This window comes from Pseudomonas sp. HP_12, assembly GCF_055283955.1.
In genome coordinates this window covers 1-115,343 of the sequence record NZ_JBTOQG010000045.1, presented here as the reverse complement: position 1 = coordinate 115,343, position 115,343 = coordinate 1, and the positions used below count along the sequence as shown (strand labels likewise).

The window sequence follows — 115,343 nt, the reverse complement described above, 5'->3', positions numbered from 1 at the left end:
CGGGCAAGGATCATCTGGCCAAGGTGTTCGAGCTGATGCGCGAGTTCATGACCGGCTCGATGATCCTGCTGGAAGGCAAACCCATTGCCGCTCAGGTGCTGTACAGGGTCGAATCGCCACACTGGGTGTCGGTGGAATACATCAACGGCGGTGTCGATCCGGCCCATCAGGCGTTGAGCGCCGGCAGCGTGCTGAGCTTCGTCAACACCCAGAACGCCTGGGCTGATGCGAGGGCGGTGAACAAGCCTTTGCGCTACTCCTTCGGCCGCTCCGATCGCGAATACAAAGACCGCTGGTGCCAGACGGTGCCTGTCTACAAGGTTGGATGACATGTCCGGGCGCAAGCAGCAGCTTCTGAAACGACATCGGCGCAACAAGCGTCTGGCGCTGATCATCGGTCTGGTGCTGCTGATCGGCATTGGCATCTGGGTCGCGTGGTGGCTGGTGCCGTTGCTGATCGTCGCCGCCTGGATCGCCCACGAAGCCTGGTTCTCCGACCATCTGTTTTATTCGCCCAAGAGCGATTACCACTACCAGTTTCCTGACGCGGCCCAGGCGCAGCCTGTTTCTGTCGTCAATGGCATGCTGCAACTGAGCGAGCCTTTGGGCGAAGGCGAAACCCTGCTGCTGGAGCTCGACCTGCGCAGCACCTGGCTCGGTCGCTGGCTGGACCCCTACGTGTTGGCAGGCGACGACCGCCAGGATTTCGAACGAGGCTTTGCCGGGCGTCGCTACGTGAACCTCACCGGGCAGCGGGACGTCGTCGCGGACAGCACGCTGCGCCTCAAAGGCGGCTTCTGCCGCATCGCCAGCGCCGCCCGCTTATACGTATTGAGCAACCCGGATTACCGGCAGCAACGGTTGATGATCCTCGCGCCCCACGCCGACGACGCCGAACTGGCAGCCTTTGGCCTGTACAGCCAGGCGGCGGATTGCAGCATCGTTACGGTGACCCAGGGCGAAATCGAGGCCGAACGCTACGAACAACTGGGGCTGAACCGCGCCGATGCTGCCCGGCTCAAGGGGCGTCTGCGTACCTGGGACAGCCTGGCGATTCCGCTGTGGGGCGGTGTGCCCCAGAGTCAGTGCGTGCAACTGGGCTATTACTGCCTGCAACTGCCGGCCATGGCCCAGTCGCCGGATCAGCCGTTTGGTTCTCGCGACTCCTCAGAGACCGACATCCGCAGTGCGCGGCAGCACAATCCTTTGCCGTTGCCGGGTGATCAGGACGGCGCGCCCACCTGGAACAATCTCGTGGCCGATCTCGCGGCGCTGCTCGATGCTTACCGGCCGGACGTCATTGTCATGCCGCACCCGGAACTCGACCCCCACGCTGACCACATCGCCACGACCCAAGCGTTATACCAGGCGGTGGGCAGAAGCGCGCACACGCCCGAGGTGGCGCTGTTCTACGCCAACCACCTGCACGACAACGACCGCTGGCCCATGGGGCTGGCCGGTAAAGGCGTCGCGCTGCCGCCGTTTGTAGAGGCGCCTTCGGTGGATCAGCTCTGGAGTACGTCGCTCAGCTCGGAGGTGCAACTGGATAAGGCCATGGCTCTGGCGATGCAGCATGACCTCCAGGGAGCGCCACCCCTGAAGAAGCGACTGCGCCGGCAGATTCAACGCTGGCTGGCCGGTCGCGAATGGCCGCTGACGGGAGACGACGAATTCTTCCGCAAGGCCGTGCGCCGTCACGAGGTGTTCTGGGTTCGCCGCTTTCCGCGCCCATAGCTGCAACAGTCGATGCGCCATTCGTTGCACCAGTTAAAGCGCCATCTGAAGCGCTGTTTGAAGCACTAAGGGATTCGAGGCCAACCGGCCAGCCAGCGCTGATCGCTGTGCTAAGATTCCGTCCTTGTCCATTTCTGCCACGGGTTGTTCGATGAAGTTGTCCATGCCGCGTTTTGATCAGGCTCAAGTGTTAGTTGTCGGCGATGTCATGCTCGACCGCTACTGGCACGGTGGCACTTCCAGAATCTCCCCTGAAGCACCGGTGCCGGTGGTCAAAGTCGACCAGATCGAAGACCGTCCGGGCGGTGCCGCCAACGTGGCGTTGAACATTGCTGCGCTGGGCGCCAAGGCGTCCCTGGTCGGCGTGACGGGCACCGACGAAGCCGCCGACAGCCTGAGCAACAGCCTCAAGGCCGCTGGCGTGATCGCCAGCTTCCAGCGCATCGCCCATCAGCCCACCATCGTCAAATTGCGCGTCATGAGTCGGCACCAGCAACTCCTGCGCATCGACTTCGAAGAACCCTTTGCCACTGACCCCGAGGCCCTGAGCCGCGAGGTCGATGCCTTGCTCGACGGCATCAAAGTGCTGGTCCTGTCCGACTACGGCAAAGGCGCGCTGAAGAATCATCAAGTGCTGATCAAGGCCGCCCGGGACCGTGGCATTCCCGTGCTCGCCGACCCCAAGGGCAAAGACTTCGCGATCTACCGTGGCGCCAGCCTGATTACCCCCAACCTGAGTGAATTCGAAGCCATTGTCGGCCATTGCGTCGACGAGGCAGAGCTGGTCGCCAAAGGCGCGGCGCTGATGAAGGACCTCGATCTGGGTGCGTTGCTGGTCACCCGTGGCGAACACGGCATGACCCTGCTGCGCCCGGACCAACCGACGCTGCACCTTCCGGCCCGCGCGCGGGAGGTCTTCGATGTGACGGGTGCTGGCGATACCGTCATCTCCACGCTGGCAGCGGCCATTGCGGCCGGCGAGGAATTGCCTCACGCCGTCGCGCTGGCGAACCTTGCGGCGGGCATCGTCGTGGGCAAGCTCGGCACTGCCGCGATCAGCGCTCCCGAGTTGCGTCGCGCCATCCAGCGCGCCGAAGGTTCCGAGCGCGGCGTGCTGACCCTCGATCAGCTGCTGCTGGCCATCGACGACGCCCGTGCCCACAACGAGACCATCGTCTTCACCAACGGCTGCTTCGACATTCTCCACGCCGGCCATGTCACCTACCTGGAACAGGCCCGCGCCCAGGGCGATCGGCTGATCGTGGCGGTCAACGATGACGCGTCGGTGAGTCGCCTGAAAGGCCCGGGCCGCCCGATCAACAGCGTTGATCGACGCATGGCCGTGCTGGCCGGTCTGGGTGCGGTGGACTGGGTCATCAGCTTCCCCGAAGGCACCCCGGAAAACCTGCTGACCCATGTGCGTCCGGACGTGCTGGTGAAGGGCGGGGACTACTCGGTTGACCAAGTCGTCGGCGCCGACATCGTCGGCTCTTATGGCGGCACCGTGAAAGTGCTGGGACTGGTTGCCAACAGCTCGACGACAGCCATCGTCGACAAGATCCGCAGTCAGGACTGATCCGACGCCCGCAGCGCAGAGTGGCACCCCTTGCCGCTGCCATTTTTGTATTCGCAGTTCGGTATATGAACGTATGAAAGTCATGTTACTGGTGATGGATGAACAGCGCGTCATACTGGACGGTTTGTACGACACCGTGCGCCAGCATTGTGACGACTGCGTCATCTTTCGCCTGAGCAAGCAACAGCAGCTGAATCTCGGGCCGTTTCTGGCCTCGGTCGACTATCAGCGCTACGACCGGGTGGTGATCTTCTCCCGGGTCAAACGGCTTGCTCGCCAGCGCGCGGTGCTCAAGTGCATTCCGGGGCTGATCTTTCTTGAGCACGATGCGTATCAGAACTACATGAGCGCCAGCAAATACCACGGCATGTACTCACGCTTGTACCGGCAGCTGCCGTGGAGTCGCGCACTGGTTTCCGGTGCGGTTGTCGCGCGGCGCATGCGCGGCGAAGGCCTTGATGCGGTGTTCGTGTCCAAGGGCTACGACCAGGGAATGCTGCGTAATCTCGGTCAACCCCGAGACATTCCGGTGGGCTTCCTGGGCAGCCTGAAAAGCCGCGAGTATTCCCAGCGCAAGCAACTGGTGGAAAACCTCGCGCAGCGCGCCGGCATGCTGGTGACGCGCACGGCCTCTGGCGCCGAATACCTTGAAACGCTTAATCGCATCAGGATTTTCGTCAGTGCCGACATCGGCATGGGCGAGTTCATGATCAAGAATTTCGAAGCCATGGCCTGCGGCTGCGTGCTGCTCGCATGGAGCCAGGGTGAAGAGGACGAGCTGCTGGGGTTCGAAGAGGGGCGAAACGTCATGTTCTACCGCTCCGAAGACGAAGCCGTCGAGAAGATCCGCCTGCTGCAGAGTGATCCCGAGCTTGCCGCGCGCATCGCCAGCGAAGGGCAAAGATTTGCCGAAGAGCGCTATGCCTTTGCCCGCGTGGGCCGCGATCTGGCCGATGAAATTCAGCGGCCGATGCGCCCGTGGCAACGTCCGTCGGCGCTGACCCGTGCCTGGGTCAAGTGGCGCCATGGCATGCAGGTGCCGGCCTGATGACGTTGCCGTCAAACCACGACAGCACCGCGCCGAGTGAACCCCTTGTATTGCCGGGCGCCGATCAGGACGTATTCGGCGCGCTTCCCGCTGCGCTGCGCCAGTGCCTGGCTAACGCTGCACGGGTCATCCTGATCGCCAACAATCCAGCCATCACCCCAGCCGATTTCGATGCCTTGGGCGTGGGTGCCGACGATGTGGTGGTCAGCTTCAATCTGTGCATCAAGGCCGCCCTGCTAAAGCCTGAAAGCGTCAACCTGTTTGTCCACGGCTTCAACGCGCCCGACTGTTATTTCTTTGGCCTGCCTTCAACCGCTGACGTACAGAAGTTCACTGCCCAACCGGGCTCGCGTTGCTTCACGCTGCTGGTGGGATGCGCCGTGCCGCTGTGCCCGCTGCCTGAGGTTGCGCTGTATTGGGACCGCATTCCGTTGCCGGCCCTGGCCGAGCGTTACCCGGTCGATCGTCCCAACGGCAAGCGCTTCGTCGGTCCTTCCACGGGTTTCAACGTGCTGGTGCTGCTCGACTGGCTGCGCGCTCATGCCGGTTACCGCTACAGGCTCATGACCCTCGGTTTTTCCAACGAAGCCGGCAAGCTCTGGGGCGGCCACGCCTGGGACTATGAGCGCAACTGGCTGCTCGGCGCCGACGTCGAAGTGATCGCCCTCAAGCCCCGGAGTTGGTGGCGCACGCTGTTGTTTCGTAAATGAACGAGGCCGTCCGCCGCTTGAGCGCGCATGTCCAGGCGCATTGCCATTGATCCCGGAGAGTTTGTCAGTGCTGAACATTGCGGTCGCGTTTTTTGGTATCCCGCGCAACTCGGAAATCTGTTTTCCTTCCATCGAGGAAAACGTCCTTGGCCAGTTGCCCAAGGGCAGCAACGTCAAATGCTTCTACCACCTCTACAAGATCGACGAAGTGCATAACCAGCGCTCGGCGGAGAAGGGTGAGCTGAAGGCGCAGAACTACGACGTTTTCCAGTCGATGACGGGGGTTCTCGAGTCCACGGACGGCGTGCTGGATCGCTGGGATTTCGAGCGGGTCAAGGCGATGGGCGACACCTGGGGCGACGAGCACGTCTCCCTGCGCAACTTGATCTATCAGCTTAATTCCCTGCACACGGTCACGGGCATGATGGAGTCGTTCGATCCGGACTTCGTGGTGTTCGTGCGGCCGGACAATTTCTTCCATTCGCCGCTGCCAGGTTATGTCTTTCATTCGCCACAGGCACGGCGGCTGAACGCCTATATTCCGGACTGGCAGTGGTGGGGCGGGCTGAACGATCGTTTCGCCATTTGCGGCCGCGACGTCTACCGCGCCTATGGCAAACGGGTGGAGCGCATCTTCGAGTTCTGCAAAGCGACGGGCCGCAAGCTGCACTCGGAGCGTTTGCTCAAGTACGCCCTGCTTGAGGCCGACGCCCGCGTTTGCACGCTGCCAACCACCGCCTCGCGAGTGCGCATCACCGGCGCCTTCGCTGAAGAGTCGTTCTCACCGAAGCGCGGGATGGGCAAGCGTGAGAACCGCTATTTCCACTTCTTCGCCCGGCTGCGCACCTGGCGTGACAAACGCCTCACTGAAAAGAGCTGAGTGGCGGCCTACTTGTGCAGGCCGCTGCGCACCAGCCTGACCAGCCGCCTCGCTTTGATCCGCAGCTTGGTCAGACCTGATTTGGGCTTTTTCTTCGGCGTCAGGCCCTGTTGCACCAGCCAGTCTTTCCAGCGAATCCGCTCCTCGCGTACCACCCAGCCTTCTTGTGGGGCGAAGCTCTCGGCCAGATAAAGGCCGCGCGTACCGGCGGGCGAAAGCTTGTCGTTCTTCAGGGTGTACAGCTCGGGCAGGGGCGAGCCGTTTTCCAGCGGCATCAGGTACAGATCCGGTTTGCTGCGATTGAGGCGCGCCACCAGCTCGTTGTTCTCCAGGCTTTCATCGACGTGGAAAAGGCTAAGCGGCCGAGCCTCTTTCGGCACTTCCAGGCGCATGTCGTAGATCAGTTGCAACGACGCCGTAGGCAAATGCACGTAAGCGCGGGGCCGCTCAATCAGGGTCAGGCTGCCGCAACGTACAGCGCGTGCCGCGCCGGAAAGCGGCGTGAGGCGAAAGGGCATCGCTTCGCGGTAATGCAGCGCTGCCGCATAAGGCGCTGGCAGCCAGGTTTCATTGAAGCGCCCACCGAGCCAGCCTTGGGGCGTCTCGATCAGGCATTCCTCGGCGACTTCCTGCACCGCCGTATGCAACGGCAAGTTGAGTTCGTGGGCGGGAACGTAGCCGGAGATCAGCTTGAGCACCACATCGCCACGGTCCTGACGGCGCTGGCGAACCAGCACCCAGTAATCGCGGTTCTGCCAGCGCAGGGTCAGGCGCACCGAGACGCCGAGATTGGCCAGTTCGGTGGAAAACCGTTCGCTGTCCTCCACGTCGATCTTGCGACGCCGTGCCAGGGTCTGGGTGAAATTCAGCGGCATCCCGATGCTCTGGTAGGTCAGGCTTTCCGGGGTGGCTTCGACAAATAACGGCAGGGTCTTGAAGTTGCTGGGGTTCTTTCGGATCAGGGTTCGCGGCATATCGGCTCCTTCTTGCGTTGGGGTCGGCCGTTTGTCTCAGGGCTGACGACGGATCACGGCAGCGGCGGTTGCCACGTTATGGGCCAGATGCAGCGGATTGATGGTGCCGACGATAGCACCGGTGACGCCGGGATGTTCAAACAGCAGCTCGAAACTGGCCCTCACAGGATCGACACCGGGGCTCAGGCAAACGTGCCCGCTGGCCAGCGCTTTTTTGACCAACACCCCTTTGCCGTGTGCAGCAGCGTAGTCGAGGACCGGCTTTTCGCCCTGTTCGTTGAGGTTGTACGTGACCATCGCGCAGTCGCCGTCCTCCAGCGCCAGCAGACCGCCTTCGACGGTCTTGCCAGAGAACCCGAACCCGCGAATCTTGCCCTCAGCCTTGAGTTCGGCCAGCGTCTGGTAGACGGCGCAGTCGTTGAGCACGTGCAGGTCGTTGCCGTCAGAATGCACCAGCACCAGATCGATAAAGTCGGTTTCCAGGCGCTGAAGGCTGCGCTCCACGGACAGGCGCGTGTGGGCGGCGCTGAAATCGTGCCGTGACTGGCCCGCGTCGAATTCTTCGCCGACCTTGCTGACGATCACCCAGTCCTTGCGTTGCCCGCGCAGCAGCGGGCCGAGGCGCTCTTCACTGCGACCGTACGCCGGGGCGGTGTCGATCAGGTTGATGCCCAGATCCCGCGCCAGCTTCAGCAACATCTGCGCTTCGACGTCGTCGGGAATGGTGAAGCCGTTGGGGTACTTCACGCCCTGATCGCGGCCCAGCTTTACCGTGCCCAGGCCCAAGGGTGAGACGTTGATGCCGAGGCTGCCGAGCGGCCGATGCAGATCGTGCAGGGTCTTCATGGCAGCAGTTGATCCCAGACAGGAATGGCGAGTGGCGGCTTGGGGAAGTCGGTGTGCGGTGGTTGCGGAGTCGGGTGAATGTCATCCCGGGACAGCGAGGCCAGCACGCGATCGGCGAAGTCGGGGGCCAGCGCCAGTTTGGTAGGCCAGCCGACCAGCAAGCGACCCTGCACGTCGACAAAGGCGTTGTCCGGGCGTACCAGACCGCTTTGCTGTGGCTCGGCACGGTCCACGCGCAAGGTGGCGAACTGCGCCTGGCTGAGATCCACCCAGGGCAGCAGATTCGCGAGCTCTTTTTTCGCGGCGGTGATCTGCTCGGCGGGGTTGCGGGCCACGCCTTCGGCTTCGGCAATGTCGCCGCCCAGGTACCAGACCCACTGGCCGTCCGCCGCCGGATGCGTCGTCACCGTAATCCGTGGTTTAGGACCGCCGCCCAGGCAGTGGGCATACAGCGGTTTGAGCGTCGGGCCTTTGACCAGCACCATGTGCAGCGGGCGGCGTTGCATGGCCGGCTGGCTCACGTTCAGCGCCTTGAGCAAATCGGCCATGCCTTCGCCGGCACTGAGCACCACTCGCTGTGCATGGATCTCGCGGCCGTCGACGCGCAGCCCGACCAGTTCGCCGTCGCGGCGCAGCGGTTGGATGTCCTGGCCCGCGAGCAGGCTGTCGCCCGCCAGCTCCGCCAGTTTTTTCACCAGACTGGGAATGTCGATGACCAGCTCGGCCAGGCGGTACACCTTGCCCTTGAAGCGCGGATCCTGGAGCGCAGGCGGCAGGTCGCTGCCCTTGACCTGATCAACACGCCCGCGCACGGCCTTGCTAGCGAAGAAGCTGGTGAGGTTGCCGGCGAGGGTGCCGGGCGACCACAGGTAATGGGCTTCCGACAGCAGGCGTACGCCTGAGAGGTTCAGCTCGCCTTTGCCGGCGAGCGCTTCGCGCCAGCGACGTGGCATGTCGGCGATCGCTTCGGAGGCACCGGACAGCGCGCCGTGCAGGGCGTATTTGGCGCCGCCGTGGATGATCCCCTGGGATTTGAGTGTCTGGCCGCCACCCAGGCTGGCCTTTTCCACCACCACCGTCGAAAAGCCCTGATGCCGCAGCCGCGCATTGAGCCAGAGACCGGCAACGCCCGCGCCGACAATCAGGACGTCAGTGGAAATAGCAGATGACATGGGCACCTCAAATGGCGAAACGAATGCCGGCATTATAGGGGAAGGCACTTTTCAGTAACCCCCTTAATGACCGGCCGTCTTCGAGAACAGCTGGATGACCACGACGCCCGCGACGATCAGGCCCATGCCGGCGATGGCGGGCAAGTCCAGTTTCTGGCCGTAAATAAACAGCGCCGCGATGCTGACCATGACGATGCCCATGCCCGCCCACACGGCGTATGCCACGCCGACCGGGATGGTGCGCACCACCAGCGTGAGCATCCAGAACGCAATGGCGTAGCCGACGATTACCAACAGCAGTGGAATCGGCGTGCTCAGGCCTTTGACGGCTTTCATGGACACAGTGCCGATGACCTCGGCACAGATGGCGATGGCCAGCAGGTAGTACGCAGACATGGTGTAGCTCCTTTTCAATGGCCGTCATTAAAGCGGCTTACCCGGTACTGAACAACCGGCGCCTTTCGGGCTGGCGGGCTGGCGGCTGGCGAAATGCGCCGGGCAAGATATGTGCGAAGCTCCATGGAAATCTGACAGCGTTTGGCTGATAAACTCCGCGCCCATGAATAGAACCCTCTACAGCATCCTGTTCCACCTCGGCCTCCCATTGATCGCCCTGCGCTTGTGGCTGCGTTCGCGCAAGGCGCCGGCCTACGCGAAACGGGTCGGCGAGCGCTTCGCCATGGGCTTACCCGCCCTGCAGCGCGGGGGGATCTGGGTGCATGCCGTGTCGGTGGGCGAGAGCATCGCCGCTGCGCCGATGATTCGCGGCTTGCTGGCCCGCTATCCGCAATTGCCGGTCACCATCACCTGCATGACGCCGACCGGCTCGGAGCGCATTCAGTCGCTGTTCGCCCACGAGCCGCGCGTTCAGCATTGCTATTTGCCCTATGACTTTCCGTGGGCAGCCGGGCGTTTTCTCGATCACATCCAGCCGAAGATCGGCGTGATCATGGAAACCGAGCTGTGGCCCAATCACATTCATCAGTGTGCGAAGCGCGGCATTGCGACGGTGCTGGCGAACGCGCGGTTGTCAGAGCGTTCCGCTCGCGGCTACGGACGCTTCGCAGGGCTGACTCGGCCGATGCTGGCAGAGATGAGCCTGATTGCCGTGCAGACCGAAACCGAGGCCCAGCGCTTTCGTGACCTGGGCGCTCGGCCCGAGTGCGTCACTGTGACGGGCTCGATCAAGTTCGACCTGACCATTGATCCGCAATTGCTGGAGCGTGCCGCTCAGCAGCGTGAGCAATGGCAGACCTTGCAGCGTCCGGTGTGGATTGCCGCCAGTACCCACGCGGGCGAAGACGAGGTGGTGTTGGCGGCCCATCGCACGGTAATGGAAACCCATCCCGGCGCGCTGTTGATCCTCGTGCCCCGTCACCCCGAGCGGTTCAATGGCGTGTTTGAGCTGAGTCAGCAGCAAGGATTCGCCAGCGTTCGTCGTTCGACGGCCGAGCCGGTAACGCCGGAGACCTCGGTTCTGGTGGGCGACACCATGGGTGAGTTGCTGTTTCTGTATGCGCTGGCCGACATCGCCTTTGTCGGCGGCAGCCTGGTGCCCAACGGTGGCCATAACCTGCTGGAGCCTGCGGCGCTGGATAAGCCCGTTCTCAGCGGCCCGCACCTGTTCAACTTCCTCGAAATCGCCGCGATGCTGCGTAATGCCGGCGCGTTGAAGGAGGTCAGTGACTCGGCCGCACTGGCCGCGACGGTGCGTGACTTGATCGACCATCCCGAGAAAGCAAAGGCGATGGCCGATGCCGGGCTGGCCGTGATGAAGGCCAATCAAGGTGCGTTGCAGAGGTTACTGGATGGGATTGGGCGGTTGTTGGGCTGATTGCGCCTGAAATGCCGCCTTCGTGAGCAAGGTGGAGCGCCACCCCGGTCACTCACACAGGTGCGCTAGTTACCGCACGACATCGGAGTGTCAGGACGCCACCAATCCGACTGGTAAAACTTGCCAACTCCGCAGATATGTCTGCCGGACACTAAACCGTGGGACCGAGCTTGCTCGGGAAGAGGCAGGTACATCCGCTAAATATTCAGCGGCTGAAATACCGTCTTCGTGAGCAAGCTCACTCCCACAAGTGCGTGCTTGCCGCGAGGTAGCGCGCTGCAAGTAAGCCAGAAAACGACGGTGTCTGCCTTTAGGCTCCCGTCGTCGTTCAGTTAGTTGCCCAGGCCAATTTCTTTCCTTGCATCACTGGATGAATAAGTGGCTTCCTTGCCGTGCCGGACACGTTCGAGCACTTCTGCAGCGAGGTAATACTCTTCTAATTCAGGTAACCCTTTCTCGATGATTTTGCGCAAAAGGTAGGCTTTGGTCTGACCAGTGCTGGCCGCAAGAGCATCGAGCCGTGCTTCAGTCTCTGGAGTGAGGCGGATCGAGGTAGGCATGTGATTCTCAGCTTACCGCTCCGTCGGCCGCTCGAAGTTCTTCGCCGCTTCTTTCGCCAGATCAGGCGGCAGGAAGTCTTTGTCGGGGTTGTAGTCGGCTTTCAGGAAGCGTGACAGATCCTGCAGATCCCCCGGGCTCAGCGTGCCGGCAGCCTGCTTCAGGCGCAGGTTGTCGAGGATGTAGTCGTAACGGGTGTTGTTGTAGTCGCGCACCGACGCGTACAGCTGACGCTGTGCATCGAGCACGTCGACGATGTTGCGCGTGCCGACCTGATAACCGATTTCCGTGGCTTCCAGCGCGCTCTGGTTGGAGATGATCGACTGCTTGCGCGCCTGCACCTGCTCGACATCGGTGTTCACCGCGCGGTGCAGGTTGCGGGTGTTTTCCACCACTTGCCGACGCAGGCCTTCACGCTGCTGCTCGCTCTGACCGAGACGAGCGTAAGCCTCGCGGACCTGGGAGCTGGTCAGCCCACCGCTGTAAATCGGTATGTTCACCTGCAGGCCGATGGTGCGTTGCTCGACGCTGCCGTGGAAACTCTGGCCGGTGTAATTGGGGTTGGTGAAACCCAGCGGGTCGTTGTCGCCTTTCTCGTACTGCGCTACCGCATCGACCGTGGGTGCGTGGCCCGCCTTGCGCTGACGCAAAGTCTCTTCAGCGGCGCTGACGGCGTAGTTGCTGGCCAGCAAATTCAGGTTTTGCTGGGTTGCCGTGTCGACCCAGGCTTTCGCATCGTTGGGCGTCGGTGCGAGCACTGGCAGGGTGTGCACGATGCCTTCAATGGAGTTGTAGTCGCGGTTGGTCAGGGTGATCAGCGCCTGAAAGGCATCGTCCACCTGGCGCTTGGCAACGATCCGCGCAGCGCGGGCGGTGTCGTAACTGGCTTGGGCCTGCAGCACGTCGGTCTTGTCCGACAGGCCGACGTCGAAGCGTTCATTGGCCTGATCGAGTTGGCGCTTGAACGCCGCTTCCTCTGCCTTGGTCGAGGCCAGATTGTCCTGTGCGCGGAGCACAGCGAAGTAGTCTTCGGCGCTTTGCAGAATCAGGTTCTGCTCGGTGGCCGAGAGCTGCAGGATCGCCTGCTCGTTGACGTCCTTCGCGGCCTTGAGCTGGAACCAGCGGTCCGCGCGGAAGATCGGCTGACTCAAGGTCGCGCGATAGACCGTGCCACTGCGGCTGATGACGGCAGAGGGCTGGTCAATCGAGGTGCGGGTGTCATTGATGTCGGCGCCGCCGGAGATGTTCGGCAACAGACCGGCGCGTGCCTGAGGCACGATTTCCTTCTGCGCGTCGTAGCTGGCGCGGGCTGCCGCAAGGTCGGCGTTATTGTTGACCGCTTCCTGATACACACTGACCAAACCGGTCCTGGTCGGCAGCGGCATGTCTGCTGCCCCGGCCATCGCATTCGAAGCACACGACACGGCAATGGCCAGTGAAAGTTTGCGCAGCATAGACATTCCCTAGTAATTCAAGCGGTATGAAGACGGTGACGTTGCGTCTGATCCAGATGGCTTTGGCGACGCGTAGCGAGTGTAGTTCCAGCGGGTAGGGACAACAATCGGGCAAATCAGCCATTTAACGCGCGTTTGAATTCCGCGCTTGGCGTTTGGCCTGCGCCGCGACTAGACTGACGCCGTTCTTGTCGGGGTGCCTTGATATGAGGCTGAGATCGGATAATCCGGATCCCGTTGAACCTGATCAGGTTAGCGCCTGCGTAGGGAACAAGATTTCTCGTCTCCCGGCGAGTCCTCTTGAGTGTCGTCCGGGGTCGTCTTTGTTCATTTTCTGAACAGTCCGCGCCTTTCGATTCTCAGCATCCATGCCGTCTCAGGGTGCATCCGTCCGTGTCCATCAGGCTCAAGCTCCGACAATTCATTCCGCTGCTGGATGATGTCTGGAGAGCCCGTGATGAGTACAACACTAAAAAACGCCAATCTGAGTGAATCCGCCCAAGTTGATTCGGGGTCGGTTCAACCGTTTACCCGCTCGCAGAAAATCTACGTTCAGGGCTCGCGTCCGGACATCCGAGTGCCCATGCGCGAGATCAGCCTGGACGTCACGCCGACGGCCTTCTCTGAAACAAAGAGCTCTGGAACAGACAGCGGCGGCGAGTTCAACGCACCGGTCTGCGTGTACGACACCTCCGGCCCGTACACCGACCCCAACGTCATCATCGACGTGCGCAAGGGCCTGGCGGATGTGCGTTCGCCGTGGATCGATTCCCGCGCTGACACCGAACGCCTTCCAGGGCTGACCTCGAACTTCGGTCAGCAGCGCCTGGCCGATGCCGAACTGACCCGGCTGCGTTTCGCCCATGTGCGCAATCCGCGTCGGGCAAAGGCGGGCGCCAACGTCAGCCAGATGCACTACGCGCGTCAGGGCATCATCACCGCCGAGATGGAATACGTCGCCATCCGCGAGAACATGAAGCTGCAGGAAGCCCGCGCCGCTGGTCTGCTCACCCAGCAGCACCCCGGCCACAGCTTCGGTGCGAGCATTCCGAAAGAGATCACCCCTGAGTTCGTGCGCGAGGAAATCGCCCGCGGTCGCGCGATCATCCCTGCCAACATCAACCACGTTGAGCTCGAGCCGATGATTATCGGGCGCAACTTTCTGGTGAAGATCAACGGCAACATCGGCAACAGCGCGCTGGGTTCGTCCATCGAAGAAGAAGTGGCGAAACTGACGTGGGGCATTCGCTGGGGTTCGGACACGGTCATGGACCTGTCCACCGGCAAGCACATTCACGAAACCCGCGAGTGGATCATCCGCAATTCGCCGGTGCCCATCGGCACCGTGCCGATTTATCAGGCCCTGGAAAAAGTCGGTGGCGCGGCCGAAGACCTGACCTGGGAGCTGTTCCGCGACACGCTGATCGAGCAGGCGGAGCAGGGCGTCGACTATTTCACGATTCACGCCGGTGTACTGCTGCGTTACGTGCCGCTGACCGCCAAGCGCGTGACCGGGATCGTCAGCCGTGGCGGTTCGATCATGGCCAAATGGTGCCTGGCCCATCACAAGGAAAACTTCCTCTACACCCATTTCGACGACATCTGCGAAATCATGAAGGCCTATGACGTCAGCTTCTCCCTGGGCGACGGCCTGCGTCCGGGGTCGATTGCCGACGCCAACGACGAAGCGCAGTTCGGCGAGCTGGAGACCCTCGGCGAGCTGACCAAGATCGCCTGGAAACATGATGTGCAATGCATGATCGAAGGCCCGGGCCACGTGCCGATGCAGTTGATCAAAGAGAACATGGACAAGCAGCTGGAGTGCTGCGACGAGGCGCCGTTCTACACCCTCGGCCCGCTGACCACCGACATTGCACCGGGTTACGACCACATCACGTCGGGCATCGGCGCGGCCATGATCGGCTGGTTTGGCTGCGCGATGCTCTGCTACGTCACGCCCAAGGAACACTTGGGATTGCCGAACAAGGACGACGTCAAGACCGGGATCATTACCTACAAGATCGCCGCCCACGCAGCGGACCTCGCGAAAGGACATCCCGGTGCGCAGATTCGTGACAACGCGCTGAGCAAGGCGCGGTTTGAATTCCGCTGGGAAGACCAGTTCAACCTCGGGCTGGACCCTGACACCGCGCGCGCCTACCACGACGAGACGCTGCCGAAAGACTCGGCCAAGGTCGCGCATTTCTGCTCCATGTGCGGGCCGAAATTCTGCTCAATGAAGATCACCCAGGAAGTGCGCGAGTACGCCGCCAACCAGAAGATCAGCGCGGTGGACGTGTCGGTGGACGAAGGTATGCGCGAACAGGCCGAGCGGTTCAGACAGGAAGGCAGTCAGCTTTATAAAAAGGTTTGATCTGCATGCGCTTATTTAGCGCCAAGTGATCGTTCCCACGCTCTGCGTGGTAATGCCGCCCCTGACGCTCTGCGTCACTCAGGACGCAGAGCGGCCAGGTATGCGTGCCCACGCAGAGCGTGGGTACGATCAACCCTAAGTTTCAGCGAGACACAAAAGTGAACACACCCGGCACCTATTCACCCGACGTCCCCGTACCCGCCGTCAAGCGGGTCTTTGGCGGGCGCGACCTGTTCTCTCTGTGGTTTTCCCTCGGCATCGGCCTCATGGTCCTGCAGACCGGCGCGTTGCTTGCGCCGGGATTGGGTATGTCCGGCTCGATGCTGGCGATCCTGCTCGGCACATTGGTCGGCGTTTTGCTGCTCGCCGCGGTTGGCGTGATTGGCAGTGACACCGGCCTATCCTCGATGGCGGCGCTCAAGCTCAGCCTCGGCAGCAAAGGCGCAGGCGTTCCGGCGATTCTCAATCTGCTGCAACTGGTGGGCTGGGGCTCGTTCGAAATCATCGTCATGCGCGACGCCGCCAGCCTGTTGGGCGCAGGCGCTTTTTCCGAAGGCAGCCTCTGGGCCAGCCCGATGCTCTGGACAATCGTGTTCGGCGCCCTTGCAACCCTGCTGGCGGTGAGTGGCCCTTTGGCCTTCGTTCGGCAAATCCTGCGCAAATGGGGCATCTGGCTGCTCTTGGCGGCGTGCGCCTGGCTGACGTTCAATCTGTTTAGCAAGGCTGATTTGACGGCGCTGTGGTCGCGGGCAGGGGACGGCTCGATGCCGTTTGCCGTGGGCTTCGACATTGCCATCGCCATGCCGCTGTCGTGGCTGCCGCTGATTGCGGACTATTCCCGGTTCGGCAAGCGCGCCACCGGGGTGTTCGGCGGCACAGCGCTGGGCTTCTTCATCGGCAATTTCTGGCTGATGTCCCTTGGCGTGGCGTACACCCTGGCCTTCGCGCCAAGTGGCGAAGCCAATGCGCTGCTGCTGGCGCTCGCGGGTGCGGGGATGGGTATTCCGTTGCTGCTGATCCTGCTGGACGAATCGGAAAACGCGTTCGCCGACATTCACTCCGCTGCGGTGTCGAGCGGCCTTCTGTTGAAGGCCAAGGTCGAGCATTTGGCGCTGGGCATCGGCGTCATCTGCACACTGATCGCCTGCTTAGCGCCGCTGGCGCAATACCAGAACTTCCTGCTGATGATCGCTTCCGTGTTCGCGCCGCTGTTCGGCGTGGTGCTGGTGGATCACTTCATCCTGCGCCGCCGCCGTCACGGCATCGCGACAGCGGGGTTACGCTGGATGACGCTACTGGCGTGGATCGGCGGGATCTGCACCTATCACCTGCTGGCGAGCCTGTATCCGGACATCGGCGCGACGCTGCCAGCGCTCGTTGTGGCGGGTGTGTTGCAGTGGGTATTGGCCCGCGGACAGGCGCCTGCATTCGAGGCCGATATGCGGCATTAACTCAGCGATCTGGGCCTGGAACAGAAAAACCAGGCTCAATGTCGGCGTGTGGCTCAAAGCGTATCGAGGTCCGGGAATCCCCAATCCGTCAGCGGCGCGAGCTGGGACAGGAATGTGAGGTGCTCGATTGTTTTGACCTTCTGTAGATGCTTTAGATCGGCGGGGCCGCCGAGGGCGAGGGCTGGGACGAAACCGTACATTTCGTCGGGTTGTAGTGGGCCAAGTGTTCTCAGTGCTTTTTCAAAGAGGTCGTCAAGATCATTGGCTTCTCGACTCTGTGTCACAAAAAACACCTCGATCACCTTATCAAAATCATATTTCCCAACGTTTGGCTTGGTCCTATGGAAGCGTGCATATGGGATCGTTAAGTTCAGCCAGTTCCCCGCTTTCTCATGCCAAAGATAAAGATCGCCGAAAGCACTTCTGGCGATCGTGTGATAGAAGCCGGAATCGGGTATTTCCGAATCATCCAGCCATGCAGTGATCAGTTCCTGATACTCAGCTGGATTAACGGTCCAGAACAGCCCTTCGGCGTAGCCACTCCATCCGTGGTCCCGCCACTGCTTCAGGAGTTGCTGAGGGAGTTTCTCTGCGTATTTGTCTAATGTTGATAAAGGCACCTCTCTCCTGTCCAGCGCGGGGCCCAGTTCCTCAAGGAAACATTCGTAATACTCTTCCACTGTCACCTCTATTTACAGCGTTCTAATTTGGCATTTACTTTGGTCGTAGCACGACTGTTTAAGTCGACTTTATTTGCCAAAGCATCCAGCCCGTCGATTCGCTGACGCCATTGCGCTCCGATGCTGGCGTTCACTGATCTGTCTCCAAAATCGGAAATAAAATCTTTGCCCCCTGCGAAAAGGTCCGGGTTGTGAAGAGCCGCGAGTGAGTTCATTTTCTCCCTAGCTGAGGCCATTGCCAGTTCTTTAGCCTCTCGATGTGATAACCCTTTTGAACGTAGCTCAAGGGTTATCTTCTCAGTGAGGTCCCGGGCAAGGTTTGCGCGCGCTTTTTTCGCCACCCTCGGATCCCTAACCTTCTCCCCAGCCTTGAACGCCTCCCGCCCCCGCAAATACTCATCCACGGTCAGATCATTCAGCCCTCGTTCCTGCCCCACCAGTTGGCGGTCGAACTCGGGAATTTTGCTGTAGTGCAGGTTGCTCGCGTTAAAGCATGGCACCTTGTATTCCGGCATGCCCAGCGGTTTCTTCACGCCTGGCTCATCGGTTTCCCGATGCGTGCCGGGCGGCGCTTCCGGTGTCATCGGGTCCGCCGTTCGAGGCTGGGCGGGCTGTAGACCAGGGTGCTTTTTCAGCCCCTCTTCATGCTTGACCATCCACTGCGCCAGCCGCGCGCCTTTGCTGCTGGCGCGCATCTGACCGGCGAGTAGCGCCATGTTGCCGCGCCCTCGGGTCAGGTACTCAACCACCGCGCCGAGCAGCAAGATCACCACTTCCGTGTGCCCGCGGGCGATGTGGTGTGCCGCCTGATCCACAACCCACGGGTCGTCCTGTGAAATCGGGTTTAGCCCATCGTTGCCTTGGGTCCCGTCCCAAGCGACCTGGATACCGCTCACGTAGTGGTCCAGCAGCGCGGGCAGGCCTTGTACGAAAAACTCGGCGGCCGATGCCAGCCCCAGCACCCCGAGAATCCAGCTGCTGGCTTGCAACCCGATCGCCATTCCAGCGAATGCGCCGGGCCCCGCGCCTATGCCTCCCGCCAGAGCGCCCACCCCCGCACCCATCGCGCCTCCGGCCAAGACGCTCCCCGCAATGATCATGGCCATGTCGCCGACGACGCCCATCAGATCAAACAGCACTTCGGATATGTCGAGGTCTGCGAATCGCTGGCGCAGTAATGCGCTGGCTTCAAATTCGGCGCGGTAAAAAGCAGTTCTGATGTTGTCGACACGACGCAATACAAGTTCGATCGAAAGCGCCTGTTCATTCAGATAACTTCTGAAGTGACCTTGGCCTCTGCTGTTGATTTCATCTCTTAGCCGGTCTTCAATATCAAACCATGACGGCAGGATATTCCATAAGCGCATCCCGTCTCCCTGGCAGTTTCAAAAAGTTCAGGGCGGAACTTAATGATTAAGTCAGGATTGCGTCAATAAACAAGAAGTTTAATATTCGAGAGGTCGGGAAGTGTATGTGTTTAAAGTATTAATTTGCGGGTGGGAAAGTGTATGTAGGAAGTGGCGAGGTATAAGAGTTATTTGAATGAGGCGTTTGCAAGAGAGGGCGTTACAAGATAAAGCCGGCGCCTTTTCGAGCGCCGGCCCAGGTTCTACCGATCAGCTCCGACCCGGAAACAGCTCAGGCTTGATGATGCCGTTCAGCTGCGGGTACGGAATCTTCAGCTCGATGTGGCCCATGGCGTAGGGGGCGATGGTTGTCACCGGGTACTTGAGAATCACCGCACCGTACGTCAGAGCAATGTTGGAAGTTTGCTTGAAAGGCCACATGTTCTGGAACCCGGTGTCCTTGTCCAGCTTGCTGCTGATCAGCCAGGCCTGATGCGCCAAGCGGGCCTTGTCCCAGAATGCAGCTTCCTGACCCGGGATCAGCATGTCGGCCAGTGTCAGCACGCGCTGCTGCTGGCGGGAATAGTTGATGAACGCCCGCCCCGGATTGCCCTGACCAGTGCCTGAATCAACGTAGCTGGACAGCTCGACGACCACGATTCCGTCATGCTGCTCACGTACTTTGGCCTGCAGGTAGCTGCTGTTGCGCGCCGGCGCGCGGCTCAGGTATTGCTCCTGATACGCCTTCAGCGTTGGCGGCACCGGGCCGTCTGTGTCGCTGCGGGTCAGTTGCAGCAGGGTGCGCTGGACGATCTCGTCAAGTTTCGGCTCATCGGGGAAATGCACGGTGTCGATGTTTACCAGCGGGCAATCATCGGTGGTGCAGCCGGGCTTGATCAGCTCGGAGGCGTCACGCTGAACGGTCAGCGGACTGCGCAGGTTGGGTTGGAACAGGCTTTGGCAGGCGCCCAAAATCAGGGCCACGCAGGCCAGTGAAATGATCTTCAGAAAAGACATGTTGATCCTTGGCATCGGCATAAGGGGGCGTCACGTGGGAGGTAACGGCAACGTCCTTCGACTGTAGGTGGCGCAATCAGTTCGCCATCGGGCGGATTAGAGTGCTTTCCCCGGCAGTCGTCTACCCCGGTGACCGGTTTTGCGAACTCAAAGGGCTGCATCCCGCACCACAGCGCGTTAGGATGGGCCCGGACACAGTGCTCAAGCAGTGAGAAATCTATGACGGATAGCAACAGATCGACGCCGACGAATTACGAAATTAAACACCGTGAGACCTGCTTCAAAGGGTTTTACCAGCTCGACCGTCTTCAGTTGCGCCACGAATTGTTCGCGGGCGGCATGGGCCCGGAAATCAAGCGCGAACTGTTCGTTCGCCACGATGCGGTCTGCGTGCTGCCCTACGACGCGAAACGCGATGAAGTCGTGCTCATCGAGCAGTTCCGCGTCGGCGTCATCGGCAAGCATGAAAACCCCTGGCTGATCGAAATGGTCGCCGGCCTGATCGATAAGGAAGAGGAGCCCGAAGAGGTTGCTCACCGCGAGGCACAAGAGGAAGCTGGGCTCACGTTCAACGCCCTTTGGCCGATCACCAAATACTTTCCATCGCCGGGCGGCAGCAACGAGTTCGTGCATCTGTACCTGGGCAAGTGCGACAGCGAGGGGGCAGGTGGGCTGCACGGACTGGTAGAAGAAGCCGAGGACATCCGGGTTTCGGTCTGGTCATTCGACGACGCGATGCAAGCCGTCAAAGACGGGCGCATCGTTAACGCCGCAACTATTATTGCCATGCAATGGCTGGCGCTCAATCGCGCCGAAGTAAGGGGGCTATGGTCGTGAATCTTTTGCGCGAGCGCTACCGTGTCGACCTCGCCGGGCTGCAAGCCGCCTGCGAGGCGAACTACGCGCGCTTGATGCGTTTGCTGCCCGATATGCGCAATCAACAACGCTCCCGCCGGGTCGCCGTGACCCAGGGCGACCAGATGCTGGGCGTGCTGGCGGTCGAGGTCATCCTTGATTGCCCCTACACCACCACGCTGCAAGTGCGCCAGGAACACAGCCTGCCGTGGCTGCCGGTGCCTGTGCTCGAAGTGCAGGTCTACCACGACGCACGCATGGCCGAAGTCATCGGCGCCGAACATGCACGCCGCTTTCAGGGCATCTATCCCTATCCCAACGCCGACATGCACCAGCCCGATGAAAAGGCCCAGCTCAACGTGTTTCTGGGTGAATGGCTGAGCCATTGCCTGGCCTGCGGGCATGAGTTTGAGGCGGTTCGCTGAGACGGCGCGACGCTGCGGCCGGACGTTCTGTGCGCAGATGAGAACCAGGCCCTCTTTCCAGGTTTGCCGCCGCATCAATCTCACACCATAATCCGGCCACATCCGCTCAAGGAGATGGCCATTGTCGAGCGCATCCTCTCATTCCTCATCCGTGTTGGTCGTTCAACTGACCGACAGTCATCTGTTCGCCGAAGCCGACGGCGCGCTGCTGGGCATGCCCACGCGGGCCAGTCTGGATGCGGTGGTCGAACTGGTGCTGAGCGAGCAGCCGGCGATCGATCTGGTGCTGGCTACCGGTGACTTGTCTCAGGACGGCACGGTCGAGTCGTATCAAGCGTTTCGCGACGCGAGTGACCGCCTGAATGCGCCCGCGCGCTGGATTCCGGGGAATCACGACGAGCTGAGGGAGATGGCGATTGCTGCGCAGAACAGCGACTTTCTCGAACCTGTCGTCGATGTCGGTCACTGGCGGATCACTTTGCTTGATTCTGCTGTTTCCGGGTCTGTCCCCGGCTATCTGCAAGACGGTCAGCTTCAATTGCTCGCTCAGGCCTTGAGCGAAGCGCCGGAGCGGCATCATCTGGTGTGCCTGCATCATCATCCGGTACCCATCGGGGCGGCATGGATGGAGCCCATAGGTTTGCGCAATCCCGAGGCGCTGTTTTCGGTGCTGGATCGGTTTCCTCAGGTGCGTGCGGTGCTCTGGGGGCATGTGCATCAGGAATTCGATCAGCTTCGCGACGGCGTGCGGCTAATGGCTTCGCCTTCAACCTGCATCCAGTTCGCGCCGAACAGCGTGGATTTCGGGCTCGACGACCTTGCGCCCGGCTATCGCTGGCTGCGTCTTCACAATGACGGCCGGATCGAAACCGTTGTTTCACGCATCGCCCCCGACCTGTTCGACGTCGACATCAACGGCGCGGGCTATTGAAAGACATTTCCTTGATGTGCAGCGATTCATCAACAGGCGAGTCTTTACGCAGTTGACCCTGTAAACTGCATGGCTTTGCCCTGATGAGCGCCGACAGGCCAGCCCATCCGGGATGTATCGATTGCCGTTTGGGAGGCAACTGCGTGGACCAGGATCAATCGACGCTTCTTTATATTCATGGCCTGAACAGCTCGGCCAAGTCGCAGAAAGCCACACAGCTGACAACGCTGATGGCGCGTTTGGGTTTGAGCGAATACGTGCGCGTGCCCGAGCTGCATCATCATCCGCGGCAGGCGCTGGTTCAGCTGGAGGCCGCGATCGAGGAGCTCGGTCGGCCGCTGCTGGTCGGCAGCTCGCTCGGCGGCTACTATGCGACTCACCTGGCTGAGCGCCACGGCCTCAAGGCTGTGCTGATCAACCCGGCGGTCAATCCGCATCAGCTCTTCGATGGTTTTCTCGGCACCCAACAAAACCTTTATACCGGCGAGAGCTGGGAGCTGACGCACGACCACGTGACGGCGCTGGCCGAGCTGGAAGTGCCTGCTCCACAGGATCCGCAGCGTATTCAGGTGTGGCTGCAAACGGGCGACGAAACGCTGGATTACCGCCGCGCCCAGAGCTTCTATCGGGCCTGTGCATTGTGCATCGAAGCAGGCGGCGATCACGGCTTTCAGGGCTTCGCTGCAAAAATACCAGCGCTGTTGAGCTTTGCCGGGTTCGCCCCCGCATTGCTCCAGGGCGTTGATCTGAGCGGGCTCTGACCTGAGCCATTGCTGCAACAAATATGTAGAACAGTCTTGTAAAACCAGTGCTACTCCGAAATTTCATGAACGACTTGATGACGAGACCCCATGGCCAATCCCAGCGCTAGCTCTTATAACGCAGACGCCATCGAAGTCCTCTCGGGCCTCGACCCGGTCCGCAAACGGCCGGGCATGTACACCGACACCTCACGCCCCAACCACCTGGCGCAGGAAGTCATCGACAACAGTGTCGACGAAGCGCTGGCAGGCCACGCCCGATCCGTGCAGGTCATTCTGCACGCCGACAACTCGCTGGAAGTCTCCGACGATGGTCGCGGCATGCCCGTGGACATCCACCCGGAAGAGGGCGTGTCGGGCGTCGAGCTGATCCTCACCAAGCTCCACGCCGGCGGCAAGTTCTCCAACAAGAACTACCAGTTCTCAGGCGGTCTGCACGGTGTCGGGATTTCCGTGGTCAACGCGCTATCTACCCAAGTTCGGGTGCGGGTCAAGCGCGACGGCAACGAATATGAAATGTCCTTCGCTGACGGCTACAAGGCCAGCGAACTGGCCGTGGTTGGCACCGTCGGCAAGCGCAACACCGGCACCAGCGTGTACTTCGCGCCGGACCCCAAATACTTCGACACCCCGAAATTCTCGGTCAGCCGCCTCAAGCACGTGCTCAAGGCCAAGGCCGTTCTGTGCCCAGGCCTGCTGGTCAGTTTCGAAGACAAAGGCACCGGCGAGAAAGTCGAGTGGCATTACGAGGACGGCCTGCGCTCGTACCTGCAGGACTCGGTGGTCGATTTCCTGCGTCTGCCGGACGAGCCGTTCTGCGGCGTGTTCGCGGGCAACAAAGAGGCCGTCGACTGGGCGCTGCTGTGGTTGCCCGAGGGCGGCGACAGCGTTCAGGAAAGCTACGTCAACCTGATCCCCACCGCCCAGGGCGGCACCCACGTCAATGGGCTGCGTCAGGGCCTGCTGGACGCGATGCGTGACTTCTGTGAGTTCCGTAATCTGCTGCCGCGCGGCGTGAAGCTGGCGCCCGAAGACGTCTGGGAACGCATCGCTTTCGTGCTGTCGATGAAGATGCAGGAGCCACAATTCTCCGGCCAGACCAAAGAGCGGCTGTCGTCCCGCGAGGCGGCAGCGTTCGTCTCCGGTGTGGTGAAGGATGCCTTCAGCCTGTGGCTCAACGCACACCCTGAAATGGGCATGCAACTGGCTGAACTGGCGATCAGCAACGCCGGTCGTCGTCTCAAGGCGAGCAAGAAGGTCGAGCGCAAACGCATCACGTCAGGCCCGGCACTGCCGGGCAAGCTGGCGGATTGCGCGGGTCAGGATCCGATGCGCTCCGAGCTGTTCCTGGTCGAGGGTGACTCCGCTGGCGGCTCCGCCAAACAGGCGCGGGACAAGGAATTTCAGGCCATCCTGCCGTTGCGCGGGAAGATCCTGAACACTTGGGAAGTCGACGGCGGCGAAGTGCTTGCCAGCCAGGAAGTGCACAACATCGCCGTGGCGATCGGGGTCGACCCGGGGGCTGCAGACATCAGCCAGCTGCGGTACGGCAAAATCTGCATTCTGGCCGACGCCGACTCCGACGGCCTGCACATCGCGACGCTGCTGTGTGCGTTGTTCGTCCAGCATTTCCGCCCGCTGGTGGATGCCGGTCACGTCTACGTTGCCATGCCGCCGTTGTACCGCATCGACCTGGGCAAAGACATTTATTACGCACTGGACGAAGCCGAACGCGACGGCATCCTCGACCGACTCGTGGCCGAGAAGAAGCGCGGCAAGCCGCAGGTCACCCGATTCAAAGGTCTGGGTGAGATGAACCCGCCGCAGTTGCGCGAAACCACCATGGACCCGAACACCCGTCGACTGGTGCAGTTGACCCTGGATGACTTCCCAGCCACGTCGGAAATGATGGACATGCTGCTGGCCAAGAAACGCGCGGGCGACCGCAAGAGCTGGCTCGAATCCAAAGGCAATCTGGCCGAGGTGCTGGTCTGATGCGGGGCTGGTTTGCAGCGCTGTTGTTGATCGTCACGCCTGTTTTCGCTGCGCCATTGCCCGAGCTCAAGCTGCTGTCGGAGCATCCGGTGGATGACATGATCGGCGGCAACCTGTCCGGCCTTGCGTCCTGCAACGGCGTGCTGTGGACCGTTTCGGACCGCGACGACACTCTGCTTTATAGCCTCGACACCTCGGCAACGGTCTGGAAAGCCAAGGCACAGACACTGGAAATCCCGCCGATCCCGGACAGCGGCTTGTCCGCTACCCTGCGCAGCATGGCCAAAGCCTCGGCGCTGATTCGTGGCGGTGATCTGGACTTTGAAGGTGTGAGTTGCGACGCAGCGGGCAACCGTTACCTCGTCAGCGAAGCCTATGCCGCCGTGCTGAAGGTGCCAGTCGAAGGCGCGCCGGTCTGGCTGGATCTGCCCAAAAAGGTCGTCGAGGAAGCGCAGTCGGCCGGGATGCTGCAGCATTTCAACGCCATCTTCGAAGGCATTGCGGTCAACCCGGCAGGCGATCAACTATGGCTCGCCGCCGAGCGTGACAAGCGTGGCCTGCTGACCACCAGGCTTGGCAAGGACGGCTGGGTCTGTGATGCCAGTTGCATCCTGAGAGTCGACTCGGGCAATGACATTTTGCCGCCCGAGCTGGGTGGGAAGGCCGTCTCCAAGGACTATTCCGACATCTCGCTGTACAAGGGCAAGCTGTACACCCTGGAGCGCGCGGCTTACCGCATCTGCCGCCGGACGCTGGCGACAGGTCAGCTGGAAACCTGCTGGTCGTTCGCCAAAGAGGCGCTGCAGCCCAACCGGCTGTACGACCAGAAATACGGCCTGACCGAAGCGCTGATCGTTGACGAGAAAGGCGCGTGGGTCGGTACGGACAACAACTTTGGTGCCCGCGCCGATGGCGAAAAACGTCCCGTCGTCTGGCGCTTTGCCGCGCCCGAGGGTGGCTGGAGCGGCAAGCCTTGACCCAGGCACTTCCCGGCAAACGCGCCGGGCGGCTGATGATGATCATCGCCTGGGCGGCGGCGGTGTTTCTGGCGACGCGTTTTTTTGGCGAGTGGGAGCAGCGGCAGGAAAATCCGAATACCATCGTCGCCTCCGAACATGGGGACGGCTATGTCGAGGTGACACTGGCGAGCAATCGTGACGGGCATTTCGTCATGACCGGGCAGATCAATACCCGCCCCGTGCAGTTCATGCTCGACACCGGCGCGACCAATGTTGCCGTGCCGGAGAGCGTCGCGCAGACGCTGCGCCTTGAGCGCGGCGAGCGCGTTCAGGTGAGCACGGCCAACGGACGCACCGATGCATTCCGGACCACCCTGCAACGGTTGCAGATTGGCGACATCGTCCTGAACAACGTGCGCGCCCTGGTGGTGCCCGGTCTGGACGGTGAACAGGTGCTGCTGGGCATGAGCGCCGTGAAACAACTCGAATTCACACACCGCGGCGGCACATTGTTGCTGCGCCAGACGACAAAATGATGAGGCCCGCATGAGCGACTCCCTTGACCTCAGCCTGGATGGCGTAGAACGCCGATCGCTGGCTGACTTCACCGAACAGGCCTATCTCAACTATTCCATGTACGTGATCATGGACCGGGCGTTGCCGCATATCGGTGATGGCCTGAAGCCCGTGCAGCGGCGCATCGTCTACGCGATGAGCGAGCTGGGCCTGGATGCTGACGCCAAGCACAAGAAGTCGGCACGCACAGTCGGTGACGTGCTCGGCAAGTTCCACCCCCACGGCGACTCGGCCTGCTACGAAGCCATGGTGCTGATGGCGCAGCCCTTCAGCTATCGCTACACGCTGGTCGACGGCCAGGGCAACTGGGGTGCGCCGGACGATCCCAAGTCATTCGCGGCCATGCGCTACACCGAAGCGCGTCTGTCGCGTTACTCCGAAGTGCTGCTTTCCGAACTGGGGCAGGGCACCGCGGACTGGGTGCCGAACTTTGACGGCACGCTGGACGAACCCGCTGTTTTGCCCGCGCGCCTGCCGAACATTCTGCTCAATGGCACCACCGGCATCGCCGTGGGCATGGCCACCGACGTACCGCCGCACAACCTGCGTGAAGTCGCGACAGCCTGTGTGCGTTTGCTCGATGAGCCCAAGGCAACGGTCGAACAGCTCTGTGAGCACATCCAGGGCCCGGACTACCCGACCGAAGCGGAAATCATCACGCCCCGCGCCGACCTGCTGAAAATGTACGAAACCGGCAAGGGCTCGGTGCGTATGCGCGCCGTGTACCACATCGAAGACGGCGACATCATTGTCACCGCGCTGCCGCATCAGGTGTCCGGTGCCAAGGTGCTGGAGCAGATCGCGGCGATGATGCAGGCCAAGCCGTCAAAGGCCCCGCAGATCGCTGACCTGCGTGACGAGTCCGACCACGAAAACCCGTGCCGGATCGTGATCATCCCGGGCGCCCGCAAGCATTTCGACCACGATGCGCTGATGCAGCACCTGTTCGCCAGCACCGACCTGGAGTCGAGCTACAGGGTCAACATCAACATCATTGGCCTGGACGGCAAGCCGCAGCTGAAAAACCTGCGCGCCCTGCTGGTCGAATGGTTGGAGTTCCGGGTACAGACCGTGCGTCGCCGCCTGCAATTCCGCCTCGACAAGGTTGAGCGTCGCTTGCACCTGTTGGATGGTTTGTTGATCGCTTACCTCAACCTGGATGAAGTGATTCACATCATCCGCACCGAGGAGCACCCGAAAGCCGCGCTGATCGCGCGTTTCGCCCTGAGCGAAATCCAGGCTGATTACATTCTCGACACCCGTTTGCGTCAGTTGGCGCGACTGGAAGAAATGAAGTTGCGCGCCGAGCAGGATGAATTGCTCAAGGAACAAGCCAAGCTGCAAGCCCTGTTGGGCAGCGAGGCCAAGCTGAAGAAACTGGTACGCACCGAACTGATCAAGGATGCCGAAACCTATGGAGACGAGCGTCGTTCGCCTATCGTCGAGCGTACCGAAGCCAAAGCCCTGACCGAACACGATCTGCTGCCGAACGAGAAAGTGACGGTCGTGTTGTCGGAAAAAGGCTGGGTTCGCTCCGCCAAAGGTCATGAAATCGACGCCACCGGGCTCTCTTACAAGGCCGGGGATGGCTTCAAGGCCCTGGCGCCGGGTCGTTCCAACCAGTTTGCGGTGTTTATCGACTCCACCGGTCGCAGTTATTCGGTGCCGTCGCACACCTTGCCATCGGCCCGTGGCCAAGGCGAACCGCTGACCGGTCGTTTGACGCCGCCGCCCGGTGCGACTTTCGAATGTGTGCTGATGCCGGAAGACGATTCGCTGTATGTGGTGGCGTCCGACGCCGGCTACGGTTTCGTGGTCAAGGGCGAAGACCTGCAGGCCAAGAACAAGGCCGGCAAGGCGTTGCTGAGTTTGCCGGGCGGGGCGAAGGTGATCCTGCCGCGTCCAGTGCCCGATCGCGAGCAGAACTGGCTCGCCGCCGTGACCACCGAAGGCCGCTTGCTGGTGTTCAAAATCAGCGATCTGCCGCAGCTGGGCAAGGGCAAAGGCAACAAGATCATTGGCATTCCGGGCGAGCGCGTTGCCAGTCGGGAAGAGTACGTGACTGATCTGGCCGTGGTCCCGGACGGCGCCACGCTGGTGCTGCAGGCGGGCAAGCGCAATCTGTCGCTCAAGCCTGACGATCTGGAGCACTACAAAGGTGAACGTGGACGACGGGGCAACAAACTGCCCCGTGGTTTCCAGCGCGTCGATGCGCTGTTGGTGGAAACCGCGGGCTAAAGCGGTTGGTTCGGCGGTCGCTCTTCGTTTCGTCACGAGAGCGACGCAGAATCGCTGGAGTCAACGCGCATATTCACGGATGATATGACGTCCTCTGGCGCCGCCATGGCGGAATGCCTTCATGTTTTCAAAGTATTTAACAGCGTGGACGCGTTACACGGCGTTCACTTGGAAGGGATGATGAATTTTCTACGTGTTCCCTGTGTGCTGTTGTTGACCGGCGTTCTGGGTTTGGCCGGTTGCAGCGTTCATCAGCCCACGTCGCTCTATCAGTTGGACAGCGGCGATCCTGGGCAACCGAAACATACCGGCGGGGTCGCCGTTTTACTGGGCCCTGTGGCGATTGCTGACTATCTGCAACGTGAAACATTATTACAGCGGCAACCGGACGGCAGCCTCAAGGCGTCCACTGACGGCCGCTGGGCGGGCAGTCTGTCTGCCGATATCGATCAACTGCTGCTGCGCCAGCTCGCCTGGAAGCTCGACAGTCAACGCGTGGTGATGGCGCCGGCCGCTGCCAACTTCACGCCGGATGTCCAGGTGGTGTTGTCCATCACCCGCCTGGATTCAGGCGAGAAGCAGCCGGCGGTACTGGATGCCCAGTGGCGCTTGCTCGACCGCCGCGGCAATGTGCGCGACAGCAAGCTGGTTCACCTGGAAGAACCCCATGCAGGCTCTTCAGCTGCGCAGGTCAAGGCTCAAGGGATTCTGCTGCAACGCCTGGCGGACAAGCTGAGCGTCGCGGTCAAGCCTATCGCCAGCCAGCCGTATGTGGCAGACGTGCCGAAGAAGGCCGCAACGCCGGCAAAAACCCGGACTGATCAGGACAAGCCAAAGATCCCGATGGCATCACCGATTCGCACCGATCTGGAAGTGTTCCGCTTCTAGACTCAGCGCCCACAAAAAAGCCCGCAGCGATGCGGGCTTTTTTTGTGGCTGACGCTTAGACCTTGCGCGCCTCGTGCATGCGCGCCAGTTGGCGCTCCAGCATTGACGGATACGGCTCCATCAGACGCTCCACGCAGCTGGCACCTTCGGGGCTCGCGATCGGGCGGATACGTGCACGCTGGCGAATGGTCGGGTCTTCGCTGATCTTGCGCTCCACCAGCAGCAGGTTGCGGCTGTGTTGCGACAGGGCCAGGGCATCCTGGGCGGTTTCGGTCAGCAGCAGATCGATCTGGTTCATGCCGTGCAAGCCTTCGCCCAGTGTCAGGCCCAGCTGCAGTTGCAAGGTGATGCCGCTGTCGGCGACTTCGATCTGCAACGCATGGCTCAACGCACGTAGCAACTCGCCACAGCAGATGGCGTTGGTCAGGTAGTCATCGCCGCTGTCCTGGGTGCTGAACACCATCAGCGAACTGCCGTCGTTCAGGGTGTGCAGCTCGCTGTCGTAGAGCGAAGCGGCTTGATCAATGCAGTCACGGTAGCGCTCAAGCAATTCGGTCAGACGCGTGCGCGGCAGGCGGCGAAGTTGCTCCTGCGAACCCAGCTGCACGGCCAGCACGGCGCTGTACTGCGGCTGCGATGGAACGACCGGAAGGATCGGACGCGGCGCAGGCTTTGGCGCGGCGGGGTAGTGATCGCGAAGGTCCGCGAACGGATCCTCCTCGTCGTCTTCATCTTCCTCGGCGACGATACGTCGCGCCGGGATCACCGTCGCGCGTGGCTTTGGCGCGTCGTCGAAGTCAGGGTCGTTCAGGTCGCCGCTGTCAAACTCGGGGGAGGCGTCGTCTTCTTCCTCGACCTGTGCAGGCTCGGGAATGGGAGCCGGTTCCGGTTCTGGCGGCGCGTAGGAAGTCTTCAGCTGGCGCGCCAGATCGCCGATCTCGTCCTGACGATCAGTGGCCGGCGTGTACGGATCGATGTAGCGCAGCCACATGCGCAGTTGCAGCATCGGCGTGGAGATATGGCGCCCCAGGCGCAAGCTCAAGGCCAGCGCCAGTGCCAGCAGGATCCCGGCCAGAATCGCCATGCTCTGGAGGCTGATGGTCAGCGGCTGTTGAAACTGAGCCATGTCCAGGCTGATGCGCAGCGTGCCGGCGACCACGTCCTGGAAGGTGATCTTGATCTCGTAGAGACCTTCTGCCTCGCCCAGCAAGCCGTTTTTCGGACGCTGACCGGCTTCGGCAAGAATGCGGTTGTCGGGGCTATAAATAGCCGCGTGGGCCACCAGCGGGTTTTTCACCAGATTGCCCAGCAGCACGTTGAGGCTGAGGATGTCGTTGGACACCAGCAGTTCAGTGGCGGACGTGGCAGTCTGCGTGGTCAGGGCTTGCCCCAATGCGTCGGCCTGTTCGTGCATGGCTTGCTTGAATTGCAAACCCATGACGCAGGCGTAGATCACCAGAGCCAGCGCGACGAGGATCACGTTATGGCTGGCGATGCGCAAAGCAATCGGTACACGTCGGTGACGCAATGCCCGGAAGATCAGCAAGAAGAAATTATCGGTTTTTACTGGCGTGGGCCGGTTCACTGAGCACGGCTCTCTTGGTGAAGTTGGGGCGCAGTATAGCGAGCGACCCTGTGGCGGCAAAGCGCTGGCTGTGCCCGGCGGTCACTGAAAGTGCGTAGAATGCGGTTTTTTTCCACTGCGGGGGTGCGCCTTGCGCGAAATCGTCCTGATAAACATCACCGGTGAAGACCGTCCGGGTCTCACTGCGGCCATCACCGGTGTGCTGGCCCAAGGCGGCGTGAACATTCTCGACATCGGTCAGGCGGTGATTCACGACGCGCTGTCGTTCGGCCTCCTGGTCGAAATCCCCGACACCGAGGCAGGCGCGGCAGTGCGCCAGAATGTGCAGGCAACAGTCGATGAACTGGGGCAGCAAGTCCGTTTCACCCGCGTGTCCGAAGCTGATTATCAGCACTGGGTCGACGGTCAGGGCAAGGCGCGGCACATCGTGACGCTGCTGACCCGTAAGGTCACCGCCGAGCAACTGCAGACGGTCAGCGCGATCACTGCCAAGTATGGTTTGAACATCGACCGCATCGACCGCCTTTCCGGGCGTATGCCACTGGACATGCCTACCGAGAAGAGCAAGGGTTGCATCGAGTTTTCCGTGCGCGGCGAGCCAGTCGATCCCCAGCAAATGCAGGCCGAATTCCTTCACGTTGCCCAGGAGCTGAACGTTGATATCGCGTTCCAGCAGGATTCACTGTTCCGCCGCAACCGGCGTCTGGCAGTGTTCGACATGGATTCGACGCTGATCGAGGCCGAGGTCATCGACGAACTGGCCAAGGCCCACGGCGTCGGCGAGCGCGTGTCGGAGATCACCGAGCGCGCCATGCGTGGCGAGCTGGACTTCCGCGCCAGTTTCAAAGAGCGACTGGCGCTGCTCAAAGGCCTGGATGTGAAGGTGTTGGACGAGATCGGCGCCTCGTTGCGTTTGACCGAAGGCGCAGAAACGCTGTTCGCCGAACTCAAGCGGCTGGGTTACAAGACCGCGATCCTGTCGGGCGGTTTTACCTACTTCGCTCGCCAGTTGCAGGCCAGACTGGGCATCGACTACATCTTCGCCAACGAGCTGGAAGTGGTAGACGGCAAGTGCACGGGCAACGCGATCGAGCCGATCGTCGATGCCCAGCGCAAGGCCGATCTGCTGCGCGAACTCGCGGGCAAAGAAGGGTTGAGTCTGGAGCAGACCATCGCAGTGGGCGATGGCGCCAATGACCTGCCGATGCTCGCCATCGCCGGCCTGGGTGTGGCGTTCCGCGCCAAGCCGCTGGTCAAGCAGTCAGCGAAACAGGCTATCTCGACGCTGGGCCTGGATGGCGTGCTGTATTTGCTGGGGTTCCGCGACCGGGAAGGGCGCAGCGCTTAACAAGCGTGGAGGTTGAGGCATCTGCAACGGATGCCTCGATGGCTCAGAGCACCGTCCACAGCGAATCGAATTCCTGCTCCGGGCCGCCGGCGTCTGGCGTCGCAACCTTTTTCGGCGCTTCAAGAATCTGATACTCAAACTGGTTGTAGCTGCCCGTCGTCGCCCGACGATTGCTCAGGCTCGCGCGTCGCTGTTCGCCACTGGTATTGATCAGCACCTTGGAGCCGTCCTCGAACGGCAGGCGCGGAGCGATGACCGTCGCTGGCACGTCGATGGCGCGAACTTCCGGCAACAGCAACGCGCGCAAAAACTGACTGCTCTGCTCGGCACGGGTCAGTTGCATGCCACATGCCTGAGCAAAAGGGGCTATGAGTTCGACACCCATCTGCATGCCACCGCCACGGACCTGCCGCACCCAGCGGACCACCGCGATGCTCCAGCCGTGCCCATGGTCCTGAATGCCGATCATCTCACCGGCCTGCAACTGGTCCGGGACTTCCTTCGGCCATGCCAGGCAGTAGCCGCCCGGACTGTGATTGACGATGTGCAGCGTGTACGTTGGAAAACTCTTTTGCCCGTCGGACGCCGCATTGCCTTCAGCGTCATCACGTTTGTATTCGATTTCCTCGAACGGCAACATGCTGTCGGACGTGCCATTGCGTTGCGCGTCCGCCGTCTGCGCCCACGGATCATGCTTGGCCGGCTTCAAGGGCTGCAGCGTGTATTCGGCGACTTTGGACAGGGTCGACATTTGCAGCAGGTCGCTGAAAGACTGCTGGCCGCCGACGTAATAATGCAGAGCGCTCATGCCCACGCAGACGGTGAGGGTGCCTTGCCCCGGGGTGCGTTGAAACGCACGTTCTGACACATCACCCCAAGCGGCGGCAAGGTGCTGGAGGACGTCGATGGACAACCCCGGCGGCACTTTCAGCGCGGATTTCGAGCGTTCTTCAACAGGCGTTTCGATGTAACGCTCCAGTGCAGCCGACAGGGGACGGGGGTCGATGCCGAGCAGGTTCGGCCGCTGATCGTCGTCGTACAGCGCGGCGTAGCGCGGTGCCGTGTCAGTACCCGGAGACACGGCGTACAGGCTGTTGCTGTCCAGCGGCTGCTGCAGCGTAACCATCGCGCTCCACGCATCCAGCGCCTCTGCCAGCTTGCCGATGTTGTGCTGGCGCATCTGATTACAGCGCGAGCAGCCCATCAGCAGCGCGACGACGTAAGTCTGTTCAACGCTCATCGCCTGGGTGTTGTGGGCGAGGCTGTCGGCGACGGGCACGTTGTGCAACTGATGCTGGCGGGCGATCTGATAGATCTGGTGCAGCTCAAGCCACAGGCCGTCCTGCACCGGGCAGTAAAGCTGATTGGCGCGGATCAGCGGGCCGTTCAGGCAGCTGAGCGCGCGCTGAAGGGCGGTGGTCAGCAGGCCGATGCGGTCTTTGCTGAGCTTGACGGCCACCCGCGCGATGATCTGTTTGTAGCCGATGGCGAGGTGGTTTTGCAGGGCCTGGCACAGATTGGCGACCTTGCGCGGACGCTCTTCGAGAACCACGGACTGGTTCAGGAAGTGACGCTCCAGATGCTTGCACACGAAAAAAACTTCCGGGCGAAGCAGTTCAAGGAGCTGTATGCGGTTGTCGCTGGGGGTGAGCAACTGGTTCAGCTCGCCGAGCCCTTGATAGAGCTGGCGGGCCATTTCACCGAGATTGGCCTTGGGCAGCGTAGCGATCCAGCGCTTCAAGTCTTTGGGCGTCGCGTCACAGAACGACAGGCTCGACTGCGTCGGCACAGGTGCGCGCAACAACAGTGGGAGACTTAAATTACTCATGTGACCGGCAAACTCCAACGACGACAGGACTGAACGGCGGCGTCCAACTCCGGGGGCAAGCACCCTCGCCGAGCGAAAAGAGCACGTTTACGTCCACTGAAAGCGAAGTTTCCTACAGCGCTGACAACTGGACTTTAGCAGCATCCTGCAACGGTCGCAGCCTAGGCACATTGTCCTGCGCCCAGCCCCGGCAATCCCTGGTTAAGCGTGATGTAGCGCGACGGCTTAAAGCAGTTCGCGCCAGAAAAACAGCATCACGCCTCTCGGGTAAGAGTTAAGGCAAGAATCAGGCCTGCAATGGCAGCGCGATGCCCTGACCCATCTGAACGGCAGAACCGGCCGCCAGCAGCTCGGACCACTTCACCTGATTGGGCCCGAACAGCACGATGGCCGTAGAACCCAGTTTAAAGCGACCCAGCTCGGCGCCTTTTTCCAGATGAATGGGTGCGCGCGCGGCTTCGTCGTAACGGAAAGTCTTGAGCTCGCGCTTCGGTGGCGTGACCAGACCGGCCCAGACGGTTTCGATCGAGGCAACGATCATGGCACCGACTAGCACGACGGCCATCGGTCCGCGTTCGGTGTCGAACAGGCACACGACGCGTTCGTTACGGGCGAACAGCTCCGGCACGTTTTCCGCTGTGGTCTGGTTTACCGAGAACAGCCGGCCGGGCACATAGACCATCTCGCGCAGTGTGCCGGCGAGCGGCATGTGAACACGGTGATAGTCCTTCGGCGACAGGTAAACGGTGGCGAATTCGCCACCCATGAACGGCGCGGACAGGCGCGCATCGCCGCCGAGCAGTTCCAGTACGCTGTAGCTATGGCCTTTGGCCTGGAAGATGCGGCCGTGTTCAATTGGGCCCAGTTGGCTGACCGCGCCATCGGCAGGAGAAAGGATCGCGCCCGGCGTTGGGGCCAGTGGACGCGCGCCCGGTTTGAGGGCGCGGGTGAAGAAGTCGTTGAAGTGCGGGTACCCGGTGATGTCCTCGACCTGAGCCTGGGACATGTCGACCTGGTATCGTCGCGCAAACCATTGGGTGAAGGCATTTTTGAACCAGCGCACGCGGCATTCGGCCACGCAGCCCGCCAGTTGCGACAGCAGATGATGGGGAAGCAGATACTGGAAAAGGATAAACAGACGCTGTTTCATCAAGATTCCTAAAACGTTTGAAAAAGGGAATACGGATCTATGCCACGTCGGGCGCCGATTATTTCTCGACCGGGGTGTCCGGATGGTTGCCCCACTCGCCCCATGAGCCTGCGTAGCCCTTGACCCTCGGGTAACCCAGTGCCTTGGCCACCAGATAGGTGAAGCCCGAACGATGATGGGTCTGGCAGTGGGTAATGATTTCTTTCTCCGGGGTAATGCCCAGGTCTTTGAGGATCTGCGGCATGTCCTTGCGGATGCGCAGGTGGTGTGCCTGGTCCATGCCGGCGGTCCATTCGAAGTTCACGGCGCCGGGAATATGACCTCCCTTGGCGGCGACGACTTTCTCGCCGGAATATTCAGTTGGCGCGCGAGCGTCCCAGATCGCCAGGTCATCGGCGCCGAGGCGGCTTTGCAGGTATTCGCGGGTGGCCGTGGGCTCGTCGTGCAAGGTGAGCGAGACCGGACCGCCGACTGCTTGTGGCACCTCTGACGACAGCGGCAGACCTTCGGCCTGCCAGGCGAGCAGGCCACCGTCGATATAGTGATACTTTTTGTGTCCGATGACGTCGAGCAGCCAGATGAAGCGGCCGGCCCAACCGCCGCCTTCGTCGTCGTAGACCACGTACACCGCATCGGGGTTGTGGCCCAGCTCGCCGAACAACGCTTCAAGATGGCTGTGCGAGGGCAGCAGTCCCGGCGCAGGTGGCAGGCCCAGTTGCGTGCGTTTCGGATCGACGAATCGCGCGCCGGGAATGTGGCCGGCCTCGTAGCGGGCCGGGCTGGTCAGGTCGACCAGAATCAGCTCTGGCGCGCTGAGGCGTGCTTGCAGGTCTGCGGGCTCGATGACCAGCGGCAAGCTTGAAAAGGCAGACATCTAGCGTCTCCGGATCGCGAAAAGGTTGCGAATTGTAGCTCAGCCGTCAGCCATTGCGATGGCTAAAGGTGGTCAGCGCTTTCTCGATGCACTGACCGGTTTTTCCGAACGCCTGGACGGACACTTCGGAAAACGGTCCGCCGCCCTGATCAGCCACCACCATCATCACCACACGGCCATTGCTGGCCAGTGAGCGAATCAGCAGGTTTTCGCCGCTGAACAGATTGCGCAGCTGCGGCGGCAGCAGCGCCGAAAACTGGGCGTTGTTGGCCGGTGTCAGGCGCAATTGAGTGGGTTGAGCGAGCAAGCGTTGCAGCACGGTGCTGTCTTTGTAGGGCACCAGCAACGCAGCGGCCGACTTGTCCACGCCTGCGATCTGATGCACGCGCAGGCTGTCGGTCTTGCGATCGGTCATCAGCAACACCACTCGCTGCATGCCCGCCGCCACCAATGCATCCCGGGCGCAGGTGGTCAGGTGTATCGCGTTGATGAAAATGCCGGGCTCTTTCAACAGATCGGCGCAGTGCTTGCGCCACAGCTGCAAGGCGTCGGGCGAGGGGGGCGGTGCAGGCAGCAAGCCTTTATGTACTCGTCGTGCACTCCACGGCCAAAGCAAAGCCTGCGCCGGGTGCCAGATATCCGGGCCGGAATGCTGGCGAGCGCTGGCCGCCGCATTCTGGTGAACCTGCTGCTGGAGATGATCCAGTGACTGTTGTAGATACAGGCTGGTCAGCAGTTGCCAGCGCAGGTTATGCGGCGTGTCCCAGGCCTGGTGCGCCGACAGCGAGAGGCCGTTGGCCAGCAGAATTGTATTGGCGGGCTGGTTAAGCCAGCGCCGCAGCGGCAGATCGGCGTCGAGTTGCTGTTGCTGCTTGAGTGGGTCGTTGTTGCTATGGGCGATGCGCAACACTTTCACCAGATTGCGTTGCTGGGAGGTCAGCAGTTCATAGCCCTGGGTCACCCAGATCGGCAGGCGCCAGTGCTGCGCCAGCCCCTGACACAAACGCACCAGCCGCACGCCAAACAGTGCCTGCTCCACGGTCTTGGCAGATTCGCCCTTGTGGATAACCCGCAACTCCCATTCTTCCAGCAGTTTGGGGTGGGCCAGCGCCAACGGCCAGAGGGGCGAGAGAAACAGCAGGCTGCCCAGATGGATGTCCTGCCACAGCCGGGCCAGTTGATTGGCGAACAGGCCGTAAGCCTGTTGCATGGCGTGCTGACTGATCAGTTGTATCTGGCGCAGCGCCATGGGGATATCCCGTGCATCGACACTCGGCAACCGCGCCAGCAGCGCCTCGGTACGCGCCAGACCCAGGCGGTTGATGGCGACTTCAAGACTCTCCGCAGGCTGAGCCGTGGCGGGGCTGTTCAGGTTGGCTTCGCGCAAAACGTTGAGCACCAGCGCCGGGCTGTCCTGCATGAGATCGGCGATATCGCGTAGCGAGCGGCGGCTGTCGGTCAATGCCGCCTGCACGCGCTGATACGCCACCGCGGGCACCGGCAAGGCGATGCTGTTGAGCTGCTTTATCCAGGTATCGAGGGTGCGCGGAACAGGGAGCGAAGTAGCTTTATCTGATTGCATTCACAACACCCGTACGGCTGGGAGGTTTTGATCAATGTCGGGTACTGGCATCATGCTGGCCCTCATGGACGCAACGTCCTGCGCCACGCATCGGTCAGCATTTTCCTGTGATCTGACTATAGTCTGGCGCATTCATGCCGATAAGCAGGACAAGAGTTTCAAGCGCTTCTCGCACAATGACCATGAACCCGACTCAGTAAGTATTCTCTACCTATGGCAAAAATTATCGGCATCATCGTCGTTTTCGCGAGCGTTCTCGGCGGATACGTACTGTCCCACGGTCAGATCGCTGCGTTGATCCAGCCTTTCGAGGTCATGATCATCGGCGGTGCGGCGCTGGGTGCATTCCTGCAAGCCAACCCGGGCTATATGACCATGCTGGTCATCAAGAAGTCCTTGAAGATGTTCAGCACCCGGTTCACCCACGGCTACTACCTCGAAGTGCTGGGCCTGGTCTACGAGATCCTCAACAAGAGTCGTCGCGAAGGCATGATGGCCATCGAGGGCGACATCGAAGAGCCCGAGAACAGCCCGATTTTCGCCAAATACCCTGGCGTGCTCAAAGACACCCGCATGATCGCTTTCATCTGCGATTACCTGCGCATCATGTCCTCCGGCAACATGGCGCCCCACGAGCTGGAAGGCTTGTTCGACATGGAACTGCTGAGCATGAAAGAAGAGCTCGAGCATCCTTCCCACGCAGTCACCGGTGTCGCCGACGCCATGCCGGGTTTCGGTATCGTTGCTGCGGTACTGGGTATCGTGGTGACCATGGCCTCCCTGGGCTCCGGCGACAAAGCCGCTATCGGTATGCACGTCGGCGCGGCGCTGGTGGGTACCTTCTTCGGTATTCTCGCGGCGTACGGTTTCTTCGGCCCGTTGGCCACTTCCCTGGCCCACGATGCCAAGGAAGAAATGAACGTCTATGAATCGATCAAGGCTTCGCTCGTAGCGTCGGCGTCCGGCGTGCCGCCTTCGCTGGCCGTGGAGTTCGGTCGCAAGGTTCTGTATCCGGCCCATCGCCCCAGCTTCAGCGAGCTGGAACAAGCTGTCCGCGGTCGTTGATCCATGGAAAATAATCAGCCGATTATCATAAAGCGCGTCAAGCGCTACGGCGGGGGGCATCACGGCGGCGCCTGGAAAATCGCCTTTGCCGACTTCGCGACGGCGATGATGGCGTTCTTCCTGGTGCTGTGGCTGATGTCGTCGGCCACCCCCGAGCAACTGCTCGCCATCGCCGGTTACTTCAAGGACCCGGTCGGTTTTTCCGACAGCGGCTCGCCCTATGTGATTGACCTGGGCGGTTCGCCGGAAATGTCCCCTAACCAGACGCTCAACCCGGAAGTGCAATCCACGCCTGCGCCGGATCGCGTGCCCGTTGATGCAGACCAGCAGGATGCCGCCGCCGAGCAGGTCGAGCAGGACCGTCTGGAGATGTTGCTGCAAGAGTTGCAGACCAAGATCAACGAGAATCCGCAACTGGCGAAGTTCAAGGATCAGATTCTGTTCGAGATCACCCAGGACGGTTTGCGCATCCAGATCATGGACGCTGAAAACCGCCCGATGTTTGACATCGGCAGCGCGAAGCTCAAACCGTATTTCGAAGACATCTTGCTGGCCATGGCCGACACCATCAAAGCCGTGCCGAACAAAGTCAGCATCAGCGGACACACCGACGCGACGCCCTTTGTTGGTAACAATGGCTTCGGTAACTGGGAGCTGTCGTCCGGTCGAGCGAACGCCGCACGCCGGGCGCTCGTCGCGGGAGGGTATCCGGATCAGCAGGTGGCGCGCGTAGTGGGTTATGCGTCTTCGGCACTGTATGACAAAGAGCACCCGCAAAACCCGATCAACCGTCGCATCGACATTGTGGTGATGACCAAGAAAGCGCAGCAGCGGATCGAAGGCGCGCAGAATTCAGGTGAAGCGCCGCAAACCCCGGATGCACCAGGAGCTCCTGCGCCATCGCCTGTACCTGGCGCTACAGCGCCGGCCAATCAGCCGGGAGCGTCGACTTCCACACCTGCCGTTGATCCACAGGCTTATGCCCAGCCCCACGAGATTCGGCAGAAGCTGAACATCTTCGATCAGGGCCAGTTGAAGATCGACGACACTAAGAACTGATACCGGGTTGCAGACACAAAAACGCCGCGATGATCGCGGCGTTTTTGTGTGCGCAGTTCAAGCGCTTGGACCGCAGTCAGCAGGACCGGCTTCAGCCGGGAAGGCCTAAATCGGATTGGCCACTACCGCTGAATCAATAACTGCTTTCCGGCAGGCTGGCGATGATTGAGCGATAGCTGTTCATGCGCTGCTGCTGCACGCGTCCGTCTGCAAGGCCCTGCAACAACGCACAACCGGGTTCGCGGTCATGCTTGCAGTCACGGAAGCGGCATCGGCCGAGCAGGTCGTTGAACTCGATAAAGCCCGCTTCGACATCGGCACGGCTGACGTGGCCCAGGCCGAATTCACGAATACCCGGTGAGTCGATCAGGTCGCCGCCGCGCGGGAAGTGGAACAGGCGCGCGGTGGTCGTGGTATGCGTGCCTTGACCCGAATACTCCGACAACGGCCCGACGCGGGTGCCGACTTCCGGCAGCAGGCTGTTGACCAGCGAGGATTTGCCGACGCCGGACTGGCCGACGAACACACTGATGTGGCCATCCAGCTGGTCCTGCAATTGCTGCATGCCGTCGCCGTGGTGGGCCGACACTTCCAGCACCGGGTAACCCAGCGTGCGATAAACGGCCAGCAGCGCATTGAGCGCCGGGGCGTTCTGATCGTCGATCAAGTCAAACTTGTTCAACAGCAACAGCGGGCGAATCCCCGCGTGCTCGGCAGCCACCAGGTAACGATCGATCAGGTTGGCATGGGGTTCGGGCATCGGTGCGAAAACGATGACGATCAGGTCAACGTTGGCGGCGACCGGCTTGAGCTGGCCCCGGCTGTCCGGGCGGCTCAGTTCTGTATCGCGGGGCAGTTGCGCAACGATCACGCCGATGCCCTGATTGCCCGCGCGCCAGACGACTCGGTCGCCGGTCACCAGTGCTGGCAGGTTGGCGCGCAAGTGGCAGCGGAAAACCTGACCCTGCAGCTCGCCTTCCTGCGCTTCGACTTCTACCTGCACGCCAAAATGCGCGATGACCAGCCCCGTTTGTTCGGGACCGAGATCGCCGCCTTCCAGCGTTTCGAGAGCGGTTGATTCACGTTTTGCGGCACGCGCTGCGCGTTCGCCCTGAATCTTTTCGATGCGCCAGTTCTGGCGGCGATTGAGTTGGCGTTTGGCCATGGGTGTTCAGTGTTCCGTTTGAAGACGCATAAAGGTGCTTATTTGATAAAGCGCGAGCGAGTCTAGCACGCCCGGGTGGGCTAAACTGCGCGCCAACGCTGAGGAGCCGACATATGCAGAACAAACAGAATCTGATCTGGATCGACCTGGAAATGACCGGTCTGGACCCTGATAACGACGTCATCATCGAGATGGCAACGATCATCACCGACAGCGAACTCAACACCCTGGCCGAAGGCCCGGTCATCGCGGTTCACCAGAGCGATGAGCTGCTGAACGGCATGGACGAGTGGAACACCCGTCAGCACGGTGGCTCCGGCCTGACTCAGCGCGTGCGCGAAAGCAACATCTCCAACGACGAAGCCGAGGCCATGACGCTTGAGTTCATCAAGCATTGGGTCCCCGAGCGCAGTTCGCCCATCTGCGGCAACAGCATCTGCCAGGATCGTCGCTTCCTGTACAAGCGCATGCCGACGCTGGAAAACTACTTTCACTACCGCAACCTCGACGTCTCGACGCTCAAGGAGCTGGCCGCACGTTGGTCGCCTGATCTCAAGTTCAAGAAGGGCAGCACTCACCTCGCGCTGGACGATATCCGTGAGTCGATCGCCGAGCTGCGTTTCTATCGCGAGCACTTCATCAAGTCCTGATGACAGGGCGCCGGCGGCCAAGCGCGGTCGCCTGGAGAGGGAGCAAAGCTAAACGCTCTCTTTTGGTGCCCCGGTCGAGTGGTTAGACTGCGCCCCTTTCTCGCAGGGACTGCCGCCATGTTGTTGATGCTCTACCTGATCGCTATTACGGCCGAGGCCATGACCGGCGCGCTGTCCGCAGGCCGTCGCGGCATGGACTGGTTCGGTGTGGTGCTGATCGCGTGCATCACGGCATTGGGTGGCGGTTCGGTTCGCGACGTGCTGCTGGGGCATTACCCGCTGACGTGGGTCAAGCACCCTGAATATCTGATCCTCACCAGCGTCGCGGCGCTGGTGACGATTTTCATCGCACCGCTGATGCGCCATCTGCGCTCGTTGTTTCTGGTGCTCGATGCACTGGGGTTGGTGGCGTTCACACTGATCGGCTGCATGACCGCGCTGGACATGGGCTTGAGCATGACCGTCGCCGCCGTGAGCGGGGTGATTACGGGCGTGTTTGGCGGGATCCTGCGGGATATTTTCTGCAACGACATCCCTCTCATCTTCCGCCGCGAGCTGTATGCCAGCGTGTCGTTCGCCGCCGCGTGGTGCTTTTTGCTGTGTCAGTACGCCGGGTTACCGGTGGAGCAGGGCACCCTGATCACCCTGTTTGGCGGGCTGTTGCTGCGGCTGCTGGCAATCAGGTTTCGCTGGGAAATGCCCAAGTTTGTTTACAAAGACGGGCATTGAGTCAGGGCGCTGTTAGAGCACGCGTCCTGGGGCCCTCGCTTCATGCTGTCGCAACGCCCATTCCACATGCTCGCGCACCATCTCAGACGGATGCTCCCGCCGCGCTTTCAGCGCTTCGATCACGGGGATGCTAGACGGCGCGTTACCCAGCCCCACGGCCAGATTTCTGAGCCACCGCTCATACCCGGCGCGCCGCAACGGTGAGCCTTCGGTGTTGCTCAGGAAGGTCGTTTCATCCCACAAAAAAAGCGTCGTCAATTCGGCGTTATCAAGGCCGTGGCGCGGCTTGAAGTCTGTCTGATCGGTGGGCCGGGCGAAGCGATTCCACGGGCAGACGATCTGGCAGTCATCGCAGCCAAACACCCGATTGCCGATCAGTGAGCGCAAGTCTTCGGGGATCGACGTCTTTAGCTCGATGGTCAGGTAGGAAATGCACTTGCGCGCATCCAGTACGTAGGGCCCGACGAAGGCGTTGGTCGGGCAGACGTCCAGGCAGGCGGTGCAGCGCCCGCAATGCTCGGTGGCGTGTGGCGCGTCTACCGGCAGCGGCAGGTCGACGAACAGTTCGCTGAGGAAGAAATAACTGCCGGCCTTGCGATTGAGCACCAGTGTGTTCTTGCCGATCCAGCCCAGCCCGGCCTGCTCGGCAATGGCCTTCTCCAGCACCGGTGCGCTGTCGACGAACGCGCGAAACCCGAACGGCCCGATCGCCTGTTGAATGCGCTCCGCCAGTTGCTGCACGCGCTTGCGAATCAGCTTGTGGTAATCACGGCCCAGCGCGTAACGGGAAACGTAGGCCTTCTCGGGCTGCCCCAGCAGTTGGGCCATCTGCGTGTCGCCGGGAAGATAGTCCATGCGCAACGACACCACGCGCAGGGTTCCTGGCACCAGCTCGTCCGGATGCGAACGTTTGCTGCCATGCGCTGCCATATAGTCCATCTCGCCGTGGTACCCGGCGTCGAGCCATCGCTCCAAGTGCTGCTCGTGCTCAGCCAGGTCTAGCCCCGAGATCCCGACTTGCTGAAAGCCAAGCTCGCGCCCCCAACCCTTGATCGATTGGGCAAGGTCGGTCAGCCCGGCCGCCGAGAGGGGCGTTGAGGCTGTGGATGGATCTACAGTTATCGCGGACATGCAAGGAGGACACCGGGGCGCAGGTGCGTATAATTCTGCCAGACATCGGAGCCCAAAGACGCATGTTGCACAGCAAACCCCCATTTCCCGACGCACTGTACAGCGCCGCTCAGGTCCGCGACCTCGATGCGCGCCTGATTGCCGCCGGCACGCCCGGCTTCGAGCTGATGCAACGGGCCGCCCATGCCGCGTGGCGGGCAATACGCCGCTGTTGGCCTGAGGACAAACAGCTGACGGTGATGGCCGGTCGCGGCAATAACGCAGGTGACGGCTATCTCATTGCTGCGCTGGCCCGACGTGCCGGTTGGCAAGTTAACGTGCTGGCCGTGGGTGATTGCGACGCGCTGGCCGGCGATGCCCGTTCGGCCTATGAAGAGGCCGTCGCCGCTAATGTCGATATTCAGTCATGGCAACAGCAGGCGCTGGCCGGCATCGTGGTCGACGCGTTACTGGGGACTGGACTGACGGGCGACGTGCGCGCGCCTTACGCTGCGGCCATTGAAGCCATCAACGACAGTGAGTTGCCGGTCGTGGCCATCGATCTCCCTTCGGGACTGTGCGCAGATACGGGGCGAACCCTCGGCTGTGCCGTTCACGCCTATCTCACCGTCACCTTCATCGGCCTCAAGGTCGGGCTGTTCACCGGCGATGCGCCCGAGCTGGTGGGTGAGCTGGTGTTCGATGACTTGCAGGCGGACGCCGAGATCATTCGCCAGACGCCAGTGAGCGTCAAACGGCTGGATACTTTCAATCTGCCCACCTTGGCGCCTCGCTCACGCACTGCGCACAAGGGCATATTCGGCCGCGTGCTGGTGGTGGGCGGCGACCGGGGCTTCGGCGGCGCGGCATTGCTCGCCACTGAAAGCACGCTGCGCACCGGCGCGGGCATGGTCACGCTGGCAACGCGGCCGGAACATGTCAGCGCCGCGCTGACGCGATTCCCCGAAGTCATGAGCGCCGGCATCAGCTCGGCCAACCAGATGCGCGCCTTGATCGAGCCCGCGTCGGTGCTGGTGGTCGGTCCGGGCCTCGGTCAGCACAGTTGGGGGAAAAGCCTGTTGTCGGCGGCTGCCAACGCGCCGTTGCCGCAGGTCTGGGATGCCGACGCATTGAATGAGCTGGCGACCGGCACGGTGCAACTGCCCGAGGGCAGCGTAATCACCCCGCATCCTGGCGAAGCCGCGCGGCTGCTGGGCACCGATACCAAACACATTCAAGCCGATCGTCCGGCTGCGGCGCGGGCGCTGGCTAAAAAATTTAACGCTGTATGCGTTTTAAAAGGCAGCGGCAGCCTGATCGCCAACCCTGTCGGTGACCTCTCACTGGCCAATCATGGCCATCCGGCGATGGCGACCGGCGGGCTGGGCGATGTGCTGTCCGGTGTCATCGGCGCGCTGATGGCGCAAAAGATGAGCGCCTACGACGCTGCCTGTCTGGGCGTCTGGCTGCACGCCCTCGCCGGTGAGCAATGTGGCGCCAGCGGGCGAGGGCTCGCTGCCGCTGATCTGATTCCTGTTATTCGCCAGCTTCTGGAGGAGCACCAACCGTGTCTGAGCTAACCCTGGAGCTCATGGGTGAAGAGGCCATGACCCACTTCGGCGCACGTATTGCCCAAGTGACTGAAAGCAATGGGATTATTTTTCTGGAGGGCGACCTGGGGGCGGGCAAGACCACGCTGTCCCGAGGGATCATTCGCGGCCTTGGCCATACTGGCGCGGTTAAAAGTCCGACGTTTACGCTGGTAGAACCTTACGAAATTGGGAGAAACCGCGCGTATCACTTTGATCTCTACCGACTTGTCGATCCAGAAGAGCTAGAATTCCTCGGCATCCGGGACTATTTCGAAGGCGATGCCCTTTGTCTCATCGAATGGCCCAATCTTGGTGCAGGCTTTTTGCCAAAGCCTGACCTGATCATTACCATAAGGCCGCTCGATCAAGGTCGAGCGCTGACGCTGAGCCCTAAAAGCTCCCGTGGTGAGCAGTGGTGTGCCGCTTTGGCGCCGTCGTTTAAATAGAAATTCATTAGATATGGGGTTTGGTATGCGCATGCGCGCGCTGGTTACTGTGATTGGACTGCTGCTGGCGACACTGGCTGTCGACGCGTTGGCCGCTTCACAGGTACGAAGTGTCCGCTTATGGCGTGCTCCGGATAACACTCGGCTGGTTTTCGACCTGTCTGGCCCCGTTCAGCACAGCGTCTTCACGCTGCAGTCCCCTGATCGTCTGGTCATTGATATCAATGGCGCCACCCTGGGTGGGCCGCTGAACGTGCCGACAGCCAACACGCCGATCACCAGCATGCGCTCGGCGCAGCGCACGCCTGACGACCTGCGCGTGGTCATCGACCTGAAAAAGGCGGTGACACCAAAGAGTTTCACCCTCGCGCCGAACCAGCAATACGGAAACCGTCTGGTCGTCGACCTGTACGACAACGCCGCCGATGCCAATCCGCCGCCGTCGGTTGCCGATACCCCGGCCACTGCTGCTCCGGCGACGCCTGCGGTCCCGGTCAGTCCGTCCAAACCTGAAATCAAACTCACCCCTGTGCCGAATGGCAAGCGTGACATCGTCGTCGTCATCGATGCCGGTCACGGCGGCGAAGACCCAGGCGCGTCCGGCGGCCGCGGTGAGAAAGAAAAGAACGTCGTGCTCGCGATTGCCAAGGAGCTGCAGCGCCAGATCAACGGCGAGAAGGGCTATCGCGCAGAGCTGACCCGCACCGGCGACTACTTCATCCCGCTGCGTAAGCGCACGGAAATCGCACGCGCCAAGGGCGCTGATCTGTTCGTCTCCATTCACGCCGACGCGGCGCCTTCCTCGGCGGCGTTCGGGGCTTCGGTGTTTGCTTTGTCCGAGCGCGGCGCGACTTCTGAAACCGCACGCTGGCTGGCGGACAGTGAAAACCGTTCCGACTTGATCGGGGGCGCCGGGGCTGTGAGCCTCGATGACAAAGACCGCATGCTCGCCGGCGTACTGCTTGATCTGTCGATGACCGCGTCGCTGACTTCAAGCCTGAACGTCGGCCAGAAGGTTCTGACCAACATCGGCCGCGTGACCTCGTTGCACAAATCCCGCGTCGAGCAGGCCGGATTCATGGTGCTGAAGTCGCCGGACATTCCGTCGATTCTGGTCGAGACCGGCTTTATCTCCAACGCGGCGGAAGCGAACAAGCTGGAGGGGGCAAGCCACCAGCAGGCGTTGGCGCGTTCCATCACCGCCGGCGTGAAGCAATTCTTCCAGCAGAATCCGCCGCAAGGTACGTACATCGCCTGGCTGCGGGACAACGGCAAACTCGCCATGGGTGCGCGCGAGCACACGGTCCGTCCCGGCGAATCGCTGAGCATGATCGCGGCGCGCTACGACATGACCATGCCGATGCTTCGCACCGCCAATCATTTAAGTTCTGACGAATTAAAAGTCGGCCAGCAACTGAGAATCCCCAGCGCAGAACTGGCAGGTGAGCCGTGACTGACCTGTTGCTCGGTGATCAGGAACTGGATGTCAGCGTAAGCGCGAATTTGCCTGCGGCAGAAGCCGCGCGTATCCAGCTGCTCAGCCCACGGCTTGCCAACCAGATTGCTGCGGGCGAGGTCGTCGAACGGCCGGCGTCGGTGATCAAAGAGCTGCTCGAGAACAGCCTTGATTCCGGCGCGCGTCGCATCGATGTCGACGTTGAACAGGCCGGCATCAAGCTGCTCCGTGTTCGCGACGACGGCGGCGGTATTTCTTCGGATGACCTGCCCCTGGCGCTGGCCCGACATGCCACCAGCAAGATCCGCGAGCTGGAAGACCTTGAGCGCGTCATGAGCCTTGGTTTCCGGGGTGAGGCGCTGGCCTCAATCAGCTCCGTGGCCCGTCTGACCCTGACGTCGCGCACCCGCGATGCTGATCAGGCGTGGCAGGTCGAGACCGAAGGCCGCGACATGGCTTCTCGCGTTCAGCCTGCTGCGCACCCTGTCGGCACCTCCGTGGAAGTGCGCGACCTGTTCTTCAACACCCCTGCGCGGCGCAAGTTTCTCAAGGCTGAGAAGACCGAGTTCGATCATCTCCAGGAAGTCATCAAGCGCATGGCGCTGGCGCGTTTCGACGTGGCCTTTCACTTGCGCCATAACGGCAAGACCGTCCTGAGCCTGCACGAAGCGCGCGATGATGTATCGCGTGCGCGACGGGTGTCGGCCATTTGCGGTCCCGGGTTTCTGGAACAGGCGCTGCCGATCGAGGTCGAGCGCAACGGTTTGAGGTTGTGGGGTTGGGTCGGGCTGCCGACGTTCTCCCGCAGTCAGGCCGATCTGCAGTATTTCTTCGTCAATGGCCGCGCGGTCCGCGACAAACTGGTTGCCCACGCGGTACGTCAGGCTTATCGCGACGTATTGTTCAACGGCCGGCATCCGACCTTCGTGCTGTTTTTTGAAGTCGATCCGGCGGTCGTCGACGTCAACGTTCACCCGACCAAGCATGAAGTGCGGTTCCGCGACGGGCGCACGGTTCACGATTTCCTCTACGGTACGCTGCATCGGGCGCTCGGCGATGTACGGCCTGAGGATCAGCTTGCAGGTACGACCTCGGTCACCGCGCTGGTGCGCCCAAGCGGGCCGGATGCCGGCGAGTTCGGGCCCCAGGGCGAAATGCGTCTGGCCAATAACGTGCTGGAAACGCCACAAGGTCAGGCCTGGAACCCGCCCGCCGGATCCGCCCCCGGCTCGGGCAGCGGCGCGGGTTATCAGTATCAGTACACGCCGCGGCCGTCGTCGGTGCTTCCGGCTGAAGAGGCGCGAGCCGCTTACAGCGAATTCTTCGCCCCGTTGCCCGGCGTGCAGGCTCCGATGAGCGCAGGCAGCGTTTCGTTGCCCGAATCTCAGGGCGATGTGCCGCCGCTGGGCTATGCCCTCGCTCAGCTCAAGGGTATTTATATCCTGGCGGAAAACGCCCACGGGCTGGTGCTGGTGGACATGCACGCGGCCCACGAGCGGATCATGTATGAGCGCTTGAAAATCGCCATGGCCAGCGAAGGCCTGAGCGGTCAGCCGCTGCTGGTGCCGGAGTCCATTGCGGTCAGCCAGCGCGAGGCCGACTGCGCCGAAGAGCATATGACGACCTTCCAGCAACTGGGCTTCGAATTACAGCGCCTCGGCCCCGAGACGCTCGCGATCCGGCAGATCCCTGCACTGCTCAAGCAGGCTGAGGCGAATCGACTGGTGCTCGACGTGCTGGGCGATCTGATGGAGTACGGCACCAGCGACCGTGTTCAGGCGCACATGAATGAACTGCTGGGCACCATGGCGTGCCACGGCGCGATTCGCGCCAACCGGCGTCTGGCCATTCCGGAAATGAACGGCCTGCTGCGTGACATGGAAAACACCGAGCGCAGCGGTCAATGCAACCACGGACGGCCCACCTGGACCCAGCTGGGTCTGGATGATCTGGACAAACTATTCCTGCGCGGTCGCTGATGAGTGCTCTTCCTCCGGCCATCTTCCTGATGGGGCCGACCGCCGCCGGGAAAACCGATCTCGCCATCGAGCTGACCAAGGTGCTTCCGTGTGAGCTGATCAGCGTGGATTCCGCGCTGGTGTATCGCGGCATGGACATCGGCACCGCCAAGCCATCAAAGGCACTTCTGGAAAAGTATCCGCACCGGCTCATCGATATTCTCGACCCCGGCCAAAGCTACTCTGCGGCGGATTTTCGAACCGATGCCTTGCAGGCGATGGGGGAAATTACCGCCCGGGGAAAAATTCCCCTGCTGGTGGGCGGCACGATGTTGTATTTCAAGGCTCTACTGGAAGGCCTGGCCGATATGCCTGCGGCTGACGCCGAGATTCGTGCGCAGATTGAGGCGCAAGCGGCCAGTCAGGGTTGGCAGGCACTGCATGATGAGCTGGCGAGCGTCGATCCGGTATCGGCAGCGAGAATTCACCCCAACGATCCTCAGCGGCTGGTTCGTGCGCTGGAAGTCTATCGGGTGAGCGGAATGAGCATGACCGCGCACCGTGAACAACAAAGTGCGCAAAGTGCTCAAGCGAGCGCTTCGGGGCGTCATCAATTGCCCTATACTGTCGCAAATCTCGCGATCGCACCGACGGATCGCAAGGTGCTCCACGACCGAATTGCTGTGCGTTTCAGGCAAATGCTTGATGAAGGATTCGTTGAAGAAGTCGTAGCGCTACGTTCGAGGGGTGATCTGCACTCGAATTTACCGTCTATAAGAGCTGTAGGGTATCGCCAGGTCTGGGATCATCTGGACGGCAAGCTGACTCGGGATGAGATGCAGGAGCGCGGCATCATTGCCACGCGCCAGCTGGCCAAGAGGCAGTTCACCTGGTTGCGCAGCTGGCAGGATTTGCACTGGTTGGACAGCCTGGCTAGCGACAATCTGTCACGCGCCTTGAAATACCTGGGGTCGGTCTCCATATTGAGCTGAGTCCTTGCAATAGCCGTCTATCCTTGGGGGATAGCCTTCGGGAGGTAGCGGCCCAAGCCAACGTTTTCGAAATTTATTCTATTGATCCTTAAAGGAGTGCGGCACATGTCAAAAGGGCATTCGCTACAAGACCCTTACCTGAACACTTTGCGTAAAGAAAAGGTTGGGGTTTCGATCTATCTGGTAAACGGCATCAAGCTGCAAGGCACTATCGAATCTTTTGACCAGTTCGTTATTTTGCTGAAGAACACTGTCAGCCAAATGGTCTACAAACACGCCATCTCGACTGTCGTTCCTGTCCGCCCGATTCGTCTGCCTAGCGCTACCGAATCCGAGCAGGCTGACGCCGAGCCAGGTAACGCCTGATAGGAGTCTGCTTTGTTCTTTGAGCGCCACAGTGGTGGTGAGCGGGCGATCCTCGTTCACTTGGATGGTCAGGACCCTGAGGCGCGCGAAGATCCGCAGGAGTTCAGGGAACTGGCGCTGTCGGCCGGTGCCGATATTGTCTCGTTCGTCAACGTGCCAAGACATCGGCCTACGGCCAAATATCTGGTGGGCAGCGGCAAGGTCGAGGAATTACGCGACCTGGTCAAAACCGAAAAGTCAGATATCGTCATCTTCAATCATGTCCTTACACCCAGTCAGGAACGTAACCTCGAACGTGTTTTCGAGTGTCGCGTGCTTGACCGTACGGGCCTGATTCTCGACATCTTCGCCCAACGGGCGCGCACCCACGAAGGCAAGCTGCAGGTCGAACTGGCCCAGCTTGAGCACATGAGTACGCGGCTGGTCCGTGGCTGGACTCACCTTGAGCGTCAGGGCGGTGGTATCGGTCTGCGCGGCCCGGGTGAAACCCAGCTTGAAACGGATCGACGTCTGTTGCGCGTGCGCTTGCGTCAGATCAAGGGCCGGCTTGAAAAAGTCCGCAGTCAGCGTGATCAGGCTCGTCGTGGCCGGTCCCGCGCCGATATCCCTACGGTGTCGATCGTTGGCTATACCAACGCCGGCAAGTCAACGCTGTTCAATGCGGTGACCGACTCCGACGTCTATGCGGCCGATCAACTGTTCGCGACCCTCGACCCGACCCTGCGCCGTCTTGAAGTCAAAGACCTCGGGCCGATTGTGCTGGCCGATACGGTGGGTTTTATCCGCCATTTGCCGCACAAGCTGGTTGAGGCCTTTCGGGCTACGCTCGAAGAATCGAGCAACTCCGATCTACTGCTGCATGTGATCGACGCTCACGAGCCCGATCGCCTTGAGCAGATCGAGCAGGTCATGGTGGTGCTGGGCGAGATTGGCGCCCAGGACTTGCCGATGCTCGAGGTCTATAACAAACTCGATCTGCTCGAAGGGGTGGAGCCGCAGATTCAACGCGATGCCGATGGCAAGCCGCAGCGGGTCTGGGTTTCTGCCCGTGACGGACGCGGTCTGGATTTGCTCAGGCAAGCCATCGCTGAAGTATTGGGCAATGATCTCTTTGTGGGGACGTTGCGCCTGACGCAGGAGTTCGCCCGGTTGCGTGCCCAGTTTTTCAACCTGGGCGCGGTGCAGAGCGAAGAGCACGACGAAGAAGGCCGGAGTCTTCTGGCTGTTCGGTTACCCCGAGTTGAATTCAATCGCCTGGTGAGTCGCGAAGGACTGCAGCCGCTCGAATTCATCGAGCAACACACTTTGCAATAAAAGCCTGACAAAGCGGTTGTACCGCTTTGACGGGCATTCTGTAGCATTGGTCGGCGCGCCGCGGGCGCGTCTTTGCTTTATCAGATGGAGAGCGCTATGGCTTGGAATGAGCCGGGTGGCAACTCGAATAATCAGGATCCTTGGGGTGGTAAGCGCAAGGGCGGCGACCGCAAGGGGCCACCGGATCTCGACGAGGCCTTCCGTAAGCTGCAGGAAAGCCTGAATGGGTTGTTCGGTGGTGGCAAGAAACGCAGTGGCGATGGCGGCGGCAGCGGCGGTGGATCGAGCAAGGGCGGTGGCCTTGGCCTGCTCGGCATCGGTCTGGTCGTGCTGCTCGCCATCTGGCTGTACAACGCAATCTATGTGGTCGACGAGCAGGAGCAGGCCGTTGTGCTGCGCTTCGGCAAGTACTACGAAACCGTCGGGCCGGGTCTGAACATCTATTTCCCGCCGTTCGATCGCAAGTACCTCGAAAACGTGACGCGCGAACGTGCGTATAGCAAGCAGGGCCAGATGCTTACCGAAGACGAGAACATCGTCGAAGTGCCACTGACCGTGCAGTACAAAATCACCAATCTGCAGGATTTCGTGCTGAACGTTGATCAGCCTGAAGTCAGCCTGCAGCACGCGACCGAAAGTGCCTTGCGTCATGTGGTCGGTTCAACCGCCATGGATCAGGTGCTGACTGAAGGTCGTGAGTTGATGGCCAGCGAAATCAAGGAGCGGCTGCAGCGCTTCCTCGATACCTATCGCACCGGCATCACCGTGACTCAGGTCAACGTGCAGAGCGCTGCGGCGCCACGCGAAGTCCAGGAAGCGTTCGATGACGTGATCCGCGCCCGTGAAGACGAGCAACGCTCACGCAACCAGGCTGAAACCTATGCCAACGGTGTGATCCCGGAAGCACGCGGTCAGGCTCAGCGTATCGTCGAAGACGCCAACGGTTATCGCGATGAAGTGGTCTCTCGGGCCAAGGGTGAGGCAGATCGCTTTACCAAGCTGGTCGCCGAGTACCGCAAGGCACCGGAAGTCACGCGTGAGCGTCTGTATCTGGACACCATGCAGGAAGTCTTCAGCAACACCAGCAAGGTACTCGTGACCGGCGACAAAGGTCAGAACAACCTGCTTTACCTGCCGTTGGACAAAATGATCGATAGCAGCCGTAACGGTTCCAATTCGTCTACCGCCGGCGGCGCTGCTGCTGCACCGGCAGACCCGGGCTCACGGGCAGCGGACATGCAACAGCAGCGTGACACGCGCACTAGGGAGACTCGCTGATGAGCAATAAATCTCTGGTTGCCCTGATTGTCTGCGTCGTGTTGGCCGTGGTCGCATGGAACAGCTTCTACATCGTCGCTCAGACCGAGCGCGCGGTGCTCCTGCAGTTCGGTCGCGTGGTTCAGGCGGATGTTTCGCCAGGTTTGCATGTGAAGATTCCTTACGTGAATCAGGTGCGCAAGTTCGATGGTCGCTTGATGACCCTCGATGCGCCGACTCAGCGTTTCCTGACGCTGGAAAAGAAAGCCGTAATGGTTGATGCCTATGCCAAGTGGCGTGTGAAGGACGCTGAGCGTTTCTACACCGCGACATCCGGCCTGAAGCAGATCGCCGATGAGCGCCTTTCCCGTCGTCTCGAGTCCGGTCTGCGCGACCAGTTCGGTAAGCGCACCCTGCACGAGGTGGTCTCGGGTGAGCGTGACGCGCTGATGGCTGACATCACTGCGTCGCTCAACACCATGGCCGGCAAAGAGCTGGGCATCGAAGTGGTCGATGTCCGGGTCAAGGCTATCGATCTGCCGAAGGAAGTGAATCGCAGTGTGTTCGAGCGCATGAGCACCGAGCGTGAGCGTGAAGCCCGCGAGCATCGCGCCAAGGGTAACGAACTGGCTGAAGGCATTCGTGCCGACGCCGATCGTCAGCGCCGCGTTCTGTTGGCTGAAGCGTATCGCGAGTCTGAAGAGGCCCGCGGTGATGGTGATGCTCAGGCGTCCGCCATTTACTCCAAAGCCTACGGTCAGGATCAGGAGTTCTATGCGTTCTACCGTAGCCTGCGTGCCTACCGTGAAAGCTTCGCCAACAAAAGCGACGTGATGGTGCTTGACCCAGGCAGCGAGTTTTTCCGCTATCTGCAAAAGTCCAAGCCGTAATCGCATCAGCACTTGATCACTCCGCCGGGCGGCAAAACTGCCCGTCGGGGTGATCGCGCGACAAAACGTGTGTATGATGCGGCAGCCGGGAAATTCCCGGCTTTTTTGCGTCTGCACGATTGATTGGCCGTGGCGTGTTCCGTGCGCGGCAGTTTTTTCGAGGACAGTGTTCACGCTATTGCGGCGCATCAGGCAGGGGAGGTTTCCTTGTCCTGCGCCCGTAGAATGCTGTCTGCTTCACTCAAGGCTTGCCCAAGGGCCGGCCGCCCGGATCATAGGGGAAAGGCGTAATGGCAACGGTTGACCGCTGGCTGCTGCCGGATGGCATCGAAGAAGTACTGCCGCCGGAAGCTGCGCGTATTGAAGTCGCGCGTCGTCAGGTGCTGGATCTGTTTCAGAGCTGGGGCTACGAGTTTGTCGTCACCCCGCACATCGAATACCTCGAATCGCTGCTCACCGGTGCGGGCCAGGATCTGGATCTGCGCACCTTTAAAGTCGTCGACCCGCAATCGGGTCGGCAGATGGGGTTCCGCGCGGACATCACGCCGCAGGTCGCCCGCATCGACGCACACACTTTGCGCCGTGAAGGCCCGAGCCGTCTCTGCTACGCAGGCAGCGTGCTGCATGCCCAGCCGCGTGCGTTGTCTTCCTCGCGCAGCCCGATCCAGCTGGGTGCCGAGCTGTACGGCGATGCGAGCCCGAGCAGCGACGTCGAAGTCATCAGCCTCATGTTGGCGATGCTGCAACTGGCTGACGTGCCGGACGTCCATATGGACCTGGGCCACGTCGGGATTTACCGCGGCCTTGCCCGCGCTGCCGGGTTGTCCGGCGAAGTCGAGCAACAGCTGTTTGATGCACTTCAGCGCAAAGCCATCGACGAGGTCAGTGCGTTGACCGAAGGTCTGTCGGCGGATCTGGCCAGCATGCTGCGCGCGCTGGTGGATCTGTGTGGCGACCGTAGCGTGTTGGCACAGGCTCGCGACCGTCTGGCGAATGCGCCGGCGCCGGTCATCGAAGCGCTGGATGATCTGCAGGAAATCGCCGAACGTCTGTCGGCCCGGTTTCCTGAGCTACCGTTGTATTTTGACCTCGGCGAATTGCGCGGCTACCACTACCACACCGGTGTGGTGTTTGCGGTGTTCGTCCCGGGTGTTGGCCAGTCGATCGCCCAGGGCGGTCGGTACGATGACATTGGTGCCGACTTCGGTCGTGCGCGCCCGGCGACGGGGTTTTCCACCGATCTGAAAACCCTGGTGACACGCGGTCAGGCGCAGATCGAGCTACCGTCAGGCGGTATCTGGATGCCGGACAGCACTGATGCGGTGCTGTGGCAGAAGGTCTGTCAGCTGCGCGCAGAAGGTCAGCGTGTGGTTCAGGCCTTGCCAGGCCAACCGGTTTCAGCGGCGCAAGACGCCGACTGCGATCGGCAATTGATTCAGCAGGGCGAGCGTTGGCAGGTAATGCCGCTGGCCTCTTGAGTTTCCCCGCCGGCCGCTGCCGGCACCAAGTTTGCGCGAATGAGGACAAGTGTTATGGGTAAGAATGTCGTAGTCCTGGGCACCCAATGGGGTGATGAGGGCAAAGGCAAGATCGTTGATCTGCTGACCGAACATGCAACCGCGGTAGTGCGCTATCAAGGCGGCCACAACGCTGGCCACACGCTGGTGATCGACGGCGAGAAAACCGTCCTGCACCTGATTCCGTCCGGCGTTCTGCGCGAAGGCGTGCAGTGCCTGATCGGCAACGGTGTGGTTGTTGCGCCTGATGCACTCATGCGCGAAATCACCAAGCTGGAAGAGAAAGGCATTCCGGTGCGCGAGCGTCTGCGCATCAGCCCGTCCTGCCCGCTGATCCTGTCCTATCACGTGGCCCTTGATCAGGCCCGTGAAAAAGCCCGTGGCGAGCACAAGATCGGCACGACCGGTCGTGGCATCGGCCCGGCTTACGAAGACAAGGTTGCGCGTCGTGGCCTGCGCATTGGTGATCTGTTCCACCGCGAACGCTTCGCCGCCAAGCTGGGCGAGCTGCTGGATTACCACAACTTCGTTCTGGTGAATTACTACAAAGAGCCGGCCATCGACTTCCAGAAGACACTCGACGAGTGCATGGAATACGCCGAGCTGCTCAAGCCGATGATGCTCGACGTGACCGCGACGCTGCACGAAATGCGTCGCGCCGGCAAAGACATCATGTTCGAAGGTGCCCAGGGTTCGTTGCTGGACATCGACCACGGTACCTACCCGTACGTCACCAGCTCGAACACCACTGCCGGCGGCATCGCCACCGGTTCGGGCATGGGTCCGATGTACCTGGATTACATCCTGGGCATCACCAAGGCCTACACCACTCGCGTGGGTTCGGGTCCGTTCCCGACGGAGCTGTTCGACGACGTCGGCGCGTTCCTGGCCAAGCGTGGCCACGAGTTCGGTGCAACCACCGGCCGTGCCCGCCGCTGTGGCTGGTTCGACGCTGTTATCCTGCGCCGCGCCATCGACGTCAACAGCATCTCGGGCATCTGCCTGACCAAGCTGGACGTGCTTGACGGTCTCGAGACCATCAACATCTGCGTGGGCTACAAGAACGAGAACGGTGCAGTGATCGACGCCCCGACCGACGCTGACAGCTACATCGGCCTGGAGCCGGTGTACGAAGAAGTGCCGGGCTGGTCCGAGTCGACCCTGGGTGCCAAGACCCTGGAAGAGCTGCCTGCCAACGCTCGCGCTTACATCAAGCGCCTTGAAGAACTGGTTGGCGCACCGATCGACATTATTTCGACGGGGCCTGATCGCAACGAGACGATCGTTCTGCGTCACCCGTTCGATTGATAAGTCGTTGAAACACAAACAAAGGGTCGCTTCGGCGGCCCTTTGTTTTGCCCGTTGGCTTGCACCTCAATCAAACCCGCCACTGCGGCACGACCCTTGCTGTGATTCCACGTATTACGCGATGCCATCATTTTAATGGCGTGTGTTGTGGGGGATTTCCTGTGTCGGCTGTTACTTCTCTTCTGCGCAGTCGCTTGCTGCGACCCGTATTCATTGCTCTTGGTATCGCCCTTGTGGTGCAGGTGCTGGTTGCCGTCGCCCTCACTCGGAGCACCGTTACTGCGCTCGAGGCTGAACTGGCGGCGCGGCTGAGTGTAGATTCGCAACACTTGACCGGCGAACTGGAACAGGCAAGCCGCGACGTAACGTCCAGTCTGGACAGTCTTTCGCAAAATACACGTCAGCGCCTGAGCGCGGGCCTGTCGACGCGTCTGAAAGATGAACAGAAGCAGCTGCGTGCGACGCTGGAGAAAGACCTGCGGGATTCAGCGACGGACATGGCCGAGCTGTTGGCTGCTGTCGCGCCACGGGCGATGTGGGATGGCGATACGCCAACGCTGTCGGAGTTCGCGCGCCGTGCGCAACGCAATCCGAACGTGCTTTTTGTGGTCTACGACGATGCTCAAGGTGAGCACCTGACGCGTTATCTGAATCGTGAGAACGAATCGATCAAGGCCCTGCTGGCGAAAGGCGAGGGCGAGCGTGCCATGGACAAGGTCCTGAATGCGGCGCAGAAGGATCCTTCGGTTTATTACGTCGAGGCTTCGATCAGCCCCAACGGTGTGGAAATCGGCAAAGTACGCATGGGCGTATCGACCACGTCGGTGGAAGAGAATCTGGCGGCGTTGGACAAACGCTTCGTCGCGTTGATCGGCAGCGGTGATCAACTGGTTTCGGAAAGTCTGGGCGGCGCTGCGGCCGAGAGTTCTGCCGCATTGCGCTCGCGTCTGCAAACGGCGCAATCGTCGGCCACTGCGATGGCAGCCAATACCAGTTCCGCTGTACAGGAGGCTGCGTCCACGTTGCGCTGGAGAATCGGCGTCGGGCTGTCTCTGGTGGGACTCGGTGTGCTGGTGGTGTTGGCCATCGTGCTGGGGCGCCGCGTCGTGTTGCGCTTGCAGCTGCTCAATCGTGCGCTGGATGATCTGGCAGCAGGCGAAGGCGATCTGACCAAGCGCGTCAAACTCAACAGCAACGATGAGATAGGCGATATGGCTGCGGCGGTGAACCGCTTCGTCGACAAATTGCAGCCGATCGTTCGAGAGGCGGGCGATGTGGCGCAACAGACGGGGGTTGAGATCGGCGCCATGAGCAAACGCAATGCGGGCGCCGGCGCTGCCGCCGAGTTGCAGCGTGATGAAGTGGCTGCCAGCCTTCAAGCGCTGGCGCAGATGGCTGACGAGGCGCAGGCCGAGAGCCAGGCGATGCAGGCAGCATTGCGGCAGGTGGTGGACATTCGTCAGGCGACCGATGAAAACACGCGCACCTCCAATCAGGTGGGCAGCCTGATTGAGGCGCTGGCCGGGCAGGTGGAGACCGGTTCCCAGGTCATCGAGCGGCTGGCGCAGCAAAGCCAGCAGATTGAAGTGGTGCTGGAAGTGATCCATGGCATCGCCGAGCAAACCAACCTGCTTGCCCTCAACGCGGCCATTGAGGCAGCGCGTGCGGGCGAGACCGGTCGAGGTTTCGCCGTTGTCGCCGATGAAGTGCGCGCGTTGGCGAGCAAGACGCAAAGCTCAACGGGCGATATTCAGGAACACATCGCCAAGCTGCAATCCGGGGCACGCGAAGCGGTGGCCACGATTGGTCTGGCCGGGCGTCAGGCCAAAGAAGGCTTGGCGGTATTGAAGGACAGCGCGCGGCTACAGCAGTCGGTGCAGTTGTCTGTCGAGCAGGTTCATGCGGCGATTGGTTTAGCGACCCGTGCGGCAGAGCATCAGGCTCAAGGCGCGCAAGCAGTACGAGGGCGCGTAGAAGTCATTCACGCTCAAGCCGAGAAGGCTGCGCAGGCCGTGGTGGAAACAACCGCCAGCGGCAAGACGCTTGACAGGCTTGCTGCTCAGCTCAAGGCGAGTCTTGGGCAGTTCCGTGCGTAGTCGCCTGTACGGACGGGGGTATTGCAGCCCCCCAGAAAGCACAAAACCGAGCACTTGGCTCGGTTTTGTTTGTTTGGTGCCCAGAAGAAGACTCGAACTTCCACGACCTTGCGGTCACCAGCACCTGAAGCTGGCGTGTCTACCAATTTCACCATCTGGGCATGGCGCTGATTTAATTAGATTTTTCGTGGGAGTGCAACTGAATTTTTGAATTTCTTCGGGAGGCGGTTGAGCGATTCATTTGCCGCGTGGGACAGGGCAGGGAGAAGTGATCTACGCTGAGGGCAGTTTTGCCAGGCTTGACTTTTCAAACCGCAAAATGCACAAAACCGAGCCTAAGCTCGGTTTCGTTGAATTGGTGCCCAGAAGAAGACTCGAACTTCCACGACCTTGCGGTCACCAGCACCTGAAGCTGGCGTGTCTACCAATTTCACCATCTGGGCAGTTCGTTGATTTCATTCGATATTTCGTTTGATTTCAACTACAACTTGGCAGTGCCGTCGTTGTGGGGCGCATCTTACGGAGGAGATTGAGGGCTGTAAAGCCCCCGTGCAAAAATAATTTGAAATAGCGAAAAGTCCCAGCAAATGCTGTCTTCGCGTTTCAATCTGGTATATGCCAAACTAATTACATCCAGATAAGGTGAACTCATTCTAATGGCCGATTGGCAGTCCCTCGATCCCGAGGCCGCTCGTGAAGCGGAAAAATACGAAAACCCCATCCCTAGCCGTGAGCTGATTCTGGCGCACCTTTCCGAGCGCGGTTCGCCCGCCGCCCGTGAGCAGTTGGTGGAAGAGTTTGGCCTCACGACTGAAGATCAGATCGAGGCCTTGCGGCGTCGGCTCCGCGCCATGGAGCGCGATGCGCAACTGATTTACACCCGCCGCGGCACGTACGCGCCGGTCGACAAGCTGGACCTCATTCTGGGCCGCATCAGCGGTCACCGTGACGGCTTCGGCTTCCTGGTGCCAGATGACGGCTCCGACGACCTGTTCATGAGCCCTGCGCAAATGCGTCTGGTGTTCGATGGCGACCGTGCACTGGCGCGCGTCTCGGGTCTGGACCGTCGCGGTCGCCGGGAAGGCGTGATCGTCGAAGTCATTTCCCGTGCACACGAAACCGTGGTGGGTCGCTACTTCGAAGAAAGCGGCATCGGTTTCGTCCAGCCGGACAACCCAAAAATCCAGCAAGAAGTGCTGATCACCCCAGGCCGTAACAACGGCGCCAAGATCGGTCAGTTCGTCGAGGTGAAAATCACCCACTGGCCGACACCGCGCTTCCAGCCCCAAGGTGACGTGGTTGAGGTGGTGGGCAATTACATGGCGCCCGGCATGGAGATCGATGTCGCGCTGCGTACCTACGACATCCCTCACGTCTGGCCTGAGGCTGTGCTGAAAGAAGCCGCCAAGCTCAAGCCTGAAGTGGAAGAGAAGGACAAGGAAAACCGCGTCGATCTGCGTCACCTTCCGTTCGTGACCATCGACGGTGAAGATGCCCGCGACTTCGACGACGCCGTTTTCTGCGAAGCCAAGCCCGGCAAGCTGCGCCTGTTCTCCGGCGGCTGGAAGCTCTACGTGGCGATCGCCGACGTGTCGAGCTATGTGAAGCTTGGCTCGGCGCTCGACGCTGAGTCTCAGGTTCGCGGCAACTCGGTGTATTTCCCCGAGCGCGTGATCCCGATGCTCCCTGAACAGCTGTCCAACGGCCTGTGCTCGCTGAATCCGCTGGTTGATCGTCTGGCAATGGTTTGCGAGATGACCATCTCCAAAACCGGCGAGATGACTGACTACGTTTTCTACGAAGCCGTGATCCACTCCCATGCGCGTCTGACCTACAACAAGGTCAGCTCGATGCTGGAGCATTCAAAAGCCGCCGAAGCCAAGCAGCTGCGCGAGCAATACGGCGACGTCGTGCCGCACCTGAAGCAGCTTTATGCGCTGTACAAAGTGCTGCTGGGCGCCCGGCACGTTCGCGGTGCCATCGATTTTGAAACCCAGGAAACCCGGATCATTTTCGGGACCGAGCGCAAAATCGCCGAGATCCGCCCGACCACTCGCAACGATGCGCACAAGCTGATTGAAGAGTGCATGCTTGCGGCGAACGTGGCGACTGCAGCGTTTCTCAAGAAACACGAGATCCCTGCCCTGTATCGCGTCCACGACGGTCCGCCGCCCGAGCGTCTGGAAAAGCTGCGCGCCTTCCTCGGCGAGCTGGGTCTTTCCCTGCACAAGGGCAAAGACGGCCCGACGCCGAAGGATTATCAGGCGCTGCTCGAAACCATCAAGGACCGTCCGGATTACCACCTGATCCAGACTGTCATGCTGCGTTCGTTGAGTCAGGCGGTGTACAGCTCTGATAACCATGGCCATTTCGGCCTGAATTACGAAGCGTATACCCACTTCACCTCGCCGATTCGTCGCTACCCGGACTTGCTGACTCACCGGGCGATCCGCAGTGTGATCCGCTCCAAGCAGGAAACGCCGCACGTTCGTCGTGCCGGTGCTCCCGTCATTCCGAAAGCGCGCATCTACCCGTACGACGAAGCGATGCTCGAGCAGTTGGGCGAGCAGTGCTCGATGAGCGAACGCCGTGCCGATGAGGCCACCCGCGACGTCACGAACTGGCTGAAATGCGAGTTCATGAAAGACCGCGTTGGCGAGTCGTTCCCGGGCGTGATCACGGCTGTGACCGGCTTTGGTCTGTTCGTCGAGCTGACCGATATCTATGTCGAAGGCCTGGTTCATGTCACCGCATTGCCGGGTGATTACTACCACTTTGATCCGGTCCACCATCGTCTGGCCGGCGAGCGCACAGGCCGCAGCTTCCGCCTGGGCGACACCGTTGAAGTGCGTGTCATGCGTGTTGATCTTGACGAGCGCAAAATCGATTTCGAAATGTCCGAGAAAACCACCAGCGCACCGATTGGCCGCAAGCGTCGGACGTCAGAGCCTGCCGCGGCAGAGAAGGGCAAGGATTCCAAGGAGTCCTCGTCTGCTTCCAAGTCCGGTCGCCGGACCGCGAAAGAGCCTGTTGCCGAGGCTTATCGGCCAAGTGATGCGGCTGCCAAGAACGCAGAAGTGCGCAAAAGTCGTGAAATGAAGAAAGCGCTGCTGACTGAAGCCAAGGGTGGTAGCAAGGCATCGTCGGGAAAGTCGACGAGTGATTCCGCTGGCGCTTCCGGTAAGTCGAGCAAGCACCGCAAGGGTTCGTCGAAATCGGGCTCGGCTTCTTCCGCAAGCAGTGGCAGCGTTCGCAAACCTAAGGCCAAGTCATGAGTCAGCTGGAAAAAATCTACGGTGTTCATGCCGTAGAGGCGCTGTTGCGTCATCACCCGAAGCGGGTCAAGCAGATCTGGCTGGCTGAAGGGCGCAGCGATCCACGGGTTCAGGTGCTCATCGAGCTCGCTGCGCAGAACCGCGTGTCGGTGGGGCAGGCCGAGCGCCGCGAAATGGATGCCTGGGTTGAGGGCGTTCACCAGGGCGTGGTGGCAGATGTCAGTCCGAGCCAGGTCTGGGGCGAGGCGATGCTCGACGAGCTGCTCGACCGCACCGAAGGTCCGCCGCTGATTCTGGTGCTGGATGGCGTCACCGATCCGCATAACCTGGGCGCCTGCCTGCGGACCGCCGATGCGGCCGGTGCGCTGGCGGTGATCGTGCCGAAAGACAAGTCCGCGACTTTGACCCCGACCGTGCGAAAAGTGGCGTGCGGCGCGGCTGAGGTTATTCCCCTCGTGGCCGTGACCAACTTGGCGCGTACGCTGGAAAAACTCCAGCAACGCGGCCTGTGGGTTGTCGGTGCCGCAGGTGAGGCCGAGCAAGAGTTGTATCAGCAGGACCTGACTGGCCCGACCATCCTGATCATGGGGGCTGAAGGCAAAGGCATGCGCCGCCTGACCCGCGAGCATTGCGATTATCTGGTACGTCTGCCGATGGCGGGCAGCGTCAGCAGCCTCAACGTTTCGGTCGCGACAGGCGTCTGCCTGTTCGAAGCCCTGCGCCAGCGCGCGGCTGCCAAGAAGTAGTTGTCAGTAGCGAACTGCAAGCTGCAAGCCTCAAGCTCGAGCCAGTCACGCTCTGGCTTGTAGCTTGTAGCTTGTAGCTTGTAGCTTGTAGCTCAAAGCCATTGTTCAAATATTCACCAATCTCCTTGCGCCCCTCCGACCCCTTCTCTACAATCGCGTCCCTTGCTGTCATGGCAGGCGCTCATGTGCCTGTTCCTGTGCAAGATAAACCAGTGTTATTCACTCCTTGTCTGACCGCTTTGGCGGCAGGCTACAACCCGTAAGGAGCATTCATGCGTCATTACGAAATCATCTTTCTGGTTCACCCGGACCAGAGCGAGCAAGTCGGCGGCATGGTAGAGCGTTACACCAAGCTGATCGAAGAAGACGGCGGCAAGATCCACCGTCTGGAAGATTGGGGCCGTCGTCAACTGGCCTACGCAATCAACAATGTTCACAAGGCTCACTACGTGATGCTGAACGTTGAGTGCACTGGCAAGGCTCTGGCCGAGCTGGAAGACAACTTCCGTTACAACGATGCCGTGATCCGTAACCTTGTCATCCGTCGCGACGAAGCTGTTACTGGCCAGTCCGAAATGCTCAAGGCTGAAGAAAACCGCAGTGAGCGCCGTGAGCGTCGCGACCGTCCTGAGCACTCCGACGCCGATGGCGCCGATGGTGATGACAGCGACAACAGCGATAACGCTGACGAGTAATCCACGGACCTTTTGAGGAGCCCATTACATGGCACGTTTCTTCCGTCGTCGTAAATTCTGCCGCTTCACAGCTGAAAATGTGAAGGAGATCGATTACAAAGATCTCAACACCCTGAAAGCCTACGTATCTGAAACCGGCAAGATCGTTCCTAGCCGCATTACTGGTACCAAAGCTCGTTATCAGCGTCAGCTGGCTACCGCTATCAAGCGCGCCCGCTTCCTGGCCCTGTTGGCCTACACCGACAGCCACGGCCGCTGAGACCAGGTAGTCGACAAACGCAGTAAGGGATAGATCGCATGCGCGCCATGGCTGAATTCATCATGCGCGGCCGCATGCAGGCCACTCTCGTAGTGGTTGGATGTGCGGCATTGCCGCTGTTGTTCTGGTTGAGTGCTGCCGCAGGTTGCCTTGTGCTCCTGCGACGCGGGATGAGTGACGCCTTAGGCGTCCTCGCCTGGGCTCTGCTGCCGGCTTTGGTCTGGTGGTATTTCGGTGAACCCCGCACCCTGATGGTGTTGCTGGGTTCTTGGGGGTTGGCCGCCGTGTTGCGCGCCAGCGAGTCCTGGGTCCGCGTGCTGCTGGTCAGCGTAGCGGTTGGATTGTTGTATGCAGTGGTTCTGGGCGCGGTGTTTCGCGAGCCCATCGAGGCCATGGCGGGGGAGCTGCAAAAGCTCTTGCCCCACGTCTTCGGTGATGTCTACCAGCAGATGTCGGTAGAAGAGCGAGCGCGTCTGGGGGCACTGATTACACCCGTCCTCAACGGCCTGATTGCAGCGTTGTTGCAGATCGTCAGCGTGGTATGCCTGATCCTTGGGCGGTACTGGCAGGCGTTGTTGTATAACCCGGGCGGTTTCGGGCGCGAATTTCGCAGCCTCAAACTCCCGCGGGCACCGATGCTGGTGCTGCTGGTGTGCATGTTGGTGGGGCCGAACTTCGGTCCTCAACTGGCGATGCTGACACCGTTGTGCAGCGTACCGCTCATGTTCGCGGGCCTGGCCCTGATTCACGGTCTGGTGGCTGAAAAGCGCCTGACACGGTTCTGGCTGGTGGGGTTGTACGTCACGCTGTTGCTGTTCATGCAGCTGATCTATCCGTTGCTGGTGGTGATTGCCATTGTCGACAGCCTGATTGATTTTCGCGGCCGTCTGGCGTCGAAAGATGCCGATAACGGTTCTGCGAACGGTGAAGGTTAAAGTTAAGAGGTTTTACCAAATGGAACTCATCCTGCTGGAAAAAGTCGCCAACCTGGGCAACCTGGGCGATAAAGTAAACGTTAAGGCTGGCTACGGTCGTAACTTCCTGCTGCCTTTCGGCAAAGCAACCGCTGCAACCGCTGCCAACGTGGCCGCGTTTGAAGAGCGTCGTGCTGAGCTGGAAAAAGCTGCCGCCGAGAAGAAAGCTTCTGCTGAAACTCGTGCTGCCCAACTGGCTGAGCTGGAAGTGACCATCACTGCCACCGCTGGTGACGAAGGCAAGCTGTTCGGTTCGATCGGTACTCACGACATCGCTGACGCACTGACCGCCTCTGGCGTTGAAGTGGCCAAGTCTGAAGTTCGTCTGCCGAACGGCACCATCCGTAACGTTGGCGAATACGACGTAGCCGTGCACCTGCACAGCGATGTTGAAGCTACCGTTCGCGTTGTTGTTGTAGCTGCTTAAGCAGTATGGTTTCTGCGCTTCGGTGCAGAAGTCTGACCGACTGACGACTCGCTCCTCGGTCGGTTAGCATTGGGCACGTTCCTGTTCGCAGGTCGTGCCCTTTGTCATTTCTGAGTATCCTGATTCAACCCCCTGATTTCCGTGTGGCCATGAACGACATCTCCGCTCCCGAGCAATATGATCTGCAAACCGCTGCCCTGAAGGTGCCGCCGCATTCCATCGAGGCCGAACAGGCCGTGCTCGGTGGTTTGATGCTGGACAACAACGCCTGGGAGCGCGTGCTTGATCAGGTGTCGGATGGCGATTTCTATCGTCATGACCACCGTCTGATATTTCGCGCCATCGCCAAGCTGGCGGATCAGAACCAACCGATCGACGTCGTCACCCTGGCCGAGCAGCTCGACAAGGAAGGCCAGACCTCCCAGGTCGGCGGCCTGGGTTACCTGTCGGAACTGGCGAAGAACATTCCGTCCGTCGCGAACATCAAGGCCTACGCCCAGATCGTTCGTCAGCGCGCGACGCTGCGCCAGTTGATCGGCATCAGCACCGAGATTGCCGACAGTGCGTTCAACCCGGAAGGGCGCACCGCTGAAGAGATTCTCGACGAGGCCGAACGGCAGATCTTTCAGATTGCCGAAGCGCGACCCAAGACGGGCGGCCCGGTCAGCGTCAACGACCTGCTGACCCGCGCGATTGACCGCATCGATACGCTGTTCAACATCGGCGACGGCATCACTGGCCTTTCCACGGGCTACGCCGACCTGGATGAAAAGACCAGCGGTTTGCAGCAGTCTGACCTGATCATCGTCGCAGGCCGTCCGTCGATGGGTAAGACCACCTTCGCGATGAACCTTGTGGAAAACGCGGTGCTGCGCAGCGACAAGGTGGTTTTGGTCTACTCGCTGGAGATGCCAGGCGAATCGCTGATCATGCGTATGCTTTCGTCGCTGGGCCGTATCGACCAGACCAAGGTGCGTTCCGGTCAGCTGGATGACGATGACTGGCCGCGACTGACGTCGGCGGTCAACCTGCTCAACGATCGCAAGCTGTTCATCGACGACACGGCTGGCATCAGCCCGTCGGAGATGCGTGCGCGTACGCGGCGTCTTGTCCGCGAGCACGGCGACATCGGCCTGATCATGATCGACTACCTGCAGCTGATGCAGATCCCTGGCTCGAGCGGGGATAACCGGACGAACGAGATTTCCGAGATCTCCCGTTCCCTCAAAGCGCTCGCCAAGGAATTCAATTGCCCGGTGGTCGCGCTGTCCCAGCTGAACCGCTCCCTTGAGCAACGTCCCAACAAGCGCCCGGTGAACTCCGACTTGCGGGAATCCGGAGCGATCGAGCAGGACGCCGACGTCATCATGTTCGTGTACCGGGATGAGGTGTATCACCCCGAGACCGAACACAAGGGCATCGCTGAAATCATCATCGGCAAGCAGCGGAACGGCCCGATCGGGTTCATTCGGCTTGCGTTCATCGGCAAGTACACCCGCTTCGAAAACCTCGCGCCGGGCAGTTACAACTTTGATGATGATGAGTAGGTAGCCGGTTCAGGGCTAACCACTAATCCGACCTGTGCCGTCGGATTTGATCAAAATTTGTGCTATTCTCCGCGCCCGCGAATTTCCAAGCGAAAATCGCCCCCAGACACGAACACTGGTCATCGATATGCAAGCAGCCAAGCCGTTATTTGACTATCCGAAGTACTGGGCCGAATGTTTCGGACCAGCGCCTTTCCTGCCCATGAGCCGGGAAGAAATGGATCAGCTTGGCTGGGATTCCTGCGACATCATCATTGTCACGGGTGATGCCTACGTCGATCACCCGTCGTTTGGCATGGCAATCATCGGCCGGCTGCTGGAGTCCCAGGGCTTCCGCGTCGGGATCATTGCGCAGCCTGACTGGAAGTCAAAAGACGACTTCATGAAGCTCGGCGAGCCGAACCTGTTCTTCGGCGTCGCGGCCGGCAACATGGATTCGATGATCAACCGCTACACCGCCGACAAAAAGATTCGCTCCGACGATGCGTACACGCCGGGCGGTATGGCGGGCAAGCGTCCGGACCGTGCGAGTCTGGTCTACAGTCAGCGTTGCAAGGAAGCCTACAAGAACGTGCCGATCGTTCTGGGTGGCATCGAAGCATCGCTGCGCCGCATCGCTCACTACGACTACTGGCAGGACAAGGTTCGCAACTCGATCCTGATCGACGCGTGCGCCGATATCCTGCTGTACGGCAACGCCGAGCGAGCCATCGTCGAAGTGGCCACTCGCCTGTCCTATGGCGAGACGATCGAAAGCATCACTGACGTGCGCGGCACGGCATTCATTCGTCGTGATACGCCGGAAGGCTGGTACGAAGTCGACTCCACGCGTATCGACCGTCCAGGCAAGATCGACAAGATCATCAACCCGTACGTGAACACTCAAGACACCCAGGCCTGCGCCATCGAGCAGGAAAAGGGTGACGTCGAGGATCCGAACGAAGCGAAGGTCGTGCAGATTCTGGCGAGCCCGCGCATGACCCGCGACAAGACGGTCATCCGGCTGCCGTCGATGGAGAAGGTCCGTAACGACCCGGTTCTGTACGCTCACGCCAACCGCGTCTTGCACCTTGAGACCAACCCGGGCAACGCCCGCGCGCTGGTCCAGAAGCACGGCGAAGTCGACGTCTGGTTCAATCCGCCGCCCATTCCGATGACCACCGAAGAAATGGACTACGTGTTCGGCATGCCTTATGCGCGCATCCCGCACCCGGTGTACGGCAAGGAGAAGATCCCGGCCTACGACATGATCCGTTTCTCGGTGAACATCATGCGCGGCTGCTTCGGCGGCTGTACGTTCTGCTCGATCACCGAGCACGAAGGCCGGATCATCCAGAACCGTTCCCACGATTCGATCATTCGCGAAATCGAAGAGATCCGTGACAAGGTCCCCGGCTTCACCGGCGTGATTTCCGACCTCGGCGGTCCGACGGCGAACATGTATCGCATCGCTTGCAAGAGCCCGGAGATCGAGTCCGCGTGCCGCAAGCCGTCGTGCGTGTTCCCTGGCATCTGCCCGAACCTGAATACCGATCACTCGGCATTGATTCAGCTGTACCGCAGCGCCCGTGAACTGCCCGGCGTGAAGAAGATTCTGATCGCCTCCGGTCTGCGTTACGACCTGGCTGTCGAATCGCCCGAGTACGTCAAGGAGCTGGTCACCCACCACGTCGGCGGTTACCTGAAGATTGCGCCTGAGCATACCGAAGAAGGTCCGCTCAACCAGATGATGAAGCCGGGCATTGGCAGCTATGACAAGTTCAAGCGCATGTTCGAGAAGTACTCCAAGGAAGCGGGCAAAGAGCAGTACCTGATTCCTTACTTCATCGCGGCCCATCCGGGCACGACTGACGAAGACATGATGAACCTCGCGCTGTGGCTCAAGGGCAATGGCTTCCGTGCGGATCAGGTGCAGGCGTTCTATCCGTCGCCGATGGCCAGTGCGACGGCCATGTACCACTCCGGCAAGAACCCGCTGCGCAAGGTCACGTACAAGAGCGACTCGGTCACCATCGTCAAGAGCGAAGAGCAGCGCCGTCTGCACAAGGCGTTCCTGCGCTACCACGATCCGAAGGGCTGGCCGATGCTGCGTGAAGCGCTGGAGCGAATGGGCCGTGCCGATCTGATCGGGCCGGGCAAGCATCAGCTGATCCCGCTGCACCAGCCGGAAACCGACACCTATCAGAGCGCGCGCCGCAAGAACTCGACGCCGGCCGGTAGCCACAAGGTTGCCAGGACCACCAAGATCCTGACGCAGCACACCGGCTTGCCACAACGCGGCAGCGACGGCAGCAAACCTTGGGACAAGCGCGAAGAGGCCAAGGCCGCGGCGGCTGCTCGTAACAAGCAGGCAGCCAAGGATCGCTCGGATGCGGCCAAACCCGGCAAAGGCAAGAAGCCAACGCGTCAGCCGGTCTTTCCACGCTAACGCCCTCGCGCCAACGCTTCTTCGCTCCACCAAAACGCCAGCTTTCGAGCTGGCGTTTTGCATTCCGGTGCAAATAACCCCACCCGCCTCATTTCCGTGCGACCCTTGCACCATTCGTTGAAGCGGGCGCGATTTTGGTGCTGTGCTTGGCTGAACAAGCTACCTCCACGCCGGAGGCGCCTGATTTGCCGGGGTGGCATAAGTCTTGCGCAGCTCCGTTACCGTCCAGGCTCGCAGGAGGCACGCCGTGTCGATTCACATTGCCTTGCACCATGTCACGCATTACCGCTACGAACGCGCGGTTGAGCTGGGTCCGCAGATTGTCCGCTTGCGCCCGGCGGCCCACAGCCGCACGCGCGTGTTGTCGTATTCGCTGAAAGTCCTTCCTGAAAACCACTTCATCAACTGGCAGCAGGACCCGCAGGGTAATTACCTGGCGCGGTTGGTGTTCCCGGAAAAGACTGACGAGTTGCGCATTGAAGTGGACCTGGTCGCCGAAATGGCGGTGTTCAACCCCTTCGATTTCTTCCTTGAGCCCTACGCCGAGAAGATCCCGTTCACCTACGCCCGCGAAGAGCATCATGAGCTGCAGCCCTATCTGGAAAAGCTGCCGCTGACCCCAAGATTCCAGGCGTATCTGGACAGCATCGACCGCACGCCGATTCCGGCGATCGACTTTCTGGTCGGCCTCAACCAGCGTCTGGCCAATGACATCGGTTACCTGATTCGTATGGAGCCGGGCATTCAGACGCCGGAATACACCCTGGAAAACGCTTCCGGTTCCTGCCGCGACTCCGCCTGGTTGCTGGTCCAGTTACTGCGACATCTGGGTTTGGCTGCGCGGTTTGTGTCCGGGTATTTGATTCAGCTCAAGGCCGATGTCAAAGCGCTGGACGGACCATCCGGCACCGACGTTGATTTCACGGATTTGCACGCCTGGTGCGAGGTGTATCTGCCCGGCGCTGGCTGGGTGGGCCTTGACGCTACGTCCGGCTTGTTTGCCGGTGAGGGTCACATTCCGCTGGCGTGCAGCCCCGAGCCGTCTTCAGCGGCGCCGATCAGTGGCATGGTCGAGCCCTGCAACACCGAGTTCACCCACGAGATGTCGGTGCAGCGCATCTGGGAGGCGCCCCGCGTCACCAAGCCCTACACCGAAGAGCAGTGGCAGGACATTCAGGCGCTGGGCCGGCAGATTGATAACGACCTGATGGCACACGACGTGCGCCTGACCATGGGCGGCGAGCCGACCTTTGTGTCCATCGACGACCGTGACGGCGATGAATGGAACACCGCCGCACTGGGGCCGAAGAAGCGTCTGCTCTCGGCCGAGCTGTACCAGCGCATGCGAGATCATTACGCGCCCCAGGGCATCGTTCATTTTGGTCAGGGCAAGTGGTACCCCGGTGAGCAATTGCCGCGCTGGTCGCTGAACTGTTTCTGGCGCCGGGACGGGCAACCGGTGTGGCGCAACAACGCGCTGGTCGCTGACGAAACTCGGGACTACGGCGCCGACAGCGAGATGGCGGGCAGTTTCCTGCGTAGCGTGGCCGAGCGGCTGAAGCTGCCGGCGCGCTACGTTTTCCCGGCCTACGAAGACCGTTTCTATTACCTGTGGCGTGAGGGCGCGCTGCCGAAAAACGTCAGCGCCGAAGCGTCGCGTCTTGAGGACCCCCTTGAACGCGAGCGCCTGCGCAAAGTGTTTTCCCAAGGGCTGGACACCATCATCGGCCACGTGCTGCCGCTGGCGCGAACCGCCGCCGACGATCATTGGCAGAGCGGTCGCTGGTACCTGCGCGACGAGCATTGCCGTCTGGTGCCGGGGGACTCCGCGCTGGGCTATCGCCTGCCACTGGCTTCCCAGCCTTGGGTCAAGGCTGCCGAGTATCCCTACATCCACCTGACCGACCACAATCAGACATTTGCCGAGTTGCCCGACCGCGACGAAGTTCAGTCGCGACTGGACGGCTTGGCAGAGCAGAGCGACCCGGGCGTCGAGCGCGAACCCGAGATCGACGAGTCCGCCGATTGGCTGACCCGCACCGCCTTGAGTGCCGAGGCGCGGGGCGGGCGGTTGTATCTGTTCATGCCGCCGCTGCAATCCCTTGAGGCCTATCTGGAACTGGTCGCCGCCATCGAAGCGACGGCCGAGGACATGCGCTGCCCGGTGTTGCTGGAAGGGTATGAGCCGCCGAGCGATCCGCGTCTGGCGAACTTCCGCATTACCCCGGATCCGGGCGTGATCGAAGTGAACGTGCAGCCGTCGTCCACCTGGGATGAGCTGGTCGAACGCACCGAGTTTCTCTACGAACAGGCGCGCCTGACCCGGCTGACCACCGAGAAATTCATGATCGACGGGCGCCACACCGGCACCGGCGGCGGCAACCATTTTGTCCTCGGTGGCGCGACGCCGGGCGACTCGCCCTTCCTGCGCCGACCGGATCTGCTGCGCAGCCTGTTGAGTTACTGGCATAACCACCCGTCGTTGTCCTACTTGTTCTCCGGATTGTTCATCGGCCCGACCTCCCAGGCGCCGCGGGTCGACGAAGCGCGCAACGACTCGTTATACGAGTTGGAAATCGCCTTCTCGCAAATGCCCGCGCCGGGCGAAGAATGCGCGCCGTGGCTGGTGGACCGGCTGCTGCGCAATCTGCTGATCGACGTGACCGGCAACACCCACCGCGCGGAATTCTGCATCGACAAGCTGTACTCGCCCGACGGCGCTACTGGCCGCTTGGGCCTGCTGGAATTGCGCGCATTCGAGATGCCGCCCCACGCACGCATGAGTCTGGCGCAGCAGCTGTTGCTGCGGGCACTGGTCGCGCGTTTCTGGCGCGAACCCTATGCACCGGCGAAACTGGCGCGCTGGGGTACCGAGCTGCACGACCGCTTCATGCTGCCGCATTTCATTGAGCAGGATTTCGCCGACGTCATCGCCGAGCTCAACAGCGCCGGTTATCCCGTGCGCGCGGAGTGGTTCGCGGCGCATCTGGAGTTTCGCTTTCCGAAGGTCGGCGATTACACCGTCAGCGGTATCGAGCTGGAGCTACGCCAGGCCCTGGAGCCGTGGCACGTGCTGGGCGAGGAGGGTGCAGCGGGTGGCGCCGTTCGTTATGTGGACTCATCCCTTGAGCGCTTGCAGCTGAAGGTCACCGGCCTGCCGCCGCAGCGTTACATGCTCACCTGCAATGGCGTGCCGGTGCCGCTGCGGCCGACCGGGCGCGTGGGCGAATTCGTCGCGGGGGTGCGTTATCGCGCCTGGCAGCCGACCAATGCCTTGCAGCCTACGATCCCGGTGCATGCGCCGCTGGTTTTCGACATTCTCGACACCTGGATGCAGCGTTCGCTGGGGGGCTGCGAGTATCATGTCGCCCACCCTGGCGGGCGCAATTACGAAACCCTGCCGGTGAACGCCAACGAAGCGGAAAGCCGACGTCTGGCGCGGTTTTTCCGGGTGGGCCACAGCCCCGGCAAACTGGAGGTTCCTGTTCTGACCCTCAACGATGAACTGCCGATGACCCTGGATTTGCGCCTGCATCGGTAATCGCGCCGGCGGCCTGACGTGGGGTCAGGTCGCCGTGCCGCACGTCTAAACATGGAAAGCACCCCTGCGTGTCATGTTGTCTGCGCTACTCTGAGCGCAGTTGATTCGAGTCCTTTTGTTGTCTGCCGAGCCTTCCATGCCTGACCTGCTTGACCACTATCCGCTCACCCCGGGTACCTACCACGAGATGCTGGATGCCAGCGGCGCCGTTCGGCCCCATTGGCAGCGGCTGTACGAGCATCTCCAGCGCAGCACACCTGCGCAGCTCATCCAGCGTCAGGCGCTGCTCGCCAGGCAGATTCAGGAAAACGGCGTCACCTATAACGTCTACGCCGACCCCAAGGGCGCCGATCGGCCCTGGGAGCTGGACATGCTGCCCCACGTGATTCCGATGGAAGAGTGGCAGCCACTGGCGGCCGGCATCGCCCAGCGCGCGCGTTTGCTCAATGCCGTGTTGGCTGATCTCTACGGCCCGCAGGAACTGATCGCCGAAGGTCTGCTGCCGGCGGAGTTGGTGTTCGGCCACAACAACTTTCTCTGGCCATGCCAGGGCGTAAAGCCGCCTGAAGGCACGTTTCTTCATGTGTATGCGGTTGACCTGGCGCGCACGCCCGACGGTCGCTGGTGGGTCACCGCCGACCGGACTCAGGCGCCGTCGGGTGCCGGTTACGCGCTGGAAAACCGGCTGATCGTGTCGCGGGCGTTTCCCGAGTTGTACCGGGATCTGCAAGTCCAGCACCTCTCGAATTTCTTCCGGTCGCTGCAGGAAACCCTCGCGCGCCAGGCACCCACCAGCCACGAAGCCCCGCTGGTGGTACTGCTAACACCTGGGCGTTTCAACGAGAGTTATTTCGAGCATCTATATCTGGCCGGTCAGTTGGGTTATCCACTGGTGGAAGGCAGCGACCTGACCGTGCGCGACGCGACGGTGTACCTGAAAACCCTCAGCGGGTTGCGTCGTGTTCACGCGATCATGCGCCGTCTGGACGACGATTTTTGCGACCCACTCGAACTGCGCACGGATTCCGCGCTGGGCGTGCCGGGCCTGCTTCAAGCGGTGCGACAGGGCCGCGTGCTGGTCGCCAATGCCCTGGGCAGCGGCGTGCTGGAATCGCCGGGGCTGTTGGGGTTTCTGCCAAAGATCAATGAACACTTATTTGGTGAAGAGCTGCTGCTGCCGTCAATTGCCACGTGGTGGTGCGGCGAGCCGCCGGTGCTGGCCCAGGCGCTGGAGAAGATGCCGGAGCTGCTTATCAAGCCTGCGTTCCCGTCCCAGAGTTTCGCCCCGGTCTTCGGCCGCGATCTCAGCGACGATGACCGCCAGGCCCTTGCCGCGCGTATGCAAGCCCGGCCTTATGCCTACGTCGCGCAGGAATTGGCGCAGTTGTCCCACGCGCCAGTCTGGCAGGGCGAGGACAGTCAGCTGCAGCCCCGCGCCATCGGCATGCGCGTGTACGCGGTGGCAACGGCCGATGGCTATCGCGTCCTGCCGGGCGGCTTGACCCGCGTGGCGGCCGATGCCGACGCTGACGTGGTGTCGATGCAGCGCGGCGGCGCAAGCAAGGACACCTGGATTCTTGGCGAGCGCCCCCTGGGTAGTGAACCGTGGAAAAACCGTCACTCGCTGGGCGTGCACGATTTGATCCGCCGCGATCCGTACCTGCCGTCGCGTGTGGTGGAAAACCTGTTCTGGTTCGGTCGTTATTGCGAGCGATGCGACAACAGCGCGCGCCTGCTGCGGATCATGCTCACACGCTATGTTGACGGCGATGATCCGGTCGCACTGCAAGCGGCGGTCGAGCTGGCCGAACGGTTGAATCTGCTTCCGCTCCAGGACGAAGATGAGCCGAGCGAGCTGCATGAGCGTCTGCTCGAAGCGCTGTTGGGTGATGACTGGCCGTTCAGCCTGCGTTCCAATTTGCACCGCCTTCAATGGGCGGCGTCCCAGGTGCGCGGCAAGTTGTCCCGCGAGAACTGGCAGGCGCTGGTGGAATTGCAGCGTGAAGCCCTGAGCCTGGAGACCGAGAGCCCTGATTTCGGTGAGTTGCTGGATTTCCTCAACCGGCTGGTAATGTCGCTGGCGGCGCTGTCCGGTTTTGCCCTGGACGACATGACCCGCGACGAGGGCTGGCGCTTCCTGATGATAGGGCGGCGCATCGAGCGCTTGCAGTTTCTCTGTACGACGCTGGCGGCGTTCCTGCGCAGCGAGGCGGTGTTTCACCAGGACGCCCTGGACGGGCTGCTGGAGCTGGGCAACAGCGGGATCACCTACCGCTCGCGCTATCTGGCCCTGCCGCAGTTGATCCCGGTGCTCGACCTGCTGGTGCTGGACGACCAGAACCCCCACGCGGTGTTGTTTCAGCTCAAGCTGGTGGCCCGCTCGGTGAAGCGCATGAACGAGGATTTCGGTGTGCCTCAAGACAACAGCCTCGCGACGCTGATTCAGCGGCTGGCGGTGTTCGATCTGGGTTGCCTGGAAGAAGGGTTGTTCGGTGAGAGCAGCATCAAGGCAGCACTGGATGGGCTGGCGGATCTGCTGCAAACCATCGGCGAGACCAGCGGCCACGTTTCGGACCGGCTCGCGCTGCGTCATTTCGCCCACGTCGATGATGTCAGCCAGCGCACGGTGTCGGTCTGATGAACAGCGCCCAGTATCAAGTCCTCCACGACACCCACTACAAATACGACAGCCCGGTTTCCCTGGCCCAGCAGCTCGCCCATCTGTGGCCACGGCGCAGTCCCTGGCAGCGCTGCCTTGAGCAGCATTTGGTCATCAGCCCGACCCCGACCACCCGCCGTGATGAGCTGGACGTGTTCGGCAATCCGCTGACGCGCCTGGCGTTCGAACGTCCCCATGATGAGCTGCAGGTTAACGCGCGCCTGCGCATTGAAGTGCTGGAACGGCCGCAGCTGGATTTCAATGGGTCCGCTCCATGGGACGAGGCGCAGCATCGACTGACCTACAGCGCCTCGAGGATGGCGCCGGATATCCTTGACGCCTGCCGGTATCGCTTCGAATCGCCTTACGTGCATTTGAAGCAGACCTTCGTCGAATTCTCCGCCAGCTGCTTTCCCGCCGGACGGCCGATGCTGCTGTGCGCGCAGGCGCTGATGGAGAAGATATTCGAAGAGTTCACGTTCGATGGCGAGGCGACTCAGGTGGCCACGCCGTTGGTGGAAGTGCTGGAAACCCGACGAGGTGTCTGTCAGGACTTTGCTCATTTGATGCTGGCGTGCGTGCGCTCGCGCGGGCTGGCGGCGCGGTATGTCAGCGGCTATCTGCTGACCCAGCCGCCGCCCGGCCAGCCACGGCTGATTGGCGCCGATGCGTCCCACGCGTGGGTGTCGGTGTTCTGTCCGGTGTTGGGGTGGGTGGATTTCGATCCGACCAACAACGTTCAGCCTGCGCTTGAGCACATCAGTCTGGCGTGGGGGAGGGATTTTTCTGACGTGTCGCCATTGCGGGGGGTGATTCTGGGAGGCGGGAGCCACGATCCGGAAGTGCGGGTGACGGTGATGCCGATTACGGGTTAGGCGGGCGTTGGTATCGACGGGGCTGTGAGCGCGCTTGCGATATCGGGGTGTCAGCCAATGGATGGATCATGGCGAAAATCCCATCGTGAGCAAGCTCACTCCTACAGGTTCTCGCGTTCATCCATCCCATTGCGCTGAATCAGATGATCACTCAGCAGGCTTTTCTTCAGCGGAGCCTTTTACTTCGGTGGAGCCTTCAGCATCGGTAGAGTGTTCAGCTTCAGTGGCGCCTTCGGCGTTTTCGCCGTCTACGACTGCACCTTCTCCAGCCTCTGCTTCAGCCTTCTCGGCCTGCTTGCGCTGTGCTTTTTCCTCTTTCTTTTGCTCTTTTGCCAGATCACGTTGGCGTTTGGCGAAGGAATAGTTGGGTTTGGCCATGGGCAGTCCTCGAGACAGACGATAAGTCAGCACATTCTGCCTGAGAATGGTGCAAAACCGGCGGGGTATTTTTCCTCACCCGATCATCAATCACGGTCAGTCGCCCGCCATTACAGGTCTCAGCCGTTGAAAACCGCGCGTTTATAGACGCCGTAATCCTGGCTGGCGCGGTCGTAATTGCCCGATGCACCGCAGGCGTAAGCGGCGAGCAAGCTGCGGAAAATGCTGGAAAGTTGCATGGAATCGTCCTGAAGATGGGTGACAGGGCGATCTTATGCAGCCATCGTAGCGCTGACTGTTTGATTGTCTCGATGGTCCTGATAGAGGCCGCTCAGAGGCGCTCAGTAATAACGGTTGATGCATTGTTCTAATTTAGGGCAGTCTTTGTATACAAAATAAAGCGCTACCCCACCAGGAGACGCACTATGATTCGCAAGCTTGTCGCTGCATCCGTTCTGACTTTGGCCAGTGGGCACCTGCTGGCGGCCGAATGCTCGGTCGAAGTCGATTCCACCGACCAGATGACGTTCACCACCAAGGCGATTGAAATCGACAAGAGCTGCAAGCAGTTCACCGTCAACCTGAAACATACGGGCAGCCTGCCGAAGGCGGTCATGGGCCACAACCTGGTCATCAGCAAATTCGATGACATGTCGCAGATCGCCACTGACGGCATGAGCGTCGGCATCGACAAGGATTATCTGAAGGACGGTGACGCGCGCGTTATTGCCCACACCAAAGTCATCGGCGGAGGCGAGTCGGATGCGGTCACGTTCGACGTATCCAAGCTGGATCCGGCCCAGGCATATGGCTTCTTCTGCTCGTTCCCGGGCCACATCGGCATGATGAAAGGCACTGTCACGCTGAAGTGATCATTGGGCCTGCTTCGAGTCGGTCATCTTGAAGATGCCCTGGGCGTTGCTGCTGTCAAAGTTGAGATCGATCTTGCCGTTGTCAGGGTCGATCTTGCGCTGAATGAACTCCACGAATGAGCCCGGCACCTTGTGCGTCACCACGACGCCCTCGGCGTTCAACAGCACTCGGTTTACGGTGCAGGCCTTGTACGCGGTCTGCATGACCCTTCCCGAACCTGACACCTCGATACTGTCCTTCATTGGCCGCTCGCGCCGATGCTGTTCGGCCACTGTCGCTTCCAGATCCACCACCCGATCGGTCAGGTGATTGAAGCTGTTGCCTTCGGTGGCGATCCATGCCATTTCCGCGCTCTCGCTGAGTAGCTTGCGATAGTCATCTTCCCGAACGACGCCATGCTGGCGGCCAAACGCGCGATACAGCGCCGGTAGCAGCTGAGTGGCTTCCATGAGGCTGCAATGCCGGGTCGTGCGCAGGCGACTCAGAACGCTCAAGTCTTCAGGGCTCAACGGGTCGCGGCTCGAACCGACGACACGGCTGACCGCCTCTTGAAACGGCTGACTGAGTCGGCCGGGGTGCAGTTCGGAGACGAAGAACTGCGCGATGTCTTCGGGCAGGTCCATCTGGCGATAGCCCCAGCCGGTCATGTTCAGTTTGGTCAGCGGATAGGTGCGCACATCGGTGAAACCCAGCGGCTCCAGCAGGCGCGAGAAGGCTTGACGACCGCGCGGCAATTCGCCGTTGTCCGCCCAGTCGACGGTGCGGATCGCGCCGTGGTCAAACACCACCTTGCGGCCGCCCTCGGATTGCTCGTCCACGTAGCGAAGTCCGTCAGGCACGGCCTCCACCAGCTTGTGGAACAGGCACAGGTTCAACGCTTCAGCGAGCCAGACCCGATGGACCGCCTCGTCAGACCATGAAAATCCGCTCAGCGCCTGAGGCACCTCGACGCGGTGTTCGAGCCATGCCGCAGCGGGCTGGCCGACGGTGGACGCAACGAGGGAGAAGAGGCCTTGGAAAGCAGTCATGGATAGCGGCTCTGGGCGGGGAAGTCAGAGCGCTATGTAAGCCGTGATGGCGAGCGCCATCAAGCGAAAAGAAATAACGGGTTCATTCCGTTTTTGAATGCTGCCCGATGGATTTTCATCCAAACCCATCGGGCATCTTCATTACCGAGCCTTATGGCGCGTACGGCAGATCCCGTTTGTGCTGGGTCTTGCGGTAGGTGCTGACAATGATCTCGGCGGTTTCCTGCTTCACCGGCTCACCGTGCAGGAAGGCGTCGATCTCTGCGTAACTGATGCCGTGGGCCGCTTCGTCCGGTTTGCCGGGGACCAGTTCTTCGAGGTCGGCGGTGGGGACTTTCTCGACCAGATTTTGCGGCGCGCCGAAGCTGCGGGCGATCGCGCGGACCTGATTCTTCACCAGACCGCTCAACGGCGCCAGGTCGCAGGCTCCGTCGCCGAACTTGGTGTAGAAGCCCATGACCGCTTCAGCGGCGTGGTCGGTGCCGATGACCAGACCGCCTTTCACGCCGGCAATGGCGTACTGCGCGACCATCCGCGTCCGGGCCTTGATGTTGCCTTTTACGAAATCCACGGCACTGGCGGCCTGGCCTTCGAAGGCTTTGATCTGATCAACCAGCGCTTTCACCGAGGGCGCGATGTCCACCGTGTGGCGCTCGTCCGGGTTGATGAAATCCACCGATGCCGTGGCTTCATGTTCGTCGTGCTGGATGTGGTACGGCAGGCGCACGGCGATGAAGGTGTAGGCATTGTCGCCGGTGCTCTCACGCAGCTCGCGGATGGCGCGTTGGGCCATCAGACCCGCTGTCAGCGAATCCACGCCGCCACTGATGCCGAGCACCAGCACTTTCAGGCGGGCGTTGTTCAGGCAGTCCTTGATGAATTGCACGCGGCGGCTGACTTCCGCCTGCAGTGCTTCGTCATTGGCGAAAGGCGGCTGGACGTTGAGCTGCCGGGCGATCTCGCGCTGTACGTCTTGCATGATTGACTCCTTGAGCAAAAAAGGAATGGCATGGAAAAGTGGCGGCGGTCGGTGCTCGACTCAGGCTGGCACCTTGAATACGTGGCGCAGATAGGACACGAACTCGGGGTCCTTGCACTGGGTTTTGCCGGGCTCGTCGGAAATCTTTGCCACGGGCTGGCCGGCGCAGGCGGTCATTTTCAGCACGATGCTCATCGGCTTGATGCCCGGAATGTCGGCTGTCAGGTTGGTGCCGATCCCGAAGCTGACGTTGATGCGACCCCGCAGCGCGCGGAATATTTCCAGCGCCTTGGGCAGATTCAAGCCGTCGGAGAACACCAGCGTCTTGCTCATCGGCTCGATGCCCAGCTTCTGGTAATGCCGGATGCATTTTTCGGCCCACTGCACAGGATCGCCCGAATCGTGGCGCAGGCCGTCGAAGAGCTTGGCAAAGAACAGGTCGAAATCACCGAGGAAGGCATCGGTGGTGATGCAGTCGGTCAGCGCAATACCCAGCAGACCTCGGTACTCACGCACCCAGCAGTCGAGCGCGGCGATCTGGCTGTCGATCAGCCGCGGGCCAAGTTGCTGATGGGCCATGATCCATTCGTGGGCCATGGTGCCGAGGGGTTTGAGGTCGAATTTGCGCGCCAGGTGCACGTTGCTGGTGCCGACGAACTGGCCGGGGAAATCCTTTTTCAGCACTGAAACCACGTCTTCCTGCACCGCGTAGGAGAAGCGCCGGCGCGTGCCGAAGTCGGCCACTTTCAATTCCGCCAGTTCATCGGCGGTGGCGGTGGCGGTCAGCCAGTCGAACTTGCGGTACAGCTGATCGCGGGCCTGGCTGAGCAAGGTTTCCGGGTTGCGGTGGCGGTTGCGGACCTCGCTGACGATGGCCAGAACGGGCACTTCGAAGAGGATCACGTGCAGCCATGGGCCAGACAGGCGGATGCACAGTTCGTCGTTTTCGATGGTGGTCTGGACGTAGCGCAGGTTGAAGCGGAACAGCCCGAGGAAACGCAGGAAGTCGGGCTTCATGAAGTTGATGCGTTCGAGGAAACCGGTCTCCTCGATGCTCAGCGACAGTTCGCAGAGCTGCTCGATCTGATGGCGGATCTCGGCCAGATACGGCCTGAGGTCTTCACCGTTGCGGCAGCGAAACTCCCACTCGACTTCGACGTTGGGGTAGTTGTGCAGCACGGCCTGCATCATGCTCAGCTTATAGAGGTCGGTATCGAGCAGGTTCTGCACGATGCGGTCCGCGAAAGCGCTCTCACTCATTGTGTCGCTCCAGCCAGCAGCGGGCCGCCAAGGTGCGGCCCGGGATTCAATTGGGTGTCGCATGCAACCTTGCGGTAGCGCTGTGGCGGTACGTCCGGTTTGTTATTGACGATGGCCGACATAATGCCAGTCGTCGTGGAAGAGGGGCAGAAATGTTTCAGCGATTGTGGGACCGGCTTTAGCCGGGAAGGCGTCGGTGGTCACGCCGCAGATGTGATCGTATGCAAAAGGGCCTCTTCCCGGCTGAAGCCGGTCCTACGAACACCGCGTGTGTCCAGTGCGACAGGCGGGCCCCCCCTTAACTCACTGCGGCGTTGGCTCGTTGAGCTGTTCGAGCATCCATTCCACAAACACGCGGATCTTCGGCACTTCGGCCGCGTGTTCCGGGTAGGCGAGGTAATAGGCGTCCTGACTCGGCAGAGCATGGGGCCATGGGATGATCAGTTTGCCGTCAGCCAGTTCCTCTTCGACCAGAAACCGGGGCAGCAGCGCGACGCCGCATCCCACTTGCGCCGCGCGAATGCACATGTAGATCGTTTCGAAACGCGGGCCGTGGTAGCTGTGTTCCGTCTGGTAGCCCTGACTCTCGAACCAGTCATGCCAGGCCTGGGGGCGATGCGCGTTTTGCAGCAGGACCAGATCGGTCAACTGCGTAGGATCGGTGAAGGGCTCAATCGGTAAACTGCCGGGGGCGCAGACCGGGATCAGCTCTTCGCTGAACAGCCTCACGCTCTCGGCGCCGGGCCGGGCGCCACCACCGAAATAGAACGACAGGTCGCAGCGGCTCTGGGCGAGGTCATCGCTTTCCTGTTCGTTGACCAGATCCAGATGAATGTGCGGATGACGCATGCGCCAGCCCTTCAGTCGCGGCACCAGCCAGCGGGCACCGAAGGTCGAGGGTGTCGACACCCGCAGGACTTCTGTTTCGCCGCCGTAGGAGCGCAGGAAGTGCGTCGACATTTCCATCTGCGTGAGCACTTTGCGCACTTCGCCCAGGTACAGCGCACCGGCTGGCGTCAATTGCAGGCGCCGACGAACCCTTCGAAACAACAGGTGTTGCACCAATTCTTCCAACTGGGCGACCTGCTTGCTGACCGCGCTCTGGGTGAGGTTCAGCTCCTCGGCCGCGCGGGTAAAACTCAGGTGGCGGGTCACCGCTTCAAAACATTGCAGCGCGGTGACCGACGGGAGATGGCGTTTGCTCAGCATATTCGGCTCGTTAAGCATCAGCATGAAAAAACGGAATGATATCTCGCTTAATCGTCGTTTGTTGCAGTGCCGCCCGCCAGCTATTACTAGAGGCTGACGAAATAACCCATATTTGGCATTCCGCTTTCGCGCTTACGATCAGTTTCAGGAGAAACCATGCTCAACGACCTGCTTACCCGACTCGGTGTCGATGCCGCGCTTTATCAACAGGGCGACAAGCCTGTTCACACGCCGATCGATGGCAGTCAGGTGGCGTCGGTGAACTGGGAAAGCGCCGCCGAAGTCGAGCAGCGCATCACCCGCGCCGACCACGCCTTCGAAGCGTGGCGCAACGTGCCTGCGCCCCGGCGTGGCGAGCTGATCCGCCTGTTTGGCGAAGCGCTGCGCAAGCACAAGGCCGACCTGGGCGAGCTGGTGTCGTGGGAGGCCGGCAAGATCACTCAGGAAGGGCTGGGTGAAGTGCAGGAAATGATCGACATCTGCGACTTTGCCGTCGGCCTGTCGCGTCAGATGTACGGCCTGACCATCGCTTCCGAGCGCCCGGGCCACCACATGCGTGAAACCTGGCACCCGCTGGGCGTCGTCGGCGTCATCAGCGCGTTCAACTTCCCCGTTGCGGTCTGGTCGTGGAACACCGCACTGGCGCTGGTCTGCGGTAACTCGGTGATCTGGAAACCGTCGGAAAAGACCCCGCTGACAGCGCTGGCCTGCCAGGCACTGTTCGATAAAGTCGCGGCTGAGTTCTCGGACGCTCCGCAGTACCTCACCCAATGCATCGTCGGCGGCCGCGAAGCGGGTGAGGCGTTGGTGGATGACGCCCGCGTCGCGCTGATCAGCGCTACCGGCAGCACGCGCATGGGCCGCGAAGTGGCGCCGAAACTCGCCGCACGTTTCGCCCGCAGCATTCTGGAGCTGGGCGGCAACAACGCGATGATTCTGACCCCGAGTGCCGATCTGGACCTGGCCGTGCGTGCCGTGCTGTTCAGCGCTGTCGGCACGGCGGGTCAGCGTTGCACCACCCTGCGTCGTCTGATTGCGCACTCGTCGGTCAAGGCCGAGTTCGTCGAGCGCTTGAAAGCGGCGTACGCCAAAGTGCGTATCGGGCATCCGCTGGAAGGCAATCTGGTCGGTCCGCTGATCGACAAGCAAAGCTATGAAAACATGCAGGAGGCGCTGGAACAGGCGTTAAGCGAAGGCGGCAAGGTGTTTGGCGGCAAGCGCCAGTTGGAAGATAAATTTCCCAACGCTTACTACGTCTCGCCGGCCATCGTCGAAATGCCGGGGCAGAGCGATGTGGTGCGCAGCGAAACCTTCGCGCCGATTCTGTACGTCGTGGGCTACGAAGAATTCAGCGAGGCGGTGCGCCTGAACAACGACGTGCCCCAAGGTTTGTCGTCCTGCATCTTCACCACTGACGTGCGCGAGGCCGAGCAGTTCATTTCGGCGTTGGGCAGCGATTGCGGCATTGCCAACGTCAACATTGGCCCGAGTGGTGCAGAGATTGGTGGCGCGTTTGGTGGTGAGAAAGAAACCGGCGGCGGTCGCGAGTCCGGCTCGGATTCGTGGAAGGGCTACATGCGTCGCCAGACCGCCACGGTGAACTACTCCCGCGAACTGCCGCTGGCGCAGGGGATTACGTTTGATTGATTAGCAGTGAAGGAGTGTAGTCATCGCACCGCGTTGACTTCATTCGCGAGCAAGGTGGAGCGCCACCCCGGTCGCTCCCACAGATTTAGGTGATCGTACCCACGCGCTCTGCGTGGGCACGCCCTCGATAGGCGCTCTGCGCCTGCTTGTAGTGACGCGGAGCGTCATCGGCTGCATTACCACGCGGAGCGTGGGAACGATCAGGTCTGGCTGTCTCTTTCCGAGGGTTTGCGATGCCGTTACGCGAAGAATGTCTGTGGGAAACGCTGACGCCGCAAAGGCCGGAAGCGCCCGCGTTGCGCGGGGAAGTGACTGTCGATGTGTGCGTCATCGGCGCAGGCATCACCGGTTTGTCGGCGGCCATTCATCTGCTTGAGCAGGGCAAGACCGTCGCTGTCGTCGAAGCCCATCGCACCGGGCAGGGCGGGTCCGGCCGGAACGTAGGACTGGTCAACGCCGGCCTGTGGATTCCGCCTGACGAGATTGAAGCCGGCTTCGGCGAGAAAGTCGGCAGCCAGCTCAACACCATGCTCGGCAATGCGCCGTCGCTGGTATTCAGTCTGATCGAAAAGTACGGCATCGAGTGTCAGGCGACGCGCAAAGGCACGCTGCACATGGCCCACAACGCCAAGGGTGAGCTGGACTTGCGCAGCCGTGAGGAACAATGGAAACGTCGCGGCGCGCCTGTGGAATTGCTCACCGGCAAGGCTTGTCAGGAAGCAACCGGCACCACCGAGATCACTTCCGCCTTGCTCGATCACCGCGCCGGCACCATCAACCCGATGGCCTACACCAGCGGGCTGGCGGCGGCCGTCACGCAATTGGGCGGTCAGCGTTTCGATCACTCGCCGGTCAAACGCCTTGAACGTCAGGGCTCGCGCTGGTGCGTCATCACCCAAAACGGCGCGGTGCTTGCCGAGCAAGTTGTTATCGCGTCCAACGCCTACACCGAGGGCGAGTGGACCGAGCTGCGACGCAATTTCTTCCCCGGCTATTACTATCAAGTGGCCTCGGCGCCACTGACCGAAGACGCTGCCCGGCAGATTTTGCCAGGCGGGCAGGGTTCCTGGGACACGCGGCAGGTGCTCAGCAGCATTCGTCGGGATGCGGATGGTCGGCTGTTGTTGGGCAGTCTGGGCAATGGCAATCAGAAGCCCGGCTGGTTTTTGAAGGCGTGGGCCGATCGCGTGCAACAGCATTATTTCCCGTACCTCAAGCCGGTGGAGTGGGAATGCACGTGGACCGGCTGCATCGCGTTTACGCCCGATCACTTGCTGCGAATGTTCGAGCCTGCACCAGGACTAGTCGCTGTCACCGGTTACAACGGACGCGGCAACACCACAGGGACGGTGGTTGGTAAAGCCTTCGCCGATTATCTGTGCAGCGGCAACGCCAGTGTCTTACCCATCCCCTTTGCGCAGATGCAGCCGCTGGCGGCCGTTGGACTGCGCAGTTCTTTGTACGAGGCTGGCTTTTCGCTATACCATGCGGGCCAGTGCCTCAGAATCGTGATCTGAGAAGAATTTTCTCTTCAAAACAACGATTTCTCCTACATCCACTACCCTCAAATGGTGCGTCCCGTAGCGGATCCGCACCGACGGTGTGCAGTTCGGTGACGCAGGTTGTAACAACAGGGTTGTACAGGTGAAGGCGGCGCGGTTGCGCGCCTGCTTCCCTGCGGTTGCTCTTTTAAAGTCGCAGGGTTGCACCTTGCGCGGTTTAGACGGTTGCACGCCCCGTGAAAAAGGGCAGAAATCAGTCGGATAGCGACAAAACGACGAGTTTCTCAAGAATAAAAAACCGATGGCACGCCACTTGCTCGCAGCAGCTTCGTGGTCGCAGTGCTAATTAAAAAACCCAGGAGCACCAACTCATGTCGCAGACGTTCTACAGAAAAGGCTTTCTTGCACTCGCCGTGGCTACTGCCATGGGTGCGGCTTCATTTGCGCAGGCAGCCGACATCAAGATCGGCGTTGCTGGCCCGATGACCGGCGCCAATGCCTCGTTCGGCGAGCAATACATGAAGGGCGCTCAAGCAGCTGCCGATGCCATCAACGCTGCGGGCGGCGTCAACGGCGATAAAATCGTGCTGACCGCCTACGACGATGCGTGCGAACCGAAACAGGCCGTTGCCGTTGCCAACAAGGCGGCGTCTGACAAAGTTGCCGGCGTTGTCGGTCACTTCTGCTCCTCCTCGACCATCCCGGCGTCGGAAGTCTATGACGAAGCCGGCATCATCGCGATCACCCCTGGCTCCACCAACCCGACCGTTACCGAGCGCGGCCTGAGCGCCATGTTCCGTATGTGCGGCCGTGACGATCAGCAAGGCATCGTTGCCGGCGACTACATCGTCGACGTGCTCAAGGGCAAGAAGATCGCCGTCATCAACGATAAGGACACCTACGGCAAAGGGCTGGCAGACGCCACCGCCAATCAGCTGACCAAGCGCGGCGTGACGCCTGTGCTGCAAGAAGGTCTGACCCGTGGCGAGAAAGACTTCAGCGCCCTGGTCACCAAGATCCGTTCCGTTGGCGCTGACGTCGTTTACTTCGGCGGCCTGCACCCGGAAGCCGGTCCACTGGTTCGCCAGTTGCGTGAACAAGGCCTGAAAGACGTGAAATTCATGTCTGACGACGGCGTCGTGACCGACGAACTGGTGACCACCGCTGGCGGCGCGCAATACGTCGATGGTGTGTACATGACCTTCGGCGCCGACCCGCGCATGCTGCCAGACAGCAAGGCCGTGGTTGAGCAGTTCCGCAAATCCGGCTACGAGCCAGAAGGCTACACCCTCTACGCGTACGCTTCGGTTCAGGCCTTGGCCGCTGGCTTCAACGGCGCCAAGTCGAACAAAGGCGAAGACGCTGCCAAGTTCCTCAAGGCTCACCCGGTCAAAACCGTCATGGGCGAGAAAGCCTGGGACACCAAGGGCGACCTGAAAGTCTCTGACTACGTGGTTTACCAGTGGGACAAGGACGGCAAATACCACCAGCTCGAAAAGCAGAAGTGAGTTAAGCGCTTAGTCGGATCTGCTGTTTCCCGGGGGTGAGCCAGGAAACAGCCTGATCCGGTAATCGGCGCTGTCTGACGGCGGCGCCGGATTTCTTCTGTTGCCACTGTGTGCGCCGCTCTATTCCTCACGAGGGAATGGTCGCGCGCGCCAGGTCGGCCTTTCAAGTTCGTGAGCGTGCGTGATGGACGGTATTTTCCTGCAGCAAATGGTCAACGGCCTGACACTGGGCTCGGTCTATGGCCTGATCGCCATCGGTTACACGATGGTCTACGGCATCATCGGCATGATCAACTTCGCCCACGGCGACGTGTACATGATCTCCGCCTACCTCGCAGCCATCGGCCTTGCCGTGCTGTCTTTCTTCGGCGTTGAGTCATTCCCCTTTCTGATTCTTGGCACACTGATCTTCACCATCGTGGTCACCGGTGTGTACGGTTTCGTCATCGAGCGTGTGGCGTACAAACCGCTGCGTAACTCGACCCGTCTGGCGCCACTGATCAGCGCGATCGGCATCTCCCTGATTCTGCAGAACTACGCGCAGATCGCTCAGGGCCCACGCCAGCAAGGCGTTCCGACCCTGCTCGAAGGCGCCATGCGCTTCGATGTCGGCAGTGGTTTCGTACAGATCACCTACACCAAAATCTTCATCCTGATCGCTGCCTTCGTCGGCATGGGCGTACTGACCTACATCATCAAGTACACCAAGCTGGGCCGGATGTGCCGCGCCACGCAACAGGATCGCAAGATGGCCTCGATTCTGGGCATCAACACCGACCGGGTGATTTCCTACGTATTCGTCATTGGTGCGGCCATGGCGGCATTGGCTGGCGTGCTGATCACCATGAACTACGGCACCTTCGACTTCTTCGCCGGCTTCGTCATCGGCATCAAGGCGTTTACCGCAGCGGTACTCGGCGGAATTGGTTCGTTGCCGGGGGCCATGCTTGGCGGCCTGATCCTGGGGGTTGCCGAGTCGCAATTCTCCGGTCTAATCAACTCCGACTACAAAGATGTGTTCAGTTTCGGCCTGCTGGTAGTGATTCTGATCTTCCGTCCCCAAGGCCTGCTGGGTCGCCCACTTGTGGCGAAGGTATAACCATGTCTGCACCTATTAAACCCATTGATATCAAACAAAGCCTGATCGACGCGGTGATCGCCGGGCTGCTGGCGCTGATCGTGTTCGGCCCGATCGTCGGCATCGTGCTGGACGGCTACGGCTTCAACCTGCAGCCGGGCCGCGTCGCCGTGCTCGTCGGCGTTGTCGTTGTCGGTCGTTTCTTCATGAGCCTGTTCCTGCAGACGCCGAAGGGCGTGGCCATCGCGCAGAGCTTCGAAAGCTCGGGCTCCGGCGTGCACGTGCTGCCGCCGGGTTACAAGACGCGCCTGCGTTTTATCATTCCGCTGATGATTCTCATCGCAGTGATCTTCCCGATCTTCGCTGACAAGTACGTGCTGACCGTGGTGATCCTCGGCCTGATCTACGTGCTGCTGGGCCTGGGCCTTAATATCGTGGTCGGCCTCGCCGGTTTGCTCGATCTGGGTTATGTGGCCTTCTATGCAATTGGCGCGTACGGCCTGGCGCTGGGTTATCAGTATCTGGGCCTGGGGTTCTGGTCGGCGTTGCCGCTGGCAGCGATTGCGGCGGCGCTTGCCGGTTGCATCCTCGGCTTTCCGGTGCTCCGCATGCACGGGGATTACTTGGCCATCGTGACCCTCGGTTTCGGCGAGATCATCCGTCTGGTGCTCAACAACTGGCTGTCGTTCACAGGCGGACCGAACGGCGTGCCGGTGCCTTCGCCGACCTTTTTCGGGCTGGAATTCGGGCGTCGCGCCAAAGACGGCGGCATCCCGATCCACGAGTACTTCGGCTTCGAATACAACCCCGACCTGAAATTCATCTTCATCTACACCGTGCTGTTCCTGGTGGTGCTGGCTGTGCTGTACGTCAAACACCGCCTGACCCGCATGCCGGTAGGCCGCGCGTGGGAAGCGCTGCGTGAAGACGAGATCGCCTGCCGCTCCATGGGCCTGAATCACGTGCTGGTCAAGCTGTCGGCCTTCACCATCGGCGCGTCGACGGCGGGTCTGGCGGGGGTGTTCTTCGCCAGTTATCAAGGCTTCGTCAACCCGACCTCGTTCACCTTTTTCGAGTCGGCGCTGATCCTCGCTATTGTCGTGCTCGGCGGCATGGGCTCGACCGTCGGCGTGGTCATCGCGGCGTTCGTGCTGACCGTCGCACCGGAACTGCTGCGCAGCTTCGCGGAATACCGCGTCTTGTTGTTCGGCATCCTCATGGTGCTGATGATGATCTGGCGTCCCCGTGGCCTGATTCGCATCAGCCGTACCGGCGTGCAGCCACGCAAAGGCGTGCTGGCCAAAGTGGAGGGCGCGTGATGAGCGACGAAATCGTTCTGTCCGTCGAAAACCTGATGATGCACTTCGGCGGCATCAAGGCCCTCAGCGACGTCAGCCTGCAAGTGCGGCGCAACTCGATCTTCGCCCTCATCGGCCCGAACGGCGCCGGCAAGACCACCGTGTTTAACTGCCTGACCGGTTTCTACAAAGCCACCGGCGGGCGCATCGAGCTCAATGCGCGGGGCAAGAAAACCAACGTCATTCAGTTGCTCGGCGAGCAGTTTCGCGCCGCCGACTTCGCTTCGCCGAAGCGCTTCGGCAGCCGGCTGTACTACAAGATGTTCGGCGGCACACATTTGGTAAACCGTGCGGGGCTTGCGCGAACTTTCCAGAACATTCGCCTGTTCAAGGAAATGTCCGTCGTCGAGAACCTGCTGGTCGCACAGCACATGTGGGTCAATCGCAACATGCTTGCCGGCATTCTCAACACCAAGGCCTATCGCAAGGCCGAAGACGACGCCATGAACACCGCGTTCTACTGGCTCGAAGTGGTGGATCTGGTGGACTGCGCCAACCGTCTGGCCGGTGAGCTTTCCTACGGCCAGCAACGCCGTCTGGAGATCGCCCGCGCCATGTGCACGCGGCCGCAGGTCATCTGCCTGGACGAACCGGCAGCAGGCCTGAACCCTCAGGAAACCGAGGCGTTGAGCGGCATGATTTGCCACCTGCGCGACGATCACGACATGACCATCGTGCTGATCGAGCACGACATGGGCATGGTCATGGGGATTTCCGACGACATCGTCGTGCTCGACCACGGCAACGTGATCGCCAAGGGCAAACCGGAACAGATCCGCAACGATCCGAAAGTGATCGCAGCGTATCTGGGCGCTGATGAAGAGGAGTTGGTATGAGTAAGCCGATCCTCGAACTGAAAGAGATCGACGTGTATTACGGGCCGATCCAGGCCCTGAAGAAAGTCTCGATGCACATTGACGAGGGCGAGACGGTCAGCCTGATCGGCTCCAACGGCGCGGGCAAATCCACGCTGCTGATGTCGATCTTCGGCCAGCCGCGCGCGGCCAGCGGCCAGATCATCTACCAGGGCACCGACATCACCCACAAGTCGTCCCACTACATTGCGTCCAACGGCATCGCGCAATCGCCGGAAGGCCGCCGCGTGTTCCCGGACATGTCGGTGGAAGAGAACCTGATGATGGGCACCATCCCCATCGGCGACAAACACGCCAGCGAAGACATGCAGCGCATGTTCGAGATGTTTCCGCGGCTCAAGGAGCGTCGTAACCAGCGGGCGATGACCATGTCCGGCGGCGAGCAGCAAATGCTCGCCATCGCCCGCGCGCTGATGAGCCGTCCCAAGTTGCTGTTGCTGGACGAACCGAGCCTGGGGCTGGCGCCGATCATCGTTAAGCAGATCTTCGCGACGCTGCGTGAGCTGGCGCAGACCGGCATGACCATCTTCCTGGTCGAGCAGAACGCCAACCATGCGCTGAAGCTGTCGGACCGCGCTTACGTGATGGTCAACGGCGAGATTCGTCTGACCGGCACGGGGAAGGAATTGCTCACCAACGAGGAGGTCAGGAACGCCTATCTCGGCGGTCATTGATTCCTGATCCTGCTGTTAAAACAAGCCCCGGGTGGATAAGTCCCGGGGCTTTTTTGTGGGGAAGTCGAATTGTGGAAAACAATTTTGGGCAGTTGCGAAAACGCGACATATAGCCGCTGCAAATCGCTGTTTTGTCACGCTTTTGACTTGTTCAGTTTTACTGTGGAGGTGACTGTGAATAAGTTGTCAGCAGCTGGCTGCAGGCCTTTGTTTACGTGGCTTACAACCTTCTGATCAATTTTTGATCAGCCGTTTCGGCCGGTATTTTGCGGGGGTTTGTCAACGTTGTTCTGGCTGGTTTTTTATACAGTCTTTATGTAGAGCCGCCCTGTGGATAAGTCTGTGCGCAACCGTTGGAAAGACCGCCGCAGATAGCGCAGTCTCTGGCCTCGACGCGTCATTCCTGTCCGCGCACCCAAGTCCCGGGGGAATTGGACGGCAGATGGCCCATGGCCGGTCAAGTAAAAACATCGTTCGAGTTACCCACACGCCCCGTATGCCGGGGCTTCCGGCGTTTCGAGTTGCCCCCAGAAAATGGTTGTCTGACTGTGGATAAGGTGGGCAAAAGTGTCTGCAGGCCATATGGCATAAGGCCTTGGAGTCATTGGTTGTTTTTTATACAGCAAAGCAGTTGTATGACGATGTTGCTGATGGTGCTTGATCCCGGCCTGTCTGCGCGGGCATTCTCCAGAACCTTCTTACACGCAACGCAGCATGCGTGACATTCCCGCTTGGCTTGATAAGCCCGCATCTTTAGTCAGGAGAAAGAAATGACCTCTACCGTATTCATTACCGGGGCCACTTCCGGGTTCGGCGAAGCCTGCGCCCGTCGTTTTGCCGAGGCGGGCTGGTCGCTGGTGCTGACCGGTCGCCGTGAAGACCGCTTGCAGGCGCTGAGCGCTGAATTGTCGAAACAGACCAAGGTGCACACGCTGACGCTGGACGTGCGAGATCGCGCAGGCGTGGAGCGCGCTGTGGAAAGCCTGCCGGCTGAATTCGCGAAGATTCGTGGCCTGATCAATAACGCTGGCCTGGCGCTGGGTATCGATCCTGCACCCAAGTGCGATCTGGATGACTGGGACACCATGATCGACACCAACATCAAAGGGCTGGTTTACACGACGCGCACGCTGCTTTCGCGTCTGATCGCCTACGGCCGCGGCGCCAGCATCGTCAACCTTGGTTCGGTGGCGGGGAATTATCCGTACCCGGGCGGTAACGTGTACGGCGGCACCAAAGCGTTTGTCGGTCAGTTCTCGCTGAACCTGCGCAACGACTTGGTCGGCACCGGCGTACGCGTGACTAACCTTGAGCCGGGTTTGTGTGAAAGCGAGTTCTCGCTGGTACGTTTCGGCGGCGATCAGGCCAAGTACGACGCGACCTATGCGGGTGCAGAGCCTATCCAGCCCCAAGACATCGCCGACACTATCTTCTGGATCATGAACACCCCGGCCCACGTCAACGTCAACAGCCTGGAGCTGATGCCTGTGAGCCAGACCTGGGCCGGCTTTGCGATTGATCGCAGTCGTGGGGAGAAGTAAGTAGGGTTTTAGGTGATTAGCGCCGCCCGGCACGCGGCGCGTTTTAGAAAGCAGCGCCGTCCATGTGAGCGTGGGCTTGCTCACGAAGACGGCATTTCAATCGCTGAATCTTTAGCGGATGTACCTGCCCATTCGCGAGCAAGCTCGCTCCCACGGGTTTGAGTAAGGCGCAGAATCAGGTGCCGAGCGCGGTCAAATTGTGGGAGTGAGCTTGCTCACGAAGACGGCATTTCAATCGCTGAATCTTTAGCGGATGTACCTGCCCATTCGCGAGCAAGCTCGCTCCCACCGGGGGAGTCGCCAATCTCTGATGGGATCACCATCAGGGAGTCAGTTCAGCCGCTGAAATACTCGGCCAGCCCGATGTAGCAGGTCGCCAGGTGATACGGCGTCGTCGACGGCATGTCGCTGCGGCTGATCTGCCCCTGGCTGTCGAGGCACTCGTTCCAGCCGGTGGGGTGCAGGAACTGCGCTTGCAGCGCGTTCAACTGACGCGCCAGCAGGTGCTCACTATCAGGCCGCAAGGTCAACGCGCGCAGGTATTCAGCCTGGGCCCAGATACGCTGCGTGCCGTCTTTCACCGAACCGTCCACTTCCAGCATCGCCGCGACCGCGCCCGTCGTTTGATCGACGCCCTGTGCCTCGGCGTGGGCGAACGCGGTCTCCAGCGAGCGATACAGCGGCGTGCCCCGCAGCCGCGCGGAAGACGCCAGCAAGTAGAACCACTCGAACTGGTGACCCGGCTCGGACCAGTTATCCACAGCGTCCAGCGGTTTCTCCAGCATCACTCCGTGCTCGACATCGACAAAGCGTCGTTGCATGGCTTCGACCAACCCATCCAGCGCCGCCCGCGTGTCAGCGTCATCGCGCACGGCCAGTGTGCCGAGAAAGGCTTCGGCCAGATGCATCAGCGGGTTCTGCAGCGGGCCGGCGTTCAGCGAAGACCAGTCTTCGGCCAGCACGGACTCGTACAAGCCATCGCCGTCGGCAAAGCGCTCGGCGACCACGTTCAGGGCGGCATTGAGCACCGACTCCACCAGCGGCTCACGGACCTTGCCCCAGTAATGCGCGCAGGCGAAGACGATGAAGGCGTGGGTATAGAGGTCCTTGCGGCGATCCAGCGGCGCGCCCTGTGGATCAATGCTGTAGAACCAGCCGCCGTGCTCGGCATCGTGAAAATGCTGCTGCAACGAACGAAACAGCGCCGCCGCTCGGGTAGCGGCGTCGGGGACGTCGGGGTGATCGATCAGGCTTGAAAACAGGAACAGCTGACGCGCACAGGCCATGGCCCGATAGCGCTGCGGCGGCAGAGGCCGATGTTGGGCGTCGACCGCCTCGAACGGCAACGCCATCTCGGCATTCCACCCCGGGCCTTGCCACAACGGCACGACCACGCCCATGAAGTGCTGCTGCAGCTCAGTGAACAGGGCGGACAGTTCAGACTTGGCGGCGGGGAGGGAAGCGTCAGGCATTGGATGGCGTCACGGCAGTGGCAAATTGCGCGACATGGTAGCAGGAGGCGAGGCGAGCGGGGCAGCGGGGATCAATTGATCCCCGCCAAGCCCTATCGGAAATGCCTGCCGTTCGACGCAAAACGCGATCCCTGTAGGAGTGAGCTTGCTCGCGAAGACGGTATTTCAACCGCTGAAGATTGAGCGGATGTTCGGACCTCTTCGCGAGCAAGCTCGCTCCCACAATTGACCTGTCGGTAGACATATATCTGCGGTCTGGTTTTATCGCAGCGTCATTCAGCCCGCGAACAACCAGACGCCGGTCGCCGCCGACAAGGCGCCTGCGATCCGCACGACCGGGGCCGCCGCCGTTGGCAGCAAGCGCACCACGGCATAACCCGCCGCGTGCAGCGCAGCGGTCGCGCCGACGAAACCGAGGGCGTAGCCCCAAGGGCTCGACATCTCCGGCAGTTCCAGACCATGGGCCACGCCGTGGAACAGCGCAAACAGCGCCGTCGCCGCCACGGCCACGATCAGTGGCGGACGCACCGCCAGCGCCACCGCCAGGCCCAACGCAAACACCGAGGCCGCAATCCCGCTTTCCAGTGCAGGCAGCGCCAGCCCTTCAAACCCGAGCAAGCCGCCGAGCAGCATGGTGCCGACAAACGTGCACGGCAGCGCCCAGCGCGCGGCGCCTTTTTGCTGTGCAGCCCAGAGCCCGACAGCAATCATCGCCAGCAGGTGATCGATGCCGCCCAATGGATGGCTGATGCCTGCCACAAGACCGCTTTCGTCGTGGCCGGGGTGGGCGAAGGCCAGCGCCGGAACGAGGAGCAGCGCCAACGCGCTGAATACTTTTTTGCCGTTCATGAATGAATTCCTTGCTTCGCTTGGGTGTGAGCCATTTGGGTGGACGAAATCAGGCAGCAGTCAGCAGGCCCTGACGCTCGATGAACGCGACGATCTGCTCCAGGCCGTGACCGGTTTTCTGGTTGCTGAACACGAACGGCTTGTCGCCGCGCATCTTCTTCGTGTCGCGGTCCATCATCTCCAGCGAGGCACCCACCAGTGGCGCGAGGTCGATCTTGTTGATCACCAGCAGATCGGATTTGCAGATGCCGGGGCCACCCTTGCGCGGCAGCTTGTCGCCTGCCGACACGTCGATCACGTAAATGGTGAGGTCCGACAACTCCGGGCTGAACGTCGCGGACAGGTTGTCGCCGCCCGACTCGACGATGATCAGGTCCAGTCCCTCGAAGCGCCGATTGAGCTGGTCGACGGCTTCCAGATTGATCGACGCGTCTTCGCGGATCGCCGTGTGCGGGCATCCGCCGGTTTCCACGCCGATGATGCGCTCAGGCGCGAGTGCTTCGTTGCGCACCAGAAAATCAGCGTCTTCACGGGTGTAGATGTCGTTGGTGACCACCGCCAGGTTGTAGCGATCTCGCAGGGCCAGGCACAGCGCGAGCGTCAGGGCGGTCTTGCCGGAACCGACCGGACCGCCGATGCCGACGCGCAAAGGTTGGCTGTTCATTCGTTCTCTCCGTTAAGCAGGTTGTGCGGTTCGAGGCGCTGCGCCGATGGCGGCCACCTCATGATCGGAACAGGCGGCTGTATTGCCGCTCATGGTTCATGCTCGCCAGCGCCAGACCGAATGGCGCGCTGCCGATGTGTTCAGGATTCAGCGCGGTCGCGTGTTGCTGGGCGTTCTGCAGCAGCGGCAGCAACTCGCTGGTCAGGCGCTGGGCGGCTTGCTGCCCCAGTGGCAGGGTTTTCATCAGCACCGCCAGCTGGTTTTCCAGCCAGCTCCAGAGCCAGGCGGCGAGCGCGTCCTGAGGAGTGATCTGCCACGCGCGCGCAGCCAGTGCCCAGCCCAGCGCCAGATGCGGCTCGCCCACGCGCTGCAGAAAATCCCGTGCGGGCTGATCCATTTCCGGCAGGCCGTTGAGCAATTGCTGCAGCGAGTAACCCATCTGCCGACTTTCGAGATGCAGCTCGCGGGTTTCGCGGCTGGCGCGGTGTGCGTCGCTCAATTGCAGCAACGTCGCCCAGTCGTCTTCGGCAGCCGCCGTGCAGTGCGCCAGTAAAAGCGGCGCTTCGAATCGCGCAAGGTTGAGCAGCAATTGGTCGCCAATCCAGCGGGCGGCGCTGGCCGAGTCGTGAACGGTGGATTGCTCGACCGCCATTTCCAGGCCCTGGGAATAGCTGTAACCGCCGATCGGCAGTTGCGGGCTCGCCAGACGCAGCAGCGCCCAGGCGGCGTTCACGTGCGCACGCCGAATTGGTGAATGCGCGGCGCGTAATTGAAGTCTTCTTCACCGGCGCGGGAGTGGTGATGGCCGCCACCGTAGGCGCCGTGCTCGGGCTGGAAGGGCGCTTCGATGGATTCGGTGGTGGCGCCCAGTTGATCGAGCATGGCCTTGAGCACGTAGTCGTCGAGCAGACGCAGCCAGCCGTCGCCCACTTGCAGCGCCACATGGCGGTTGCCCAAGTGATACGCCGCGCGCGTTAGTTCGAAAGCGTTGCTGCACGTCACGTGCATCAGCTGTTCAGGGCGCGCGCAGACGCGCACGATCCGGCCGTCTTCAGCCTTGAGGAAATCTCCGTCACGCAACGGCGGCTGACCCCGTTCAAGGAAAAGCCCGACGTCTTCACCTTCGGCACTGAAACAGCGCAGCCGGCTTTTGCTCCGGGCCTCGAAAATCAAATGCAGCTCTGCGGCCCATTCAGCCTGAGGTTCGGTTCTTTGATGAATGACGAGCATCAGAAAGCTTCCAGCAATGTGCGATGCAAGGGCTAGAGCAAGTGCCTTGCCAACAGGCGTGAAGCGCAGCAATTGCCTGAATACGGTGCAGCGATGAATGGGCAGAGCTATCGGATGCGTCTTACCGGTGCATCAATCGCAGCGATGCACTTCGGTGGTGCAGTGTGGTTGGGGGGTGATGGCGTAATGCACAGCAGTGAACGCTCGCGGGTCACTCGGTGCTGCCCAGTCCCTGCCAGCGCTTGGCGCCGATAAAGATGAAGCGCAGTTGCTGGGTGATTTTCGCGCGCGGGGTCAGGTGTGCGGCCAACGCCGGGGGCGGCGGGTCGATCAGCTCGGGGAGCATGGCGAACACGCTCTTGACCACAAGGTCGGCCATGACCGAGAGGTCGTCGGTGTTCAGGTGCTGGAATTTGGGCATCGACGCCAGGTCGGTCGCAAGGTCGGCGATGATGCCTTCGCGCAGTGCACCAAGCGCCTGACGCACTTTCAACGAGCCGCCGTATTGCTCGCGCGCCAGAAACAGAAACTGCGAGCGGTTGGCGGCCACGACATCCAGAAAGATGCGGATAGAGGCGTCGATGATGCCGCTGTGGATGTTGTGGTTGTGGCGCACGCGGCGGATGGTTTCACGGAAGGTCTGGCCGACTTCGCTGACCAGCGCCAGGCCGAGGTGGTCCATGTCATCGAAATGCCGGTAGAAACCGGTGGGCACGATGCCGGCGGTTTTCGCCACTTCGCGCAGGCTCAGGCTGCCAAAACCACGTCCGCTCTCCATCAGGCCCCGGGCTGCATCGAGCAGGGCATGGCGGGTCTGCTGTTTCTGTTCGGCGCGGGGCAGCATGGGGCGTGTATCTGATGAAGGCATGGGCCGCAACTCTAGCAAATGCGTTTGCGTGGCGTCGAACCCGGTTTCACGTCGGGCAATAAAAAGCCCGGCGATCAAGGCCGGGCGGTTCTCGCGCTTATGCTGGCGGATTGAGGGTGCTCAAACCGGCCTCTTCCCGGCTAAAGCCGGTCCCACTAATCAAGCGCCGCGTTGTCCCCTAGGACTGGCTTTCTGTAGGACCGGCTTTAGCCGGGAAGCTTTTCGATGCAACGGGTAAGAATCAGGAAACGCGCTGGTACTGCTGAATCAGGCGATCAGGGCCGTTGTCGGCAACGCGCTGATATTGATTGATCAATCGATCCGGGCCGTCCTGCGCGACAGTCGGCAAACCCGAATGCTGCGTCGCCTTCGCTTCGCCAAGGATCGCTTGTTCGGTGGCAGGCATCGCAAACGCGCTCGAGGCAAGTAGGGAAAGGGTCAGGGCAATCAATTGGCGTTTCATGGAAGGATGCTCGGGTGTAAAGGGTTGTGTGAACGTGCTGGCGATTTTACCGCTGACCTGTGGATAAAGAAGTTCAGCGGGCTGATGGTGACCATCGACAGAAATGATGCGGCTGCGGACCCCTTGCCGGGCGGGCTTCTCAGCGCGTTTCGGATCAACAGTGGCGCTCGTCTGGACGTACGGTATGGGCGGGGCGCGGAACTTTTCTGACCCTGAATACAGATTTCATCAAACCGACGCGGCTTTTCTCAGTCGAACCGTTACGACGTACGAGACGCGCCCTGGACGGCGCGTCGGTTTTGGGGAGATGACGCAATGACGCGAGGCCGTAAAATTTTCGCCTGGACAGCCGCAATCCTGCTGCTGCTGCTGGTGATTCTGATCATTGTGATCGCCACGTTCGACTGGAACCGGCTCAAGCCGACCATCAATGAAAAGGTGTCTGCAGAACTGCATCGCCCCTTCGCCATCAACGGCAATCTGGCCGTGAGCTGGCACCGGGAGCCCGACGAAGGCGGTTGGCGCGCCTGGGTGCCGTGGCCGCATATGTCGGCGGAAGACATTGCACTGGGCAACCCGGAATGGTCGAAGACGCCGCAGATGGTCACGCTCAAGCGCGTCGATCTGCGCTTGTCTCCCTTGCCGCTGCTGGCCCAGCGCGTGGTCATTCCACGTATCAACCTGACCGAGCCCAACGCAAAGATCGAGCGTCTGGCCGATGGCCGCGCCAACTGGGTGTTTGATCTGCCCAAGAGCGATCCGAACGCCAAACCGTCGAGCTGGGTGGTGGACATCGGCTCGATCGGCTTCGATAAAGGCTTCGTGAGCTACAACGACCAGAAGATCAACACGGCCGTTGACGTGGTCATCGACCCGCTGGGCAAGCCGATTCCCTACAGCGACATCGTCGGCAGCAGCGAGGCGAAGAAGGTCCAGGACAAGGGCGCTTCGGCTCAGGACTACGCTTTCGGCTTTAACGCCAAAGGCCAGTACCACGGCCAGAAACTCAACGGCAGCGGCAAAGTGGGTGGGCTGTTGGCGCTGAAAGACGCCGCGCTGCCATTCCCGGTACAGGCCGACGTCAGTGCGGGCGCTTTGCGTGTCGTCATCGCGGGCACCGTGACCGATCCGCAGAATCTCGGTGAACTGGACCTGCGCCTGAAACTGTCCGGCGACAGCCTCAGCAACCTGTATCCGTTGACCGGCGTGACCCTGCCGGATTCCCCGCCGTACTCCACCGATGGACGCCTCGTCGCAAAACTGCATGACCCGGCCGGTGCGTCGTTTCAGTACAAGGGTTTCAACGGCAAGATCGGTGACAGCGATATCCACGGTGATCTCGGCTTCGTGGCGAGCGAACCGCGTCCCAAGCTGACCGGCGCGCTGGTGTCCAATCAGTTGCTGATGACTGACCTCAAGCCGCTGATCGGCGCCGATTCCAACGCCGAGCAGAAGACCCGCGGCGGCGAGAGCAAGCAGCCGACAGGCAAAGTGCTGCCGGTCGAGGAGTTCAAGACCGACCGCTGGGCTGCCATGGATGCCGACGTTGAGTTCACCGGCAAGCGCATCGTGCAGAGCGCCGACCTGCCGTTCACTGATCTTTACACCCATGTAGTACTCAACGATGGCGTACTGAGCCTGCAGCCGCTGCGCTTCGGTGTCGCCGGCGGCAAGCTCGACGCCGATATCAAACTGAACGGCCATACCCAGCCGCTGGAAGGCCGCGCCAAGTTGTCGGCTCGAGGTTTCAAGCTCAAGCAGCTGTTCCCGACCTTCGAACCGATGAAAACCAGCTTTGGCGAGCTCAACGGTGATGCCGATCTCAGTGGTCGGGGCAACTCGGTTGCTGCCTTGCTGGGCACCTCCAACGGCGAGCTGAAGATGCTGGTCAATGACGGCGCTGTCAGCCGTGGCCTGATGGAGATTGCCGGGCTGAACGTGGGTAACTACGTGGTCGGCAAGCTGTTTGGCGACAAGGACGTGAAGATCAACTGTGCGGCCACTGATGTGGGCTTCAAGGACGGCTTGGCGAGCACCAAGGTGTTCGTGTTCGATACCGAGAACGCGATCATTTACGTCGACGGCACGGCGAACCTGAAGACCGAGCAACTGGACATGAAGATCACGCCGGAATCGAAAGGCTTCCGGGTCTTCTCCCTGCGTTCGCCGCTGTACGTGCGCGGGCCGTTCAGCAAGCCCAATGCGGGTGTGGAGTCGGGTCCGCTGTTGCTGCGTGGCGCGGGAATGGTGCTGCTGGGCGCGGCAGTGGGGCCGGCGGCGGGATTGCTGGCACTCGTAGCGCCGAGCAGCGGGGACGCGCCTAACCAGTGCACCGCGTTGCTGGAGCAGATGCGCTCGGGCAAGGCGCCGAAAACGGTGAAGTGAGTTCGGCACCGGATCTGTGCCGTCTTCACTTCCTCAATATGCCCGGCTTCGGCGCGGGCTTGCGTTGTACCCGGTCCTGTAGGAGTGAGCTTGCTCGCGAAGGCGGCATCACTGCCGCCTGACATGCGTCGGATGTGCGGGCCTCTTCGCGAGCAAGCTCGCTCACACATAACCGGGTTCGGCGCCTGATTCAGCGTCTGGTTGATCTGGCCCTTGTGGGAGCGAGCTTGCTCGCGAATAGCTCGGTATACCCTAAACATCCCGCCTGAAAGTTATCCACAAAAAAGCCAGGGCATGCCCTGGCTTTTTGCATTGCGTGTTGCGTATCAGAGGCCGTCGAGCAGGTCGGCCATGTCGTCGGCGTGCTCTTCTTCCTGCGCCAGGATCTCTTCAAAGATGCGGCGGGTGGTCGGGTCCTGGTCGCCGATGTACTGAATGATTTCGCGGTAGCTGTCGATCGCGATGCGCTCGGCCACCAGGTCTTCAGTGATCATCTCTTTCAGCGTGTTGCCGGCCACATATTGCGCGTGGGAATTCTTGCTCAGCAGGTCCGGGTTGAATTCCGGCTCGCCGCCCAGCTGCACTATGCGCTCGGCCAGCTTGTCAGCGTGTTCGAGTTCTTGATTGGCGTGTTCCAGAAACTCATCGGCTGCTGCGTGGGATTTAATCCCCTTGGCCATGAAGTAATGGCGTTTGTAACGCAGGGTGCAGACCAGTTCGGTGGCCAGCGACGAGTTCAGCAAACGCAGGACCTCATCACGATCACCGTTGTAGCCTTCAGTGACGGCGCCGTCTTCGACGTTTTTGCGCGCGCGCTCTCGCAGGGTGGCGACATCGGTCATTGGGTGCAGATTGATCATCAGATTTCTCCAGGGCTGTTCCGGTTTTTTTCCGTCGCGCTCTGTTGCGCCATGCCTGAAGCAGGCGCCCGGCAGGATCGGGGTCTTAAGGTGTGAGTGGTGGGCACTGGCAAAAGTTTGATTTTTGTTGAGGGACTTTTTGACGCGGGGGCTTTTCAGCGTGGGGCAAAGCGGGGCGAGCGTGCTTCAGGACGAATCCCCCGCGATCACGGCAGTGCCGGGCATCCTTGCGATGCACCGGCACAGTGATTACGGGTGGACTCATCCATTCAAACCAATGGCGTCAGATCACATGGCGCGTTCGTTGGCGTCACGCTGTTCGCACGTCATGAAGCCCTTGCTGTTGACGCGGCCATTGTTGTCGAAGGTGACGTAGTAAGCCTGCTGATGGCCTTCGCGATTCAGCACGTAGTTGTTGCAAGTGCCGGGATGGGCGCGACGCTGAACAGTTGTCGATGGCGTGCCGCCGATGGTCAGGACTTGTTCCTTGGTCATGCCTTCTTCGACTTGCTTGACCAGCGGCTCATTGCGATAGGTCGCGTAATCAACCGGGTTGGGCAGGGTGGTCGATGCGCAACCAGCCAATGCGGCCATGGAAATCACTACTGCCAGGGATTGCTTGAACATTCGAATCGCTCCGCGAAAAAGGCCATTGTTGGCCCGTTGCTCTTAGGAGCATTGGAGAGGCAAAAGAGTTCGATCAAATTGATGGCGATGGGGCATTACCCGCACCTGTCGCGCTTAGGGGCAATCGCGGGCCATCCTGGGCTGATTATCGTCAAATCTCACCTGCCGAAAATTGCTCGCACGTTCGCGAAACAGCGAGGTCAATCTGATGGCATGGTCGGGAGATGCAGTTCTCACCTGGTTTAAATCAGCGATGACTACCCGCTCGACCATTTCGACATCGTCAACCAGCACTTCGGTCTGGTGGGCAAGGGAGCCAATCCCCTGGGTGGTTCCTGAAACACGCCGCGCGTCTCAAAGCCGCCGGTCGTTGACTTATTTGGCCGTAGTTCGTGATCAGTCGACCCGTGAGGTCGCGTAGGAAGAGATGCGATGAGCGATAAAGAGCTTTATGAAATCGAGTACACGCTGGCCGGTGAGCACCATGTCGATCTGATTGAAAACCTCGACGTGCCGATCATCGAGGTTGTGCACGAGCTGGCGCTCAAGCACAACGTGGCCGTTGAAGATGACCCCTTCGATACCGGTGAAGACACCATCGGTCTGCCCCATGTACTGGGCATTACCGATGTGTCGATTCACGCTGCGGAGGATCACGACAAAGCCTGACTGCCGGGTTCATCCGACAGACAGGTTTAACCGATCGCGGCCTTGCGCAGCGGTGTGGTCCAGCGTTCTGCCAGGATCACCCCGCCCAGCGTCAGGGCACCGCCGATAAAGTGATACGACGCCAGTTGCTCACCCAGCGCGAGCGCGGCAACTAGCGCCGTCAGGATCGGCACCAGGTTGAAAAACAACGTGGTACGGCTGGGTCCGAGGATGGAAATCGCTTTCATCCACAGCAGCGGCGCGAGCATCGAGGTCGGGATGCACGCATAGAGCACCAACGGAATGTTGCTCGCGTTCAAGCCAGTCTTCGGTGAAATCACGAACAGTGGAAACAGCGCAATGATCGCCACCAGAATCTGCAGATAGAGCAGCTGCAACGGCGGCATGCGCAACTGCCATTTCTTCAGCAGCGTGCTGTAGGTCGCGTAGGCCAGCGTTGCGACAAGCATCATCACATCGCCGACGTTGATGCCATGGGCAACCAGCAAGCTCCAGCTCCCTTGTGACACCACCCATAAGACGCCGGCAAACGACACAATTGCACCGACCAGTGCGCCTGCAGTCAGCCGCGTGCCGAGGCTGGCGATCGACATGCCCAGCGTCATCACCGGCACCAGCGACAGAATGATGCCCATGTTGGTGGCCGTCGTGATATTCGCCGCGTAGTACGCCAGGCTCTGATAAATCGCCATGCCCAAGACGCCCAGCACCACCACTTTGCCAATGATGGGTTTGATCTGCGCCCGGTTGCGCAGCACGGGGCCGAGCAGAAACGGCGTGAACAAAACCCCCGCCAGCAACCACCGATAGAAGCCGATTTCAGCCGGGAAAATACGCCCTGCGGCGGCCTTGGTGATGACGTTGTTGCCCGCCCAGATCATGACGGTCAGCAGTGGATAAAGGTATTGCATGAGCGAACCGGCTGTTGAATGAGGCGCCATTATCGGCCTGTCAGTCCGCACGTCCAGCGCACGCTGTGCATTTGCAGAAATATGCAGCAACATTCTTTGACTACACTGCTTTGAAAGCCATGCAGGTGCCTGGCGCTTCCGGAGAAAACCGATGACGATGCTGCGTATTCCTCTGCTGGTGTTGGGCCTGCTGCTGAGCGCCCAGGGTTTTGCCGCCACCGCGCAACAAAACAAGATGACCACCTGCAACGCCGATGCCTCGGCCAAATCCCTGAAGGGCGACGAGCGCAAGGCGTTCATGAGCACCTGCCTGAAGGCCGCGCCTGCGCCTGCCGCCACTCAGCAGGAGAAGATGAAAACCTGCAACGCCACGGCCAGTACCCAGGCGCTCAAGGGCGATGCGCGCAAGGCATTCATGAGCGATTGTCTTAAAAAGAAATAATTTTCCGAGCCGATTCCAGGCGCTGAAAAGCGGCGCCAGCCCCTGTACTTTCTGCGATTGCGGCCGATGATCTGGCCTGCAATCGCAGCCTCCTTGCGCTTGAGCCCTCAAGGGCTTTCGCGTCGCTGGTTCTCCACTCAGAACGCTGGCAGACTGCCCATCCTTCACGCCGCTCGTTTTGAGGCTGTATGCCAACGTTTACGCCCCGTCAAGTCTATCTGGCCAGTTGCATTCTCGTGTTCGGCGGGTTGCTGCTGGTCCTGCCGCTCAACCTTCTGCCCAGTCTGCTGGCGGGTTTGCTGGTGTATGAGCTGGTCGACATGCTCACGCCGCAGCTGCAACGGCTGATTGCCGGCGAGCGCGCGCGATGGCTGGCGGTGGCGTTGCTGGGGACTCTGGTGGTGACCGTGTTGGCGTTGCTGTTTGCCGGCGCGATCAGCTTTTTGCTGCACGAAGCGGAAAACCCCGGCGCGTCACTGGATAAATTCATGATTCTGGTGGATCGCGCCCGCGGTCAGCTGCCGCCCTTCATCGACAACTACCTGCCGGCCAGCGCCACCGAGTTTCAGGTGTCGCTCAGCGCCTGGCTGACCAAGCACCTCGGCGAGCTGCAACTGCTCGGCAAGGGCGCGGCGCACATGTTCGTGACGCTGCTGATCGGCATGGTGCTGGGCGCGATCATTGCCTTGCAGCGCATTCCCGATGTCACCAAGCGCAAGCCATTGGCGGCGGCGCTGTTCGAGCGTCTGCACCTGCTGACCCAAGCCTTCCGCAATATCGTCTTCGCGCAGATCAAGATCTCGCTGCTGAACACGGCGTTCACCTCGATCTTCCTGGCGGTGATCCTGCCTCTTTGTGGCGTGCACCTGCCGCTGACCAAAACCCTGATCGTGCTGACCTTTCTGCTGGGCCTGCTTCCGGTGGTGGGCAACCTGATGTCCAACACGCTGATCTTTATCGTCGGCATGTCGTTGTCGATCTGGGTGGCGATGGCGGCGTTGGGGTACCTGATCGTGATCCACAAGGTCGAGTATTTCCTCAACGCACGGATCGTCGGCGGGCAGATCAGCGCCAAGTCGTGGGAATTGCTGCTGGCGATGCTGATCTTCGAAGCCGCCTTCGGCCTGCCGGGCGTGGTCGCAGGGCCGATTTATTACGCGTACCTGAAAAGCGAACTGCGCCGGGCGGAGTTGGTATAGCGACTGGTGCTCAAGAGATCTGAACCCTTTTCACCGCTGCACGCGGTCAGTGGGACCGGCTTTAGCCGGGAAGGGGCCGGTTTGTGCACCATAAGATTTGCGGCGTGACACCCGACGCCTTCCCGGCTAAAGCCAGTCCTACAAGTGCACGCGGTGTCTTAGTAGGACCGGCTTCAGCCGGGAAGGGGCCAGTGGGTGAGCCATAAGATTTGCGGCGTGACACCCGGCGTCTTCCCGGCTAAAGCCAGTCCTACATTTGCACGCGGTCAGTAGGACCGGCTTCAGCCGGGAAGAGGCGTGTACCAACACCCTCAATTTCGCGGCGTGACGCCTGACGCTTTCCCGGCTAAAGCCAGTCCTGCAAGTGCACGCGGTCCCACTGAGGGCAAGACAGCTGCGAATCAGCCGTAGCGCTTCTTCGCTTCGATCGCCAGGCCGCTGCCGATGCTGCCGAAGATGTTGCCTTCGACGTGCCGAGCCTTGGGCAGCATGGCGGCGACGCTGTTGCGCAGGGCCGGGATGCCGCTGGAGCCGCCGGTGAAGAACACGGTGTCGACATCGGTCACGCCCACGCCTGCCTGATTCAGCAGATTCGTCACGCTGCCGCGCACGCGTTCGAGCAGCGCATCGATGGACGATACGAACAACTGCCGCGTCAGGTCGACGCTCAAGCCGGGCTCGACGCGGTCCATCGGCACCGGGCGGCTGTCCGCTTCGGTCAGCTGGATCTTGGTCTCTTCCACTTCCATCGCCAGCCAGTGGCCGGCGCGTTGCTCGATCAGCTTGAACAGCCGGTCGATGCCCTGGGTGTCTTCGATGTCATAGCGCATGCTGCCCAGCGCCAGTTGCGACTTTTGCGAATACACCGAGTTGATCGTGTGCCAGGTCGCCAGGTTCATGTGCGTGCTGGTCGGCATGTAGGCGCCGCTTTTCATCCGGCTGCCGTAACCAAACAGCGGCATCACGCCCTGCAGGCTCAGCTGCTTGTCGAAGTCGGTACCGCCGATGTGCACGCCGCCGGTGGCGAGGATGTCGCTGTGGCGGTCATCGATCAACCGACGCTCCGGGGACAGACGCACCAGCGAGAAGTCCGACGTACCACCGCCGATGTCGACGATCAGCACCAGCTCTTCACGGTCCAGGGTCGACTCGTAGTCGAACGCCGCCGCAATCGGCTCGAACTGAAAGGAAACGTCCTTGAAGCCGATCTTGCGCGCCACGTCGGCCAAGGTGTCTTCGGCCTCTTGATCGGCGGCAGCGTCGTCATCGACGAAATGCACCGGACGGCCCAGCACCACTTGCTCGAAGGAATGACCGGCCGAGGCTTCGGCGCGTTTCTTGAGTTCGCCGATGAATAGCCCGAGCAGGTCCTTGAACGGCATCGCCGTACCGAGCACGCTGGTGTCGTGCTTGATCAGCTTGGAACCCAGCAGGCTCTTGAGCGAGCGCATCAGGCGGCCTTCGTAGCCCTCGAGGTATTCGTGAAGGGCGAGGCGACCGTAGACCGGGCGGCGCTCTTCGATATTGAAAAACACCACCGAAGGCAGCGTGATCTTGCCGTCCTCCAGCGCGATCAGCGTTTCCGCTCCGGGACGCAGCCAGCCGACCGTGGAGTTGGACGTGCCGAAATCGATGCCAAGGGCACGGGCCGGGGATGGAGTGCTCATCTGCTTTGCATACCAGTCAAAAAACGGCCGCGCAGTGTATGCGAGTGCGCGCCGGATGCGTAGCGCGAAACGTCGGTTTATCAGCCGCTGGGCATCTATTTCGCGCGCGTGTCTTGAACTGCGGCCCCGAGCCCCAATCTAGCAGGCAACTCTTTAATGCTTTTGGCCGGTCTGGACAGCGTTTCATTTCGCGCGACTGCGTGCCGATAACCTTGCAACGTTCAACGCTGCCAGCGTTCACATGTGAAACGCGGTGCGGACTGGGCTGGATATTCCAGAATTGGGTGACCGTCAGATGGACTTCAAAGACTATTACAAGATCCTTGGCGTAGAGCCGACGGCGGACGAAAAGACAATCAAGACCGCCTATCGCAAGCTCGCGCGCAAGTATCATCCCGACGTCAGCAAAGAGCCTGGCGCGGAAGACAAATTCAAAGAGGCTTCCGAAGCCTATGAAGCGCTGAGCGATCCGGAAAAGCGCGCCGAATACGACGAGATCCGTAAGTACGGTAGTCAGGGCCGGTTCCAGCCGCCGCCTGGCTGGCAGGGCCGTGGCGGCGCGGGCGCAGGGCCGGGTTTTGGCGGCGGCGGCTTCGAGGACGGAGATTTTTCCGACTTCTTCAGCTCTATCTTCGGCAATCGTGGTGGTCAGCAAGGCGGTCGGGCGCAGAGCCCGGGGCGTCGAGGGCAGGATGTGGAGATGGAACTGGCGGTGTTTCTGGAGGAGACGCTCTCCACCGAGTCCAAGCAGATCAGCTTCAAGGTGCCGCAGCACAGCGCCAACGGCCAGCGCATGGCGGACATCACCAAGACGCTGAACGTGAAGATCCCGGCGGGCGTCACCGATGGCGAGCGCATCCGCTTGAAAGGGCAGGGCGCTCCCGGCGTGGCCGGTGGCGAGAAGGGCGATCTCTATCTGATCATTCGTCTGGCGCCGCACCCGATGTTCGACGTCGAGGGCCACGACCTGATCATCACGGTGCCGATCGCGCCGTGGGAAGCGGCGCTGGGCACCAAGGTCGCCGTTCCGACACTGACCGGCAAGATCAATCTCACCATCCGTCCGGACAGTCAGAACGGCCAGCGGCTGCGGGTCAAAGGCAATGGTCTTTTGAACAAGCAAGGCCAGCGCGGCGATCTGTACGCACAACTGAAAATCGTCATGCCCAAATCCACCGATGAGGCTACCAAAGCGCTGTGGGAAAAGCTGGCCGAGCAGGCCGCGTTCGATCCGAGGGCTCAATGGAGTAACTGATCATGAGCAACACCCTGGTCATCGACATGCAGGAGTTCTGTCAGGTGGTCGACCTGCCGGCCGCCTTCGTCATCGAGATTGTCGAACATGGCATTCTCGAACCCCAGGGAAGGCAGCCGGACGAATGGCTGTTCGACAGCGCGGCGCTGTCGATTGCCAAACGCGCGGTCAAATTGCATTACGAATTGCAGCTGGAATGGGACGGCGTCGCCCTGGCGCTGAACCTGCTCGACGAGCTTGAACACGTGAGGGCGGAAAACCGCATGCTCAGGCAGCGGTTGGGGCGGTTTCTCGACTGACAGGCTGGCCTAAAAGGCGGTGTGGGAGCGAGCTTGCTCGCGAAGAGGCCTTCTCATTCGTTACATCTTCGGCGGCAGGACTGCCGCCTTCGTGAGCAAGCTCACTCCCACAAGTGCTGCGTTTCTGCCAGACAGCGATCTTCCTGCTGACGACGTCATTGTGGGAGCGAGCTTGCTCACGAGTAGGCCCTTCCATCCGCTACATCTTCGGCAGCAGGGATGCAGTCTTCGTGAGCAAGCTCATTTAAACAAGTGCTGCGTTTCTGCCAGATAGCGAACTTCCTGCTGACGACGTCATTGTGGGAGCGAGCTTACTCACGAATAGGCCCTTCCATCCGCTACATCTTCGGCAGCAGGGATGCAGTCTTCGTGAGCAAGCTCACTCCCACATGGGCTGCGTTTCTGCCAGATAGCGATCTTCCTGCTGACGACGTCATTGTGGGAGCGAGCTTGCTCGCGAAGAGGCCTTTTCATTCGTTACATATTCGGCGGCAGGACTGCCGCCTTCGTGAGCAAGCTCACTCCCACAGGTATCGAGTGCCCCTGCAACAGCGCGGTGTTTGGCCGATAGCGATTCCGTGCAACCGCCTGCTAGCCTTTCTTCGGCAATTCCACGGTAAACGTCGTGCCGTCTCCGACGTTGGACACGACCGTGATGCCGCCGCCATGGGCGTTCACCACTTCTTTTACGATGAACAGTCCCAGGCCCAGGCTGGTGGACGGGTTGTGGATGCCGGCCTTTTCATTGGCCGAGCGCACCAGCGGGTCGAAGATGCTGCCGATGGCTTCCTCCGCAATCGGCTCGCCGTCGTTGTGCACCGAGAGGCTCACGTGGTTTTCGCTGCCGGTGAGCGTGACGGTGACCCGACGCGTCGCCGCGCCATGCTGCAAGGCGTTGCCAATCAGGTTTTGCAGCAATTGCGCGATGCGCGCCTGATCCCACTCGCCCCGGGTCTCACCGGTGCTGGTGAACACTGCGTTGCAATCGGGCTGCCCCGCCGTGGCCGCGTCAATGGCTTCACGGCAGGCGAGGGTCATCTCCATCGGCTTGCGTTCGACCGGCAACGTGACGCCGAGACGGCTTCGAACGAACTCCAGCAAATCGCTGATCATCGTTCCCATCAACAGGCTGCTGCTCTTGATGCGCTTGATATACGCAAGATCGGCGTCCGTCAGCGCGGTTTTGCGCATGAGCACTTCGGACGACATGCCGATGGCCTGCAAGGGCGCGCGCAGGTCGTGGCCGAGAATGGCGAGAAAGATGTCACGGGAACGCGTCACGCGATCGGCGTAGGCGGCCGTCGACTCGGCCAGGGCTTCGTCGATGGCTTCGTTGAAGCGAATCATGTCAGTGAGGTGACTGGCCTGTGGCTCTTTCTGGCTTTCTGCCCAAAAGCGCACAACCGTGGCCCGAAGGTGACGGAATTCGGAGGTCATCTGCACCAGATCAAACCCGACGATATGCCGCAGCTCGCCATGACTGGAGGCGGCCTGATCGAGTGTCGGGGTTTTGCCGATGTCTTCGCCCTGAGCCTTGGCGATACGCTCGGCCTTGGTCTGGGCGGTGTTCATGTCACGGGCCGCCGCGAGAAGGATCGCCTCGGCGTGGTCGCGCAGCTCGACTGAACTCATCTGGGCGGCTGCGGGCGTCAGCGTGGCCGCAAACCGTTCCCACTCATCGACGATGCGATCCACATTCTGAACGATGAAGTCCGAAAGACGCATGGGGGACTACCTTGCTGGCGGGGCGCTGAATGAGAGCGCGCATAGTACCGCCATGTTGTTGCAGGAAGCATCACGCATTTGCGTGCGCTTCCTCTTAGTGTTGGCTCGCCGTCCAGTTGAAGCGCTGTCAGGCAGCCAAAACAAGCCATGTAGGAGACCAGGGTCGCGCCCCACCGTGCTCACGAAGGCGGCATTTCAGCCACTGAAAGAGTGGGTGGATGCGCCGGCCCCTTCGCGAGCAAGCTCGCTCCCACAACAAAGTGAGTTCTGCGCTTAGAACAGAAAATACCGCTGCGCCATCGGCAAGACCTCGGCCGGCTCGCACCACAACAGCACGCCGTCGGCCTTGACCTGATACGTCTGCGGGTCCACGTCGATGTTCGGCAGGTAGTCGTTGTGGATGAGGTCGGCCTTGGTCACGCTGCGGCAGCCCTTCACCACCCCAATCTGTTTCTTCAGCCCCAGCTGCTCCGGAACGCCGGCATCAAAGGCCGCCTGGCTGATGAAGGTCAGGCTGCTGGCGTGGAGCGAGCTGCCGTAGCTGGCGAACATCGGGCGGTAGTGAACCGGCTGCGGGGTCGGGATCGAGGCGTTGGCGTCGCCCATCAGACTCGCGGCAATCGACCCACCTTTAAGGATCAGCGTCGGTTTCACGCCGAAGAAAGCCGGGCGCCAGAGCACCAGGTCCGCCCATTTGCCCACTTCCACCGAGCCCACCTCATGGCTGATGCCGTGGGTGATCGCCGGGTTGATGGTGTATTTGGCGATGTAGCGTTTGGCGCGAAAGTTGTCATTTCCCTCGCCGTCACCAGGCAATGGCCCGCGCTGGCGCTTCATTTTGTCGGCGGTCTGCCAGGTGCGCATGATCACTTCGCCGACGCGGCCCATGGCCTGGCTGTCGGAGCTGAGCATCGAGAATGCGCCCAGATCATGAAGAATGTCCTCGGCGGCAATGGTTTCGCGGCGGATGCGGCTCTCGGCGAACGCGACGTCTTCGGCGATGCTGGGGTCCAGGTGATGGCAGACCATCAGCATGTCCAGGTGCTCGTCGATGGTGTTGCGGGTGAACGGCCGGGTCGGGTTGGTCGAGCTCGGCAGCACGTTAGGGAAGCCGCAGGCCTTGATGATGTCCGGTGCGTGACCGCCGCCGGCGCCTTCGGTGTGGTAGGTGTGAATGGTGCGGTTCTTGAACGCCGCCAGGGTGGTTTCGACGAAGCCGGATTCGTTCAGGGTGTCGGTGTGGATCGCCACCTGCACGTCGTACTGATCAGCGACGCTCAGGCAGTTGTCGATGGCTGCTGGCGTGGTGCCCCAGTCTTCGTGCAGCTTGAGGCCGATGGCGCCGGCCTTGACCTGCTCGATCAGAGGCTCGGGCAGGCTGACGTTGCCCTTGCCGGTGAAGCCGATGTTCATGGGGAACGCTTCGGCGGCCTGCAGCATGCGCATCATGTGCCACTTGCCGGGCGTGACCGTGGTCGCGTTGGTGCCCGTCGCCGGGCCGGTGCCGCCGCCGATCATGGTGGTGACGCCGCTCATCAGCGCTTCCTCGATCTGCTGCGGGCAGATGAAGTGGATGTGGGTGTCGACGCCGCCAGCGGTGAGGATCATGCCTTCGGCTGCAATCACTTCGGTCGCCGCGCCGATGGCGATGGTGACGCCGGGCTGGATGTCCGGGTTGCCGGCCTTGCCGATGGCCGCGATGCGCCCGTCCTTGAGGCCGACGTCGGCTTTGACGATGCCCCAGTGATCGACGATCAGTGCGTTGGTGATCAGCGTGTCGACGACTTCGGCAGCCACGCCCTGGCCCTGGCCCATGCCGTCACGAATGACCTTGCCACCGCCGAACTTCACTTCCTCGCCATAGACCGTGAAGTCCTGCTCGACCTCGATCCACAGCTCGGTGTCGGCCAGACGCACACGGTCGCCGACAGTGGGGCCAAACATGTCGGCGTAGGCTTGTCGACTGATCTTCATACTTCGTTCCTCGAATCAAAGCGGCAAGCCTCAAGCGGCAAGCGGCAAGCGGCAAGCGGCAAGCGGCAAGCTGCAAGTAAAAGCGAATGTTGTGTACGCCGCGGACTGCTGTGCTTGGCGCTTGCAGCTTGACCTGGCTGGAAAGTGAACGCGTTTTACAGTTCACCCATAACTCTTCCGGCAAACCCGAAAACCCGCCTCAACCCGGCCAGGTCCACCAACTCCACTTCCCGCGCCTGCCCTGGCTCGAAGCGCACGGCGGTGCCGGCCGGGATGTTCAGGCGCATGCCCCGGCTGGCGGCGCGGTCGAAGGTCAGGGCGTCGTTGGTCTCGAAAAAATGAAAGTGCGAGCCGACCTGAATCGGCCGGTCGCCGCTGTTGGCGACGCTGAGGGTGATGGTGCGGCGACCGGCGTTGAGCTCGATGTCGCCGGGCTGGATCTGGTACTCACCAGGAATCATGCGCTCTTCCTCGACAGTAACTTGTAGTAAATGGCCGTGGCCTTGTATTCGCCGTCGGGGTTGCAGGCGTAGTCCGGCAGCAGGCCAGACAGCTCGTAACCCAGCGCGCGATAGAAATCTTCAGCATCGGAACCTGCCAGCGTGTCCAGAAACAACAGCCCGCGCTGATGCTGCTGCGCGGCCTGTTCCACGGCGGTCATCAATTGAGTTGCCAGCCCGCGCCGACGCGCCTGACTGAGCACCAGCAATTTCTGCACCTCGGCGCGGTTCAGGCCGTTGGCCTTCTGGCACAGCGCCAATTGCACCGTCGCCAGCACCTGGTCTTCTTCTGCCACCACCCACAGCAGCACGTTGCCCTGCTTGACCTCGGCTTTGACGCCGTCCCACCAGTCGGCAGCCTCCTCGGCGCCTAGATCCGCCATGAACCCGACCGACGCGCCGTCGCGCACGGCGTCGAGCAATAGCGCCACCAGACCCGGGCGATAGTGGGCAAAACTTTCTGGCGTGACACGGCGTAAGTGGGCGGCATTCATGGGCGAAATCCTTTCAGAATGAACATTCAGGCGACAGGCTTGATGCCGGGCGCTTGCGAGGGTGGAGCAGAGGCGCCGGGCGACAGGTCCAGTTGCATGAAGGTCAGGTCCAGCCAGCGGCCGAACTTGGTGCCGACCTGGGGCATCTGCCCGGTGGTGATGAAACCCTCGCGCGCGTGCAGGTGAATCGACGCCGCGTTTCCGCTTTCGATGGCCGCGACCATCATGTGCTTGTCGCAGGCTCGGGCGCGTTCGATCAGCGCTTTCATGAGCAGCGGACCCAGGCCGTTGCCCCGTTGATCGGCACGCACGTAAACCGAGTGCTCAACGGTGTGGCGAAAGCCTTCGAATGGCCGCCAGTCGCCGAACGACGAATAGCCCAGCACCTGATCGTCGGCGTCGATCGCCACCAGAATCGGGTACGCCTGGGCCTGGCGCGCGGCGAACCAGGCTTCGCGGTTGGCGAGGTCCACCGGTTGCTCGTTCCAGATCGCCGTGGTGTTGAGCACGGCGTCGTTGTAGATGGCCAGCACGGCCGGCATGTCCGTCAGCAATGCGTCACGAATCGAATAGGTCATGTTCGTTTCCACGGGTTCCTGTGTGGCTGTTTCAGTGGGCATCTCAGCTTCAATGCGTCGCTCAGGCAATCGGTTGATGCACGGTGACCAGCTTGGTGCCGTCCGGAAAGGTGGCCTCGACCTGGATTTCCGGGATCATTTCCGGGATGCCCTCCATCACTTGTTCGCGGGTCAGCAGGGTGGTGCCGTAGTGCATGAGGTCGGCAACGGTCTGGCCGTCCCGCGCACCTTCCAGCAGGGCGGCGGAGATGAAGGCCATCGCTTCCGGGTAGTTGAGCTTCACACCGCGTGCCAGCCGCCGCTCGGCCACCAGGCCTGCGGTGAAGATCAACATCTTGTCTTTTTCGCGTGGTGTCAGGTCCATGGGTTTTGTCCGTCTTAAATAACTGAATAAGTCAGCGCTGCAATGTATCTGTAGGAGTGAGCTTGCTCGCGATTGCGGTGTGTCAGAGACATATTCCTATCTGACGGATCGCTATCGTCCGGATGCGGCCCAGACCAAGCTCACTCCTACAGCATGTCTATGCGTGCCCCGAGGGAGCGGGTCGGGCAACGCGTCCCATCAAGTGCTCCAGATCCGCGGCGCCACCGCTTCCCGGCCCAACAGGGCAGGGCGCAGCAGCTTCCATAATGCAATCAGCCAGGCCCGCGCATGCAGGGCTTCGTCTGCCAGGCAACGGGCGATGATCAGCCCGGGCAGCTGGCTCAGGTCGCCGCGCACGGGGGAATGTTCGGCCAGCTCGCGGCAGCGCTCCATCAATTCAGCGTCGATTTCCCCGGTCACTATCAGCGTTGCGAACACCGGTTTGCCGCCGAGGCCGATCGGCGAATCGAGCAAGCCGTCATTGCCGACGATGCGCTGGCGCTCGTGCCACAGCAGCTTGCCGTCACGCCGAATATCCAGATGCGCCTGAAAGTGGCCCTGATCGAAACGCTCGCCACTGGCCGGCCGGCCCAGTGCAACCACATCCCAATAAAACAGCCGGGCGTCGCCTTCAAGGTCGATTCGCGTGGTCAGTTCAGCCTTGGCCTCGCTGAACACGATGCTCTCCTGGGGCAGCCACTCCAGCGTGCCGCCTGCAGCGACTTTGATGTCCAGTTGTTGATAAGCCGGACCCGCCGCGCGGTACCACTTCGCTGCGCCGGGGCTGGTCAATTGCGCCCAGGCGTTGGCACCGACGCTGGCGCTGATGTCCAGCCGGTCGCCGCCGGCAATGCCGCCCGGCGGGTGAACGATGATGTGCTGGCAGACCTGCGGGCCTTCTGCGTACAGATGCTTTTGCACCCGCAACGGACCTTTATGGCGTCGCTGGGTCGGGCGCGTGCTGTCGCCGAAACGCCCATACGCCAGCTCCAGCTCGGCATGCCAGCTGGGGGTGAACAGGGCGGTGTGGGCAGGAAGATTCATAAGTCGATTATCGTGTTATCGAAGGACCGTACCTTAGCTGATCGGCGCATTAAATAGTGACCAGACCCCGAACGCCTTCGGCCTCCATGTTTTCGCCGCGGCCCTGCTGGACGATCTCGCCGCGGGACATGACGATGTACTGATCCGCCAGCTCGGCGGCGAAGTCATAGAACTGCTCGACCAGCAGAATCGCCATGTCACCACGCGCCGCGAGCTTTTTGATCACCGCGCCAATCTCCTTGATCACCGAGGGCTGAATGCCTTCGGTGGGCTCGTCGAGAATCAGCAGGCGAGGGCGACTGGCGAGGGCGCGACCGATCGCCAGTTGCTGTTGCTGACCGCCGGACAGGTCACCACCACGCCGGTGCTTCATCTGCAGCAGCACCGGGAACAGCTCGTAAATGAACGGCGGGACTTCCTTGGCCTCCGAGCCGGGGAACCGCGACAGGCCCATCAACAGGTTTTCCTCAACGGTCAGTCGGCCGAAAATCTCCCGGCCCTGGGGCACGTAGGCGATTCCGGAATGCACGCGCTGGTGGGGCTTAAAACCGGTGATCGGCTTGCCCTCCCAGTGCACCACGCCTTCTTTGGCGGGCAGCAGCCCCATCAGCACTTTCAACAGCGTGGTCTTGCCCACGCCGTTACGACCGAGCAGGCACGTGACCTCGCCGATTTTTACGTCAAACGACAGGCCTCGGAGGATGTGGCTGCCGCCGTAATACTGGTGGAGCTTTTCGACTTGGAGCATGGCTGAATTCTCAAAAATTCTGTGTAGGAGTGAGCTTGCTCGCGATTGCGGTGGATCAGTCACCGTTCATGTGCTGTCTCTTATACACATCTCCGAGCCCA

The 115,343-nt window shown here is 61.1% G+C and carries 100 protein-coding genes, 2 tRNA genes, 3 pseudogenes and 1 riboswitch (1 of these 106 running past the window's edge); of the genes and pseudogenes, 62 read left to right on the top strand and 43 right to left on the bottom strand.

Translation table 11 applies throughout. The features are described from left to right. The 6 genes from ACYASU_RS20895 to ACYASU_RS20870 form a co-directional block, all read left to right on the top strand. A protein-coding gene (locus ACYASU_RS20895; RefSeq protein ID WP_463583911.1) for a GNAT family N-acetyltransferase crosses the window boundary here: on the top strand, positions 1 to 329 show its 3' portion. It extends 568 nt beyond the left edge of the window; only the last 329 of its 897 coding nucleotides appear in the window; its start codon lies beyond the left edge, outside the window; the stop codon is at positions 327 to 329. Between the two features lies 1 nt (position 330). Further along, a complete protein-coding gene (locus ACYASU_RS20890; RefSeq protein WP_463583910.1) occupies positions 331 to 1,734 on the top strand; it encodes a PIG-L deacetylase family protein in 1,404 nt (467 codons plus the stop codon). Positions 1,735 to 1,885: 151 nt separating this feature from the next. Continuing rightward, complete coding sequence (hldE, locus tag ACYASU_RS20885) at positions 1,886 to 3,310, top strand: bifunctional D-glycero-beta-D-manno-heptose-7-phosphate kinase/D-glycero-beta-D-manno-heptose 1-phosphate adenylyltransferase HldE (protein ID WP_192171128.1); 1,425 nt, start codon at positions 1,886 to 1,888, stop codon at positions 3,308 to 3,310. A gap of 73 nt (positions 3,311 to 3,383) precedes the next feature. After that, positions 3,384 to 4,358 (top strand): glycosyltransferase family protein, encoded by a 975-nt coding sequence (locus tag ACYASU_RS20880; RefSeq protein ID WP_463583909.1) that lies wholly within the window; start codon positions 3,384 to 3,386, stop codon positions 4,356 to 4,358. Further along, complete coding sequence (locus tag ACYASU_RS20875; RefSeq protein ID WP_463583908.1) at positions 4,358 to 5,068, top strand: hypothetical protein; 711 nt, start codon at positions 4,358 to 4,360, stop codon at positions 5,066 to 5,068. The genes ACYASU_RS20880 and ACYASU_RS20875 overlap by 1 nt, the downstream gene beginning before the upstream one ends. Before the next feature lie 67 nt (positions 5,069 to 5,135). Beyond that, positions 5,136 to 5,948, top strand: coding sequence for a hypothetical protein (locus tag ACYASU_RS20870; protein ID WP_463583907.1), 813 nt, complete (start codon positions 5,136 to 5,138; stop codon positions 5,946 to 5,948). Between the two features lie 8 nt (positions 5,949 to 5,956). Here the strand turns inward: ACYASU_RS20870 and ACYASU_RS20865 are convergent, their stop codons facing one another. The 4 genes from ACYASU_RS20865 to ACYASU_RS20850 form a co-directional block, all read right to left on the bottom strand. Continuing rightward, positions 5,957 to 6,922, bottom strand: a complete 966-nt coding sequence (locus ACYASU_RS20865) for a metal ABC transporter ATPase (RefSeq protein WP_463583906.1) — start codon at positions 6,920 to 6,922, stop codon at positions 5,957 to 5,959. Positions 6,923 to 6,958: 36 nt separating this feature from the next. Continuing rightward, positions 6,959 to 7,768 (bottom strand): aldo/keto reductase, encoded by an 810-nt coding sequence (locus ACYASU_RS20860; RefSeq protein WP_463583905.1) that lies wholly within the window; start codon positions 7,766 to 7,768, stop codon positions 6,959 to 6,961. Then, entirely contained in the window at positions 7,765 to 8,940 is a 1,176-nt protein-coding gene (locus ACYASU_RS20855) for an NAD(P)/FAD-dependent oxidoreductase (protein ID WP_463583904.1), read from the bottom strand. Before ACYASU_RS20855 ends, ACYASU_RS20860 begins: the two co-directional genes overlap by 4 nt. Positions 8,941 to 9,003: 63 nt before the next feature. Next, on the bottom strand, positions 9,004 to 9,336 hold the full coding sequence (locus ACYASU_RS20850) for a DMT family transporter (protein WP_133774590.1): 333 nt from the start codon (positions 9,334 to 9,336) through the stop codon (positions 9,004 to 9,006). 163 nt (positions 9,337 to 9,499) lie between these two features. Here ACYASU_RS20850 and waaA point away from each other — a divergent pair, with 163 nt between their 5' ends. Continuing rightward, the gene (gene waaA, locus ACYASU_RS20845; protein WP_463583903.1) at positions 9,500 to 10,774 is read left to right on the top strand and encodes a lipid IV(A) 3-deoxy-D-manno-octulosonic acid transferase; all 1,275 of its coding nucleotides are present in this window, start codon (positions 9,500 to 9,502) and stop codon (positions 10,772 to 10,774) included. Positions 10,775 to 11,106: 332 nt separating this feature from the next. Here the strand turns inward: waaA and relB are convergent, their stop codons facing one another. Then, a complete protein-coding gene (relB, locus tag ACYASU_RS20840; protein ID WP_463583902.1) occupies positions 11,107 to 11,334 on the bottom strand; it encodes a type II toxin-antitoxin system RelB family antitoxin in 228 nt (75 codons plus the stop codon). Positions 11,335 to 11,346: 12 nt separating this feature from the next. Further along, positions 11,347 to 12,786: a TolC family outer membrane protein gene (locus ACYASU_RS20835; protein ID WP_192171120.1), complete on the bottom strand. Its 1,440-nt coding sequence runs from the start codon at positions 12,784 to 12,786 to the stop codon at positions 11,347 to 11,349. A 182-nt stretch (positions 12,787 to 12,968) separates the two neighbouring features. Then, positions 12,969 to 13,073, top strand: a riboswitch (TPP riboswitch). A 170-nt stretch (positions 13,074 to 13,243) separates the two neighbouring features. Here ACYASU_RS20835 and thiC point away from each other — a divergent pair. Both thiC and cytX read left to right on the top strand, forming a co-directional pair. Then, positions 13,244 to 15,160 (top strand): phosphomethylpyrimidine synthase ThiC, encoded by a 1,917-nt coding sequence (gene thiC, locus ACYASU_RS20830; protein WP_463583901.1) that lies wholly within the window; start codon positions 13,244 to 13,246, stop codon positions 15,158 to 15,160. 158 nt (positions 15,161 to 15,318) lie between these two features. After that, positions 15,319 to 16,611: a putative hydroxymethylpyrimidine transporter CytX gene (gene cytX / locus ACYASU_RS20825; protein WP_463583900.1), complete on the top strand. Its 1,293-nt coding sequence runs from the start codon at positions 15,319 to 15,321 to the stop codon at positions 16,609 to 16,611. Positions 16,612 to 16,664: 53 nt separating this feature from the next. Here cytX and ACYASU_RS20820 read toward each other — a convergent pair whose 3' ends face one another. From ACYASU_RS20820 to ACYASU_RS20810, 3 genes are all read right to left on the bottom strand, one after another. Beyond that, a complete protein-coding gene (locus ACYASU_RS20820) occupies positions 16,665 to 17,291 on the bottom strand; it encodes a GAD-like domain-containing protein (RefSeq protein ID WP_463583899.1) in 627 nt (208 codons plus the stop codon). An 8-nt stretch (positions 17,292 to 17,299) separates the two neighbouring features. After that, positions 17,300 to 18,658 (bottom strand): DUF6861 domain-containing protein, encoded by a 1,359-nt coding sequence (locus ACYASU_RS20815; RefSeq protein WP_463583898.1) that lies wholly within the window; start codon positions 18,656 to 18,658, stop codon positions 17,300 to 17,302. Between the two features lie 249 nt (positions 18,659 to 18,907). Then, a complete protein-coding gene (locus tag ACYASU_RS20810) occupies positions 18,908 to 19,654 on the bottom strand; it encodes an RsiV family protein (protein WP_463583897.1) in 747 nt (248 codons plus the stop codon). A 219-nt stretch (positions 19,655 to 19,873) separates the two neighbouring features. Here ACYASU_RS20810 and ACYASU_RS20805 point away from each other — a divergent pair, with 219 nt between their 5' ends. From ACYASU_RS20805 to ACYASU_RS20765, 9 genes are all read left to right on the top strand, one after another. Then, complete coding sequence (locus ACYASU_RS20805; RefSeq protein WP_463583896.1) at positions 19,874 to 20,491, top strand: NUDIX domain-containing protein; 618 nt, start codon at positions 19,874 to 19,876, stop codon at positions 20,489 to 20,491. Continuing rightward, positions 20,482 to 20,934, top strand: coding sequence for a DUF1249 domain-containing protein (locus ACYASU_RS20800; RefSeq protein WP_065987826.1), 453 nt, complete (start codon positions 20,482 to 20,484; stop codon positions 20,932 to 20,934). Before ACYASU_RS20805 ends, ACYASU_RS20800 begins: the two co-directional genes overlap by 10 nt. A gap of 121 nt (positions 20,935 to 21,055) precedes the next feature. Further along, on the top strand, positions 21,056 to 21,865 hold the full coding sequence (gene cpdA / locus ACYASU_RS20795) for a 3',5'-cyclic-AMP phosphodiesterase (protein WP_463583895.1): 810 nt from the start codon (positions 21,056 to 21,058) through the stop codon (positions 21,863 to 21,865). Positions 21,866 to 22,008: 143 nt separating this feature from the next. After that, positions 22,009 to 22,626: a YqiA/YcfP family alpha/beta fold hydrolase gene (locus tag ACYASU_RS20790; RefSeq protein ID WP_463583894.1), complete on the top strand. Its 618-nt coding sequence runs from the start codon at positions 22,009 to 22,011 to the stop codon at positions 22,624 to 22,626. A 90-nt stretch (positions 22,627 to 22,716) separates the two neighbouring features. Next, positions 22,717 to 24,621, top strand: a complete 1,905-nt coding sequence (parE, locus tag ACYASU_RS20785; RefSeq protein WP_463583893.1) for a DNA topoisomerase IV subunit B — start codon at positions 22,717 to 22,719, stop codon at positions 24,619 to 24,621. Next, a complete protein-coding gene (locus tag ACYASU_RS20780; protein ID WP_463583892.1) occupies positions 24,621 to 25,598 on the top strand; it encodes an esterase-like activity of phytase family protein in 978 nt (325 codons plus the stop codon). Before parE ends, ACYASU_RS20780 begins: the two co-directional genes overlap by 1 nt. Positions 25,599 to 25,633: 35 nt before the next feature. After that, the gene (locus tag ACYASU_RS20775; protein ID WP_463583985.1) at positions 25,634 to 26,116 is read left to right on the top strand and encodes a retropepsin-like aspartic protease family protein; all 483 of its coding nucleotides are present in this window, start codon (positions 25,634 to 25,636) and stop codon (positions 26,114 to 26,116) included. Positions 26,117 to 26,126: 10 nt separating this feature from the next. Next, the gene (gene parC, locus ACYASU_RS20770; RefSeq protein WP_463583891.1) at positions 26,127 to 28,394 is read left to right on the top strand and encodes a DNA topoisomerase IV subunit A; all 2,268 of its coding nucleotides are present in this window, start codon (positions 26,127 to 26,129) and stop codon (positions 28,392 to 28,394) included. Between the two features lie 180 nt (positions 28,395 to 28,574). Beyond that, positions 28,575 to 29,282, top strand: a complete 708-nt coding sequence (locus ACYASU_RS20765; protein WP_282367692.1) for a PqiC family protein — start codon at positions 28,575 to 28,577, stop codon at positions 29,280 to 29,282. 55 nt (positions 29,283 to 29,337) lie between these two features. On the opposite strand, the pseudogene ACYASU_RS20760 reads toward ACYASU_RS20765, so the two are convergent. Together ACYASU_RS20760 and ACYASU_RS20755 are read right to left on the bottom strand one after the other, a co-directional pair. Next, positions 29,338 to 30,042, bottom strand: a pseudogene (locus tag ACYASU_RS20760) (histidine kinase); the annotation flags it as partial. Between the two features lie 74 nt (positions 30,043 to 30,116). Further along, positions 30,117 to 30,867: pseudogene (locus tag ACYASU_RS20755) on the bottom strand (AhpA/YtjB family protein); the annotation flags it as partial. Positions 30,868 to 30,997: 130 nt separating this feature from the next. Between ACYASU_RS20755 and serB the strand changes: the two are divergent. After that, positions 30,998 to 32,215, top strand: coding sequence for a phosphoserine phosphatase SerB (gene serB, locus ACYASU_RS20750; RefSeq protein ID WP_463583890.1), 1,218 nt, complete (start codon positions 30,998 to 31,000; stop codon positions 32,213 to 32,215). A gap of 43 nt (positions 32,216 to 32,258) precedes the next feature. Here serB and ACYASU_RS20745 read toward each other — a convergent pair whose 3' ends face one another. The 4 genes from ACYASU_RS20745 to ACYASU_RS20730 all read right to left on the bottom strand — a co-directional run bounded on the left by ACYASU_RS20745 (position 32,259) and on the right by ACYASU_RS20730 (position 37,649). After that, positions 32,259 to 34,043 (bottom strand): molecular chaperone, encoded by a 1,785-nt coding sequence (locus tag ACYASU_RS20745; RefSeq protein ID WP_463583889.1) that lies wholly within the window; start codon positions 34,041 to 34,043, stop codon positions 32,259 to 32,261. Between the two features lie 286 nt (positions 34,044 to 34,329). Next, complete coding sequence (gene asd / locus ACYASU_RS20740; RefSeq protein ID WP_463583984.1) at positions 34,330 to 35,199, bottom strand: archaetidylserine decarboxylase; 870 nt, start codon at positions 35,197 to 35,199, stop codon at positions 34,330 to 34,332. Positions 35,200 to 35,251: 52 nt separating this feature from the next. After that, positions 35,252 to 36,067 carry a rhodanese-like domain-containing protein gene (locus ACYASU_RS20735; RefSeq protein ID WP_463583888.1) on the bottom strand — a complete coding sequence of 272 codons (816 nt, stop codon included), beginning with the start codon at positions 36,065 to 36,067 and terminating at the stop codon, positions 35,252 to 35,254. Positions 36,068 to 36,113: 46 nt separating this feature from the next. Continuing rightward, positions 36,114 to 37,649, bottom strand: coding sequence for an HDOD domain-containing protein (locus ACYASU_RS20730; protein ID WP_463583887.1), 1,536 nt, complete (start codon positions 37,647 to 37,649; stop codon positions 36,114 to 36,116). A gap of 213 nt (positions 37,650 to 37,862) precedes the next feature. On the opposite strand from ACYASU_RS20730, the gene motA reads away from it, so the two are divergent. Then, complete coding sequence (gene motA, locus ACYASU_RS20725) at positions 37,863 to 38,714, top strand: flagellar motor stator protein MotA (protein WP_037015764.1); 852 nt, start codon at positions 37,863 to 37,865, stop codon at positions 38,712 to 38,714. Between the two features lie 3 nt (positions 38,715 to 38,717). Then, the gene (gene motB / locus ACYASU_RS20720; protein ID WP_282367709.1) at positions 38,718 to 39,773 is read left to right on the top strand and encodes a flagellar motor protein MotB; all 1,056 of its coding nucleotides are present in this window, start codon (positions 38,718 to 38,720) and stop codon (positions 39,771 to 39,773) included. A 133-nt stretch (positions 39,774 to 39,906) separates the two neighbouring features. Here motB and rsgA read toward each other — a convergent pair whose 3' ends face one another. Beyond that, entirely contained in the window at positions 39,907 to 40,938 is a 1,032-nt protein-coding gene (gene rsgA / locus ACYASU_RS20715) for a small ribosomal subunit biogenesis GTPase RsgA (protein WP_192171099.1), read from the bottom strand. Between the two features lie 113 nt (positions 40,939 to 41,051). Between rsgA and orn the strand changes: the two genes are divergently transcribed. Beyond that, entirely contained in the window at positions 41,052 to 41,588 is a 537-nt protein-coding gene (gene orn, locus ACYASU_RS20710) for an oligoribonuclease (protein ID WP_463583886.1), read from the top strand. A 117-nt stretch (positions 41,589 to 41,705) separates the two neighbouring features. Beyond that, a complete protein-coding gene (locus tag ACYASU_RS20705; protein WP_122533826.1) occupies positions 41,706 to 42,317 on the top strand; it encodes a trimeric intracellular cation channel family protein in 612 nt (203 codons plus the stop codon). Positions 42,318 to 42,329: 12 nt separating this feature from the next. Here ACYASU_RS20705 and queG read toward each other — a convergent pair whose 3' ends face one another. Continuing rightward, entirely contained in the window at positions 42,330 to 43,448 is a 1,119-nt protein-coding gene (queG, locus tag ACYASU_RS20700) for a tRNA epoxyqueuosine(34) reductase QueG (protein WP_463583885.1), read from the bottom strand. A gap of 62 nt (positions 43,449 to 43,510) precedes the next feature. Here queG and ACYASU_RS20695 point away from each other — a divergent pair, with 62 nt between their 5' ends. The 12 genes from ACYASU_RS20695 (at position 43,511) to ACYASU_RS20640 (ending at position 58,619) form a co-directional block, all read left to right on the top strand. Then, positions 43,511 to 45,007: an NAD(P)H-hydrate dehydratase gene (locus tag ACYASU_RS20695; RefSeq protein WP_463583884.1), complete on the top strand. Its 1,497-nt coding sequence runs from the start codon at positions 43,511 to 43,513 to the stop codon at positions 45,005 to 45,007. Continuing rightward, the gene (gene tsaE, locus ACYASU_RS20690; RefSeq protein ID WP_192171096.1) at positions 44,995 to 45,465 is read left to right on the top strand and encodes a tRNA (adenosine(37)-N6)-threonylcarbamoyltransferase complex ATPase subunit type 1 TsaE; all 471 of its coding nucleotides are present in this window, start codon (positions 44,995 to 44,997) and stop codon (positions 45,463 to 45,465) included. The genes ACYASU_RS20695 and tsaE overlap by 13 nt, the downstream gene beginning before the upstream one ends. A gap of 13 nt (positions 45,466 to 45,478) precedes the next feature. Next, complete coding sequence (locus tag ACYASU_RS20685) at positions 45,479 to 46,918, top strand: N-acetylmuramoyl-L-alanine amidase (RefSeq protein WP_463583883.1); 1,440 nt, start codon at positions 45,479 to 45,481, stop codon at positions 46,916 to 46,918. Between the two features lie 50 nt (positions 46,919 to 46,968). Continuing rightward, positions 46,969 to 48,900 carry a DNA mismatch repair endonuclease MutL gene (gene mutL / locus ACYASU_RS20680; RefSeq protein ID WP_463583983.1) on the top strand — a complete coding sequence of 644 codons (1,932 nt, stop codon included), beginning with the start codon at positions 46,969 to 46,971 and terminating at the stop codon, positions 48,898 to 48,900. Continuing rightward, complete coding sequence (miaA, locus tag ACYASU_RS20675; protein ID WP_463583882.1) at positions 48,900 to 49,871, top strand: tRNA (adenosine(37)-N6)-dimethylallyltransferase MiaA; 972 nt, start codon at positions 48,900 to 48,902, stop codon at positions 49,869 to 49,871. Before mutL ends, miaA begins: the two co-directional genes overlap by 1 nt. A 105-nt stretch (positions 49,872 to 49,976) precedes the next feature. Continuing rightward, positions 49,977 to 50,237 carry an RNA chaperone Hfq gene (gene hfq / locus ACYASU_RS20670; RefSeq protein WP_019691505.1) on the top strand — a complete coding sequence of 87 codons (261 nt, stop codon included), beginning with the start codon at positions 49,977 to 49,979 and terminating at the stop codon, positions 50,235 to 50,237. Between the two features lie 12 nt (positions 50,238 to 50,249). Next, a complete protein-coding gene (gene hflX, locus ACYASU_RS20665) occupies positions 50,250 to 51,551 on the top strand; it encodes a ribosome rescue GTPase HflX (RefSeq protein ID WP_463583881.1) in 1,302 nt (433 codons plus the stop codon). Between the two features lie 96 nt (positions 51,552 to 51,647). Beyond that, complete coding sequence (gene hflK, locus ACYASU_RS20660) at positions 51,648 to 52,829, top strand: FtsH protease activity modulator HflK (RefSeq protein ID WP_192171092.1); 1,182 nt, start codon at positions 51,648 to 51,650, stop codon at positions 52,827 to 52,829. Further along, positions 52,829 to 53,698 (top strand): protease modulator HflC, encoded by an 870-nt coding sequence (gene hflC / locus ACYASU_RS20655; protein ID WP_122533818.1) that lies wholly within the window; start codon positions 52,829 to 52,831, stop codon positions 53,696 to 53,698. Before hflK ends, hflC begins: the two co-directional genes overlap by 1 nt. A 290-nt stretch (positions 53,699 to 53,988) precedes the next feature. Next, the gene (locus ACYASU_RS20650) at positions 53,989 to 55,176 is read left to right on the top strand and encodes an ATP phosphoribosyltransferase regulatory subunit (RefSeq protein ID WP_463583880.1); all 1,188 of its coding nucleotides are present in this window, start codon (positions 53,989 to 53,991) and stop codon (positions 55,174 to 55,176) included. Positions 55,177 to 55,230: 54 nt separating this feature from the next. Next, positions 55,231 to 56,523, top strand: coding sequence for an adenylosuccinate synthase (locus tag ACYASU_RS20645; RefSeq protein WP_122533816.1), 1,293 nt, complete (start codon positions 55,231 to 55,233; stop codon positions 56,521 to 56,523). Positions 56,524 to 56,684: 161 nt separating this feature from the next. Beyond that, on the top strand, positions 56,685 to 58,619 hold the full coding sequence (locus tag ACYASU_RS20640; protein ID WP_346629333.1) for a methyl-accepting chemotaxis protein: 1,935 nt from the start codon (positions 56,685 to 56,687) through the stop codon (positions 58,617 to 58,619). Positions 58,620 to 58,693: 74 nt separating this feature from the next. On the opposite strand, the gene ACYASU_RS20635 is transcribed toward ACYASU_RS20640, so the two are convergent. Then, positions 58,694 to 58,780: transfer RNA gene (locus ACYASU_RS20635), tRNA-Leu, on the bottom strand. Between the two features lie 195 nt (positions 58,781 to 58,975). Continuing rightward, positions 58,976 to 59,062 (bottom strand) — tRNA-Leu (locus ACYASU_RS20630). Between the two features lie 213 nt (positions 59,063 to 59,275). Between ACYASU_RS20630 and rnr the strand changes: the two genes are divergently transcribed. The 11 genes from rnr to ACYASU_RS20575 all read left to right on the top strand — a co-directional run bounded on the left by rnr (position 59,276) and on the right by ACYASU_RS20575 (position 76,045). Beyond that, positions 59,276 to 61,894, top strand: a complete 2,619-nt coding sequence (gene rnr / locus ACYASU_RS20625; protein WP_463583879.1) for a ribonuclease R — start codon at positions 59,276 to 59,278, stop codon at positions 61,892 to 61,894. Beyond that, positions 61,891 to 62,640: a 23S rRNA (guanosine(2251)-2'-O)-methyltransferase RlmB gene (rlmB, locus tag ACYASU_RS20620; RefSeq protein WP_463583878.1), complete on the top strand. Its 750-nt coding sequence runs from the start codon at positions 61,891 to 61,893 to the stop codon at positions 62,638 to 62,640. The genes rnr and rlmB overlap by 4 nt, the downstream gene beginning before the upstream one ends. A 272-nt stretch (positions 62,641 to 62,912) precedes the next feature. Further along, positions 62,913 to 63,335, top strand: a complete 423-nt coding sequence (rpsF, locus tag ACYASU_RS20615; RefSeq protein ID WP_065987796.1) for a 30S ribosomal protein S6 — start codon at positions 62,913 to 62,915, stop codon at positions 63,333 to 63,335. A gap of 28 nt (positions 63,336 to 63,363) precedes the next feature. Beyond that, positions 63,364 to 63,594 (top strand): 30S ribosomal protein S18, encoded by a 231-nt coding sequence (rpsR, locus tag ACYASU_RS20610; RefSeq protein ID WP_037015707.1) that lies wholly within the window; start codon positions 63,364 to 63,366, stop codon positions 63,592 to 63,594. Between the two features lie 38 nt (positions 63,595 to 63,632). Further along, positions 63,633 to 64,529, top strand: a complete 897-nt coding sequence (locus tag ACYASU_RS20605; RefSeq protein ID WP_463583877.1) for a hypothetical protein — start codon at positions 63,633 to 63,635, stop codon at positions 64,527 to 64,529. 19 nt (positions 64,530 to 64,548) lie between these two features. Next, a complete protein-coding gene (gene rplI / locus ACYASU_RS20600) occupies positions 64,549 to 64,995 on the top strand; it encodes a 50S ribosomal protein L9 (protein ID WP_122533812.1) in 447 nt (148 codons plus the stop codon). Between the two features lie 149 nt (positions 64,996 to 65,144). Beyond that, positions 65,145 to 66,542, top strand: coding sequence for a replicative DNA helicase (gene dnaB, locus ACYASU_RS20595; protein ID WP_065987793.1), 1,398 nt, complete (start codon positions 65,145 to 65,147; stop codon positions 66,540 to 66,542). Between the two features lie 127 nt (positions 66,543 to 66,669). Next, positions 66,670 to 68,970 carry a YgiQ family radical SAM protein gene (locus ACYASU_RS20590; protein ID WP_282367766.1) on the top strand — a complete coding sequence of 767 codons (2,301 nt, stop codon included), beginning with the start codon at positions 66,670 to 66,672 and terminating at the stop codon, positions 68,968 to 68,970. Positions 68,971 to 69,217: 247 nt separating this feature from the next. Beyond that, a complete protein-coding gene (locus ACYASU_RS20585; protein ID WP_463583876.1) occupies positions 69,218 to 72,511 on the top strand; it encodes a transglutaminase family protein in 3,294 nt (1,097 codons plus the stop codon). A 136-nt stretch (positions 72,512 to 72,647) separates the two neighbouring features. Continuing rightward, a complete protein-coding gene (locus tag ACYASU_RS20580; protein WP_463583875.1) occupies positions 72,648 to 75,149 on the top strand; it encodes a circularly permuted type 2 ATP-grasp protein in 2,502 nt (833 codons plus the stop codon). Continuing rightward, complete coding sequence (locus tag ACYASU_RS20575; RefSeq protein WP_192171084.1) at positions 75,149 to 76,045, top strand: transglutaminase family protein; 897 nt, start codon at positions 75,149 to 75,151, stop codon at positions 76,043 to 76,045. The genes ACYASU_RS20580 and ACYASU_RS20575 overlap by 1 nt, the downstream gene beginning before the upstream one ends. A gap of 147 nt (positions 76,046 to 76,192) precedes the next feature. Here ACYASU_RS20575 and ACYASU_RS20570 read toward each other — a convergent pair whose 3' ends face one another. Further along, positions 76,193 to 76,423, bottom strand: a complete 231-nt coding sequence (locus ACYASU_RS20570) for a hypothetical protein (RefSeq protein ID WP_192171083.1) — start codon at positions 76,421 to 76,423, stop codon at positions 76,193 to 76,195. Between the two features lie 425 nt (positions 76,424 to 76,848). On the opposite strand from ACYASU_RS20570, the gene azu reads away from it, so the two are divergent. After that, positions 76,849 to 77,295: an azurin gene (gene azu, locus ACYASU_RS20565; protein WP_346629325.1), complete on the top strand. Its 447-nt coding sequence runs from the start codon at positions 76,849 to 76,851 to the stop codon at positions 77,293 to 77,295. On the opposite strand, the gene ACYASU_RS20560 is transcribed toward azu, so the two are convergent. The 4 genes from ACYASU_RS20560 to ACYASU_RS20545 all read right to left on the bottom strand — a co-directional run bounded on the left by ACYASU_RS20560 (position 77,296) and on the right by ACYASU_RS20545 (position 81,772). Then, positions 77,296 to 78,324 (bottom strand): 2-oxoadipate dioxygenase/decarboxylase family protein, encoded by a 1,029-nt coding sequence (locus ACYASU_RS20560; RefSeq protein WP_463583874.1) that lies wholly within the window; start codon positions 78,322 to 78,324, stop codon positions 77,296 to 77,298. A 151-nt stretch (positions 78,325 to 78,475) separates the two neighbouring features. Beyond that, entirely contained in the window at positions 78,476 to 79,303 is an 828-nt protein-coding gene (nadE, locus tag ACYASU_RS20555; protein WP_282367777.1) for an ammonia-dependent NAD(+) synthetase, read from the bottom strand. A gap of 60 nt (positions 79,304 to 79,363) precedes the next feature. Then, positions 79,364 to 80,563: a nicotinate phosphoribosyltransferase gene (pncB, locus tag ACYASU_RS20550; RefSeq protein ID WP_192171079.1), complete on the bottom strand. Its 1,200-nt coding sequence runs from the start codon at positions 80,561 to 80,563 to the stop codon at positions 79,364 to 79,366. 303 nt (positions 80,564 to 80,866) lie between these two features. After that, positions 80,867 to 81,772 carry a LysR family transcriptional regulator gene (locus ACYASU_RS20545; protein WP_282367779.1) on the bottom strand — a complete coding sequence of 302 codons (906 nt, stop codon included), beginning with the start codon at positions 81,770 to 81,772 and terminating at the stop codon, positions 80,867 to 80,869. A 156-nt stretch (positions 81,773 to 81,928) separates the two neighbouring features. Between ACYASU_RS20545 and amaB the strand changes: the two genes are divergently transcribed. The 8 genes from amaB to ACYASU_RS20505 all read left to right on the top strand — a co-directional run bounded on the left by amaB (position 81,929) and on the right by ACYASU_RS20505 (position 91,955). Beyond that, positions 81,929 to 83,419, top strand: a complete 1,491-nt coding sequence (gene amaB, locus ACYASU_RS20540) for an L-piperidine-6-carboxylate dehydrogenase (RefSeq protein WP_463583873.1) — start codon at positions 81,929 to 81,931, stop codon at positions 83,417 to 83,419. Positions 83,420 to 83,652: 233 nt separating this feature from the next. Beyond that, positions 83,653 to 84,936 (top strand): L-pipecolate oxidase, encoded by a 1,284-nt coding sequence (gene amaA, locus ACYASU_RS20535; protein ID WP_463583872.1) that lies wholly within the window; start codon positions 83,653 to 83,655, stop codon positions 84,934 to 84,936. A 356-nt stretch (positions 84,937 to 85,292) separates the two neighbouring features. Further along, positions 85,293 to 86,429, top strand: a complete 1,137-nt coding sequence (locus ACYASU_RS20530) for an ABC transporter substrate-binding protein (protein WP_463583871.1) — start codon at positions 85,293 to 85,295, stop codon at positions 86,427 to 86,429. A 184-nt stretch (positions 86,430 to 86,613) separates the two neighbouring features. Next, positions 86,614 to 87,528: an ABC transporter permease subunit gene (locus ACYASU_RS20525; RefSeq protein ID WP_037015668.1), complete on the top strand. Its 915-nt coding sequence runs from the start codon at positions 86,614 to 86,616 to the stop codon at positions 87,526 to 87,528. 2 nt (positions 87,529 to 87,530) lie between these two features. Then, a complete protein-coding gene (gene livM / locus ACYASU_RS20520; protein ID WP_463583870.1) occupies positions 87,531 to 88,826 on the top strand; it encodes a high-affinity branched-chain amino acid ABC transporter permease LivM in 1,296 nt (431 codons plus the stop codon). Next, a complete protein-coding gene (locus ACYASU_RS20515; protein ID WP_463583869.1) occupies positions 88,826 to 89,701 on the top strand; it encodes an ATP-binding cassette domain-containing protein in 876 nt (291 codons plus the stop codon). Before livM ends, ACYASU_RS20515 begins: the two co-directional genes overlap by 1 nt. Further along, the gene (locus ACYASU_RS20510) at positions 89,698 to 90,414 is read left to right on the top strand and encodes an ABC transporter ATP-binding protein (RefSeq protein WP_065987777.1); all 717 of its coding nucleotides are present in this window, start codon (positions 89,698 to 89,700) and stop codon (positions 90,412 to 90,414) included. The genes ACYASU_RS20515 and ACYASU_RS20510 overlap by 4 nt, the downstream gene beginning before the upstream one ends. A 770-nt stretch (positions 90,415 to 91,184) precedes the next feature. Then, on the top strand, positions 91,185 to 91,955 hold the full coding sequence (locus ACYASU_RS20505) for an SDR family oxidoreductase (RefSeq protein WP_065987776.1): 771 nt from the start codon (positions 91,185 to 91,187) through the stop codon (positions 91,953 to 91,955). A gap of 335 nt (positions 91,956 to 92,290) precedes the next feature. On the opposite strand, the gene ACYASU_RS20500 is transcribed toward ACYASU_RS20505, so the two are convergent. The 7 genes from ACYASU_RS20500 to ACYASU_RS20470 form a co-directional block, all read right to left on the bottom strand. Beyond that, on the bottom strand, positions 92,291 to 93,427 hold the full coding sequence (locus ACYASU_RS20500) for an AGE family epimerase/isomerase (protein WP_463583868.1): 1,137 nt from the start codon (positions 93,425 to 93,427) through the stop codon (positions 92,291 to 92,293). Positions 93,428 to 93,703: 276 nt separating this feature from the next. After that, the gene (locus tag ACYASU_RS20495) at positions 93,704 to 94,276 is read right to left on the bottom strand and encodes a HupE/UreJ family protein (protein ID WP_463583867.1); all 573 of its coding nucleotides are present in this window, start codon (positions 94,274 to 94,276) and stop codon (positions 93,704 to 93,706) included. 49 nt (positions 94,277 to 94,325) lie between these two features. Next, positions 94,326 to 94,940 carry an urease accessory protein UreG gene (ureG, locus tag ACYASU_RS20490; RefSeq protein ID WP_037015648.1) on the bottom strand — a complete coding sequence of 205 codons (615 nt, stop codon included), beginning with the start codon at positions 94,938 to 94,940 and terminating at the stop codon, positions 94,326 to 94,328. A 58-nt stretch (positions 94,941 to 94,998) separates the two neighbouring features. Further along, complete coding sequence (locus ACYASU_RS20485; RefSeq protein WP_463583866.1) at positions 94,999 to 95,673, bottom strand: urease accessory protein UreF; 675 nt, start codon at positions 95,671 to 95,673, stop codon at positions 94,999 to 95,001. Continuing rightward, positions 95,670 to 96,170 (bottom strand): urease accessory protein UreE, encoded by a 501-nt coding sequence (gene ureE, locus ACYASU_RS20480; RefSeq protein ID WP_192171068.1) that lies wholly within the window; start codon positions 96,168 to 96,170, stop codon positions 95,670 to 95,672. The genes ACYASU_RS20485 and ureE overlap by 4 nt, the downstream gene beginning before the upstream one ends. Positions 96,171 to 96,381: 211 nt before the next feature. Then, positions 96,382 to 97,014: a TetR family transcriptional regulator gene (locus tag ACYASU_RS20475; protein WP_463583982.1), complete on the bottom strand. Its 633-nt coding sequence runs from the start codon at positions 97,012 to 97,014 to the stop codon at positions 96,382 to 96,384. A 265-nt stretch (positions 97,015 to 97,279) separates the two neighbouring features. Continuing rightward, a complete protein-coding gene (locus tag ACYASU_RS20470; protein WP_463583865.1) occupies positions 97,280 to 97,501 on the bottom strand; it encodes a hypothetical protein in 222 nt (73 codons plus the stop codon). 315 nt (positions 97,502 to 97,816) lie between these two features. Here ACYASU_RS20470 and ACYASU_RS20465 point away from each other — a divergent pair, with 315 nt between their 5' ends. Continuing rightward, on the top strand, positions 97,817 to 99,886 hold the full coding sequence (locus tag ACYASU_RS20465) for an AsmA family protein (RefSeq protein ID WP_463583864.1): 2,070 nt from the start codon (positions 97,817 to 97,819) through the stop codon (positions 99,884 to 99,886). Between the two features lie 326 nt (positions 99,887 to 100,212). On the opposite strand, the gene ACYASU_RS20460 is transcribed toward ACYASU_RS20465, so the two are convergent. Then, a complete protein-coding gene (locus tag ACYASU_RS20460) occupies positions 100,213 to 100,746 on the bottom strand; it encodes a ferritin-like domain-containing protein (protein WP_065987767.1) in 534 nt (177 codons plus the stop codon). 288 nt (positions 100,747 to 101,034) lie between these two features. Beyond that, entirely contained in the window at positions 101,035 to 101,373 is a 339-nt protein-coding gene (gene osmE / locus ACYASU_RS20455) for an osmotically-inducible lipoprotein OsmE (RefSeq protein WP_133774484.1), read from the bottom strand. Between the two features lie 174 nt (positions 101,374 to 101,547). Here osmE and ACYASU_RS20450 point away from each other — a divergent pair. After that, positions 101,548 to 101,747, top strand: a pseudogene (locus ACYASU_RS20450) (triacylglycerol lipase); the annotation flags it as partial. A gap of 58 nt (positions 101,748 to 101,805) precedes the next feature. Continuing rightward, on the top strand, positions 101,806 to 102,042 hold the full coding sequence (locus ACYASU_RS20445) for a hypothetical protein (protein ID WP_037015625.1): 237 nt from the start codon (positions 101,806 to 101,808) through the stop codon (positions 102,040 to 102,042). A 26-nt stretch (positions 102,043 to 102,068) separates the two neighbouring features. On the opposite strand, the gene ACYASU_RS20440 is transcribed toward ACYASU_RS20445, so the two are convergent. Beyond that, a complete protein-coding gene (locus ACYASU_RS20440; RefSeq protein ID WP_463583863.1) occupies positions 102,069 to 102,953 on the bottom strand; it encodes a DMT family transporter in 885 nt (294 codons plus the stop codon). Between the two features lie 151 nt (positions 102,954 to 103,104). Between ACYASU_RS20440 and ACYASU_RS20435 the strand changes: the two genes are divergently transcribed. Together ACYASU_RS20435 and ACYASU_RS20430 are read left to right on the top strand one after the other, a co-directional pair. Then, positions 103,105 to 103,395 carry a PsiF family protein gene (locus tag ACYASU_RS20435; RefSeq protein WP_346626821.1) on the top strand — a complete coding sequence of 97 codons (291 nt, stop codon included), beginning with the start codon at positions 103,105 to 103,107 and terminating at the stop codon, positions 103,393 to 103,395. A 188-nt stretch (positions 103,396 to 103,583) separates the two neighbouring features. Then, entirely contained in the window at positions 103,584 to 104,594 is a 1,011-nt protein-coding gene (locus ACYASU_RS20430; RefSeq protein WP_133774480.1) for an AI-2E family transporter, read from the top strand. Between the two features lie 401 nt (positions 104,595 to 104,995). Here ACYASU_RS20430 and ACYASU_RS20425 read toward each other — a convergent pair whose 3' ends face one another. After that, positions 104,996 to 106,261, bottom strand: coding sequence for an Hsp70 family protein (locus ACYASU_RS20425; RefSeq protein WP_463583862.1), 1,266 nt, complete (start codon positions 106,259 to 106,261; stop codon positions 104,996 to 104,998). A 295-nt stretch (positions 106,262 to 106,556) separates the two neighbouring features. On the opposite strand from ACYASU_RS20425, the gene cbpA reads away from it, so the two are divergent. Beyond that, positions 106,557 to 107,516: a curved DNA-binding protein gene (cbpA, locus tag ACYASU_RS20420; protein ID WP_172610563.1), complete on the top strand. Its 960-nt coding sequence runs from the start codon at positions 106,557 to 106,559 to the stop codon at positions 107,514 to 107,516. A 2-nt stretch (positions 107,517 to 107,518) separates the two neighbouring features. After that, complete coding sequence (locus ACYASU_RS20415) at positions 107,519 to 107,815, top strand: chaperone modulator CbpM (protein ID WP_282367806.1); 297 nt, start codon at positions 107,519 to 107,521, stop codon at positions 107,813 to 107,815. A 591-nt stretch (positions 107,816 to 108,406) separates the two neighbouring features. Here the strand turns inward: ACYASU_RS20415 and ACYASU_RS20410 are convergent. The 8 genes from ACYASU_RS20410 to urtE form a co-directional block, all read right to left on the bottom strand. Then, positions 108,407 to 109,540: a sensor histidine kinase gene (locus tag ACYASU_RS20410; RefSeq protein ID WP_192173462.1), complete on the bottom strand. Its 1,134-nt coding sequence runs from the start codon at positions 109,538 to 109,540 to the stop codon at positions 108,407 to 108,409. Positions 109,541 to 109,813: 273 nt separating this feature from the next. After that, positions 109,814 to 111,514, bottom strand: coding sequence for an urease subunit alpha (gene ureC / locus ACYASU_RS20405; RefSeq protein WP_463583861.1), 1,701 nt, complete (start codon positions 111,512 to 111,514; stop codon positions 109,814 to 109,816). A gap of 155 nt (positions 111,515 to 111,669) precedes the next feature. Continuing rightward, a complete protein-coding gene (locus ACYASU_RS20400; protein WP_065987755.1) occupies positions 111,670 to 111,975 on the bottom strand; it encodes an urease subunit beta in 306 nt (101 codons plus the stop codon). After that, positions 111,972 to 112,508: a GNAT family N-acetyltransferase gene (locus tag ACYASU_RS20395; RefSeq protein ID WP_369303819.1), complete on the bottom strand. Its 537-nt coding sequence runs from the start codon at positions 112,506 to 112,508 to the stop codon at positions 111,972 to 111,974. Before ACYASU_RS20395 ends, ACYASU_RS20400 begins: the two co-directional genes overlap by 4 nt. Before the next feature lie 26 nt (positions 112,509 to 112,534). Next, complete coding sequence (locus ACYASU_RS20390) at positions 112,535 to 113,086, bottom strand: GNAT family N-acetyltransferase (RefSeq protein ID WP_463583860.1); 552 nt, start codon at positions 113,084 to 113,086, stop codon at positions 112,535 to 112,537. 61 nt (positions 113,087 to 113,147) lie between these two features. Beyond that, complete coding sequence (locus ACYASU_RS20385) at positions 113,148 to 113,450, bottom strand: urease subunit gamma (protein WP_020293711.1); 303 nt, start codon at positions 113,448 to 113,450, stop codon at positions 113,148 to 113,150. Between the two features lie 198 nt (positions 113,451 to 113,648). Then, positions 113,649 to 114,494 (bottom strand): urease accessory protein UreD, encoded by an 846-nt coding sequence (locus ACYASU_RS20380; protein WP_346626817.1) that lies wholly within the window; start codon positions 114,492 to 114,494, stop codon positions 113,649 to 113,651. Between the two features lie 49 nt (positions 114,495 to 114,543). Beyond that, positions 114,544 to 115,242 (bottom strand): urea ABC transporter ATP-binding subunit UrtE, encoded by a 699-nt coding sequence (gene urtE, locus ACYASU_RS20375; protein WP_463583859.1) that lies wholly within the window; start codon positions 115,240 to 115,242, stop codon positions 114,544 to 114,546. Between the last annotated feature and the right edge of the window lie 101 nt (positions 115,243 to 115,343).

Coding starts and splice junctions, on each gene's coding strand:
- ACYASU_RS20890 (WP_463583910.1), top strand. CDS start 331: ATGTCCGGGCGCAAGCAGCAGCTTCTGAAACGACATCGGCGCAACAAG.
- hldE (WP_192171128.1), top strand. CDS start 1,886: ATGAAGTTGTCCATGCCGCGTTTTGATCAGGCTCAAGTGTTAGTTGTC.
- ACYASU_RS20880 (WP_463583909.1), top strand. CDS start 3,384: ATGAAAGTCATGTTACTGGTGATGGATGAACAGCGCGTCATACTGGAC.
- ACYASU_RS20875 (WP_463583908.1), top strand. CDS start 4,358: ATGACGTTGCCGTCAAACCACGACAGCACCGCGCCGAGTGAACCCCTT.
- ACYASU_RS20865 (WP_463583906.1), bottom strand. CDS start 6,922: ATGCCGCGAACCCTGATCCGAAAGAACCCCAGCAACTTCAAGACCCTG.
- ACYASU_RS20860 (WP_463583905.1), bottom strand. CDS start 7,768: ATGAAGACCCTGCACGATCTGCATCGGCCGCTCGGCAGCCTCGGCATC.
- ACYASU_RS20855 (WP_463583904.1), bottom strand. CDS start 8,940: ATGTCATCTGCTATTTCCACTGACGTCCTGATTGTCGGCGCGGGCGTT.
- ACYASU_RS20850 (WP_133774590.1), bottom strand. CDS start 9,336: ATGTCTGCGTACTACCTGCTGGCCATCGCCATCTGTGCCGAGGTCATC.
- waaA (WP_463583903.1), top strand. CDS start 9,500: ATGAATAGAACCCTCTACAGCATCCTGTTCCACCTCGGCCTCCCATTG.
- relB (WP_463583902.1), bottom strand. CDS start 11,334: ATGCCTACCTCGATCCGCCTCACTCCAGAGACTGAAGCACGGCTCGAT.
- ACYASU_RS20835 (WP_192171120.1), bottom strand. CDS start 12,786: ATGCTGCGCAAACTTTCACTGGCCATTGCCGTGTCGTGTGCTTCGAAT.
- thiC (WP_463583901.1), top strand. CDS start 13,244: ATGAGTACAACACTAAAAAACGCCAATCTGAGTGAATCCGCCCAAGTT.
- ACYASU_RS20815 (WP_463583898.1), bottom strand. CDS start 18,658: ATGCGCTTATGGAATATCCTGCCGTCATGGTTTGATATTGAAGACCGG.
- ACYASU_RS20810 (WP_463583897.1), bottom strand. CDS start 19,654: ATGTCTTTTCTGAAGATCATTTCACTGGCCTGCGTGGCCCTGATTTTG.
- ACYASU_RS20805 (WP_463583896.1), top strand. CDS start 19,874: ATGACGGATAGCAACAGATCGACGCCGACGAATTACGAAATTAAACAC.
- ACYASU_RS20800 (WP_065987826.1), top strand. CDS start 20,482: ATGGTCGTGAATCTTTTGCGCGAGCGCTACCGTGTCGACCTCGCCGGG.
- parE (WP_463583893.1), top strand. CDS start 22,717: ATGGCCAATCCCAGCGCTAGCTCTTATAACGCAGACGCCATCGAAGTC.
- ACYASU_RS20780 (WP_463583892.1), top strand. CDS start 24,621: ATGCGGGGCTGGTTTGCAGCGCTGTTGTTGATCGTCACGCCTGTTTTC.
- ACYASU_RS20775 (WP_463583985.1), top strand. CDS start 25,634: ATGATGATCATCGCCTGGGCGGCGGCGGTGTTTCTGGCGACGCGTTTT.
- parC (WP_463583891.1), top strand. CDS start 26,127: ATGAGCGACTCCCTTGACCTCAGCCTGGATGGCGTAGAACGCCGATCG.
- ACYASU_RS20765 (WP_282367692.1), top strand. CDS start 28,575: ATGAATTTTCTACGTGTTCCCTGTGTGCTGTTGTTGACCGGCGTTCTG.
- ACYASU_RS20745 (WP_463583889.1), bottom strand. CDS start 34,043: ATGAGTAATTTAAGTCTCCCACTGTTGTTGCGCGCACCTGTGCCGACG.
- ACYASU_RS20735 (WP_463583888.1), bottom strand. CDS start 36,067: ATGTCTGCCTTTTCAAGCTTGCCGCTGGTCATCGAGCCCGCAGACCTG.
- ACYASU_RS20730 (WP_463583887.1), bottom strand. CDS start 37,649: ATGCAATCAGATAAAGCTACTTCGCTCCCTGTTCCGCGCACCCTCGAT.
- motA (WP_037015764.1), top strand. CDS start 37,863: ATGGCAAAAATTATCGGCATCATCGTCGTTTTCGCGAGCGTTCTCGGC.
- motB (WP_282367709.1), top strand. CDS start 38,718: ATGGAAAATAATCAGCCGATTATCATAAAGCGCGTCAAGCGCTACGGC.
- rsgA (WP_192171099.1), bottom strand. CDS start 40,938: ATGGCCAAACGCCAACTCAATCGCCGCCAGAACTGGCGCATCGAAAAG.
- orn (WP_463583886.1), top strand. CDS start 41,052: ATGCAGAACAAACAGAATCTGATCTGGATCGACCTGGAAATGACCGGT.
- ACYASU_RS20705 (WP_122533826.1), top strand. CDS start 41,706: ATGTTGTTGATGCTCTACCTGATCGCTATTACGGCCGAGGCCATGACC.
- queG (WP_463583885.1), bottom strand. CDS start 43,448: ATGTCCGCGATAACTGTAGATCCATCCACAGCCTCAACGCCCCTCTCG.
- ACYASU_RS20695 (WP_463583884.1), top strand. CDS start 43,511: ATGTTGCACAGCAAACCCCCATTTCCCGACGCACTGTACAGCGCCGCT.
- ACYASU_RS20685 (WP_463583883.1), top strand. CDS start 45,479: ATGGGGTTTGGTATGCGCATGCGCGCGCTGGTTACTGTGATTGGACTG.
- miaA (WP_463583882.1), top strand. CDS start 48,900: ATGAGTGCTCTTCCTCCGGCCATCTTCCTGATGGGGCCGACCGCCGCC.
- hfq (WP_019691505.1), top strand. CDS start 49,977: ATGTCAAAAGGGCATTCGCTACAAGACCCTTACCTGAACACTTTGCGT.
- hflK (WP_192171092.1), top strand. CDS start 51,648: ATGGCTTGGAATGAGCCGGGTGGCAACTCGAATAATCAGGATCCTTGG.
- hflC (WP_122533818.1), top strand. CDS start 52,829: ATGAGCAATAAATCTCTGGTTGCCCTGATTGTCTGCGTCGTGTTGGCC.
- ACYASU_RS20650 (WP_463583880.1), top strand. CDS start 53,989: ATGGCAACGGTTGACCGCTGGCTGCTGCCGGATGGCATCGAAGAAGTA.
- ACYASU_RS20645 (WP_122533816.1), top strand. CDS start 55,231: ATGGGTAAGAATGTCGTAGTCCTGGGCACCCAATGGGGTGATGAGGGC.
- rnr (WP_463583879.1), top strand. CDS start 59,276: ATGGCCGATTGGCAGTCCCTCGATCCCGAGGCCGCTCGTGAAGCGGAA.
- rlmB (WP_463583878.1), top strand. CDS start 61,891: ATGAGTCAGCTGGAAAAAATCTACGGTGTTCATGCCGTAGAGGCGCTG.
- rpsF (WP_065987796.1), top strand. CDS start 62,913: ATGCGTCATTACGAAATCATCTTTCTGGTTCACCCGGACCAGAGCGAG.
- rpsR (WP_037015707.1), top strand. CDS start 63,364: ATGGCACGTTTCTTCCGTCGTCGTAAATTCTGCCGCTTCACAGCTGAA.
- ACYASU_RS20605 (WP_463583877.1), top strand. CDS start 63,633: ATGCGCGCCATGGCTGAATTCATCATGCGCGGCCGCATGCAGGCCACT.
- rplI (WP_122533812.1), top strand. CDS start 64,549: ATGGAACTCATCCTGCTGGAAAAAGTCGCCAACCTGGGCAACCTGGGC.
- dnaB (WP_065987793.1), top strand. CDS start 65,145: ATGAACGACATCTCCGCTCCCGAGCAATATGATCTGCAAACCGCTGCC.
- ACYASU_RS20590 (WP_282367766.1), top strand. CDS start 66,670: ATGCAAGCAGCCAAGCCGTTATTTGACTATCCGAAGTACTGGGCCGAA.
- ACYASU_RS20580 (WP_463583875.1), top strand. CDS start 72,648: ATGCCTGACCTGCTTGACCACTATCCGCTCACCCCGGGTACCTACCAC.
- ACYASU_RS20575 (WP_192171084.1), top strand. CDS start 75,149: ATGAACAGCGCCCAGTATCAAGTCCTCCACGACACCCACTACAAATAC.
- ACYASU_RS20570 (WP_192171083.1), bottom strand. CDS start 76,423: ATGGCCAAACCCAACTATTCCTTCGCCAAACGCCAACGTGATCTGGCA.
- azu (WP_346629325.1), top strand. CDS start 76,849: ATGATTCGCAAGCTTGTCGCTGCATCCGTTCTGACTTTGGCCAGTGGG.
- ACYASU_RS20560 (WP_463583874.1), bottom strand. CDS start 78,324: ATGACTGCTTTCCAAGGCCTCTTCTCCCTCGTTGCGTCCACCGTCGGC.
- nadE (WP_282367777.1), bottom strand. CDS start 79,303: ATGCAAGACGTACAGCGCGAGATCGCCCGGCAGCTCAACGTCCAGCCG.
- pncB (WP_192171079.1), bottom strand. CDS start 80,563: ATGAGTGAGAGCGCTTTCGCGGACCGCATCGTGCAGAACCTGCTCGAT.
- ACYASU_RS20545 (WP_282367779.1), bottom strand. CDS start 81,772: ATGCTGAGCAAACGCCATCTCCCGTCGGTCACCGCGCTGCAATGTTTT.
- amaB (WP_463583873.1), top strand. CDS start 81,929: ATGCTCAACGACCTGCTTACCCGACTCGGTGTCGATGCCGCGCTTTAT.
- amaA (WP_463583872.1), top strand. CDS start 83,653: ATGCCGTTACGCGAAGAATGTCTGTGGGAAACGCTGACGCCGCAAAGG.
- ACYASU_RS20530 (WP_463583871.1), top strand. CDS start 85,293: ATGTCGCAGACGTTCTACAGAAAAGGCTTTCTTGCACTCGCCGTGGCT.
- ACYASU_RS20525 (WP_037015668.1), top strand. CDS start 86,614: ATGGACGGTATTTTCCTGCAGCAAATGGTCAACGGCCTGACACTGGGC.
- livM (WP_463583870.1), top strand. CDS start 87,531: ATGTCTGCACCTATTAAACCCATTGATATCAAACAAAGCCTGATCGAC.
- ACYASU_RS20515 (WP_463583869.1), top strand. CDS start 88,826: ATGAGCGACGAAATCGTTCTGTCCGTCGAAAACCTGATGATGCACTTC.
- ACYASU_RS20510 (WP_065987777.1), top strand. CDS start 89,698: ATGAGTAAGCCGATCCTCGAACTGAAAGAGATCGACGTGTATTACGGG.
- ACYASU_RS20505 (WP_065987776.1), top strand. CDS start 91,185: ATGACCTCTACCGTATTCATTACCGGGGCCACTTCCGGGTTCGGCGAA.
- ACYASU_RS20500 (WP_463583868.1), bottom strand. CDS start 93,427: ATGCCTGACGCTTCCCTCCCCGCCGCCAAGTCTGAACTGTCCGCCCTG.
- ACYASU_RS20495 (WP_463583867.1), bottom strand. CDS start 94,276: ATGAACGGCAAAAAAGTATTCAGCGCGTTGGCGCTGCTCCTCGTTCCG.
- ureG (WP_037015648.1), bottom strand. CDS start 94,940: ATGAACAGCCAACCTTTGCGCGTCGGCATCGGCGGTCCGGTCGGTTCC.
- ureE (WP_192171068.1), bottom strand. CDS start 96,170: ATGCTCGTCATTCATCAAAGAACCGAACCTCAGGCTGAATGGGCCGCA.
- ACYASU_RS20475 (WP_463583982.1), bottom strand. CDS start 97,014: ATGCTGCCCCGCGCCGAACAGAAACAGCAGACCCGCCATGCCCTGCTC.
- ACYASU_RS20470 (WP_463583865.1), bottom strand. CDS start 97,501: ATGAAACGCCAATTGATTGCCCTGACCCTTTCCCTACTTGCCTCGAGC.
- ACYASU_RS20465 (WP_463583864.1), top strand. CDS start 97,817: ATGACGCGAGGCCGTAAAATTTTCGCCTGGACAGCCGCAATCCTGCTG.
- ACYASU_RS20460 (WP_065987767.1), bottom strand. CDS start 100,746: ATGATCAATCTGCACCCAATGACCGATGTCGCCACCCTGCGAGAGCGC.
- osmE (WP_133774484.1), bottom strand. CDS start 101,373: ATGTTCAAGCAATCCCTGGCAGTAGTGATTTCCATGGCCGCATTGGCT.
- ACYASU_RS20445 (WP_037015625.1), top strand. CDS start 101,806: ATGAGCGATAAAGAGCTTTATGAAATCGAGTACACGCTGGCCGGTGAG.
- ACYASU_RS20440 (WP_463583863.1), bottom strand. CDS start 102,953: ATGCAATACCTTTATCCACTGCTGACCGTCATGATCTGGGCGGGCAAC.
- ACYASU_RS20435 (WP_346626821.1), top strand. CDS start 103,105: ATGACGATGCTGCGTATTCCTCTGCTGGTGTTGGGCCTGCTGCTGAGC.
- ACYASU_RS20430 (WP_133774480.1), top strand. CDS start 103,584: ATGCCAACGTTTACGCCCCGTCAAGTCTATCTGGCCAGTTGCATTCTC.
- ACYASU_RS20425 (WP_463583862.1), bottom strand. CDS start 106,261: ATGAGCACTCCATCCCCGGCCCGTGCCCTTGGCATCGATTTCGGCACG.
- cbpA (WP_172610563.1), top strand. CDS start 106,557: ATGGACTTCAAAGACTATTACAAGATCCTTGGCGTAGAGCCGACGGCG.
- ACYASU_RS20415 (WP_282367806.1), top strand. CDS start 107,519: ATGAGCAACACCCTGGTCATCGACATGCAGGAGTTCTGTCAGGTGGTC.
- ACYASU_RS20410 (WP_192173462.1), bottom strand. CDS start 109,540: ATGCGTCTTTCGGACTTCATCGTTCAGAATGTGGATCGCATCGTCGAT.
- ureC (WP_463583861.1), bottom strand. CDS start 111,514: ATGAAGATCAGTCGACAAGCCTACGCCGACATGTTTGGCCCCACTGTC.
- ACYASU_RS20400 (WP_065987755.1), bottom strand. CDS start 111,975: ATGATTCCTGGTGAGTACCAGATCCAGCCCGGCGACATCGAGCTCAAC.
- ACYASU_RS20395 (WP_369303819.1), bottom strand. CDS start 112,508: ATGAATGCCGCCCACTTACGCCGTGTCACGCCAGAAAGTTTTGCCCAC.
- ACYASU_RS20390 (WP_463583860.1), bottom strand. CDS start 113,086: ATGACCTATTCGATTCGTGACGCATTGCTGACGGACATGCCGGCCGTG.
- ACYASU_RS20385 (WP_020293711.1), bottom strand. CDS start 113,450: ATGGACCTGACACCACGCGAAAAAGACAAGATGTTGATCTTCACCGCA.
- ACYASU_RS20380 (WP_346626817.1), bottom strand. CDS start 114,494: ATGAATCTTCCTGCCCACACCGCCCTGTTCACCCCCAGCTGGCATGCC.
- urtE (WP_463583859.1), bottom strand. CDS start 115,242: ATGCTCCAAGTCGAAAAGCTCCACCAGTATTACGGCGGCAGCCACATC.